At 31.1% G+C, this 115,215-nt stretch carries 64 protein-coding genes; 26 read left to right on the top strand and 38 right to left on the bottom strand.

What is annotated here, in order from left to right; all coding sequences use genetic code 11:
- The 16 genes from EYW44_RS16195 to EYW44_RS16120 all read right to left on the bottom strand — a co-directional run.
- On the bottom strand, positions 1 to 3,011 hold a 3,011-nt coding region (locus EYW44_RS16195; RefSeq protein ID WP_132724963.1), incomplete at its 3' end, for a non-ribosomal peptide synthetase.
- 139 nt (positions 3,012 to 3,150) lie between these two features.
- Positions 3,151 to 12,957: a non-ribosomal peptide synthetase gene (locus EYW44_RS16190; RefSeq protein ID WP_132724961.1), complete on the bottom strand. Its 9,807-nt coding sequence runs from the start codon at positions 12,955 to 12,957 to the stop codon at positions 3,151 to 3,153.
- A gap of 136 nt (positions 12,958 to 13,093) precedes the next feature.
- Positions 13,094 to 15,631: a non-ribosomal peptide synthetase gene (locus EYW44_RS16185; RefSeq protein ID WP_132724959.1), complete on the bottom strand. Its 2,538-nt coding sequence runs from the start codon at positions 15,629 to 15,631 to the stop codon at positions 13,094 to 13,096.
- A gap of 198 nt (positions 15,632 to 15,829) precedes the next feature.
- Positions 15,830 to 18,940 carry a non-ribosomal peptide synthetase gene (locus EYW44_RS16180; RefSeq protein WP_132724957.1) on the bottom strand — a complete coding sequence of 1,037 codons (3,111 nt, stop codon included), beginning with the start codon at positions 18,938 to 18,940 and terminating at the stop codon, positions 15,830 to 15,832.
- A 330-nt stretch (positions 18,941 to 19,270) separates the two neighbouring features.
- Positions 19,271 to 21,136 carry an asparagine synthase (glutamine-hydrolyzing) gene (asnB, locus tag EYW44_RS16175; protein WP_132724955.1) on the bottom strand — a complete coding sequence of 622 codons (1,866 nt, stop codon included), beginning with the start codon at positions 21,134 to 21,136 and terminating at the stop codon, positions 19,271 to 19,273.
- A gap of 30 nt (positions 21,137 to 21,166) precedes the next feature.
- On the bottom strand, positions 21,167 to 22,171 hold the full coding sequence (locus EYW44_RS16170) for a TauD/TfdA family dioxygenase (RefSeq protein WP_132724953.1): 1,005 nt from the start codon (positions 22,169 to 22,171) through the stop codon (positions 21,167 to 21,169).
- A 105-nt stretch (positions 22,172 to 22,276) separates the two neighbouring features.
- Entirely contained in the window at positions 22,277 to 47,497 is a 25,221-nt protein-coding gene (locus EYW44_RS16165; protein ID WP_132724950.1) for a non-ribosomal peptide synthase/polyketide synthase, read from the bottom strand.
- Between the two features lie 132 nt (positions 47,498 to 47,629).
- Complete coding sequence (locus tag EYW44_RS16160; RefSeq protein ID WP_132724948.1) at positions 47,630 to 49,204, bottom strand: NAD(P)-binding domain-containing protein; 1,575 nt, start codon at positions 49,202 to 49,204, stop codon at positions 47,630 to 47,632.
- A gap of 121 nt (positions 49,205 to 49,325) precedes the next feature.
- Entirely contained in the window at positions 49,326 to 50,318 is a 993-nt protein-coding gene (locus tag EYW44_RS16155; RefSeq protein ID WP_132724946.1) for an LLM class flavin-dependent oxidoreductase, read from the bottom strand.
- Positions 50,319 to 50,340: 22 nt separating this feature from the next.
- On the bottom strand, positions 50,341 to 51,105 hold the full coding sequence (locus EYW44_RS16150; RefSeq protein WP_132724944.1) for an aspartate/glutamate racemase family protein: 765 nt from the start codon (positions 51,103 to 51,105) through the stop codon (positions 50,341 to 50,343).
- Positions 51,105 to 52,445 (bottom strand): serine hydrolase domain-containing protein, encoded by a 1,341-nt coding sequence (locus EYW44_RS16145; RefSeq protein WP_132724942.1) that lies wholly within the window; start codon positions 52,443 to 52,445, stop codon positions 51,105 to 51,107. Before EYW44_RS16145 ends, EYW44_RS16150 begins: the two co-directional genes overlap by 1 nt.
- Before the next feature lie 28 nt (positions 52,446 to 52,473).
- Positions 52,474 to 53,442, bottom strand: coding sequence for a 2,3-diaminopropionate biosynthesis protein SbnB (locus EYW44_RS16140; protein WP_132724940.1), 969 nt, complete (start codon positions 53,440 to 53,442; stop codon positions 52,474 to 52,476).
- An 84-nt stretch (positions 53,443 to 53,526) separates the two neighbouring features.
- Positions 53,527 to 54,486, bottom strand: a complete 960-nt coding sequence (sbnA, locus tag EYW44_RS16135) for a 2,3-diaminopropionate biosynthesis protein SbnA (RefSeq protein WP_132724938.1) — start codon at positions 54,484 to 54,486, stop codon at positions 53,527 to 53,529.
- A gap of 380 nt (positions 54,487 to 54,866) precedes the next feature.
- Positions 54,867 to 56,045 (bottom strand): dipeptidase, encoded by a 1,179-nt coding sequence (locus EYW44_RS16130; protein ID WP_132724936.1) that lies wholly within the window; start codon positions 56,043 to 56,045, stop codon positions 54,867 to 54,869.
- A 39-nt stretch (positions 56,046 to 56,084) separates the two neighbouring features.
- Positions 56,085 to 62,540, bottom strand: coding sequence for a non-ribosomal peptide synthetase (locus tag EYW44_RS16125; RefSeq protein ID WP_132724934.1), 6,456 nt, complete (start codon positions 62,538 to 62,540; stop codon positions 56,085 to 56,087).
- Positions 62,541 to 62,593: 53 nt separating this feature from the next.
- A complete protein-coding gene (locus tag EYW44_RS16120; protein WP_132724932.1) occupies positions 62,594 to 63,340 on the bottom strand; it encodes a hypothetical protein in 747 nt (248 codons plus the stop codon).
- A gap of 1,932 nt (positions 63,341 to 65,272) precedes the next feature.
- Here EYW44_RS16120 and EYW44_RS16110 point away from each other — a divergent pair.
- From EYW44_RS16110 to EYW44_RS16075, 8 genes are all read left to right on the top strand, one after another.
- Positions 65,273 to 65,476: a hypothetical protein gene (locus EYW44_RS16110; RefSeq protein WP_132724930.1), complete on the top strand. Its 204-nt coding sequence runs from the start codon at positions 65,273 to 65,275 to the stop codon at positions 65,474 to 65,476.
- Positions 65,469 to 65,735, top strand: a complete 267-nt coding sequence (locus EYW44_RS16105; RefSeq protein WP_132724928.1) for a hypothetical protein — start codon at positions 65,469 to 65,471, stop codon at positions 65,733 to 65,735. Before EYW44_RS16110 ends, EYW44_RS16105 begins: the two co-directional genes overlap by 8 nt.
- A 188-nt stretch (positions 65,736 to 65,923) precedes the next feature.
- Complete coding sequence (locus EYW44_RS16100) at positions 65,924 to 66,526, top strand: hypothetical protein (protein WP_132724926.1); 603 nt, start codon at positions 65,924 to 65,926, stop codon at positions 66,524 to 66,526.
- A 199-nt stretch (positions 66,527 to 66,725) separates the two neighbouring features.
- The gene (locus tag EYW44_RS16095; protein ID WP_132724924.1) at positions 66,726 to 67,262 is read left to right on the top strand and encodes a hypothetical protein; all 537 of its coding nucleotides are present in this window, start codon (positions 66,726 to 66,728) and stop codon (positions 67,260 to 67,262) included.
- A 61-nt stretch (positions 67,263 to 67,323) separates the two neighbouring features.
- The gene (locus EYW44_RS16090) at positions 67,324 to 68,046 is read left to right on the top strand and encodes a hypothetical protein (protein ID WP_132724922.1); all 723 of its coding nucleotides are present in this window, start codon (positions 67,324 to 67,326) and stop codon (positions 68,044 to 68,046) included.
- Positions 68,047 to 68,118: 72 nt separating this feature from the next.
- A complete protein-coding gene (locus EYW44_RS16085) occupies positions 68,119 to 69,042 on the top strand; it encodes a hypothetical protein (RefSeq protein WP_132724920.1) in 924 nt (307 codons plus the stop codon).
- An 18-nt stretch (positions 69,043 to 69,060) separates the two neighbouring features.
- The gene (locus EYW44_RS16080) at positions 69,061 to 69,369 is read left to right on the top strand and encodes a hypothetical protein (RefSeq protein ID WP_132724918.1); all 309 of its coding nucleotides are present in this window, start codon (positions 69,061 to 69,063) and stop codon (positions 69,367 to 69,369) included.
- Positions 69,370 to 69,401: 32 nt separating this feature from the next.
- Positions 69,402 to 69,671: a hypothetical protein gene (locus EYW44_RS16075; protein WP_132724916.1), complete on the top strand. Its 270-nt coding sequence runs from the start codon at positions 69,402 to 69,404 to the stop codon at positions 69,669 to 69,671.
- A gap of 179 nt (positions 69,672 to 69,850) precedes the next feature.
- Here the strand turns inward: EYW44_RS16075 and EYW44_RS16070 are convergent, their stop codons facing one another.
- The 18 genes from EYW44_RS16070 to EYW44_RS15985 form a co-directional block, all read right to left on the bottom strand.
- Entirely contained in the window at positions 69,851 to 70,708 is an 858-nt protein-coding gene (locus EYW44_RS16070) for a DMT family transporter (RefSeq protein ID WP_243643681.1), read from the bottom strand.
- A 6-nt stretch (positions 70,709 to 70,714) separates the two neighbouring features.
- A complete protein-coding gene (locus EYW44_RS16065; RefSeq protein WP_132724914.1) occupies positions 70,715 to 71,257 on the bottom strand; it encodes a LacI family DNA-binding transcriptional regulator in 543 nt (180 codons plus the stop codon).
- Between the two features lie 4 nt (positions 71,258 to 71,261).
- Positions 71,262 to 71,930 carry a bifunctional 4-hydroxy-2-oxoglutarate aldolase/2-dehydro-3-deoxy-phosphogluconate aldolase gene (locus EYW44_RS16060; protein ID WP_132724912.1) on the bottom strand — a complete coding sequence of 223 codons (669 nt, stop codon included), beginning with the start codon at positions 71,928 to 71,930 and terminating at the stop codon, positions 71,262 to 71,264.
- A gap of 9 nt (positions 71,931 to 71,939) precedes the next feature.
- Positions 71,940 to 72,962, bottom strand: a complete 1,023-nt coding sequence (locus tag EYW44_RS16055) for a sugar kinase (RefSeq protein WP_132724910.1) — start codon at positions 72,960 to 72,962, stop codon at positions 71,940 to 71,942.
- A 23-nt stretch (positions 72,963 to 72,985) separates the two neighbouring features.
- Positions 72,986 to 73,750 (bottom strand): SDR family NAD(P)-dependent oxidoreductase, encoded by a 765-nt coding sequence (locus EYW44_RS16050; protein WP_132724908.1) that lies wholly within the window; start codon positions 73,748 to 73,750, stop codon positions 72,986 to 72,988.
- A 27-nt stretch (positions 73,751 to 73,777) separates the two neighbouring features.
- The gene (locus tag EYW44_RS16045; protein ID WP_132724906.1) at positions 73,778 to 75,052 is read right to left on the bottom strand and encodes an MFS transporter; all 1,275 of its coding nucleotides are present in this window, start codon (positions 75,050 to 75,052) and stop codon (positions 73,778 to 73,780) included.
- 192 nt (positions 75,053 to 75,244) lie between these two features.
- A complete protein-coding gene (locus EYW44_RS16040; RefSeq protein WP_132724904.1) occupies positions 75,245 to 75,943 on the bottom strand; it encodes a FadR/GntR family transcriptional regulator in 699 nt (232 codons plus the stop codon).
- A gap of 271 nt (positions 75,944 to 76,214) precedes the next feature.
- Positions 76,215 to 77,144: a PKD domain-containing protein gene (locus EYW44_RS16035; RefSeq protein ID WP_132724902.1), complete on the bottom strand. Its 930-nt coding sequence runs from the start codon at positions 77,142 to 77,144 to the stop codon at positions 76,215 to 76,217.
- 16 nt (positions 77,145 to 77,160) lie between these two features.
- Positions 77,161 to 78,606, bottom strand: coding sequence for a RagB/SusD family nutrient uptake outer membrane protein (locus EYW44_RS16030; protein ID WP_132724900.1), 1,446 nt, complete (start codon positions 78,604 to 78,606; stop codon positions 77,161 to 77,163).
- Between the two features lie 12 nt (positions 78,607 to 78,618).
- Complete coding sequence (locus tag EYW44_RS16025; protein WP_132724898.1) at positions 78,619 to 81,678, bottom strand: SusC/RagA family TonB-linked outer membrane protein; 3,060 nt, start codon at positions 81,676 to 81,678, stop codon at positions 78,619 to 78,621.
- Between the two features lie 364 nt (positions 81,679 to 82,042).
- Positions 82,043 to 82,390 (bottom strand): cupin domain-containing protein, encoded by a 348-nt coding sequence (locus EYW44_RS16020; protein ID WP_132724896.1) that lies wholly within the window; start codon positions 82,388 to 82,390, stop codon positions 82,043 to 82,045.
- 6 nt (positions 82,391 to 82,396) lie between these two features.
- Positions 82,397 to 84,676 (bottom strand): heparinase II/III domain-containing protein, encoded by a 2,280-nt coding sequence (locus tag EYW44_RS16015; RefSeq protein ID WP_132724894.1) that lies wholly within the window; start codon positions 84,674 to 84,676, stop codon positions 82,397 to 82,399.
- A gap of 43 nt (positions 84,677 to 84,719) precedes the next feature.
- Positions 84,720 to 85,757, bottom strand: coding sequence for a polysaccharide lyase family 7 protein (locus tag EYW44_RS16010; RefSeq protein ID WP_132724892.1), 1,038 nt, complete (start codon positions 85,755 to 85,757; stop codon positions 84,720 to 84,722).
- A gap of 15 nt (positions 85,758 to 85,772) precedes the next feature.
- Positions 85,773 to 88,070, bottom strand: coding sequence for a chondroitinase-B domain-containing protein (locus tag EYW44_RS16005; RefSeq protein WP_132724890.1), 2,298 nt, complete (start codon positions 88,068 to 88,070; stop codon positions 85,773 to 85,775).
- A gap of 181 nt (positions 88,071 to 88,251) precedes the next feature.
- Positions 88,252 to 89,082 (bottom strand): prohibitin family protein, encoded by an 831-nt coding sequence (locus EYW44_RS16000; RefSeq protein ID WP_132724888.1) that lies wholly within the window; start codon positions 89,080 to 89,082, stop codon positions 88,252 to 88,254.
- Between the two features lie 41 nt (positions 89,083 to 89,123).
- Positions 89,124 to 89,519 (bottom strand): acyl-CoA thioesterase, encoded by a 396-nt coding sequence (locus EYW44_RS15995; protein WP_132724969.1) that lies wholly within the window; start codon positions 89,517 to 89,519, stop codon positions 89,124 to 89,126.
- Complete coding sequence (locus EYW44_RS15990; RefSeq protein ID WP_132724886.1) at positions 89,519 to 89,698, bottom strand: CPXCG motif-containing cysteine-rich protein; 180 nt, start codon at positions 89,696 to 89,698, stop codon at positions 89,519 to 89,521. Before EYW44_RS15990 ends, EYW44_RS15995 begins: the two co-directional genes overlap by 1 nt.
- A complete protein-coding gene (locus EYW44_RS15985; protein WP_243643680.1) occupies positions 89,698 to 91,713 on the bottom strand; it encodes a VWA domain-containing protein in 2,016 nt (671 codons plus the stop codon). The genes EYW44_RS15990 and EYW44_RS15985 overlap by 1 nt, the downstream gene beginning before the upstream one ends.
- Before the next feature lie 130 nt (positions 91,714 to 91,843).
- On the opposite strand from EYW44_RS15985, the gene EYW44_RS15980 reads away from it, so the two are divergent.
- Positions 91,844 to 92,188, top strand: coding sequence for a hypothetical protein (locus EYW44_RS15980; RefSeq protein ID WP_132724884.1), 345 nt, complete (start codon positions 91,844 to 91,846; stop codon positions 92,186 to 92,188).
- Here the strand turns inward: EYW44_RS15980 and EYW44_RS15975 are convergent.
- Complete coding sequence (locus tag EYW44_RS15975) at positions 92,172 to 92,576, bottom strand: group III truncated hemoglobin (protein ID WP_132724882.1); 405 nt, start codon at positions 92,574 to 92,576, stop codon at positions 92,172 to 92,174. The two genes, EYW44_RS15980 and EYW44_RS15975, sit on opposite strands and share 17 nt — an antisense overlap.
- Positions 92,577 to 92,783: 207 nt before the next feature.
- Here EYW44_RS15975 and EYW44_RS15970 point away from each other — a divergent pair, with 207 nt between their 5' ends.
- The 7 genes from EYW44_RS15970 to EYW44_RS15940 all read left to right on the top strand — a co-directional run bounded on the left by EYW44_RS15970 (position 92,784) and on the right by EYW44_RS15940 (position 99,956).
- Positions 92,784 to 94,373 carry a peptide chain release factor 3 gene (locus EYW44_RS15970; protein ID WP_132724880.1) on the top strand — a complete coding sequence of 530 codons (1,590 nt, stop codon included), beginning with the start codon at positions 92,784 to 92,786 and terminating at the stop codon, positions 94,371 to 94,373.
- 37 nt (positions 94,374 to 94,410) lie between these two features.
- Positions 94,411 to 95,967: a hypothetical protein gene (locus EYW44_RS15965; RefSeq protein ID WP_132724878.1), complete on the top strand. Its 1,557-nt coding sequence runs from the start codon at positions 94,411 to 94,413 to the stop codon at positions 95,965 to 95,967.
- A gap of 24 nt (positions 95,968 to 95,991) precedes the next feature.
- Positions 95,992 to 96,921, top strand: a complete 930-nt coding sequence (locus EYW44_RS15960) for a peptidylprolyl isomerase (protein WP_132724876.1) — start codon at positions 95,992 to 95,994, stop codon at positions 96,919 to 96,921.
- A 249-nt stretch (positions 96,922 to 97,170) separates the two neighbouring features.
- Positions 97,171 to 97,848, top strand: a complete 678-nt coding sequence (locus EYW44_RS15955) for an energy transducer TonB (protein ID WP_132724874.1) — start codon at positions 97,171 to 97,173, stop codon at positions 97,846 to 97,848.
- 144 nt (positions 97,849 to 97,992) lie between these two features.
- The gene (locus tag EYW44_RS15950; RefSeq protein ID WP_132724872.1) at positions 97,993 to 99,072 is read left to right on the top strand and encodes an energy transducer TonB; all 1,080 of its coding nucleotides are present in this window, start codon (positions 97,993 to 97,995) and stop codon (positions 99,070 to 99,072) included.
- Between the two features lie 76 nt (positions 99,073 to 99,148).
- On the top strand, positions 99,149 to 99,625 hold the full coding sequence (locus EYW44_RS15945) for an Mpo1 family 2-hydroxy fatty acid dioxygenase (RefSeq protein ID WP_132724870.1): 477 nt from the start codon (positions 99,149 to 99,151) through the stop codon (positions 99,623 to 99,625).
- Positions 99,618 to 99,956 (top strand): tRNA-binding protein, encoded by a 339-nt coding sequence (locus tag EYW44_RS15940; protein WP_132724868.1) that lies wholly within the window; start codon positions 99,618 to 99,620, stop codon positions 99,954 to 99,956. Before EYW44_RS15945 ends, EYW44_RS15940 begins: the two co-directional genes overlap by 8 nt.
- Positions 99,957 to 99,987: 31 nt before the next feature.
- Here the strand turns inward: EYW44_RS15940 and EYW44_RS15935 are convergent, their stop codons facing one another.
- Together EYW44_RS15935 and EYW44_RS15930 are read right to left on the bottom strand one after the other, a co-directional pair.
- The gene (locus EYW44_RS15935; protein ID WP_132724866.1) at positions 99,988 to 100,143 is read right to left on the bottom strand and encodes a YqaE/Pmp3 family membrane protein; all 156 of its coding nucleotides are present in this window, start codon (positions 100,141 to 100,143) and stop codon (positions 99,988 to 99,990) included.
- Positions 100,144 to 100,269: 126 nt separating this feature from the next.
- Positions 100,270 to 101,079 carry a DUF1338 domain-containing protein gene (locus EYW44_RS15930; RefSeq protein ID WP_132724864.1) on the bottom strand — a complete coding sequence of 270 codons (810 nt, stop codon included), beginning with the start codon at positions 101,077 to 101,079 and terminating at the stop codon, positions 100,270 to 100,272.
- 152 nt (positions 101,080 to 101,231) lie between these two features.
- Between EYW44_RS15930 and EYW44_RS15925 the strand changes: the two genes are divergently transcribed.
- The 6 genes from EYW44_RS15925 to EYW44_RS15900 all read left to right on the top strand — a co-directional run bounded on the left by EYW44_RS15925 (position 101,232) and on the right by EYW44_RS15900 (position 110,996).
- Complete coding sequence (locus EYW44_RS15925) at positions 101,232 to 101,690, top strand: Lrp/AsnC family transcriptional regulator (RefSeq protein ID WP_132724862.1); 459 nt, start codon at positions 101,232 to 101,234, stop codon at positions 101,688 to 101,690.
- A gap of 36 nt (positions 101,691 to 101,726) precedes the next feature.
- On the top strand, positions 101,727 to 104,618 hold the full coding sequence (locus tag EYW44_RS15920) for an FAD-binding and (Fe-S)-binding domain-containing protein (protein ID WP_132724860.1): 2,892 nt from the start codon (positions 101,727 to 101,729) through the stop codon (positions 104,616 to 104,618).
- A gap of 205 nt (positions 104,619 to 104,823) precedes the next feature.
- Positions 104,824 to 105,171, top strand: coding sequence for a 50S ribosomal protein L19 (gene rplS, locus EYW44_RS15915; protein WP_132724858.1), 348 nt, complete (start codon positions 104,824 to 104,826; stop codon positions 105,169 to 105,171).
- A 174-nt stretch (positions 105,172 to 105,345) separates the two neighbouring features.
- Positions 105,346 to 107,571, top strand: a complete 2,226-nt coding sequence (locus EYW44_RS15910; RefSeq protein WP_132724856.1) for an NADP-dependent isocitrate dehydrogenase — start codon at positions 105,346 to 105,348, stop codon at positions 107,569 to 107,571.
- 223 nt (positions 107,572 to 107,794) lie between these two features.
- The gene (locus EYW44_RS15905) at positions 107,795 to 110,170 is read left to right on the top strand and encodes a TonB-dependent receptor (RefSeq protein WP_243643679.1); all 2,376 of its coding nucleotides are present in this window, start codon (positions 107,795 to 107,797) and stop codon (positions 110,168 to 110,170) included.
- 4 nt (positions 110,171 to 110,174) lie between these two features.
- Positions 110,175 to 110,996 (top strand): DUF4249 domain-containing protein, encoded by an 822-nt coding sequence (locus EYW44_RS15900; RefSeq protein WP_132724854.1) that lies wholly within the window; start codon positions 110,175 to 110,177, stop codon positions 110,994 to 110,996.
- Between the two features lie 241 nt (positions 110,997 to 111,237).
- On the opposite strand, the gene EYW44_RS15895 is transcribed toward EYW44_RS15900, so the two are convergent.
- The gene (locus tag EYW44_RS15895; protein ID WP_132724852.1) at positions 111,238 to 112,068 is read right to left on the bottom strand and encodes a mechanosensitive ion channel family protein; all 831 of its coding nucleotides are present in this window, start codon (positions 112,066 to 112,068) and stop codon (positions 111,238 to 111,240) included.
- Between the two features lie 86 nt (positions 112,069 to 112,154).
- Here EYW44_RS15895 and murQ point away from each other — a divergent pair, with 86 nt between their 5' ends.
- The 4 genes from murQ to EYW44_RS15875 form a co-directional block, all read left to right on the top strand.
- Positions 112,155 to 112,970 carry an N-acetylmuramic acid 6-phosphate etherase gene (gene murQ / locus EYW44_RS15890; RefSeq protein WP_132724850.1) on the top strand — a complete coding sequence of 272 codons (816 nt, stop codon included), beginning with the start codon at positions 112,155 to 112,157 and terminating at the stop codon, positions 112,968 to 112,970.
- A complete protein-coding gene (locus tag EYW44_RS15885) occupies positions 112,963 to 113,199 on the top strand; it encodes a DUF6095 family protein (RefSeq protein WP_132724848.1) in 237 nt (78 codons plus the stop codon). Before murQ ends, EYW44_RS15885 begins: the two co-directional genes overlap by 8 nt.
- A 3-nt stretch (positions 113,200 to 113,202) precedes the next feature.
- Positions 113,203 to 114,252: a D-alanine--D-alanine ligase gene (locus EYW44_RS15880; protein ID WP_132724846.1), complete on the top strand. Its 1,050-nt coding sequence runs from the start codon at positions 113,203 to 113,205 to the stop codon at positions 114,250 to 114,252.
- Positions 114,253 to 114,392: 140 nt separating this feature from the next.
- Positions 114,393 to 115,215 (top strand): hypothetical protein (locus tag EYW44_RS15875; RefSeq protein ID WP_132724844.1); only part of this gene is annotated, 823 nt, incomplete at its 3' end.

The following is a 115,215-nucleotide window of genomic DNA, read 5'->3' as shown; positions in this document are numbered from 1 at the left end:
TCCGGTAAAACACCTTGTAAATATTCCTCTAGTTCAGATGCTACTAAAGAAGAAGCACTAGTATAATAACAAACTAAATACTGATCATTACCACTTCCTTTTACAATTACTACACTCTGATCTACCCCTGCATGACTCTCCACCTGATTAATGATCTCTCCTAATTCTATACGATATCCTCGAAGTTTTATCTGGTTGTCTTTTCTTCCAAAGAATTCTATATTACCATCTGGTAACCACCTTGCCGAATCTCCGGTACGATACATTTTCTCTCCCTTTCTGAAAGGGTTATTTACAAAACGCTCTTCCGTTAAAGTTGCTCTGTTTAAGTAACCCTCTGAAACACCTGAACCGCCTATATACAATTCCCCTATAACTCCTCTGGGCACAATATTCCCACAACTATCAAGTACGTAAAGTGTCGTGTTGGACAAAGGACGCCCAATAGGAACATTACTTATATTATTAAAATCATATTCATTAAGTAGTAAACAAGCTGAATCAATGGTTGCTTCTGTAACTCCATAACTATTGTACAGTTGTATGGTCTTTCCGTATTTCTCTTTTAATTCTTTGGCATCATGTAGACTTAAAATATCCGATCCAATAATTACTGTTTTTAAACTATCAAGTGCTATTGAATTAGTATAAGTATAATCTAAAAACGGAACTAATATTCCAGGGGTAAACTCTATAATATTAATTTGATGCTTATTTACTTGTTCACTAAGTTTTTCTGGAGTAAAATTCTCAACCTTACATAATACCATCTCCCCTCCAAAAAGTAACGATCTACAGAAGTCTCCTATAAATACATCAAATGAAAAGTTAGCCATTTGTAACAATCGAGTCGTTTCATCTAAACCATATAACTCCTGCCACATATAGGCTTTTTCACAAAGTGATTCATGGTTTACTTTTACTCCCTTCGACTTTCCTGTTGTTCCAGAAGTGTAAACAACATAAGCTAGATCTTTACCATGAACTGTTGGAAGCTTTTCTGTTTCAACGTTCTCCAGATTATAAAACTCCTTTTCGAAAGACGCATCAATGATGTTTTTATGATACTCTTTTGGTAATTCATTGATACAAGCCTGAGATGTAAATATCCATGGTGCATTTAACTCCTCTAAAATTCCTGCTAATCTTTCTTTAGGTAGTAACCTATTTATTGGTGCAAAAACTCCTCCCCCTTTTAATATTCCAAGCATATACACCAATGCTAACGGACTCTTCTCTACATAAACTGGAAGAATAGTCCCTTTTTTAAGACCTTTTTTATAAAGGTAATAAGCAATACTATCTGAACGCTCTCCAAGCTCTTTATATGTTAACACATCATTTTCACCCCTCACAGCAATAGCTTCCGGATGTTGCTTTACTTGTGTTTCAAATAAAGTTAAAACTGAAGAATCTTTATAATCTTTCTTTATTTCTCCTTCACCTAATTCATTAACAATTGAATTGTGTTCTTCCTTCCCAAGAATTGTTAACTCATCTATTAACCTTTTTGGATCCGCTAAAATGGAAGCTGTTAATTCTTGAAAATGCTCTGCAAACTTTATAATAGTAGACTTTTCAAATAAATCTGTTGAATAGGTAATACTGATTAACAACCCAGTATCCCACTTTAAAGCAGTAAGGTCTAGGTCGTATAACAGTGATGCAAATTGATTGTTATATCCTAAAACGTTATCGCTTTCCATTCCTCCCTCTCTATCAAAATCATTACTTTCTTCCTCCTGAAGTGTTAGCATTACCTGAAACAATGAAGAACGACTTTGATCTCTTTCTTTTTCAATACGTTGTACTACTTTTTCAAAAGGAACGTCTTGATATTTAAACGCCTTAAGCGTCTGGTCTGTTAAGGTTTTTAGATAGTTTTCATAAGTACTTTTACCTTCAACATCGCTTTTTAATGCAATACTGTTAACAAAAAAGCCTATTAGTTCTGATATTTCTTCCTGAGAACGATTAGCTACCGGAGTACCTACGCAAATACCTTTTTGTCCTGTATAACGGTATAATAATATCTTGTATATTGAAAGTAGCACAATAAATAATGTACCACCATGTTGTTTTGATAGTGAAACTAATTGATCAGTTGTTTGTTGATCCAGTTGAAATTTATAATAATCTCCACGCGTACTTTGTAGCATAGGTCTAGGAAAATCAGTGGGTAACGATAAGGGTTCCAAACCAGCTAAGCTATTTTCCAAAAACAGTAATTTTTTTTCTAAGTCTTCATCATTCAAATAGTCTCTTTGCCAAATAGCATAGTCGGCATATTGTATAGATAAATCTCCGAATTGAACTGAAACCCCTTCCGTATATTCTTTGTAAAAAGCAAGCATTTCATTTGCCAGAATTACCATAGACCAGCCATCAGATGCTATATGATGCATTATCATAACTAACATATGATCATCTTCATCGATATGAAGCATATTTGCTCTGAGCATATAATCTGAATCTAGTTTAAATGGAATTTTCATCAATCCCTTAATTAAACTTTCCAGCTTATCTTCCTGAGTTTCTATATAAGAAACTTCAAAATTGTCAGAAGTTTGTATTTCTTGATATCCTACTCCTTCCTCTTCTTTAAGAACCGTTCTTAATATTTCATGCCTTTCTATTAATTTTTTAAAAGCATAGTTAATTCCATCAATATTAATTCCTTCCTTAAAACGAAGAATAACTGGCATGTGGTAGTTTAATGTACCTTGAAGTTTATCAATAAACCATAATCGTTCTTGAGAAAATGATAATGGAATTTTCTTAGGACGCGTTGCTACTTTTATAACATGATTACGGTCTTGTTTTATTTCAGAAATATCATTCCTAAAAAACTGAATAATCTGTTTTTTATTCAATCGTATTTCATTAATCAATTCGCTTGATATTTTTACTTCTTTCTTTTTACGAAATTTTAACTCTCCCTGATCTACAAAGAGTTTTATTCCATTCTCTTTAGCCTTATGAATAATATTAAGAACTATACTGCTTTCCATAGTGGTGTTTAAAATTAATGTTTATACACTCTTATATTCCCCTATAAGAATGTATTTCTGTTTGGTAGTTAAGACAAATTATACCTTGAAATAAAATGATAAATTTTGCGTTAGTTACGGCTTAAAATCAAGTATAGTATTATATAACTCCTTCTTCAAAACTCTCTGTTATAGAGTAATCCTCTGTATCTTCTTCGTTGTCTTTTTCTTCCATTGCAAGACTCAATACTTTTGCTAGTTCACTTATTGTAACATACTTAAATGCAATATTAAAAGGAACATCAAGATCCAGTACTCTACGAATTTTTGCTATAAATTTCATAATGCCAAGTGAGTTAACTCCAAGCTTAAAAACATCATCGTTAATTCCTATTCTTTCAATACCTAATACATCTATCCAAACTTGCGCGAGTTGTTTTTCTAATTCAGTTTCAGGTGCAACATATACTGTTGTTGTTACAACATCAGGTTCTGGTAAGGCTTTTTTATCAATCTTACCACTTCTCGTAGTTGGAAATTCATCAAGAACAACAAATGATTCTGGAATCATATAATCAGGAAGCTTCATTGCAAGACTACTTTTTACGGTATCAATTTTTTCTATACTTCCCTTTATATAAGCAACTAATTGCTGAGTTCCGTGATGATTCTTCACTAGAACAAACGATTGTTTTACTCCTGCAATGTTGTTAAATGTTGTTTCTATTTCTCCAAGTTCTACCCTATTTCCTCTTATTTTTATCTGGTCATCTATTCTTCCTAAGAATCGTAAGTTTCCATCAACATCCCATGCAACCAAATCACCAGTTTTATACATATTCTCTCCATTTACAAAAGGATTTTTAATAAAACGTTCCTGAGTTAATTTCGGTTTATTCAAATAGCCTAATGCTAGTCCTGCCCCTGAAAGACAAAGTTCTCCAGGAGTTCCAATAGGCTGAATATTATTTTGTTTATCCAACACATAAGCATTTACATTATATAACGGCTTACCAATAGATACAGAAGTACTTCCCTTATCCATGTTGACAGTTGAATACCATGTACTAAATATTGTTCCTTCCGTTGGTCCATAGATGTTTTCCAAAGTTGCCTTAGTATTTAAACTGTTAAACCTTTCAACCATGCTTACTGGAAGTGCTTCACCTGCTAAGAAAATATGTTTAAGACTTTCAATATTTGTTACCTCAATATCCTCCAATTCATCCTGAACAACTGAGAATAATGAAGGTCCAAAATTCACATGTGTTATCTTGTTTTCCACAATAACCTTAACAATTTTTGCAGGTTCTTTATTTTCTAATTTCGGTAATATTACTAGAGAACCTCCTCCTTGGTACCATCCAAATATTTCTGCTACGGATACGTCAAAGGCATAATTAGTTTGTAATAAATAAGAATCTCCTTGTTCAATTGGATATTTGCGATGCATTGCCAACAATAAATTCACTACAGATTTATGCGCAATCATTACTCCTTTGGGCTTCCCTGTAGATCCTGAAGTATAAATGACATAAGACATTCCTTCGGGAGTCGACTTATCCTTAAACTCATTACTTTGTTCATATATAACGCTTAACTCCCTATCCAGATCTACTAAAGTAATATGAGTTTCCTCCGTATCACTTAAATATTCATTCCTTGTGATAATCATACCCAACTCTGAATCTTCAATGATAGAAACTATTCTTTCCTGCGGGTGTTTAACATCTAAAGGAAGGTAAGCTGCTCCAATTTTTAATATTCCAAAAAGTATAGGGATTAAATCTAATTCTCTATCAAGATATACTCCAACAATGTCTCCTGCTTTTATTCCTTTTTCTTTAGTTAGATAAACAGCTACCTGATTCGATTTTTGATCGAGTTCTCTGTAGGTTAGTATTTGATTTTCATAACGAATCGCTTCCTTGTTAGGTAATTTAACTACCTGATTTTGGAATAATGACATTAGGGTTTCTCCTTCTTCAATACAAAGTTCTAAATCATTAAATTCATTGAATATTTGCTTCGTTTCTTTTTCTGAAATAATTGCATTGTTCGTCATTGGAGCATCAATGTTGTTTATGAACATATGCAATACATTGGTAAAATGTGTTCGTAATTGCTCTAATAAACGTTCATCTACAACACTGGTTGAATAGGTTAAAACTAACTTAAAACCTTGATTATGGGCAAACATTGAAAAATTCAACAATGTATTCTCATTCATATAATTATCGAACTCCAAGGCTACATCATCATTTCCTTTGTGCTCCTCTTCTTCTACCATATCATTGAACACTCTAAAATCAATATAGTTAAATGAAGTATCGTATATAGAGTTATTTTCCTGACTCTGTTCGCCAATTATATCCAATATTTTGTAAAATGGCATACGTTCATGGTGCTTTAAAACTCTTAGCTTTTGTTCAATAATGTTTACATAGTCTTTCCATGTCATTTCTTCATTAAACTGTGCTCTGAAAGGAACTGTATTTAAGAAACACCCTAATACCTCCTCCCCATCTGGAACCAAAGGTCTGTTATTTGTTATAATCCCAACCGTAACGTCATTGCTATAACTAAGCATTTTCATAGTATATACATAGGCCGCAAAACATAAATGCTTAAAACTTGTACTATGCTGAATAGCTACTTCTTCAAGTTGTTGTCTTAAAGAGGCTCCCATTTCAAACTTACTATACTTGTATTCATGAGTTAGTCCTGTAGGAGCAAATTGCAAGCGAACATAATCTTCTAATTCTTCTTTCCAATATTGTTGGCTAGCCGAATTTTCTATTGCAATCATCTCTCCCAATATCTGATCCTTATATGAACTTTTTAGGTTTTCAGGAATAAATGCTGGTTCTTTTAATAAACGGTAATAAATATTATTTAACTCTGTTATGAATGACGATAAACTCCATCCATCAAATAAAGAATGATGTAAGTCAAAAAGAAGGTATTGAAAATCATCCTTTACTTTTATGATATTCATTCTCCATAGCACAGAAAAAGAAAGCCCCGTAGCCTTAACTCTTTCTTCCTGCATTTTTTCATGAATATAGCTTTCCTGATCTTCAGTTGAAAGATTTCTTATATCAATAAAATTAACCTCCGGAGTAATTTCCTTTTTTACAATATGAGCAAAATGTTCTAAATCGAAAATTTTTCGCAGTGTATCGTGTTTTTTTATCATCAGACGAAGTGCCTGATTGAAAACGTCGAAATCAAAATTCTTTATAGATAACGGATATATATTTTGCTCATGATATAGAATTTTATGAATATTATCAGAATCTCGTTTCAAAGAATGAAACACCATACCTTTTTCTATTCCGTTCATAGGATATACCTCTTCATAAGAATCTAAAAAAGTATTATGAGCTTTATAATCTTCCTGAAAAGAATACAATTCTTCTGTAGCCAATGTTAATGCCTTTTCTTGTACCTGAAGGTCTCCTTCAAATACTGCCTTTGATAATTCAGCAACCGTTTGATAGGTATACAAATCCGCTATGGTTAATGAAGATTGTAATAGTTTATTGATTTCAAAGATTAAACCAATAGCCTTTAAAGAATCACCTCCTAAATTGAAATAATTATCATTAATTCCTATTTTCTCAACGCCTAACGTCTGTTCCCAAACTTCACCAATTGTTTTTTCTATATTATTTGTTGGAGCCTCATAACGTGTTTGTATATTAGCCTTTGGTTCAGGTAATTTTCTAACGTCTATCTTATTATTATGTGTCTGTGGAATTTCATCAATCTGCATAAAATAGGATGGCATCATGTATGTCGGAATTCTAACACTTAAATGCTCTCTAAGAAGCTCTGTTCCCAGTTCTTCCTTGGCAATGAAATATGCACATAGAAAAGTATCTCCTTGTGCATTTTCTTTCATAAGAACAAACGCATCAGTAATGGTTTCATGTGTTAATAATTGATACTCTATCTCACTCAACTCAATTCTGTGTCCTTTTAACTGTATCTGATGATCTGTTCTACCAACATAAGATAACTCGCCATTTTCCTCAAGTCGTGCAAGATCTCCTGATCGATATAAAATATCATTAGTTTTAAAAGGGTTTTGTATAAAACGTTCGTTAGTTAATGCCTCCTTATTCAAATAACCACGTGCCACACCTAGACCTCCTACGTATATTTCTCCTGTAACTCCTTGTGGTACTAAATTCTGCTCACCATCAAACAAATACATTAATGTGGTAGGTATTGACTGCCCAATGTTACTCGCATTTTTATTCATTTCCTGACTTGTAATCTCTTTAAATGAAGTATGTACAGTAACCTCAGTTATACCATACATATTAATGAGTTTCACTGATGGATTTGACTCATGCCAAACACTTAATTTTGAAGGGGTCAATGCCTCTCCTCCAAAAATAACATAACGGAGATTTGGAGTCCTTGATTGAGAAGATTCACATGCTTTCATAAATCCATCAAAAGCAGTTGGTGTCTGACTTAAAACAGTAACTTTATGTCTTAGAACTTTTTCTAAATAGATTGATGGATCTTTAGCTTCTTGCGAAGAAAGTACTACTAATGTCCCTCCATATAATAATGCTCCGTACATTTCCCATACACTAAAATCAAAACAATGATTATGGAACATAGCCCATACATCGTTTTCACTAAATTCAAACTGTAATTCACTGTTAATTAAAAGCCTTACCACATTTTTGTGTTCTAACATTACTCCTTTAGGCTTTCCTGTAGTTCCTGAAGTATATAATACATAACAAAGATCTTCAGGAGAATTTACCTGCTCAGGATTATCCGTTAAATCATTTGCATTAATAATGGTATCCCATAAAACGACATCACACTTATCGTTAATCGTTGAAGCGTGTTCAGATTTTGCGATTACTAAATTAACTCCACTATCTTCAATAATATAATTGATACGATTAGAAGGATATTCTGTATCTATTGGAATATAACACCCTCCTGCCTTTAATATTCCTAACATTATTGGAATTACATGGTGTGTTTTTTCTATAAGAAGACCTACTTTATCTCCTCGTACAACTCCTTTATTTAATAAAGTATGTGCTATTTTATTCGCTAAGTTGTTTACCTCTTTATAAGACAATGTTTCATCTTCAAAAACAACTGCAGTCTTTTCAGGATATTCTTGCGCCTTTTTTTCAAAAATTGATACAATTGTTTCCTCTGTAGGGTAGTTAATAGTATTATCTAAATAATCATTTACTGATAACAGATATTTCCTTTCTTCTTCTGGTAAAATTGAATTTTTATCTATCTTTTCTCTAGCGTGACTAATGAATTTATTTAGTATGTTTTTAAAATAGTAAAATAAACGTTCTGAAAGTAAGTCGTTTAATACTGTTGTAGAATAACAGATAGTTAATATAAACCCTTTTGATTCTGCATTTATATTGAAATCAAAAAGCGTATTGTTATTCATAAAACTTTCAAAAACATAGCCTTGTTGTTCAGAAAAATCAACTTCATCTTCACTCATTAATCCTTCTAAGACTCTGAAATCAGTATAATTAAATGAGGTATCGAAAATAGGGTTGGTTTCCTGACTTCCTTCTCCAATAGCTTCCAAAACTTTGTAAAAAGGCATTCTTTCATGATATTTCTGCTCTCTGAGTTTATTCTCAACCAGCATAATATAATCTCCCCAAGTAATATCAGAAGGAACTATTGTTCGGAAAGGGATAGTATTTACAAAACATCCTAGCAACTGCTCTCCATCAATAGTTAACGGACGGTTATTAGTAACAACACCTACGGTTATATCATTGTCATACGTAAGCATACGCATAGCATAGATATAAGCAGCAAAGGTAAGATGCTTAAAGCTGGTTCCGTAGTTAGTTGCTATTTTTTCTAACGACTTCCTCATGTCAGCTCCCAAGTCAAAACGATTCATTTTGTATTCATGTTGCAACCCTGTGGTCGGAAACTCCAGACGTTGATATCCTTCCAGTTCTTTCTTCCAATAAGCTACAGAAGCCGCTTTATTAGTTGCCGAAAGTTCTTCTATAATATGATCTTTATAGCTACTTTGTAACTTCGTTGGAATGAAGTTTTTGTTTTCAACTAAACCGAAGTATACATTATATAATTCTGAAATAAATGATGACAAACTCCATCCGTCAAATAAAGAGTGATGTGAATTAAACATCAGCAAATGAAAATCATCTTTTATTTTTATAATGTTTATTCTCCATAGTAATGACATTGAAAGAACAATTTCCTTATAACGTTCTTCATACATTTTTTCTTCAACAATTTTATATTTCTCTTGATAAGTTAAACTATCATCAGAAATATCCATATAGTTTATCTCTGGAGTTCCTTCTTTTAAAACTATATGAGCAAAATTTTTCAGATCGTATATTTTTCGTAAGGCATCGTGCTTTTCTGAAACCAAACTTACTGTTTTTTTGAAAATATCTAGATCAAAATTTCTATAAGGAATCGGATATATTTTCTGTATGTGATAGACATGTCTGTCTGCATCTTTCATAGAATAAAAAACCATTCCTTTTTCAACTCCATTCATTGGATACACTTCCTCATAGTTTGCTAGGAAATTGTTTTTTTGCTTATATTCTTGTTGAAAAGTCTGTAAATCTACTTCTGTTTGTTCCAGAAGTTTTTTGTTCTTCTCATCTTCTTTCTTATCTAAAAGCTCGCTTAATTCCTTTATGGTTTGATTAGAATGTAAATCTGCTACAGTTAATGAACATTTGAATTTTTTATTAATTTTTGAGATGATTCCAATAGCACGTATAGAATCTCCTCCCAAACCGAAAAAGTTATCATTAGTTCCAACTCTTGGAAGAACCAATACCTCTGCCCAAATATTAGTCATTACTTCCTCCTGATAATTCACTGGAGCTACATAAAGCTCTTTATTAGTTTCCTTTGGATCGGGTAACTGGCTAAAGTCTACTTTATCGTTTGAAGTAAGCGGAATCGTATCTACCTGAATCAAATGAGCTGGAACCATATATTCAGGGATTCTCTCTTTTAAATATTCTACTAAATTCTCTGCAAAAACCTCTGTTTTAGCTACATAATATGCACACAAATATTGATCAGATTCATTAGCATTTCTCCTTAATATCAATGCCACCTGATCTATAAAATCATGACGCATTAAATGATGTTCTATTTCACCTAATTCTATTCTATATCCACGAATCTTTACCTGATCATCAATACGACCTTTAAAAATCATCTCTCCTTCTTTAGACCACATAGCTAAATCTCCCGACTTATACATTAACGTTTCAGGAGTAACAATATTGGAAACGAATCGTTGTTTGGTAAGAGTTTCATTATTTAAATAACCACGCCCCACACCTGTTCCTGCTATGTATAGCTCTCCTACTACTCCTTTAGGTACAGGATTCAGATTGGCATCTAGAACATAAGTATTCATGTTTGATATAGGGTTTCCAATTGGAACCGAAACAGTAGTTTTCTCTATATCAAATTCATATACCATACACCCTACGGTAGTTTCCGTAGGACCGTATTCATTATAAATCTTTATTCTACCGTTAAACTTTGAATGTATTTCCTTTGCTAGCTGATGAGTAAGTTCTTCTCCTCCAATAATAAGACGTTTAATAGTACTTTTTGCAAAGCTTTCAGATAACTTCTCACTTATACTTATAATTTTTAAATGTGAAGGCGTTAGTTTAATCGTGTCTACTTTATTATCTAATATTATAGATTCAATAGATGTTGCTTCTTCAACGTCCTTATAAATTAAAACCTTACCTCCTGTAACTAACGGAATAAAAATTGAGGTAACTGTAAGATCAAACGAAAAAGAAGTGTACAACGGGAATGTTGCTGGTATTCCTTCAAGATAATAATCAGATGCCCAACCAATATAGTTTACTAATGCTCCATGGGTAATCATTACTCCTTTAGGATTTCCGGTAGATCCAGAAGTGTAAATTACATAACAAAGATTTGATAAAGACTCTTTACGTTCAGGGGCTTCTTTAGACCATTCTTCCTCGTTAAAATCATCAATAAGTAACGTTATCTCTGATTCATTATTAAAAGTGTTATAGTTGTTTGTTGTTATTAAAACCTTTACCCCACTGTTCTCAAGAATATATTGGATTCTATCTTCGGGATAATTTACATCAATAGGAAGATAGGCTCCTCCGGCCTTTAATACTGCTAGTAAACTAATAACCGCTTCAATACTTTTATCTAGTAATAAGCCAACCAGAACATCTGTACTTACTCCTAATGCCTGAAGTTTATGAGCCAGTTGATTAGAACGTTCATTGAGTTCTTTATAGGTTAGTGTTTGATTGCCCAAAACTAAAGCCACCTCATTTGAAAATTTAAGAGCTTGCTTTTCAAATAAAGAGATAATCGTTGTTTCGTTAAAAAATTGCTGAGATTTTCCAATACTTGCATTCATTAGTTCTGAACGATCTGATTCTGAAAGTAAAGTGATTTCTGATATTTTCAGTTCATTCTTCGAAACTATTTGATCAATAATTCTGGTAAAGTAAGCAGAGAACTCTTGTATGGTAGTCTCTGTAAACAGATCCAAAGCATATTCAAACTTAAACAACACCCCTTCTTCTCCTTCAAATGCAAATAAACTAAGATCAACTTTTGATGTACTGTGTTGTTCATGTTCATAAGACTGTATCTCTAAAGAATCAATTGCCGAAGTATCCTTTTCTATATTTTGAAGAATAAACAACGTATCAAATAAAGGATTATGAGCTGGGTTACGTTCAACTCCTAAATCATCAACCAGACGCTCATAAGGATATGATTGATGATCAAAACATTGAATCGTTTTTTTAGATACTTCATTAAGAAACCCCAGAAAGCTTTTTTCCTGTTGAGGAAATACACGAAGAGCTAAAGTATTAACGAAGACTCCGATCATTCTTTGTAAATCTGCATGTACACGTCCCGCCACAGGAGTTCCAATAATAATATCTTCCTGACTACTTAATTTTGACAGTAGTACACTATATACAGACAATAGTACAGAAAATAGTGAGGAATTGTTTTGTTGTGCAATCTCTTTTAACGCCGAAGCGGTTTCTTTTGAAATTTGGAATTGATGAGTAGCTCCCTTATAAGATTTCTCTACTGGACGTACATAATCTGTTGGAAGGTTTAATAGAGGTAAGGTTCCAGAAAATTCATTTTTCCAGAACGCTCCCTGAGTAGCTATTGAAGACTGATTTTCTTCACTTAAATACCAATTAAGATAATCACGATACCTTACATTTACTTTTGAAAGTTCTATTCCTTTATACAGCTGCATAAAATCATGAATTAAAACTTCTTGGGAAGTACCATCTGAAATAATATGATGTAAATCAACCAACAAGATGTGTAATTCCGAATTAACGTTAACCAACGCAGCTCTTATTAAAGGCCCTTTTGAAAGATCAAAAGGTCTGACAAATTTTTTAATAATCGACCCCACCTCAGATTTAGATGCTTCATAATGCTCTACTTCAAAATTAACACTATCTAAAATTTCCTGTTGAGGATTATGTTCAGAATCTAACTGAAAAACAGTACGTAAACTTTCATGAAGATTAATCAAACTATTAAAAGCTTCTGACAATTTGGTTTTGTCTAAAACCCCTTGAATTTCATAAGCTTGTGGTAAATTATAAACCAATGAATCTCCTGTTAGATCATCAGAAATAAACATACGCATTTGAGCAGAAGTAAGTTTAAAAATATGATCTTTTGTAGTTGTAGGGATACTTGATATTACTGAATCTTTACTTTGAGTTTTGTTCACATAGGCTATCAACGCTGCTTTATTAGCTCTAATTTCTTCTACAAGAAGACTGTCAGTAAATGTTTTTGGCACACTTATTTTTAATTTATCATCGATCACACGTATATCAATGTTTTCTTGCTTTAATTTTAAAATTAGTTCTTCCATAATAATTCAGTAAAGTGTTTTTTAGGTACTGTAATAATTTATTCAGTTAGGTTGTACCAGTCAGTTCTGATGCAAAGTTGCACCGATAAACAGTTGTATTTTTTAACGAGTGCTTTTATGCCTGAAATGGTGTTAATTATATTTCTATATCAAGTTTTGAAGTTTCTTCCATAGTTGATGAGCTTTCTTTAAGCCAACTGTTTGCCTCAATAAACCTAGCTTGTTGTTGTATTGTTGCCTGCTGAAATAATTCAACTAAAGTTATCTGTATTTCGAAACTTTTTTTAATCTGATTCGCAATTTGTATTGCCATTAATGAGTGTCCTCCTAATGCCATAAAAGAAGCATTAGTGCTAATCTTTTCTTTTTCAAGGTTCAAAACATCTGACCAAATACTTAGCAATTTTTCTTCTGTATCATTTTCAGGTAATTTATGTTCTCCCGTTATATTGATCTCCGGATCAGGAAGTAACTTTTTGTTGAGTTTACCACTGGTGGTTAACGGTAGTTCATCTAACTCCAAAAAATAGGATGGAATCATATACTCTGGTAATTTGTTTATCAGAAAATCTCTTGGATTTGTGATGATATTTTTCTCTTTTGGAACATAATAAGCAACTAAACATGGTTCGTTTTTATATTCTCTAAGATCAACAACCACTTCTTTGACAGCATCAAAACTCATAATAGTATTCTCAATATCTCCAAATTCTATTCGATAACCTCTTAATTTTATCTGACTATCTTTTCTTCCAATAAATTTTAGTTTCCCATCGGGCATCCAAGCACCAAGATCTCCAGTTTTGTAAACTCTAACTTCGTTTTTCAACCAATGTTGTTTAAACTTTTCTTCTGTAAGCACCTCATCTTTAAGATATCCCTTGGCTAATCCATCTCCTGCAATAACAATTTCTCCTACAATTCCAACTGGCATTTGGTTTCCGTACCCGTCTGTAATATAAATTTGTTCGTTGGGAAGTGGTTTTCCAATTGGAATAAATGAATAGGCATTTATAGTAGTATTAGTCAACGGGTAATAGGTAGAATCTACACAAGTTTCTGTAGGTCCATACATATTATAAATTTTTACGTTGTCTTGTACTATTTCGAAAAAACGAGCTGTTATTTTTTTAGGAAGCTCTTCACCTGCCAATATCCAAACTTTAAAATGATCCAGTTTATGATCGGCATTCAATTCTCTAACCACTAATCTAAAATGTGTTGGAGTTCCATCTGAAACCTGAATCTTGTTTTCCTGATAAAAACGTAATAAATTATTACCATCTGAACATTCTTCCTGACTAGCTATATAAATACTATGCCCTTGCAATAAGCCACCGAATATTTGTTGAACAGAGGCATCAAAAACATGCGATGCCAATAACGCTACTCTTAAAGGGTTTGGTAAGCTATCATAGATGGTTTCTTTTAATCCGTCAACTAAATTAATGACACTTTTGTCAGACACAAGTACTCCTTTTGGAGTGCCTGTAGAACCAGAAGTAAAAATACAATAAGCACTTTCTTCTGCTGATTTTTTTACAGCTATATTTTCAGATGATTCTTCTAAAACTTTTATCGAATTTATACTTACTTGTATTCCTTTAAAATCAAACGAAACTATCAAGTCTTCCTGTGTCAATAAAATGGCAACTTCTCCCTTTTCAAGCATGTAAGAAACTCTTTCATCAGGAAATTTTGACGACATAGGAAGGTAAACGCCTCCTGCCTTTAACACCCCTAAAAGCCCTATTATAGTTTCTACAGATCGATCGAGATACAGCCCAACCATTTCTCCTTTTTTCAGTCCTTTTTTAATCAAGTAGTTTGCCAGCTGATTTGCTCTTGCATTTAACTCTTCATAACTTAGTTGGTTCTGTTTATAAGCAACTGCCAGGTTTTTTGGCGATTTAAGCACTTGCTTTTCAAATAACTCACAAAGATTTTTTGAATACACTTTTTCTTTTTGTTCCCTGTTAAATGACTTCAAATCTTTTTCTTCATCTTCAGTAATCAACAAACAATCTTTTAATTGTTTATCTTTCTCTGTTAATATAGTTTTTAACAGTATAAAATAGCGTTGCCCTATTGTTTTTATATAATCGAAATTATAGTAATTAGTGTTACACTTAATGTCTAAAGAGAGTCTGTCGTCAGCACTAAAAATAAATTGTAAGTCAGGATAATTTAACTGATTAAAATTATCAACTTGTATTTGCTTCATATACATTCCCACTTTTGAGGTATTTAAGCGGGTTTTCCAAATAGTATCTGTTAAAGAATCACCTTGTTTAAAATCTCCTTTTAAACTATTTGTTAATTGCATCAACAATTCCTTAAAAGTCAAATCATTTGTATTTAAAATTCTGACCGGAATCGTTTTCTTAAAAACTAAACTTTCTTCTTTAAGTGAAAACAACGGAGTACAAATAAGAGCTTCTTTTTTATCTGTTGTTTTTTGGATAAGTGTTCCTAAAACAGCTAATAAAACCATATATTTTGCCTGATTGGAAGGAGCAATTGTGTGAAGCTGATTTAGTAGTTCATCACTTGCATACATCTTATCACTTTTGTGCACTGCCTTTTCAGAAAACTCTTCAATAGGTACTTCTTCAAAATAGGTTTCTAATTCAAAATGTTCTAGTCGTTTTTCCCAGTAATTTGTTGTATTCATATTGGTTTTATCTCTTTAAAAACTTAGAGGTAAAGGCTTAATTACTTCAGAAATGTTTACCCCTGAAGTAATACCTAGTATAATTTGATTTTTATTTTTTCGCGTAATGATATATTTATGAATGTTTTAAATCATTCTTTTATACCTCCTAGGTTAAAAGTCCCATAAGGTTTATCAAAATCGACAATGATTTTATATCTAAAAATTGAATGAAATTTCGTCTATCATCTGACTTTCCTGTAGCTTCTTTTCTACATGTAAATGCATCGCTACATCTGGATTTTTAACCAATTGCAATACTATTTGCCGGAATTCATCTGCAAATGCTTGAGCATCCTTTTTATTGAAATAGCTGGTTATATATTTTAATTTAAAACTTACAACCTCTAGCATTTCAAATACTTTCAACTCTAAGGGGTAGTTGAAACTTTTGGTGTTCATTTCATAATAGTTTATAGGGAATTCGTCTGAAAACGTATCCGTTTTCGTCATGTCCTGATAATTAAATAATACATCAAACATGTTATTATTTTGTTCACTATTACGTTTATTTAGTGCTGCTTTAATATCAATTAAACTATATAATTGTTTGCTCATCGCTTCAATTAAATGCTCTTTTAATTTTGAAACATGAGAAACAAAACTCATTTCCTTATCAATAGCTTGACGAATTGGTAACATATTTACAAAAGTTCCCACTAAATCATTAATTTCTTCCTGTACTCTTCCTGAAGATGTTATTCCAATAACCATATCATTTTGCCCCGTAATTTTAAATAGTAACAACTGCAGTACTCCAAAGAATCCCGTGAAGGTTGTAATACCCTTTTTACTTAAGGTCTCTGTAAATTGAAGAATAGCTTTTTTATCAATATTGAATTCTATTTGTTCTCCTTCTTTTCCGGTTTCGTTTTCTTTTTTTCCAGATGAAAATAGATTTAATTTAGGTACTCCATCTTCAAATTTATGTAGCCAAAAATCTTTTAATTTAGCAAAATCTTCCTGTTTTCTAAATTCATACTCCCACTCGGCATAATCTTTATAAGTATATGTTAATGGTGGTAATTCTCTGTTAGTGTACAGCGTCATAAACTCCTTGTAAAGTAACTGCTGAGAAACTCCATCGGCGGCAATATGATGTAAATCAACAATCAAATAATGAGAATCTTCAGTTTTGAACAATCCTACTCTTATTAAAGGTGGGTTATTCAGGTTAAAAGGACGAATAAACGTTTCTATTTCCTGATCTAAAACGTCTTTTTTAATTTCTTTTTGTTCTAGCTTAACCGTTACAACGTCCTGAACTTTTTGCACAAAATTATTATCTTGTATAAAAAATGATGTCCGCAAACTTTCATGTCGCTGAACTACTTTCTCGATAACCTCAGTTATTTTATCAGCATTAATATCCCATAATATTTCCCAAACCATTGGCATATTATATGCTATCCCTTCTTTGTTAAGTTCATAATTGTAATAGATAGCTTTTTGAGAAGAGGATACATTATAATATTCTTTGTCAGCAACTTTTCTTATTGCATATACATCTTCATTATTATTTTTCGTCAAACTGGAAATTAGTTGTGCTTGCTTTTGAATTGTTAAGTTTTTAAACAAATCTTTTAATGTAATACGTACACCAAACTCAGAATACAATTTCCCTATTAATCGCATTAATGCTAATGATCTTCCCCCTGCCATTTGAAAGCTCTCATCTACAGAAATAGCCTTATCACCTAAAATAGATTTCCAAACTTCTAATACTCTCGTTTCATATTCACCTTCTGGAGCTTTAATAACTTTCTTTTCTCCTTCTAAGGCCAAGGTTTTAAAATCTATTTTTCCGTTGGGTAATAATGGAAACTCATCTACTTCAATCAATGAAGAGGGCACCATATATTTCGGTAAATTCTCTTCCAAATATTGAAGAATTTTATCCCTGATACTCTTATTTTTAAAGATTTCTTTTACATGATAATACACTGTCAATTGTTCTTCACTCACTGTATCTTTAATAACAACTGCATTTTCTATCTGTGGTGCTTCTAACAAAAGATTCTCTATTTCATCAATCTCTATTCTAATTCCGTTTATTTTAACCTGCCTGTCATTTCTTCCTAATAATTCTACCGTATTATTAATCAGCCTTCTTGCTATATCCCCAGTTTTAAAAGCTATTCTTTCTTCCGAAGTACCTTCATTCAATACAATAAATTTTTCTTTTGTAAGTCTCTCGTCTTTTAAGTACCCTTTTGTTAAATAAGGTGAGCTTATATAGACATCTCCAGACATAAGAGATTTACATGGTTTGTGGTTTTTGTCAAGAATTAATAGTTCAGTATCATCTATTGGGTTACCGATTGGAATTTTAGATTTTGATACATCAGATGGTTTTATAATATAACAACAGCGAATCATGGTAGTTTCTGTTGTTCCATAAAGGTTCACTAGTTTAATGATATCTTCAAATATTCCATACCATTTTTTTAACTCAACAGGAGCGATTTTCTCCCCTGACAGCAGTACATATCTCAAACTCGAATAATCTTCACTGGTAAGATTATCTGCATTAAAAATTCTAAATACACTTGGTACACAATGTATAATGGTTATTTCCTCGGCATTAATCCATGTTACCATTTTTTCTGTTGTAAAAAAATCTTCTTCTTTTGGCGGAACACAAATGGTAGCTCCACAATATAAAGGAGTAAATACATCTCTTAAAAAAGCATCAAAATATGGGCTTATTAATTGACTAAAACGGTCTGATTCTGTGATATTGAATTTCTTTGACTCCCATTGTAGAAACTGTAATAAACTTTTATTTTTTCCTATAATTCCTTTTGGTTCACCTGTAGAACCAGATGTGAAATATACATACAAAGCATCTTCAGCATCATATTCAGGTAATAGTATATTATAGCTTCCACTATATATGGAGTTGAAATTTATCTTTGGAATATTTTCATATACTTCTGATATCCTTGCGTCAATATCTGTTAATACATATGAAAGGTCTAATTTTGCAACCATAGAAGCCAGACGTTTTTCTGGTAATTCTTCATTCATTGGGACAAATACACAGCGCGCATTCATTATTCCCAACATTGCACTTACCATATCCGTAATCGATTGGGTTTGAATTCCAATATAGGATCCTTCTAGTACCTTTTTTTCTTGTAAATATCCTGTTACTTTGTTAGCCTTATCCAATAACTCAGTATAGCTTATTGTTATCTCGTTTTCTTCAATAGCTACTTTATCGCCGTGGGTTAACAAGCTATTATATAATGCTTTTTGAATAATCATAAAGAATATAGTTATATTATCGGTTTAATACCATTTACTAATTGAAATTACTGGTATAGTTAGTTGGTATCTTTATTTTGTTTTGAATATTATGCCTTGTATTACGGCATAATTGTGTAAAGCTTTTGGTTTTACGCCTCACAGGTTATAGAAATCTGTGAGATATCGTGAACTCTATCATACTGTTTTGAGTTGGTCTAATTATATATTGAATTACTTATACCATTTGAATTTACCCGCTATATCGGAATGTCGATTCGAGTTATTTTTACGAAGCAACAACAGCGTGAAAATTGTGTTGAGAATTCTACCACTGCATTTTTTTACCATTTAGTTTTCAATAAAGTTGTCCAGAAACATTCCAAAAGTGGTCGCAATTAATAACAAATCCATTTCAAAAGGTACGTTCACTGTAAATCCTGGTTGACTGTATTGTTTCTTTAATCGCTCTATTTCATCTGGATTAAAAAACCCTTGTCTTTTAATTCTATCATACGAAAGAATATCTGATACATATTCTTTATTATGTTGCAATAAATAAGGGCTTCCAGGAGCTACAAACCCAAATTTTTCGCGTTCGCAGATGGCCTTTGGCACAAACTTAGTTGCCATTTTTTTAAGAATATATTTTTCTATAAAATCTTCACTTAACTTTAAACTATCCGGTACTTTGGTTGAAAATTCTACAATATTTTTATCCAAAAATGGAAAACGTACTTCTACCGAATTTGCCATTGCCATTCGATCACCATGATCTGAAATTAAATGATCTGTTAATCTGAGTTTATAATCTATATATGCTCTCTTGTTCAAGGTGCTTCTGTTAGCAATACGCTCAGTATTAATAATAGGATAGTTTAAGCAGTTTACTTCTTCATATGATGAATTTAATGCTGGTGAATATAGCTGTCTTTTAGTTTGATTATGTTTAAGGAAGTCTAGCTCATAATAGAAAGATTCATCTCCCCATAATTTCTTTCTCAATTCTTTTTCTTCTGCGCTAACCTCGTTAACCAACATGCCCATTTCTCTCATTTTATCGAATCTAAAACCAACATAACCAGCAAAGAATTCATCGGCTCCCTCTCCTGAAAGAATTACTTTTATGTTTTCTTCACGCACTTTACCTGATAAATACAAAGAAGCTGTATTATAGGTTTCTTTCACTGGACATTCACTGTGATATACCGACTTTTGTAATCGACTGGCAATATCATTAAAATGAAAAACTTTTTTATTCAGGTTTGAATTCGCTTCTTTTGCCACAATATCCTGATAGAATGACTCTGATAGTTTAGCATCAGGAAAATCAATGGAAAACGCTTCCTTTCTAGTTTCTGGAAGTAATTGACTAATCTTCATTCCGATCGTAGAAGAATCTAGTCCTCCACTTAAATAGTAACCCGTAGGAACATCGGCGCGCAAACGTAATTTTACAGCGTTTTCAAAGAGTCCTTCTAATTCTTCTATATAAGAACTTTCCGAGCGTCCATTAATAACTACTTCTCCCTCTGGGTAGATTAAATCCCAATATTCTACATTCTTAATTTTTCCATCTCTGGTAACTTCTAAATAATGACCATTTTCTAAACTTTTAACTCCCTTAAACATGGTTCTAGGGCTTATAAGTCCTGCAAAAGTTAACACCTGATCTAAGCCTACTGGATCTACCGAAGCTTTTACTTTTGGGTGTTCTAAAATGGCCTTTACTTCCGATGCAAATATGAAAGTATTATCTACCGAAGTATAAAAAAGTGGTAAGATTCCTAAATGGTCTCTTACACAAAACATCGTTTCCTTTTTAGTATCGTATAAAGCAAATGCAAATTGTCCATTTAGTTTATCTAAAAATTGCATTCCATGTTCTTCATAAAGATGTACAATTACCTCGATATCGGTACTTGTTTCAAAATAATGCCCTTTACTTCTAAGTTCTTCACGGAGTTCTATATAATTGAAAATTTCTCCGTTACAAACAAGAATTACAGACTTGTCCTCATTAAACACAGGTTGCATCCCATTATCTAAACCAATAATACTCAAACGATTAAACCCAAAAACTACATTTTTATATAATAATGAGTTTTGAGCGTCAGGGCCTCGATGAAAGATTTTATCATTCATTCTTTCAACGATACGCTTATCATCTTCGTTTAACGCTCTGTTAAAATTTATAAATCCATTTATTCCACACATAAAGGAGGTCTCTTTAAGTTTGTTTCGTTTTTATTTAGGGTCTAAGTCAAATTGGTGCGGTTGCGACATTATTGTAAGAATAGTGCGTTTTCCATCAAAAGGACGTCTACCATGAGCAAACATCATATTATCTAATAGTAAAAAATCATCCTTTTGCCAAGAAAAATCAATCGTATGTTCCTTATAAAAATCCTTGAATTCTTGGATTACCTCATCGGTAATCTCACTTCCATCTCCGAAGTAAGTAACAAAGGGTAAATCTTTTTCTTCAAAAAACTCTAATACCATTGGATCGTATAACGACTTATGCCCAAAATACATATGGTTAAACCAAACTTCTTCATTCGTTATAGGATGTCTTTGAATAGCAGGAAGTACCCATTGAATTCGTAAGTGGTCATCCCCTATCCATTCGTAAGCTATATCATTTTCTTCCAGATATTTATTCACTTTTGTTTTATCTTCTGTTTGATAAATTGTTTTCCAATCCAATCCTACCCCAGGAATTGTATTTCTCACATACTTTACTCCTCTTTCGCGAAAAGCATCAAGTGTTTCTTTTGTCAAGTACTTAAACAATTTACGTTCATCAACAATAGGCGTTTCTCCTCGTACATCGGGTGGTACTAAACAGAAAAAGGCTATAAGTCTGTTAAATGTTTTGGAATAAGAGTTTTCGGTATGCATATGAATCTCCTGATCTTTTGGATGGCTGGTAGAGGTATATACATTTTCATAAACCTTATCTCTAGGAGAAGTTCTGTTTTTATATTCCAATGGATCTCCGGCAAAAACTTTAAACATGGTATTAAAATCTGACGCTCCTTTTATATCAAAACCTCGGAGTAATACCGCTCCATGTTCCAATAACAATTCATTAATTTCGTCTTTTGCTTTCTTTGCCCATTCAATACCGTTTTCTTTAGTATCGGTGGTAATGATAACTGGACAAACTCCTGTTTTAGTGCTAATGCTTATATCTACACCTAAAGTGCTTGATAATTCTTCAGCAGAGATAGTGGTTTCTTTCTCCATAATGATTAGTTGTTGTATACTATTTATAGATAATAATTTCGTATAAAATCAATTGAATAATTTTTCCTTATTCAATAGGAAAGTTTTATTCGTAAATAGTATTAGTTAATATAATTCTTTGATGAAATTTTCGGATTGTTCAAGATTGATATCTTCAATAGCTTGTTGAGGATTACTCATAATATTGATAAGAATATTGTTGTAAAAACTCATAAAGACTTCGATGGTATCGTCACTATATAAATTTGGATCATAAATAAAGGCAATATCTATTGTTCCATTCTTTTCTCTCACTTCAATCTTAAATTCATAATCTTTTCGTTCACTTCTTTTATTTTCTAATGGAAGGTATTCGAACGTATTAGTTTTGTCTGGTGAGATTAATAAGGTATTCATAAAAGCAAAGTGTACTTTTATCATTGCAGACTCTCCAATACCTCCATCTTTATTTAAATCTGAAATCAGTTGATCGTATTGATAATCTTGATTATCATAAGCTTCTACCACTGTTTTCTTAATCTCTAACAATAATTCCTGACACGAAGCTTCTTCAAGACTTCTTAATCGTAATGGTAATACGTTCACAAATGTTCCTACAATTGTATTTAAGTTATCATGAGATCTTCCTACTACATCTGTTCCTATAATAACATCTGTATTCCCTGAAATCTTCGATAGTAAAACATAGTAAACTGATAGCAATAACATAAATTCAGAAACTTCCATTTCCTGAGCAAACTTTTGAAGTCCTTCGTATTCTTCTTTAGTTATAGCTATTTCCTTCTCTTTTGCCACTGACAATTCTTCCTGTATAGAAGTATCTATATCAGTAGGGAGATCCAAATAAGGTAATTCTCCAGAAAGCTGATCGAACCAATAGTCTTTTTGTTGTGCTAGTATCCCTTCTGTATTTTGCATCCAATAGGCATAATCTACATATCTAATAGGTAATTTTTCTAAGGTTTTACCTTGATACAATTCTATAAAATCATGAATTAAAATATTTACCGAAGTTCCATCTGCTACTATGTGATGAATGTCAATAAAAAGTAAATCTCCTAAATCACTATTTTTTAATAAAGTAGCTCTGAATAAACTAGAACTGGTAAGATCGAAAGGGCGAATAAAATTGAGAAACGCTTGTTGTGCTTCTACTTTTTCATTACTATTCAGTACCTCTAACTCAAATACTTCTCCATTATAAATTTTCTGGAAAATCCCTTCGTCTGACAATACAAAACCAGTTCTTAGGCTCTCATGACGTTGTACAAGTTTATAAAGTGTTTCTTCTAGTTTTCCCTGAGTAACTGATTCATTAATTTTAATAGGTATAGAAATATTGAAGGCTACACTTTCTTCGTTCAACATTTGCTGATAAAACATTCTGTTTTGAGCAGGTGAAAGTGAATATAATTCCCGATCATCTATACGCTCAATTTGTACGGTATTTTCTTCTTTTGAATTACTTATCAACTCCGCAAGTTCTGCAACTGTAGTATGAACAAAAATATCTTTAAGTTTTAACTGAACTCCAAACTCTTTTTGAATTCCCGACATTAAGTGGAATGCTTTTATAGAGTGTCCGCCTAATGCAAAGAATGAATTCGCAATTCCGATTTCTTCAGTAGGTATTTTTAATATCTCTGACCAAATTTCTAGTATTTTTTCCTGAGTTTCATTCGTTGCTTCTTCTGTCAGTTTAGCTTCTAATTCAGGTACCGGTAACTTGTTTATATTCAATTTCCCATTTACATTTAGAGGAACATCTGGAATTTCAATAAAGAAAGATGGTACCATATAGTTAGGCAACACATTCATAACAAACGCTCTTAAATCTTTAGGATTTAACGATTCCTCTTGAACATAATATGCACAAATGTAAGGCTCATTTTCAGAGTTTTTTCTAACGATTACAACAGCTTCTTTTACTCCTTTATAATCAAGAATATTTTGTTTAATATCATCCAATTCAACACGAATCCCTCTTACTTTTACTTGTCTATCTATTCTTCCCAGAATTTCAATTTCTCCAGTTGATTCTTTTCTCCCAAGATCTCCTGTTTTATATAAAACATCATTTGCTCCCTCTCCATAAGGATTCGTAATAAACACCTTACTATTTTCTTCAGAAAGATTTAAATAACCTAAACTTCTGTATGGCGTACGGATATAAATTTCTCCAACAACTCCAGGAGGACATATATTGAGATATTGATCTAGTATCACAAACTGAGCTCCTGTTATAGGATTAATTGGAATGTATTTTTTATGTCTGTCTTCTGGTCGAATTAGATAATATCCTTTAGCTAATGTAGTTTCTGTAGGACCATAAATATTAACTAATTGTACCCTATTGCTAAATTTCTGATACCAGTTCTCCAATTCGAACGGAACGATTTTTTCTCCGGCCAACAAAATATATTTAAGCCTACTGAATAAAGTTTCATCAATTGTACTGGTATTAAATATTTTAAAGAAACTCGGTACACAGTGTATTAATGAAATTTCATTATCATCTATCCAGGTACTAAGTGCTTTTTCTGTGTATAATAGTTCCTTTTCAGGCACACAAATGGTAGCACCAGCACATAAAGGCACAAAAACATCTCTCAAAAACACATCAAATCCAGGATTGGTAAACTGACTAAATCGGAAAGTGGTATCTATTGAGAAAGCGTTTATTTCCCATGAAATAAAATGTGCCAATCCTTTATTTCTTCCAATAACTCCTTTTGGCTTTCCTGTAGATCCAGAAGTAAAGTATACATAAATAGGATCGTTTAATTCATAGATTTTTTTCTCTATAAGTTTAGATTCTTTTGATTCCAGTAAGGATCTTAAATCAACATAGGATGCTTCAGTTGTTAATTGTAATTTTTCTATAGATTCTACGCCTTGATCTGTTAGTATATACTGACTTTGAGTTTGTTCCATGATCGATGACAAACGCTCTTTAGGCAACTCCAATTCTAAAGGAACAAAAGCTAATTTTGCTTTTAAGATTCCAACCATTGATGCTATTAAAAGATGACGATCTTCACACAATATTCCAATATAACTATGTTCAGGAATCTTAGCTTCAATTAATGCATTGGCTATTTTATTTGATTCTTCTTCTAACTGAGCATAGCTGATTTCTTTACCTTCATAACTAATAGCACAATGATCAGGGTTTACTGCGAAACCGATTGATAACGCTTCCTGAATTGTTCTTTCCTCAGTCTTTAAATGAATATCTTCTCCTAATGAACCTTTAATACGCTGTACTTCTTTCCCTTTGAATATATCAAGTTGCGTGATTGGTTGCTTTTCTTCATTAATGATTGCCTGAATACTATTTTCAAACGCCTCAGCTAATTCTTTAATTAGAGAATCGTCATAAATACTAGCATTGTAATCGAATAAGACTTCTATTGTTTCAAAAGGAAGTATTTTAACATTCAAGTCATAGTTAATCTGAACCTGACTTTCTATGTTATGTACTTCGAAATACTTTTGTTGCTCTGTCTCATTATCAATTTGTTTTCCTAACGGGAAATTTTCAAAAATTAAAATATGATCGAGAAGATTTCTTCCTAAAGCGCTTAACGATTGAATTTCCGACAAAGGATGATATTGATATTCTCCACTTGCTAAAGCATTCGTCTGTACTTTTTTCAATACAGATTCTATAGATTCGTCTTGGTCATATTGAATTCTTACTGGAATGGTATTAATGAATAAACCTAGCATGTTTTCTATTCCTGTTAATTCAGCAGGACGTCCAGAAACCACTGATCCGAATACCACGTCGGTTGTGGTATTATATCTACCAAGAACCATAGCCCAAGCAGTTTGCAATAACGTATTTAAACTAACACCATTATTTCTTGAAACATTGTTCAATGCTTTTGTACTGGTTTCATCTAAGATAAAATGACTACTTTCTTGTTTGTATACTTTCTCTTCTACTATCTTTTTAGGGAATGTTGTTATGGTATCAAATCCTTCCAGATAATGTTTCCAATAAGCAGCAGAAACTTCTGTATCTCTTTCTTGTAACCATGAAATATAATTTACATAAGGTGCAACTTCTGGAAGCTGTATAGTTTCTCCATTTGAGTATTGTGTATAAATGGTTTTAAATTCATTTACAATAATTCCCATACACCATCCGTCCATTAATATATGGTGATAACTCCAGATAAAGGTGTACGATGTTTCACCGGTTTTAATAGCCGTTACACGCATTAAAGCTCCTTTAGTTAAATCAAACTTTCGTGCTTTATCTTTCTTTTTATAGGTATCTATTATTCCTTTTGAAGTCTTATCTGTTATGGTATCTGTAACATCTACATACGTAAAATCGAGTTGTTGATGATTTTTAACCAACTGTAATGGCTTGCTTTGTCCTTCATGATAGAAATTTGTTCGTAAAATATCATGGCGTGCCAACAAATATTCCAACGTATCCGAAATAAGATTGATTTCTAAATCTCCTTCAATATCGAATGTTATTTGTTCAAAATAGCTTTCTGATGTATCATCATACAAAGCATGGAAAAACATTCCTTCCTGCATTGGCGATAAAGAATAAACATCCTTAAATTCATAGTTTTGATGTAAACTGGTAACTTCAGAAATACTTAACGCTGAATAGGTAAGATCAGAAGGCGTTAATTCTTTTGAACCATAGGCTATGCAATAGGTAATTATGTCTTCTAAACACTTTTCATAAGTTTCCATTAAGGCTTCCATAGCTGTGCTTTCAAACTGATCCTCTCCGAAAGTCAATCGAATTTCTAATTGTTTTGCAGTTATTATTCCCGTGAGTTCTAAATCGTAAGAACGCTCACGATCCAGTACCACATCTTCTCCTGAAAGACCATTGATAAGTTCAAAACTTTTACCTTCAATATCGGTATCAAACTGCCCCAAATAGTTAAAACTAATTTCTGCATTGTTATTTGTAAACTCTTTTCCTTCTTCAAGATATTTCAATAGTAAATAATCGATACCTCCGTTTGGAACTTTGCGCAACGATTCTTTGGTTTCTTTAATATGTAACGCTATATCATCTCGAACATCAAAGTTTACGGGATATATAGTAGTAAACCATCCAACAGTTCTATCTATTTTAGTATTAGCAATACTCTCTTGTCTACCATGTCCCTCTAAATCAATTTTTAATGTAGATATATCAAATTGTTGCGAACAAGCTTTGGTAAAACTCGCTAAAAGCAAGTCATTAATTTGTGTGTTGAATGTTTCATGTACCTCCGTTAACAACTGTTTCGTTAACGTGGCATCTAATGAAAAACGGATACTCTTTGCTTTTCTATAGGTATTCGAAGTAACTTCTTTCTTCGGAATTCTAGCAAAAGGTTGTTGCATAGCTTCTTCCCAATAAGCTTTCTGTTGTTCAAAAGCCTTAGATGTTTTGTATTCCTGTAGGTTTTCTGCCCAAAGTTTAAAGGAATCACTTTTCAATGGTAAGGTTAGGCTTTCCTTATTCTTTATTTGTGCATATAATGTTTCTAAATCCTCGAATAGAATACGCCATGAAATCCCATCAATGATTAAATGATGTACAATAATAACTACATACGTACCTTCATCAGTTACAAAATATCCCAGTTTAAAGACAGGAGCTTCTTCAAGTTTAATTGCTTCCTGAAGTTGATTGCTTTCTGCCGTTATTAACTCATCAATATTTGATTGTCCTCTAAAATCTTTTTCTACAATCTCTAGCGCAATTTCAGCAGCTATTTGTTGTTGTACGCGTTCTTTTTCAAGCGTATAAGTCGCTCTTAAAATATCATGGTGATCTGCCAATTTTTCGAACAACTGTTTAACTTCATCTGATGTTATTCCTTCGTTAAACTTTAGCATTACCGATTGGTTGTAATGGTTAAGGAATGCTTCAGATTGTTTAAAGAACCATTGCTGAATACCAGTTAAAGGAACGTAACCTGTTATTTTGGACTGATCAGCGACTATTTCAATAGTTTTTAATGCCTTAGCCTGTTCTGCAATAGTTGTGGTACTCATAATTGTTCTTACAGATAATTCTTTCCCCATAGCTCTTAAACGAGAACTTATCTGTACAGATTTAATTGAATCTCCACCTAACAGGAAGAAATTATCTCTAATCCCGATATTTTCTATTCCTAATACTGACTCCCATACATCAGCTACTAGTTTTTCATCTTGAGATCGAGCCAAAATATAGTCCGATGTAATGGTTCCTTCAATTTCTAATAAAGCTTTTTTATCAAGCTTTCCACTTGATTTTAAAGGCATTTCATCAAGAGCAATATATTGGGTTGGCACCATGTAGTCTGGAAGTTTACTTGATAAAAATTCCTGAAGATGAGATTTCTCTGTGGTAGCTGTTGAAACATAATACGCTATTAAACTTTTTTGTTTATGCTGTTCTTTTACTACTACCGCCGCTTCTTTAATCGATGGATGTTTTGCTAAATTATCTTCAATTTCACCTAACTCAATTCGATAACCTCTTAATTTTATTTGATCGTCAATTCTTCCTAAAAATTCTATATTACCACTTTCAGACCAACGTACTAAATCTCCTGTACGATACATTCTTTTTTCAGCTTCAAACGGATTAGCCATAAACTTTTGTTCAGTTAAGTCAGTTCTATTTAGGTACCCCAAAGCAAGTCCTTCTCCTGCAATACATAATTCCCCAGGTATACCAATAGGTTGTGGGTTGTTAAACCTATCAAGAACATATAATGACACATTACTCAAAGGTTTCCCAATAGGTACACTTACAGCGTCTTCTTCTCCTGTAGTTGTATACCAGCTACTGTATATAGTTCCTTCCGTTGGTCCATAAATATTCTCTAAAGAAATACCTGTTTCTAACGCATGAAAACGTTTTATTAAACTAAGTGGAAGTGCTTCTCCTGCTAAGAAAACATGTCGTAAACTTTTTATAGTTTCCGAAGTATTGTTTTCTATTTCTTCTAAGAAAACAGCAAATAACGACGGTACAAAATTAACATGTGTTACCTTATGGTTTTGAATAACTTCAATAATTTTTGTAGGCTCTTTTTCTTCACCGCTTGGTAAAATAGTTAGTGCCCCTCCCTCTATATACCATCCGAATAATTCAGCTACTGATACATCAAAAGCATAGTTGGTTTTTAACAGATAGCTATCCTTTGCTTTTAATGGATACTTCCCCTGCATTGCCTGAATCAAATTAACGGCTGAATGATGTGCTACCATAACTCCTTTTGGTACTCCTGTTGATCCAGAAGTATAAATGATATAAGCTAAATCTTTCGGTGTAACCGTCACTTCTAGTTCTGAATATTGTTTATTAATATCTACAATAGCAGCTTCATGATATATTCTTTCAACAGGAATTGTACTTAAATCATTTTGGAATTTTTCTGAAGAAATCAATAGAGCAATTCCAGCATCTTTGGTTATTGTTTGAATTCTTTCAATAGGATTATTGATTGCCAGCGGTACATAAGCAGCTCCTAATTTTAAGATTCCATATAATATTGGAACCAACATCAAATCCCTTTCCAGATAGACTCCTATTAAATCTCCTGACTTTATGGCTTTTTCTTTGCGTAAATAATTTGCCACTTGATTTGAAAGTGTTTCTAATTCACCATAAGTCATCTCAAGATTCTTATAGTATAATCCAACTCTATCTGGTGTTTTAACAGCCTGTTTTGCAAACAATGACACTAAAGTTTCATTAGGCGTAAAATCGATGTTGGTAGCGTTAAAATCTTCTACAATTTGTAATTTTTCCTTGTTTGAAAGAATTTCTAGTTGAGCTACTTTCTGATTTTCTATATTTCTTGAAATTTCATTTAAAACATTCCTAAAATGTTCCCCTATTCTTGAAATAAAATCTTCAGAAAAAGCATTACTATTGTATAAAAACTTAAAACGTAACTCATTACCAGGTACAATTACAATAGTTAAGTCGTAATTGGTTTCTTCAAACACCTGAGATTCATGTATGGTAAAAGTCTCTTCTTCATGATTCTGATCTGATGTATGAGTGCTTATTGGAAGGTTTTCAAAAACAAGAATATGGTCTAACAGATTTCTTCCTAATCCACTTATTGTCTGTATTTCTGCCAATGGGTAGTGTTGATATTCATCACTTTCTAAGGCCTTATTTTGAATATTTATTAGTAACTCTCTTACAGCGGTTTCTTCATGATAGCTAATTCTTACTGGAATGGTATTGATAAACAAACCAATCATGTTCTCTATTCCCGTAATTTCTGAAGGTCGCCCTGAAACTACTGCTCCAAATACAACATCATTCGTATTATTGTACCTCGATAATACAACTCCCCAAGCGGTTTGAATAATATTGCTTAAGGTAACTCCGTTTGTTCTTGAAATTGTTTGTAGCGACTTTACAACTTCTCTTGTTAGTGAATATTCATAAACTGCCTGTTGTTTCTGTTTATACGAATCTCTAACGGTTCCTGGGATAGTGGCTAGAGTATCATACCCTGATAGATAGTTTTTCCAATAATCAGCTATTTTAGTTTTATCACTATTCTCCAACCATGTTATATAATTCGCATAGGGTTGTACAACTGGTAACTGAGTATTTTCTTCTTTGCTTAGGTTACGGTATACTTGTTCAAACTCTTGTAATAAAATGCTAATACACCATCCATCCATTAAAATATGATGATAACTCCAGATAAATTCGAATACCGAATCTTCTATTTTTAATACAGTCAGTCGAATTAAAGGTCCTTCTAAAAGATTAAACTTTTTGTTTCTGTCATTAACTCTATGCCTATCAATTATTGTAGCTATTTTTTCTTCACCAATGCTATCGCGTATGTCTATTACCGAAAAGTCAAACTCTTCAAGGTCTTGCACAATTTGTAGCGACCTATCAAATTCATCTGTAAATACAGTTCTTAGAATATCATGTCGCTTTAATAAATAATTAAGTGTATTACGAACAATAATTAAATCTAATGTTCCTTTCAATCGACAACTTACTTGCTCGAAATATTGTGAAGATTCCGGATTTAACAAAGAATGATATAGCATTCCCTCTTGCATAGATGATAATGGATATACATCAACTACCTTAAATTTGCTTTGTAACTGATTAATATCTGCAATACTCAAGTTAGTGTAAGATACATCTGATGGTGTCAACTCTTTTGTTCCATAATCGCAACAATACATTATCAATTCTTCTAAAGAAGATTGGAACTTATCCATTATTTTGACAATGGTTTCTTCAGTAAAATGATTGGTGTTATATAATAATTGAAGTTCTAACTTTCCTGAAACAATCATTCCTAATACATCCCAGTCGTAATCACGCTCGTTTATAAGGTTAATATCTTCACCTTTCATATCTGGAATTACTTCAAAATTCCTGTTTTGAATATCCGTGTCAAACTGTCCTAAATAGTTAAAACTGATTTGGGATGATTTCTTTTCTTGTTCAGTATGTTGTTGAGAGTATTTATACAGCAAATAATCAGATCCTTTCTTAGGAATATTTCTTAAATGCTCTTTGGTTTCTTTGATAAGTGATGAAATAGATTCATACGAAGTAGGGAAAGTAACTGGATAAATACTAGTAAACCATCCTACTGTTCTACTTATATTATTATTAAGAAGTGACGCCTCACGCCCATGTCCTTCCATATCAAGACGGATATGACTAGCATCAAATTCAGAACCGATTGCTTTGATAAATGCTGCTAATAAAATATCATTTACCTGTGTATTAAAAGTCTCATGAACCTTTGTTACTAATAATTTAGTATGCTCTTCATTTAACGTAAAAGCGATTTTTTTCGCTGTTTTGAATGTATTACTTCCCTTATTACTATCTCGTTCAACGAATTGAATTTCTTTTGTTTCTTCTTTTCTCCAATACTCAATACTTTTATTAAAGTCTTTACTTTGTACATAGTCCTGGATATGTTCAGCCCAAAGCTTAAAAGAATCTGTTTTTAGCGGTAATTCAAGATCTTTATCCGTTTTTATTTGCTCATAAAGTGTATCAAAATCTTCTAATAAAATTCTCCATGAAATACCATCAACTACTAAATGGTGAATTGCTACAAAAACATAGCTCTCAGAACCGACATGATAAAGTCCTATTTTTACCAAATCACCTTTTGCTAGGTCAACACTTTTCTGAAGTGCATTGACACGAGCAATTATTTCTTCTTTATAATTTAATACTTCTGTTACAACATGCTCATCAATTGAAATCTCTATTTCCGAAGACATTACTTCCTGACTTACAAGCTCTGAAGTCACTATAAATCTGGTTCGTAATCCATCGTGATGGGTTATGATTTTTGAGAAGATTAAACGAAGTGCTTCCGCACTTAGTTGTTCATTAAATTTTAGCATTACAGATTGATTGTAATGCTCTTTTACCGCTTGATTTCCTTCAAAGAACCATTGTTGAATTCCTGTTAAGGGTGCGCTTCCTAATACTTCTGATTGGTCTGAAAACACTTCAATAGCTTGTAATGACTTTGCCTGTTCTTTAATAGAGAAAATCGACATTAATGTACGAACAGGAATATCATAACCTAAGTTTCTAAGTCTTGAACTTATTTGAATCGATTTTATAGAATCTCCTCCAACAGCGTAAAAGTTATCATGGATTCCTACTACTGATGTTCCCAGCACTTCACACCAAACTTTCGCTAGTATCTCCTCCTCAAAAGTTTCTGGTAACGCTAAACCTGTATGTAAAGTAGCATCAGGAGTTGGCAAGGCTTTTTGGTCAAGTTTTCCGTTGGCTGTTAACGGGATTTCCTCAAGTTTGTGGTAATATTGAGGAATCATATAACTCAACAACCTAGTTGATAAAAACTCTCTGAAATGCGAAGTTTCAACAGCCTCATTAGCTAGATAATATCCAACCAAATGTTCGGTTGTTCCAATAGTTTTAATGGTAACTACTGCATCTTTAATTTCAGGAAGTTCCATCAAATTGTTTTCAATATCTCCCAATTCAATACGATATCCTCTTAGCTTAACCTGGTCGTCAATACGACCAACAAACTTCAACGTTCCTTTTTTTGTCCAACAAGCTAAATCACCCGAACGGTACATCTTCTTACCTTTTTCAAATGGATTTGGAATAAATTTTTCGTTGGTTAATTCTTCTTGGTTATAATACTCTTTTGCTAATCCAACACCAGATATATATAATTCTCCAACAGCTCCAAATGGCATTGGTTGAAGAGCTTCGTTTAAGATGTAAATTTTGGTATTTACTAAAGGTTTTCCTATAGATACTGATACCGTTCTTTCTTCCGGTGAAAATTGATGACTAGTACATCCTACTGTAGCTTCTGTAGGACCGTATTCATTATAGATCTCTACAGTTCCAGCAAACTTATCATATACTTCTTTCGCTAGTGCATATTCAAGAGTTTCTCCACCAACAATCATGGTTGTTAGTTTACTTTTTTCAAAGTAAGGTGTTAACTTATTATTTGCTACGAGTACACGTAAATGTGATGGTGTTAGCTTAATACTATCTACTTTATTATCAATGATAATTTCTTCAATTAAATTACTCGCTTCAAACTCAGGATAGATAACCATGGTATTTCCCTGTACTAAAGGAACAAATATTGATGTTATGGTTAAATCAAACGAAATAGTAGTATATAATGGGAAATTTCCCATATTGTCTTCAAATGAACTAACATAATTAGAAAGAGCTTTATGTTGAATGGTCACTCCCTTTGGTACCCCTGTCGATCCAGAAGTGTAAATAATATAAACGATATCATCTAACAGAACATTCTGACTAAATGCTGTTGAGTACGTACTAATTTGATCCCAGTTTTGTTCAACATCAATTGCGGTAAGTTCTTGCCCTATTTCTTCAACAGATTCAGCAGAGAATATATAATTGATTCCACTATTATTTATAATATTTTGCTTTCTCTTTGATGGATACTTTGTATCTATAGGAACATAAGCACATCCCATTTTTAAGACAGCCAACAAGCTAATAACCAACTTATCACTTCTCTCCATTTGAATTCCTATCAATGTTCCTGTAGGAATATCATAGTTCTCTTTACAATAATTTGCTAAAGAATTGGATAACTCATCTAATTCCTTATAGGTTATTGATTGGTTATTAAAAATTAATGCCTCAGCATCAGGTGAAAGTACAACTTGTTTACGAATAAGATCAAGTACAGTCTCATTTATATCAGTTGTAAGATTTGTAGTATTGAAATTATTTAAAAGATTTGTTTGTTCTTCAACTGATAAATAATCGATTTCATTTAATTGTTTTTGAGGATCTTGTATTGCATTTATCAAAAATGTTTCTAGGTGGATCAACATACGTTTTATAAATGCTTCTTCATAGATATCAGTGTTATACTCTAACAATACTTGTAACTGATTGTTTTCTTCCTTAAATGAAAACGTAATATCAAACTGACTTACATTCCTAAGGTGCTTTTCGTAAGGTTTTACCGAAAGTTTTTCTAGCTCAATATCAATCTTCTGTTGATTTTGTAAGACTACCATTACATCAAATAAAGCTGATCTTGACGTATCTCTGTTTAATTTTAGTTTCTCAACTAAATCATCAAATGGGTAATCCTGATTTTCATAAGCTTCCAGTAAGGTTGTTTTTTGTATGGTTAACAAATCTTCAAAATTACTTTCGTTTTTAAAAGTTGTTCTGATGGCTAATGTATTTAAAAACAACCCTATTTGATCTTCTAAATCAGCATGGGTTCTTCCTGCAATTGAAGTTCCCAGAATGATATCTGAATGATTTGTATACCTGTAAAATACCCCATTAATTCCTGCTAACAATGTCATAAATAAAGTTGCTTTATGACGTTCATTAAACAAGTTTATATTTTTATGTAGTTTCTCACTAAATGTATAACTTAACGTGCTTCCTCGATAGGTTTTAATTAAAGGTCTTGTGCTTTCAACTGGTAATTCAAGAACGGGCAGCTCTCCTGAAAATTTAGTAGTCCAATACTGCTCTACTTCGTTGAACTCGACCTTCTTTTTGTTTTCAATATCCCATAATACATAGTCGTGATATTGAATTGAAAGATCGGGAAGCTGAATGGTTTTATCTGTAACCAGTTGATTATAGAGATACATGATTTCTCTTGATAAAATTTCCATAGACCAACCGTCACCAATTGTATGGTGAAGACTTAATACCAGAAAATAATGATCCTTAGTTGGCTTAAGTACTTTTATATTTAATAATGGTGCATGAGACAAATTAATCTCTTCTTCTAAATAGCGTCTAATTTCCTGATCTACAACATTAAAAGTCACCTTTAGTTCTTCAATAACAATATGAACACTTTCTGCATTATTTATTTTTTGGACAATTTCTCCCTGGATATCCTCAAAGCTTGTTCTTAGGCTTGCATGACGCTTAATAAGTAAAGCAAATGCTTGCTCTAGCTTATCCTTGTCTAATGTTCCTTTTAATTCAAGAGCCGCTGGAATATTATAAGCTTTGCTACCATCTTCAAACTGACTAAGTACCCAAAGTCTTTTTTGAGTAGAGCTCAAAGGATAATATGCTTTAGTTTTTGCCACAGGAATCGGACTGTAACTATCCTTATTGATTATCAGGGCGAGTTTTTCTATAGTGGGGTTTTCAAAAACTTCTTTTATAGAAACAGTACTTGATAATTGCTTGTTAATTTTGTTAATAAGTTTTGTAACCTTCAAACTATGACCTCCTAATTCAAAAAAGTTATCGGTAATTCCAATATTTTCAATAGCTAATACACTTTCCCAAACACTTACTAAAACAGTCTCAATCTCATTTCTGGCAGGAACATATGCTCCTCTGACAATGTCTTTTTCCGAAAAGTTTGAAAGTGTCTCTCTGTCAATCTTTCCATTAGGAGTTAACGGCATTAATGGTAACTGTTTGAAATAACTTGGAATCATATATTCTGGTAATTTGTGTCTAAGACGCTCTCTGATATCTCCAACATTTAAGGTCTCCTCCGAAGTAAAGTACCCTACTAAATAGGCATCTCGCTCCGTTATAATAATAACCACAGCTACTTGTTCTATTTCAGGAATAGAGATAAAAGCATTTTCGATTTCTCCAAGTTCTATTCGATGACCTCTCAGTTTAATTTGTGAATCTTTTCTTCCGATAAATTCAATATTACCATCTGGTAACCATCTGGCAAGATCTCCAGTTTTGTACATCCTTTCTTTGCGCACGAATGGATTCTCAATAAATCGCTCTTCTGTTAAGTTTGGTCGATTAAGATATCCTCTTGCTATTCCAGCACCTCCCAAATACAACTCTCCAATAGCTCCAATAGGCTGAAGATTACACGATTCATCCAAAACATACATTGACGTATTTGGTATTGGTTTTCCTATAGGAATGACCTGATTCTTAATATCCTTTTCACTCTTTACTCTATAAATAGAAGAAGTTACACTGGCTTCAGTAGGTCCATAAGCGTTATAATAGGTAACATACTTAGTGAGTTCAGCTACTATTTTATGACTAGGTGCCTCACCTCCAGACATCAATATCTCTGCTCTGGTTAATTTTGTTAAGTCCATTTTGGTGAGGTAAGAAGCCGGTAAGCTTACGATCTGTATCTCGTTATCTTCAATATAGTTTCCTAAGAGTTCTGGATTTTTTCTACAATCATCACTTAAAATATGTAAAGTACCGCCAAATAATAATGTGGCAAAGGTTTCCCATACAAACGCATCAAAAGAGAATGAGAAAAATTGATATGTTCGTTTTCCTGCATAGATATCTTTCTGGAAATAAATAGTGTTAAGAATTGATTTATGTTCGACCATAACCCCCTTAGGGTTTCCAGTACTTCCTGAAGTATATATTACATATGCTAAATTGTCTGGACTTGGTGTAACCTGAACCGGTTCTGAAGTATGTCTGGTATTTTTGAACGCATCCAGCAATGCTTCAGTAATACTAACTCTACATTGTGAATCTTGTTCTAAATATTGAATGCGATCTTCAGGATATCCAGGATCAATTGGAACATAAGCTGCTCCAGTTTTTAACACGGCTAAAATAGCGATCACTATCCATTCACTTCGGTCGAGTTTTATCGCTAATAAATCTTCCTTTTCTATAGAATAATTTGCCAGTAAATAATTAGCTAATTGATTGGATTTTTCATCAAGTTCTTTATAGCTCAACTCTTTACCTTCATAAACAAGAGCTATCTTATCTGCACTTTTTTCAACCTGCTCAGTAAATACACCTGTAATGTTTTTCCCTTCTGGATAGGAAACAGTGTTTTCATTAAAACTATCTAATGCATGCTTCTCTTCTTCTGGAAGGAAATTAAATTCTCCAATACTTTTATCTAAATTTTTATCTAAAGAAATTAATATTTGTTTAATATAAAAGCATAGATTATCTATTAAGGAACTTTCAAAATAATTACTATTGTAATCAAATTTTATGGTAATATTTTCTCCTGGAAATACTCCAACCACTAAATTGTAATTTGTTTGTTCAAAAGCCTTTACATCATGAATATCAAATGCTTTTTTTCCATCTAAAGATGATGCTCCTAAAAGCCCTTCATCTATTGCATAGTTTTCAAAAGCTATAAAATGATCGAATAAATTACTTCCTAAACTATTCTGTGCCTGAATTTCACCTATAGATTCGTAATGATACGGCTCGCTTTCTAACGCTTTTTCCTGAAGAGTAGTAAATAAGGAAGCAATAGAATCACTGGCATTATAATTTACTCTAACGGGAATAATATTCATAAAGAGACCTACCATATCCTCAATCCCGTCCAATTCTAATGAACGACCAGATACGATGGACCCAAATACCATGTCGTTGGTATTGTTAAATTTTGCTAGGATTAGTCCCCAAATTCCCTGAATAATGGTATTAACCGAAACGCCAAGTGAGCTAGAAACTTTTCGTATGGTTTCCATTTCACCCTTAGTAGTTGTAAAATACTTGGCGTTTAGTTCAAAACCAGCTTGCTCTTTTTCTTTACCCGGCAGCGTAACTATTTCATTATACCCTGCTAAGTATTGTTTCCAGAATGCCACTCCTTTTGTACGGTCTTTTGATTCTAACCATTGAATGTAATCTTTAAATGGTTTTATTTTAGGCACATCCTGCTGGATATCTCGAAGTTTATTTTCGTAGATATTAATAAAATCTTTTAGCACCAATCCTAAACTCCATCCATCTAATAAAATATGATGGTAACTCCAGATAATATGATATAAAGACTCTTCTAACCTCAGCGCGGTGACTCTTAGTAAAGTATCATTGCTTACATCAAATTTGTTATTTCTATCTTTTTTCTCATAGTTTTCAACAACTCCCTCGTAGCTTGTATTTGCACATTCCTCTCTTACATCATAAAAATTAAAATCACCTTTTCTTTCATTCATCACTAACTGTAAAGTATCCTCATATTTATCATGAATAAATGCTGTTCTCAAAATATCATATCGTTGAACAAGCTCCTGAATACTTTGTTCCATTATCTGAGCATTGAAACCATCTGTGATTTTATGAGAGATCTGATTAAAATAATTATCCGAATCGATATCTCTTAATGTATGAAACAGAATTCCTTCCTGCATTGGTGATAGCTTATACACATCTTTTATGGTAGGATATTCCTTTTTTAATCCTTTTAATTCAGATAACGAGAGACCTTTAAATGTAAAATCAGATGGTGTTAATTCAACCGTATTGGCTGTACTACAGAAAGTAATAATTTTTGATAATGAATTTTTATATGCTTGTAAAAACCCTTCAATAGTTTCTTCTTTGTATTGCTTCGGGCTATAGGTTAGTTTCATTTCCAAACAACCATCAGCTACTAATCCTACAATCTCCCAATCATGATATAGTATTTCTTCAGGAGAAATAACATTTCCAATTCCCTCAATAACAACGTCAAATGACTTGTCCTTTACATCTTCATCAAATTGTCCTAAATAATTAAAAAAGATTTGCGCTGAATGATCGTTAAATCCTTTATTATTTTCTAATTTAAAATACCTGGCTGGTAAATAATCGAAACCTTTATTAGGAATATTTCGGAAACTTTCTTTTGTAGCAATAATGTTTTCCGAAAGATTTGGATTTTCATATTTTAAATACAACGGATAAATACTGGTAAACCAACCTACAGTTCTATTGATATTCACATTAGGAAGAATTTCCTCTCTACCATGACCTTCCAAATCTATTTTAAGATTCGTAATATCATAAGTATGCTTCACTCCCATCGTTAATGCCGTTAGAAGGATGTCATTAATTTTGGTGTTAAAAGGTTTATGTACAGAAGTTAATAACTTCTCTGTTTGTGTCTTTGTTAATTTGAATTTTGCCGTTTTTTGATCGCCAACCTGATGCTTACCTTCAGGGAAATCTTTAGGAATTATATCATATTCTTGGTTTACTTTTTCTTCCCAATAAGTTGCTGCTTTTACAAAGTTAGCGTCCTGCATGTATTCCTTAATAACATTTGGCCATGTTATAAATGCATCTGTTTTTAGAGGTAAGGTTAATGTCTGCTCTTCTCTTACTTGTTGTAACAGACTTTCTATATCTTCAAATAAAATTCTCCATGAAATGCCATCAACCACTAAATGGTGAATAATAATAAGTAACTTGCTTCCCTCAGTACTATTGAAAAAAGCTAGCTTCATCAAAGATCCATTTTCAAGATCTATTTCCGTTTGTTTTTTTTCTGCGATCGTAGCTAAAGCGACTTCCTGATTTTCCTCTTTAGTGAGATCAAACTCTTGAATATTTAGTGGTACATTCAGTCCTTGATTAATCATTTTTACACGTTCTCCTTTCTGAGTGAAAATTATTCGTAAAGCATCGTGATGCTCTTGTAACTTTGTGAAAATTTTATTGATTTCTCCTGCTGAAATTGGTGCATGAAAATTCAATAATGCTGCCTGATTATAATGATGACTGTCGATAGTAGAATTATCAAAGAGCCATCGTTGAATTGGAGAAAGTACTTGCTCTCCAATAATAGCTGCTTGTTCAGACTGTATTTCAGTTTTCTTTAATTTAAGGCTTAATTCTTTAATAGTTTGACTGGTAAAAATATCCTTTACAGAAACCTCGTATCCTAAATTACGTAAGCGAGAACTTATTTGAATTGACTTTATTGAGTCACCTCCAACCGAAAAGAAATTATCTAATACTCCAATTGAGCTTATCCCAAGAACTTCTGACCAAACACTAATTAGTATTTTTTCTTCCTCAGTTGTGGGAGCGATATAGCTTTTACTAACCTCTGCTTTTGGTTCAGGTAGTTTCTTTTTATCAATTTTACCATTAGGTGTTAATGGCATTCTTTCTAAAATCACAAAGAATGTCGGAATCATAAAACTTGGGAGTCTCTCAGAAAGGTAACTTCTTAGTATCGCTGTCTCCACATTTTGTTCAAGTACGCAATAGGCTACCAAATGTTTTTCTCCATTTTTTTCTTTTGCTACAACTACGGTTTCCTTTATATTTTCATTTTCGTTTAGCAGGCTTTCTATTTCTCCCAGCTCAATTCTAAATCCTCTGATTTTTACCTGATCATCTACTCTTCCTAATAATTCCAATTCTCCATTAGATAACCACTTAGCTAAATCTCCTGTAAAATAAATTTTCTGCTGTGGAATAAAAGGATTTTCAATAAATCGCTCTTTGGTTAATTCTTTACGGTTCCAGTATCCTTTTGCCACTCCTTTTCCACCTATATAAAGATTACCTATAACTCCTTTAGGTACTAGTTTTAAGTTATCATTAAGTATATATAATTGCGTGTTAGCAATAGGAGTTCCTACCGTAACTTTCTTTGTGTTTTTTTCAAAATGCTTTACACTTGACCAAATAGTTGTTTCGGTTGGCCCGTACATATTGAAAAGTTCTGCCTCAGTTTTTTCTCTTAAACTCTGAATTAGTGCTGCAGGAACCGCTTCTCCACCAACTAAAATGGTTTTTAGCGATTGTAAGAATTTTTCTGACTCCTGATCACTTGTCAATAATTTTAAGTATGAAGGTGTTGCCTGAAAGGCTGATATAGGGTTTTGAACATAATTGTTATTACCAGAAAATACGTCTTTAAGCTCTTTTAAATAACTAAGCCCTTCAACTATTTTCTCTTGCTCAACTCCAAAATCTATTAAACACCCTATTTCATTTACACCAGCTGCCAATAACTTCTGAATCATATTAATGGCAGTAGTTTTTGTTCCTATTAAAGAACTTGTTTTATAATAGCGTTTAACCGCATTCTGTAAAACTTTATCCTGAAATTCTTTGGTTAATTCTCCTTCTATATATCCTACTTCTTCATAGAGTATTTTACTAACTCCTATGGCAGTCCTAAGATATTCCTTAAATGGTTCTTCTACTACAACTTCCACCTCTTCCATAGTTCTACCTATATAGGTATGAAGCATCAGAGCCACTTTACCTTCTCCATCATGTCCAGCTTCTTTTCTGGCCTCTCTATATATTTTTATTTTTCGGGTTAAGTCTTTTATTTCCTGCCCTAAAAGATGTGTTAACAAATTAGCACCGATACGCCCAGCAGATCGAAATGATTCCTCATTCCCTGCTGTTGTTATCCAAACTGAAAGTTCTTTATTCTCTTTATTTTGCGCTGTTTTACGTTCTCTCCATAATTCTTTAATAGTGGCAATATTTTCATAAAATACGGTATGTCTATCTTTATAATCGTAATTTGAAAGAGAAAAGTCATCATGATTCCATCCCGGAGCGAATGAAAGTCCAATTCTTCCTCCTGAAATCTGATCTACCACATCCCATTCCTCCACGATATTTTCGGGAGCATGCAATGGAACGACCACACTACCACTTCGTAATTCAACATTTTTGGTAATTGTTGATAGTGTAGCACTAATTACCGATGGATTTGGAAACAAGCCTCCAAACTCATGAAAATGTCTTTCTGGTGTCCAAATAGCATTAAATCCATTAGTATCGGCATAGTTAACTGTTTCTAAAAACAAATCGTATTTCCCAGTTTCTACACCATGGTTATAACTAGCAAAGAAAAAGAGTCCAAAATCCATGGTTTGGTTTTGCTCCGCCACATATCGATTTAATTCACTATGTGTCGCATCTGATGAATGAATGGTAATTTCTACTCCTTTACATAAAGTCCATAATAGTTCAAGAATTGAAATATCAAAAGACATACTTGTCATAGCCAGCATTTTATCTGCTTCAGAAATCGGAAGTTTTTCGTCCATCCCAACAAAGAAATTTACAAGGTTTTGATGTGAAATCATCACTCCCTTAGGATTTCCCGTTGACCCTGAAGTGTAGATCATGTAACACAGATCATCAACCGTATTGGTATTCGGTTTTACCAATGCTTCACTCGACTTCCAGTGTTCACCTTTAAAAAGCGGTATTGAGATTCCGCCATAATCAAAATCATTTCCTAAATTTTGATCAGTAATCAGCAATTTTGCTTTGCTATCTTTTAGCACATACTCTTGTCTTTCTTTAGGATACGACGGATCAATAGGTAAATAGGCTCCACCTGCTTTTAAAATTCCCAGAATACTAACAATCGTTAATTCTGATCTGTTCACCATTAAACCAACAATATCCTCTTTATTAACCTGATAGTTTTGCTGAAGGTAATTTGCAAAGCCATTAGATAATGCATCTATTTCCTTATAGGTAAATGTATTTCTTTCAAAAACAACAGCCGTTTTATCAGGAGTTCTTTTTACTTGAGCATCAAATAATTCAACTATAGTAGCTGTAGGAACTTCTTTTTCAGTACGGTTAAATTGATGTATTAATTGCTCTTTTTCGTCATCTGTTAAAATATCAATATTGCATACCTCAATAGATGGGTTTGTTGTAATATCTCTAATTATATTTTTGAAATAGTCTGCAAATCGTTGTATTGTTTTTTGTGTAAACAATGCTGTATCATAGTCAAACTGTAATTCAATTTTATCATTTACCTCTGCCGCTGTAAGAACAATATCAAATTTCGATGTGTTGTGATCAAACATATAAGGTTCTATAGTTAACCCCGGCATTTGAAGTTCTTTTGAATCGAAATTTTCAAAGAAAAACGCCACATCATATAAAGGATTATGACTCGGGTCTCTTTCTATATTCAATTCTTCAATTAATTGTTCGTATTGAAACTTTTGATGTTCAAAACAAGCTAATAAAGTTGTTTTTAAGGAGCTTAGAAACTCTTTAAACGAGCTTTCTTCTTTAATTTTAGAACGTACAGATAGCATGTTCAGGAAGATTCCAATAATATTTTCTAGTTCGGCATGAGGTCTTCCAGCCGAAGGCGTTCCAATAACAATATCTTTCTGATTGCTCAGTTTATTAAGTAGAATGTTAAATGCTGCCATTAAAACCATAAACATGGTGGCTTCCTCTCCTTCTGCAATCGACTTTAAAACCTCAGTCTCTTTCTTTTCTATGGTAAATTTATAATATCCTCCCTGATATGTTTTTATTGAAGGTCTAGAGAAGTCAGTGGGTAGATTTAAGAAGTCTACTTTCTCTTCAAATTGTTCTAACCAGAAGATTTTATCTTCGGCTACCATGACTTTATAATCATCATGCTGCTGCCAAACAGCATAATCTTTATATTGTAATTGTAAATCAGGAAGCTCTTCTTCTTGATATAATGCAATAAATTCTTTGATAAATATAGCATGGGATAATCCATCATTAACAATATGATGCATATCCACCATAAATACGAACTCATCTTCTGTTATCTCAAACAATCCAGCGCGCAATAATGATCCTTCATTCAAGTTGAAGGGCTTTATAAAAGCATTACATTCCTCCTCCAGATTATCGGTTACAGATAATGATTCCAGTTCAAAATTTGTTTCATCAACAATGATCTGAACCACATTGCCATTAATAAGATCAAATCGGGTTCTTAGCGTCTCATGTCGTTTGATTAACGCTTTAAAAGTATTTGAAAATCGTTCTTTATCTACCTTCCCTTTTAACTTAACGGCATAAGGCATGTTATAAGCCGTTGAGTTTTTATCCATGGTATATAGGAAATAGAGACGTGTTTGTGCAGATGAAGTTGGGTAATATGGTTGCTCTGTTATTTTAGGAATGGAAGTAAATACAGTAGTCTCTGTATTAGGAATTAAGGATGCTAATTCTTTAACAATAGGATTGTCAAAAATTTCCTTAATGGTAATTTTAATATCGAACTCTTTAAAGATAATATTGGCAAATTTTATTGCATTCAATGAATGACCTCCCAATTCGAAGAAATTTGATTTTAATCCGATTTTATCTTCTTCTATTTTAAGTACAGATGACCAAATGGTAATGATCTTTTTCTCAGCCGTAGTTAATTTCTCATTGGTTTTTTCCATATGAGTTTCTAACTCAGGTACTGGCAAACCTCTTTTATCTAGTTTACCATTATGTGTTAACGGAATTGCTTCAATCCTCATGTAGAAGGTTGGAATCATATATGAAGGAAGTTTCTCATTAAGAAACTGACGAAGTAATTTTTGCTGAAGTTTTTCTTTACCTACATAATATGCTGCGATGTGTTTTTCTTCTTCATGTAAAACATCTACTACTACAACATCCTGTATACCTTCAAATTTTACAAGCTGATTTTCAATTTCTCCTAGTTCTACTCTATATCCTCTTAGTTTAATTTGATCGTCAATACGACCTAAAAAATCTATGGTTTGGTTGGAATTCCAGCATGCCAAATCTCCTGTGCGGTACATTAGTTCCCCTACTCTAAAAGGATTAGAAGTAAAGCGTTCATTCGTAAGGTCTTCTCTATTCAAGTATTTTAAAGCTAGACCTTCTCCTGAAATATATAGTTCTCCATTCACCCCTTCAGGTACCGGTTGTAAACGCTCATCGAGAATATATATTTGAGTATTTGCTATCGGTCTTCCAATAGCAACTGATAGTGAATTCTCTTCTTCTACAGAGAACTTATGAATCATACATCCAACAGTTGCCTCAGTGGGACCGTATTCGTTGTATATTTCGACGGTACCTCCATATTTTTCATAAATGGATTTTGCCAAAGTATAATCTAAGGTTTCGCCTCCTACAATAAACTTTTTTAATTTACTGTGTATAAATTTTTTCGTTAGACGCTCGCTAATATTTATAATTCGTAGATGCGATGGCGTTAGTTTTACAATGTCAACCTTATCGTCTAGTAATACTTGTTCAATTAATAAACTATCCTCCGTTTCTTTATACATCACTACTTCTCCTCCAGTTATAAGTGGTACAAAAATGGAAGTAATGGTTAAGTCAAAAGATATTGACGTATATAAAGGGAAGTTCCCTTTAATATCATTTAAGTAATATTTTGAAGCCCAAATAATATAATTAAGAAATGAACGATGACCAACGGCTACTCCTTTAGGTATTCCAGTAGATCCTGAAGTATAAATTACATAGGCTATTTCTGATTGGTTGGCACTAATTACATTATCTTTTTCTTCTAAAAGAATGGCTTCATATTCTTTGTCAAAATCGAAAATAGTTTCGGTTAGTTCTATTTCATTATGAATGTAGGAACCTCTGGTAACAACTGTACTTACCTTAGCACTTTCAATGATGGTATTAATACGTTCAGCCGGGTATTTTGGGTCGATAGGTAAATAACTTGCACCTAATTTCATGATCCCTAACATTGTAGCCACCAAAAGCTCTTCTCTTTCTAACAGTACTCCTACAATGGCACCCTTTTTTACTTTTTTCTTATGAGAAAGATAATTAGCTATCTGATCAGATGTTATTCCTAATTCCTCGTAAGTTATGACACTATCACCTTCCCTAATGGCAACAGCATTGGGAGTTTCCTTTCGCTGCTTTTCAAAAAGAGAAATAACGGTTGCTGTATCTGATAAATCAGTTGCTGTAGCATTAAAATTGGTAATTAGTTGTTGATAATTTTCTTTAGATACTAAAGAAAATTCTCCTATTAATTTTGAAGCATCTGTAGTAATTACATTTAGAATCTTAGCATAATGTTCTGCTACTGTTTTAATGTAGACTTCACTGGCATAATGCTCATCATAGTCGAATTCAATTTCCAGTTTTTCATCGAAAAAAACGGTCATTGTCAAAGGAATACTGTTATTCTCATAGGTTCCCTCTAACTGCAATGAGAAATCATTTCCTTTTAAAACGTCATAGTCTATAGGATAATTTTCAATGGCAATTACTGAATCAAATAGTTTTTCATAAGACTTAATTTCCATTATTTCCTTTACTTCGGAATAGGCAGTTCCCTCAAATAATGAGTCATTTTCAAGAAGACTTATATGTGTTTCTTTAATTAGCTCCAATAATGAGGTTGTTGTATTACTTTTAATACGTGTTGGAGCTATATTAATTAAGTTTCCCATTACATACTCAACACCTCTTAACGAAGGTGATCGGTTTGACTTTGACCTTCCAAAGATTACGTCCTGATTACCTGTATATTTTTGAAGTAATAATCCATACGCCGCATAAATTACCGCCGCCTTAGTTACCTGATTTTTGTTTGCAAAATTATCAATAGCCGAAAGGTCAGCACTTATTATATATTTGTTTCTGTTGGTTGTTTTTCGTTCTTCTTCGGTTTTGAATAATTCGCATGTACTATACTCATGTAAATATGATTTCCAAAAGGCTTTTTTCTCTTCTTCTGAATGCGTTTTTTCATTATTCTTATAAACTCTTTTTAAATCTGGTTTTGTAGCAAACTGGGGTGTTTTCCCCTCTTTAAGATATCTGTAGGTTTCAAACAATTCTTTTAACAAGACTCCTGTGCTCCATCCATCATAAAGAACGTGATGATGAGTAATAGTAAGTACATACTTATCTATTTCTTTTTTTATTAATGTGATCCTTACAGGAAGTTCTAAAAGAGTAAATCCTATAGTACGATCTTCATTAAGAAGTGCGTTATATTTTGAAGCTCTCTCAGAACTATTCAATAAAGAAAAGTCAACAAAATTATAAGGAGTACTAGTTTCTTTTAATATAATCTGTAACGGACTACTTATTCCTTCCCACCTAAATACGGATCTTAACGCATCGTTATTAAACTGTACCAATTCTACAGCTTTTTCAAATAATGATTCATTAAAAATTCCGGTTATTGAAAATGAAACTTGAACTGTATATAAATCTTTGGCTCCTTTTATCCATTCAATTAATATTCCTTTTTGGGTATTATTGAGTGCTATTATGTCCTGGATATTGGCTTTGTTTAGTTTGTTTTTCATTATCGATTTTTTATACTGAGATTTCGTTAAGTAATTTGGCGATCAGTTTATATTCAGAAGTCTATTGATGGTATATCATTTCTGGTGCAAAACAGTTGATTACTTGAAATTTTACACCAGAACTGATATTATTTATATTGAAGTTCCTTGTACAGAAACTGTTAAAGATGCTTGTTTTACTTCTTTGATGAATTTTTTAAGAGGTTCAATATGGATTGGTTCTTTCCACACAGCTTCTAAATCCTCAATGATATGAAACTCTTCCATTTCCTTACCATCCTTATAATGGCGAATGATTGGGTGAATAAAAGCACTGTTTTTAGCATTTTCATAATCGTTTCTATGCACACGATTTACTGAAGTATGTTCTCCTGCTTCCATTTTTTTACCAAACTCCATAGTTAAAACGAAATACTCATCGTTCTCTTCTACGAATTGTTCTTTAATAAAATCTATAGGTAAACTGTTATAGTAAAATACTTTATCTTCTTTAATAACTGCCACGTCACCTAAGTAACCGTATTGATTCCATAATGAAGAATTAGAATTAATACGATCAATAAATTTATCTCCTAAGGCATCTATATCCCAAGCTACTTCTGTTGAAGGCATTGGTATGTTATGATTTTGGTAAGCTAAAATTCTTGCCAAACAAGAGGCATTATATCTAAATCCATGTACAAAACCTGAGGCTTGCTTTTTATAGTCTCTCATATGCGTGATGGTTCCTGCATAATATAACTGACTTATATTGGTAGATTGATAATCACTTTCCTGATTTGGAAAACGATCTTTAATAATTAATTCTGGTTTACAACTTTCGTCAAAAATTGCATCGTCAAACCTAAATCCTGTACAAAGAATAATAGCATCATATACTAATTCTTCTTCCTCAGAAGCATTATTATTATAGGTTACATTTACTCTGTATTGCTCTCCTTCTTTTTTAATATGATTGATAGCTGCATCTAATACCGCATTCTGTGCTTTTAACTGATAAGTATCTAAGAAGTTATTATTTACTGCTCTTAAGTTACCTACATAGTGTGAGTTCCAAGCCATTACTAAACTATTTTCACTACAAACATGGGTTGTAGCTGTTGAAGCTATTAAATCATCAGCTGTCTCAAACGCAGAGTTTCCTTTTCCAATAATTAATACTCTTTTGTTTTCATAATCCTTTTTATTTAAGGACATTGTCATGTAGTGATCTCCATATTCTATTCCCGGAATTTCTGGAATGTATGGTTTAGCCCAACCTGTTGCTACAACTAAATAATTACAGGTATACTGTTGCCCTGAAGATGTAGAAAGTAGAAACTTATCTTCTTTTTTAATGTTTACTATATCAACTCCATAGTCAATAGGCAACTCATAAGCGTTTGCAAAGTCGTTAAGATAATCAACAAATAAATCTGCATTTGGGAAGTATTCCGTACTGTACTCTTTAAATAATAATTCATCTTTATCACATAGTAACGAATTCCAATCAAACCTCAAATCTAAGTTTTTGTCTTCAAAGCCTGTATGTACTTTATTAATAGAAATAAGTGTTCTATGTCTAGGGTATTCTTTAAAATAAGACCCTGCAACATCATTCTTTTCTACAATTAAAAAATCTAGGTCATATTTTTTTAAAAAATAGCCCAATTGCAATCCTGCTGGTCCTGCTCCAATGATAATATAATCCTTGTGTTTAATCTGCATGTTATTTTAATTTTATAAGTTAATTAAAGTTTTTAGTATGGTATCTGTATCTGACGCAACTATTTTATACCTTACAGGATTTAGAAATGCCAGAGGTATAACATCATCCATTAGTTATAATTTATTGATTCTTTAAAAAGGAAAGCACTTCAAGTGTTTTATTAGTATTTGTATTTGGAGCTACAACCCCAACTATTTCATTTACCCCAATTGTGCTTATTTTTTGAAAAAGCTCCTCACAAAATTTCTTTGTTCCTATTAAAGAGTTTTCATAGAAAGAATACTTAAATTTTTCTTCTAAATCCCTATTGAAGATTATCTTATAAAAAGACTCAATATAGTCCATATATTGATTTAGCTCTTTGTTATTATTAGCTTTTAACTCTTCTTCCTTAGATAATATATAAGCAGGAACAACCAATGATATCGTTCCTTCTGCTATATTTTCATTTTTATACGCTCTCTTATATATTTTTATGTTTTCTTCAAGTTCTTCTATTGTTTCACCTGAATAATAAATAAGTATGTTAGCTCCTACGGTTCCAGGCATTATATACATATTAGGGTTGTTATCCTTTATAGAAATCCATAATGGCAATTCTTTTTTAATGGGCTTAGGAAATGTTTTTAACGATACTTCTTTTCCTGCGCCATTCTTTCTTGCAAGACTCCCTCCTTGCCAAAGATCACGAATTGTTTTAATTTTTCTTTCTATCTTTTTTTGTTCTGCTTCTGTGGTATCAGTACCAATAATTGACAATCCAATTCTTCCTTTGGAAGTATTATCAATTACAGACCATTCTTCTGTAATTCTTAGTGGATCCTGATTAGAAGTTATTGCACTTTCACCTCTTACTTCTATCTCAGAAGTTGCGATGGCTAATGCCGCATTTACAATAGAAGGGTTATTGTAAGTAGAGTCCAGATTATTGCCTTTTATTTCCGACGTCCAAAAAAAGTCTAGTTTATCCTTATCAGCTTTTGCTATTATTTTCAATACCTCATCATATCCTCCCAAATTAGTAGCGGTAGTTGCCAAGGGATAAAAGATTCCAAATCTGGTTTGTTCTAATTTATTTTTGCTTTGCTTACTTGTATACAATGTGTCAATCATAACGTATATGATATTGTGTTATTTAAATAGTACTAAATTGTTTTACTGAAGCTTCTTCTACTAAAGCCTTTGCCAAAGACATAGTAGAATCAATAATTTTTATTCCCGGAATGTCATCAAAAAATATCAGTGATAATTCTGTACAGCCCAGAATAATTGCTTCTACATTGTTCTTACTAAAAAACTCTAGAGTTTTATTTTTTAACTGCCTTACTTCCTGAGTTCTAATATTAGGGTTAGCTTTGATACCAAAATCTGCATCGTAAATCATTTTGTGAACAACCTCATTCTGAAACACTACATCTGGCAGTACTACTTCATATCCTTTTTCTTTTAGTAATTGTTCGTAAATTTTCGATTTATATGTTCCATTGGTAGAAATCACCCCAACTTTTCTTACTTCAGGAAATTGATATGCCAATTGATTACAGGTTATTTCAGGCATGTGTAGCAACTTTACAGTGCTCATTCCAGTACTAAGTTCTTTTTTGATTTGATCAAATATCACATCAGAATGAGCTGTATTACAAGCAATACCAATAATACTTGCTCCAGCAGTTTCCAATTTTGCAATAATTTTAGCTATTTGAAACGCTGGATTAATAGCTGTTTCTCCGTCTAAAAAAGCTGTTCGATCAACAATTAGCTTGGGAAATGACATTAAAATTACAGAAAAATGCTCCTGATCTTTTGTTACTGGAGTTAAACAATTAATATAATTGCATAACATAATTCCAGATTCTGGTCCCATTCCTCCAACAATCCCTATTACTTTTTCCTCATTCATTATTTACTTAGCCAACGTACGTACAAGAAATCAAGATTTGGATCTGGATAACTCTTCGTATATTCATCAGCAATATATTTAGCTATTTCGTACTCTTTATTTTTCAAATGATACACCAAGTCTACAATATCATTAGAGGTAAAGATTTTTTTCTCCTTTTTAAATATCTCCTGAAGTCTTTTCTTAGTTTCTTCCGCTCCTTTATTTCTATAAAGGCTAAAAATTTCATCCGCCTTGGTTGGAGATTGGTTGGTATATATAATTCCCTTATAATACTCTGGTATTTCACTATTAATGGTTAGTTTATTAATGGCTATTCCTAACAATTCAGCTCTGTCAGAATTAGCAAAGAACACAAAACCACAATCTTTATTTACCGAATAACAAGCTAATCCTTTAAACCCATTATTGTTTCCTCCCTGAATTAATAAAGTATCGTTCTTTGTGTAAAGAATTTCAAATCCAGGACCATAAAATAATTCTCTATCGTTTCGCATTTTAGTTGCCGGATTTAACAATCTTTCTTTTGTTAAATTCTTTTTTACTAACAAATGTGTCATCAATTTTGCATAATCATGGGCATTTGAATGAATTCTTCCAGCTAAATCAGGCTTTTTATTTCTTCCTTTATTAATCACCTCTCCAAATACATTATGAGGTTTTGCATAATTTATATTCCCTTCTCCTACAGTTGTTGTGAACGTTCTTTTAAGTTGAAGCGGTTCATAAACAGAACTTTTCATCATTTCTTCTATTGGCATACCAACCAATTTTGAAATCACATTGGCTAAATAGGTGTATCCTTCTCCAGAATACACAAATCTCTCTTCTGGGTTTGCTATAATCTCCAATACATCAGGATCGTTTTTTCCTTTATGATTTTCAATTCCCGAATTATGACTTAACACCATTCTTGCTGTTATTTTTTTGTAACGTTCATCGTGTTTTAATGGTTCATATTCAAGATATTTATATAAGGGTTTATCTAAATCTAACAATCCCGCATCGATCATTTTATAAGCGGCATACACTGTATAGCTTTTGGATAATGAACAAGCTTCAAAAATGGTTTCTTTATTAATTTTTTCTTCCTTTCCTTCAAGCGTCTTTTTTCCAAATGCATTGTAATAAACCTCTTCTCCTTTATCTATAACTGCCAAAGAAATCCCCACAATTCCTACTTCTTTCATCAGCTTTTTTACTTCATTTTCTAAGTTGCCAATATTCACTTGTTCTCCATCAACATCAAATGATGTTTTAGACTCTTGAGCCCAAATGAAAACAGTGGTTAAAAACGAAAGAAATAGTGCTGCTACTATTTTTCTATTTAGTTGTTTCATATAGTTATTTTTTGAGGGTTAGTTTTTTTTAATTTAGAAATACTCCTACCTTATTTTCAATAGCTCTTTTAACGTAGTTTTCGGATATAGCAATATCAAAAGCAGCCATTCCCATTGGGTTAAACATAACCGCTTGGCTTTCTTCTATCGTTGAAAAAATATTTGAGTTTACCAGATCGAGTATTGATTTAGTATCTTCTTTTTGCAATCCTTTTTCTAAATGGAAATTCTCTACATCTGTATTTTCTCTGCAAATTTCTTCCCAATTATCAACAATCATGGCTTTTGAAAACCACTCATAGGTTTCTGCTTTATAATCTCTTAATGAAACGTTTAAATGTAGTGACCCTGGTTTAGGTTCCATATCAATATAAGTAGCTTTAGATACTGTACATGTCATAAAAACATCGGCATTTTTATAAGCTTCTTCCCATGAGTCTACTAAAGTTATTTTAGCCCTTACCTCAACACTTGTATGCTCTAAGTTAACTCCCTTTAAATCAAAAATTTTAATCTCTTCGCAATTGTCTTTTAACAGTGTATAACACATATCTAAATGACATTGCCCGATGGGTCCAAATCCAATAATTCCAACTTTTACATTTCTTGGCTTTTTTGCTTCTAGATAGTGTTTCATAACCATTCCACTTACTGAAGCAGTTCTAATTGCAGAAACCGATCCGCTGTTAAGAATACCAGAAGGTACACCTGTATCAGCATCGTTTAAAATAACTACACTGTGTGCTCTTGGAAGTCCATTTTTTATATTATTTGGAAAACTTGCAATCCACTTTATCCCCGCTTTATTAATTTCTCCACCAACAAAAGCTGGCATTGCTATAATTCGATTGGTTTTTTCTTTATAGCGCAAATAGGGTTTAATAGGTTGAGCATAATCTTCTTCTACCATACATTCAACTGATTGTTGAATTGTGGCTATATTTTCTTCCCAATTAAATCCTAATTCTTTTATATGACTTTCATTTAAGTAAACCATTACATCTTTTTTATGTTTGATACCATTTATACTACTTATGAATAATATTTGAACTTGAAACTACAAATGGTATGGGTTAATAAATTACATTGTTCCTTTTCTCAGTTTTTCAAACCATTCATCATTATAAATGGTAGTATTATACCGATCTCCTCGATCTGCCATAATACACATTACATTTACAGGCGATGTTATGTTCTTGTTACTGAAGTATTTCTTTATTCCTGCATATACGGATCCTGATGATCCTCCAGCATATATATTGTGATTCTCTAAAAGCTCCCTACAACCGATTACGGAGTTAACTTCATCTACCCAAACCACTTCATCTATTTTTGCCTTCTTTAGTATTTTTGGTTTCATACTTGAACCTATTCCTGGTATGTACCTTTTTTTAGCTGACTTATCAAAAACAATAGATCCATAAATATCGACAGCAATGATCTTAGCATTAGGAAATTTTTTCTTTATTCGATTTGATACTCCAGTAATAGTTCCTCCTGAGCTTACTCCCATAAAAACATAATTAATGTCTCCCGGTGCTTCTTCACACATTTCTTCTCCTAAAGAATAATAATATGCCTCTGCATTCAATGGGTTTTCGTATTGATTTACCCAATACATATTTTCTCTTTCGGCTAGGATTTGCTTTATTTTTTTAATACGGTTTAGTAAATATCCTCCATGAATATCTGGAGTATTTATTTTTATAATCTCAGCTCCATTTAATTCAATAAGCATTTCATTAATTGGTAGGGTGTTTTTATCAATCACACAAATAAATTTTAAATCATGAAACTTGGCATAGGCTGAAAGTGCTACTCCAAAATTTCCCGAAGAAGACTCTATGAGTGTAGTATTCCTATTAATCATTCCTGTATTTAAAATCTTATCTATTACATATGATGCTGCTCTATCTTTTACGCTCCCAGTAGGATTGTAAAATTCAAGTTTCATATAAATATTGATAAGATCATTTGATTCCAACTCAATGGACATCAAAGGTGTTTTACCAACTTTTTCCAAAATATTTGTTAGCACCATAAAGTATTATTTTAAGGTTATTGTAGTTTCTAAATTTGTATATAAATCTTAAAAAAAGGAGATCACTAAAGCCTAATAATTAGGAATATTGTAGCGGTTCAATACTCCAATTTAGAAGAATTACATATTTTTCTATCTAAATTTCAGCCAACGATTTTCTGAATTTCTTGGTGCTCCTTGAATTACTTTTGACTTTTTAATACTTTAATGCTCTTGTTTTTTGATTAAAGAGCACCATGATACCTTCAATGTACTTTTATTTAAACATTGAAATATTAAGTATTGAATAAAACTAGAGTAAACCAATACACTTGTAATTTGAAATTCAAACGACAAATTGTATTGAAGAAAAGTTGGTTTTCCTTAACTGTTTTTTTAAATTAATTAGGTAAGTTTTTTAACAAGAAGTTTTTTAAGTTTTCCCCCATTATCATTTCTATTTCTCTTTTTGAAAAATTTTGCTGCAACATTTCTTCAACAATATATTGATAACCTGTTACATCTATAGGTGTAGTTACAGATCCATCAAAATCAGATCCTAAAGCAACATGTTCTACTCCTATAAGTTCCTTTACATGTTTCATTGTTTTAACAATACCCCTGATTCCATCATTTCCAATTGCTCCTGGAAAGAATGCAACTCCTATTAATGCGTCCTTTTTTGCCAAAAGTTTTAGTTGTTCATCGGATAAATTTCTATATGATTCTATAACTCCATCTACTCCTGTATGAGAACTCACAATAGGACCGTTATACGTTTTTATAATATCACTTATCATTTTATCAGAGGTATGCGCTATATCCAAAATCATGTTTCTTTTTTGCATTTCTCCTAAAACTTTCTTTCCAAATTCTGTTATTCCTCCTTTTTCAATCCCATGAGCAGATCCGCCAAGTTTATTGTCAAAAAAATGCGAGAGCCCTAGCATCCTAACTCCGTTATCATACAACTTTAGAAAGTTTTCTATTTCACCCTCAAGACAATGCCCTCCTTCTAAACCAATAATACCTCCTATTATTTTTTTATTGGTAGCTCTTTTCTTTAATAAAGTGAGTAAATCATCTTTCTTTTCAATAAGAATAAAATTGTCGTTATAAGCTCTTGCATAACCTTTTAGCTTGTTACATTGATACATTGCCCTGTTGAATAAGCTAAACCAATTAGTCACCGATTGCCCTTGTAATATGGATAGTAAGGTAATATTATCGAAAGCTTCACCATCTGTCTTCTCAAAATTATGTCCTTTAGGAGATTTGGTAACAATGGTAAAAGCCTGAAATGCTACATTGCTATTACTCATTCGTTGAAAATCTACATGACCATAGTCGTTTTCTTTAGATAGATCCCTATCCCATAATAATGCATCGCAGTGTAAATCACCAACAAAGTCTAAGTTATTATATAATATTTTAGCTTCATTAGATACTTTTGTTGTCTCTTCTATTGTTTTGTTTTGTCCTTTATCTAATAAAGGGGGGGCAATTAGCGTTACTAAAAAATATAATACTACTAATACCATTGAGAAAATAGCGAATCTTTTTTTTGTTTTATACTTCATTTTCATTTATTATCATTTATTGATTTATTATTCATAGACTTACTCAAACAAAATTTTCAAATCATCATTATCCAAATGCGCTGCTTCAAAATCTGAAGGTGTAAAATGTATATCATCCTGATCTCTTAGATAATTAAGTACTTTCAATATATTTTCTTTAAAGCTTACAACTACTTTTTGAGTTAGATAATAATTTTCCACACTGTGTAAATAATGTGTCTGTATTTTTAGGGTATCATTTAGTACCATTAAATTAAACTCTAACATGACACCAGTAGGATTTTCAGGATCGGATTCAATACCTAAAGGTTCATTGACCAAAGAGAACAGGTTGTTCGAGGTTTCTTTTGAAAACTGCCCTAAATAATTGAATCGAATATTGTTTTCAGGAAGATAGCTATTCAGCTTTTTATTCAAATACTTCAGAATACCATACTGTATTCCTCCTGCCGGTAAGCTCTTAATTAGATCTTTTGTCTCTCTTATAGATTCTTCCATAGATGACGCATTTTTAAAACCTAACGGGTATAATGATGTAAACCAACCTATTGTTCTTGATGAATTTATATTTTCCAAATCTCTACCATGGCCTTCTAATTCTAAAGTAACCTGATTTGTTTTATATTCTTCAGCAATAGTTTTTGTTAGTGCCACAATTAAAAGTATTTCTGCATTCGTGTTAAAAACAGTATTGGCTTCTTTAAGTAAAAACGACGTATCATCAACGGATAACTCCGTAGTTATTACTTTTTGGTTTTTTACTTTACTTTCAATTGTTTTATTTGGGTAAATTGTAAACTCGTTATGTTTTATTGTTTCCCAGAATGAAGCATCTACCGAAGTTAGTTGTTTTGAAATATCTTTTAGTTCATTTTTATACGCTATTAATGACGCTGTTTTTTTAGGAAACCTTACCTCTTCTCCTTTTTTAATTGTTGTATAGGCAGTATAAAGATCTTTCAATAAAATTCTCCAGGAAACTCCATCTATGATTAAATGATGCCCTGTAATAAATAAGTAATCTACTGCTTCAACAGTTATAATTGTTGCTTTTAGCAGAGATGTAGTAACAATATTAATCGAGTTTTTAATGGAAATTAATACTTCCTGTAAATCTCCTTTGAGCAAATCTTTAAATGTTCCTTCTAGCTTGATTCTCTTAAATTCAACAGGTAGATTTTCATGTTGCTTTCTGTAGTAAAAAGCTTTTGTATTTTCGTTATAGTTTAAGCGTAAAGCATCATGATATTCAAACAGTTTTCCAAACGTTTCCGACAGAATTTCTATTTCAATTTTATCTTCCCATTTTAACAAAACTGATTGATTATAAAAATCGCGGTTTTGCAATTCTCTATCAAAAAACCAATGTTGAATTGGTGTAATTTCTAATACCTTTTCTGCTAACTCTTCTACATTTTCATTTGTTTCTATTATCTGAACATAGTTCGTCAGTTCTTTTATCGTAGGATAAGTAAGTATATCTTTAGCTTTAACTTCAATATTGTTTTCAAATAATATAGATGCTATTTGAATTGCTTTTATAGAATCACCTCCTTCTTCGTAAAAATTATTGGTAACTCCTATTTCAAAATTCCCTAAAACTTCTTTCCATGCTTCTACCAACATTTCTTCTATTTCAGAAACTGGAGTTACAAATTCTTGATTGGAAGTTTGGATTGGTGTTGGTAATTGATCATAGGCCACCTTTCCGTTTTTAGTAAGAGGAATCTTATCTAGTACAACGATGTGTGCTGGAATCATATAATCGGGAAGCTGTTTTCTTAACGCTCTTTTTATTTCTTCCTGAATATTTTTTGAATCTCCCTCATTATCTAAAGTAACATAAACACTTAAAGGTGTTTCCTTCCCATAAACAGCCAAGGCATCCTTAACTCCCATATGTGTACTTACCACATTTTCCAGCTCTCCAAGCTCTATTCTATATCCGTTAATTTTTACCTGATCATCTAATCTTCCTAAGTATTCAAGGTTTCCATTTAATTTTCTTTTAACCAAATCTCCAGAACGATACATTAACTGTCCAGATATAAACGGATTTGTAATAAATTTTTCTTTTGTTAGTTCTCCCCTATTCAAATAGCCTTCAGATAAGCCTTCCCCAGAAATATACAACTCTCCTGAGACTCCTAAAGGAACTGGTTTTAAATATGAATCTAAAACATAAACCTGAGTATTAGCAATAGCCCTTCCTATTGGAACATTGTTTCCTTTATCTATTAACGAATTGAATTCATGTACCACACAACCAATGGTTGTTTCTGTTGGACCATATTCATTAAATATTTGAATATTTCCTTCAAAAAGATCAGTTATATCTTTCGCTAATTGTCTTTGTAATGCCTCTCCTCCTACAATTAATGTCTCTAATCTACTTTCTTTTATTTTATTTTTTAGTAAAGGAGAATCTTTTATAATTTTTAAATGTGAAGGTGTTCCCTTTAATACTTTTACCTGATTATCTAAAAGCACACTTTCTATTACTAATTCCTCGTCAATATCTTGGTAAATTCTCAAAATACTTCCTGAAATAAGAGGTAAAAAGATTGAAGTTAATGTAAGATCAAATGAAATAGAAGTATATAAAGGAAAAGTTGACTCCCCATTAACCTTATATGCTTTTCTTGCCCATTCTAAGTAATTCATTAATGAATTATGTCCTACTTTTACTCCTTTAGGCCTTCCGGTAGATCCTGAAGTATATATTATATACGCTAAGCTATTATCACAAGCAATAATCGATCTCTCATCATTAGCTTTTGATGCTAATAAAACCATTTCTATAGTATCTAAACGTGTCGACGTCCATCTTTCTGAAAATAATTTGCTTTCGCTTAAATTTTCATCTGCCAGAATAATTTGAGTACCACAATCTTCAACTATAAATCGAATTCTATCTTCTGGATAACTCGCCTCCACAGGAATAAAACATCCTTCTGCTTTTAAAACCGCCAGAATAGAAACAACAAAATCAATATGCCTGTTAGCTATAATAGCTACGGGGGTATTTTTCTTTACACCTCTTTCTTTAAGTATTTCTGAAAGAACATTCGATTTTTTTTCTAAATCGGTATAGGTTAACGGAACTTCCTCTCTCATAACTACTGCTATCGAATCTGGCTTTTCTCTTCCTTTTAGAGCTATTAATTCATGAACTTCTAACGAAGTGTATTTTGTAGGTTGTTTCGTGCTTAAATAATAGTCTTGTAAAACATCATCAGAGACTAAGGTCATATCAGAAATTAACTGATTTGGATTCTGTACTATTTGTTCAATTAACTTCTTGAAATGACTAGTGAAACTTACAATACTTTCTTTATTGAATAATGCCTTTGCATACTCAATATAATACTCTAATTGATCTGGTTTTTCAATAATTTCTAAAGTAATATCGAATTTTGCTATTCCCGGATCAAAAAAGTATGGTGCTGCCTTTAATGCTGCTGTCTCCAGTCTTGGAATTTCCATATTCTGATATACAAACATGGTACTAAATAGCGGGCTTCCACTAGGGTCATTTTTAACGTTTAAGTCTTTAATTAATTGACTGAAAGGGTAATTTTGATTTGTTAAATCATTAAGTGTGTTATTTTTTACTTCCTGAAGATAGTCTCTAAAAGTTATATTTCCTTTAGGGAAATTACGAAGTGTAAGATTATTAACGAACATTCCCAATAACTCTTGTAATTGGTAATGACCACGACCTGAAACAGGTATTCCTACAAGTACCTCCTCTGCTACTACATGCTTAGATAAGACAATCGTGTATGCTGCTAACATTATGGTATGAAGAGGAACATTCAACTCTTCCGCTACTGTTTTGAGTTTATTGGTTACCTCTTTTTCAATGTTAAAAGGAAACTTTTCTCCTTCATAAGAAAAAATACTAGGTCTGCTGAAGTCTATTAAAAGTTCGGACTTAGGCAATTCACCTAATAATCTATTCGCCCAGTATTTTTGCTGTTCTTTACCTTTTTCTGTTTCTATAAAATTATTCCTCCATACAGCATAATCTTTATATTGTATTTCTAATGTTTCAGTAGCTTGCCCCTTATATCCGTTAAAAATTTCTTTTAATAATATTCCAACTGATATACCATCTATGATAACATGAGGTATATCCATAAACAATACATATTCATCTTTTGACTCCTTTAAAAGCTCAAATCGAAACAAAGGTGCTTGATGTAAATCAAATGCCTGAACTCTTTTCTTTAATTCAGTATTTAGATTTTCTTTATCTATTTCAACAACGGTTAAAACTGTCTTTAGAGATTTAACATAACCTTGTTGAGGTTTTTGATTTTGAATCCTGAAGTATGTTCTCAATACTTCATGCCTATCAATTATATTATTTATTACATTTTCAAGTTGCTTAATGTCCAAATCTCCCTGAAAACGTATTGCCAATGGAACATTATAGGCAACAGCCTTAGGACTTAATTGCCAGAAATAATATAGGCGTTCCTGCATAGATGTTAGTGGATACCACTGTTGTTCCTTTTGTAATATAATTTCCTGATAAGGTGTTACATTTTTTCCGTTTTCAATTTCATGGGCAATTTCTTTTATGGTTTGTTTTTCATAGAGTTTGTGGTAGTCAAAGTCGATATTAAATTCCTTTTGGAAACTATTTAAAATCTGAGCTCCTTTTAATGAGTTCCCTCCTACTTCAAAAAACTTATCAGTAATTCCAAAACGATCATGTCCTAAAACAGTATTCCAAATTTCTTTAACTCTATGTTCAATAGCTGTATCTGGTTGTATATACTTTCTTTTCTCTGCTGAAGAATCAACTTCTTCTTTTATCTTTTCTAAAATAGTATTGAACTCAGCGTTATTATAACGCTGAATCAATTTGTAGCGTTGTACCTTTCCACTCGTTGTTTTAGGAATGTCTTTTACCGGAATAATAAAATCGGGTTCAAAACCAAACACAAAATTTATTTTCTTCTTTACTCCCTTGATAACATCACGGAATTTTTCAGGAGTTCCCTTAAAGTAAATAAACACAAAAGTTTCGTTCTGCCCGTTATAATTGGTATGACCGGCAGTAACTACTTTTCCCAGCTCTATTTCTGGTATTTCACCCAAAACTCTTTCTAAATCATGCGCATAATAATTTTGCCCATTAATAAAAATTACATCTTTTAATCTCCCACTAACAAATAAACAATCTTCATAAAAGAATCCCATGTCACCAGTACTCAGCCACCCTTCATCATCTATTGTTGCTTTCGTTACAATGTCATTTCCATAATAAGCTTCCGTAACATTGTCTCCTTCTATTTGAATTTCTCCAATTATTCCTTCTTTTACAGGTTCTTTATTTGAGTCTACAATTCTTACATAACAATCTTTTATAGGAGTTCCAACATTAACTAATGATAATGAGTCTTTCTTATCAGTGATGTGTACCTTGTCTCCCATTCCAAGATATTTCCTGTCAATGGTAATAGGCTTTACATATTCTGTTGGATCAGAAAACGTAACTGCTAAGCTCGCTTCGGCTAATCCATATACGGGAAAAATAACATTTTTTTTAAGTCCATAATCAGAAAACACCTGATAGAATTTATCACATAAATTAGCAGAAATAGGTTCGGCGCCATTAACAATTATACGCAAACTAGATAAATCGAGGTTCTTTACATTCTCTTTTTTAAATCTTCTAATGAGGTAACTGTAACCAAAATTAGGCGATGCAGAAAATGATATTTTATGTTCGGAAATTTTATCCAGCCATAGCAGAGGCCTTCTAATAAAAAGACTAGTTGTCATAATATAATGACTCCAACCTGCAAAGAATGGAGTTAAATGAAAACCAATTAGTCCCATATCGTGGGTTAAAGGCATCCATGAGAAAAATGAATCTCCTTCTGCGGGTGATTTAATTCCATGTAAAATACCTTTAATATTGGTTAATAAATTTTTATGTGTTAATGTAACTCCTTTAGGGATTCCCGTAGAGCCCGATGAAAATTGTATGTAGGCTATATCATCTTCTTTTACTTCGGCTATAATTGCCTCACCGTCATTTGAAAATATATCTTTAATAAATAATGCTTTCTTTTTAATGTCAGTAAATAATGACGCTATATTAAATGAAACTGCTTGTTTTTCTATTCTAGACAAATAGTCTGATGAAACTATTAGATGTGGAGATTTTAATATTTTCCATATGTTAAATAGTTTATGATGATGATCTTCTGTTCTGCTCAACGTAAGTGGTACCGGAATGATCCCTCCTAAAACACATCCCCAAAAAACAACAACAAACGTTTGATTATCTTCTATTTGAAAGACTAATTCCTGCCCAGATTTAATGCCTTTACTTTGTAAAAAAGCTAAAACCTTATATGCGTTTTCACGCAGCTCTTCTCCTCTAAGAGTAGCTTCACTATTACTCCCTTCAATAAAAGTAATGACAATATTTTCTTTCGCTGAGTTATTTAAAACATCTATAAGAGTGTACATTTCAAGGATATTATTAGTAGGTTAAAAAATAAGTATATTCAAAGAAGTGTATTTTACATACTAAGATATAAAAGAGAATTTATGGCTTCATTTTCAAGATTTCCATGCTTGCTTAGTTGACCTTGTGGAAAAATGAATTCTAAAAACCTTTGATAATTGTTGAAGTTCTTTTCTTCTGGCGAAACTGTTTCAAAAAGTTTGTAAAATTGATTGGTAGTTTTTTTATTGATTTCAGCGTTTTTTAATCTGAATTTTAAGCTTAGTTGGATACGAATCCCCCCGTCATGAAAGCCTCTATGTAATTCAGATTGTTTAAACACCACAATATCGCCAGGAGATGGATTCTCATATCTGTCTATTTTGAGTCTCTTTTTTGATATTGGTAGTACTAGACCTGAAGCTACTTTAACAACAATTAAGTCTGTATCTTCAGGGATTGAGTTTTTGAAAAAACCGAAAACTTCTTCGGAATTTTCTTTAGAATAAATAATTGGAACTTCGGTAGGATCTCCGAATTGAGCGTATAACTCAGGGTTTTCCGATTCAGAAACCACTTCTAAACCTGTTGATTTTGAATCGTTGTAAATTGGTATCCAGACATTATAACAATCTCCATCAACAAAAGAACACGATCCATCTGTGTGCCACCCCATGTTATTAGAATTCATTCTCGACTTCATGGTTGTGCTACTCGCAAAAAATATAAACGAATTTAAGAACTCTACTTCCTTTCCTAGTTCTTCTTTAAAAAGTCGCTGTAATTTTTCGTGTATTGGCTCAATATTTTTGAGTTCAATCATATTTTTAGATTGAGAATTTTGTTTATTCTCAATGATACTTTTTCTTATAAGATTTAGCTCTTCCTGAGTAAAAAATTGCTCACGATGACATGTCGGGCTATTATAGGTCATGATAGTATGGTTTGTTATTTTTTTAAAACGATAAATAGTATAAGTATACTTTTAAGAGACTAATAATGCTTTTTCGGTTATTACATTATCCAGTACATAAGAAGGTATTACGTACGTTATATTTTGTCTTAGTGAATCAAGTCTAACAATAATTTTATTATGATTATAGCTTTAATTATTTCGCAATTTAAACCACTCAGAGATCCGTAATTAATCCTTCTGGCTCCTCTAATTTTGGATAGTTCTACATTAGCTTTAACGCTGGTAATGTTTTTATTTCCAATCAATAATTTTATTTGATTGATTTCTTTTTCAGTTACCTTTACATATTCTTTTCCAAATAGAATATATGCGCAAGCCCCATAAACAGATAATACTTTATAGAATTCTAAAGAAGAATTAATATTTACAAAAACATAAGATGAAAATAGTGGTTTAAGAATTGTTTTTTTCTATCACTCTATTTCCTGATTATTTAAATTTCAGGAATAAATGATTTTATAGAAATATCACTTAAGCGCTCATAAACCTTTTTCTTAGAATCAGGATTTATGCACATAACATACAATCCGTTCTTAAAACTCATAACAATAAAAATTACTAATTAAACATAGCTTCGCTTCCGTCAGTTACATGACGTTTATAATAAAAAAGAAAAAAATTAAATAGGAAAATTCAGTAATCTAGAAATTCCTAATGCGAATATAATAAAAAAATATTACACCCCAAATTTATTTTTTAAAAAAAACAGCACCTATATCTGGACAACAATTTTCCTCTGAAAGGTGTTAAGGGGAAACTCCCCTTAAAAGTCAGCGTGTTGGTAACGGAAGCTTCAGTTTTACTATTTCCGTCAACACGCTGACTTATTTTAAATCTAAACCTTAAAAATGATAAAACTCTTAGATTTAAAGACTATAACTTCCTTTGATTTTTCTCTCAAATATGCTATACTCTTCTGATCGTTTTGATTACTTAACAATGAAGTCGAATTGCTATATTTTACAAGACAGTAAGAAAGGAGTTTATATATTTATAAACTTAAAATAAAATTAATGTCAAAATCGAGAAATTTCTACACAAAAGAATTTAAGTAAACAGCTGTAGAGTTAAGTTATGCAAAAGGTAGCATAAAAAGACTTGTAAAGATTTAGGAATCTCCTTGTCTTCTTTATCCCGTTGGCGATCTGAATTAAAGTAATATGGTAAAAATAGTTTTCCTGGTAAAGAGCATCTAAAGTTAACAGACCAAGATCGTGAAATTTTAGAATTAAAGCGACAATTAGAAGATACTGAATTAGAACGAGATATATTAAAAAAAGTGGTGAGCATCTTCTCCAAGAGTAATCAGAAAAGTATCAATTTATAAAAACTCATAAATTGAAGTTTCCAGTTGAGAAGATGTATCAAGTTTAAAAAATAAGTAGAAGTAGTTATTATAGTTGGCTTAATTATGGTCCTTCAAAACGTTGGTTAGCTAATAAGTGTATAACGTTTTTTATAAAAAAGATATTTGATCGTAGTTATCAGAGTTATGGAGCAGCTAGAATAAAACAAGAACTAGCCCAGCAAATTTTCTCTTTAAAACAACGAGATTTAGTAACCAAAATTTATGAACCTTACGGAAAGTTAGCTGGTATTAGTAATAAAACCGAAAGAAAAAAGATTTGGGTAGAGCAAGCATTAAAAGTAAATAAACTTAAAAATGAAGTCGAATTAAAAATAAAAAAAGCTAACAATATATAAAATCATTAAAACGAATTTTACTTTAATCGTTCGCAATAATTTCAAGCAAAAAAATCGAACTAGACTAATAACAAAATGAAACAAGTAGTAATATTATTATTTATAATTTTATGCTTTTGGTCTGTAATCACAACCTTTAGAGCAATATTCTTTCTTTTGACTAATAAGTTCAATGGTTCAAAATTAACTTGGATTTTAATATCTATGATTGGTTTTATTGGACCAATTTTATGGATTACAAAAGGAAAAAAATTAATTTCAAAAATTGTGAATGAATAATCTGACTTTTGACAAATTATTTGACTTAATCGAAGAAAATCGATTCGAAAATGAAACTGTCAAAAAAATTGCGCAGAAAATAATTGAAGTCGAAAGAAATTGGAAGACGCCTGTAAATGATTTAAATGAATTCATAAATGTATTGGAAAAGGAAGTTGAAGAAACTGTTACCAGCGTAAGTTTGAACAAACTCTTAAAAAAATACAATCGGAATCTTGCCAAAATGCTTGGGAATCTGAAAGTATTTGCTATCTTTTAAAAGTTTTTGAATTTACCCAAGAAGATGATTTAAGAAAAATATTTAATGAGATACTTGAGAAAGTAAAAATTGAATAAAAAACTATTAAGTGAATTAGACTACGTCTCGATTCATTCAACATTAATAAGGCTAGTGCTGATTACCAAATAATTTACTAAATTTCTATGAAAAAAAGGTTGTACTACATTATGAAAAACTTTGTATCTATAGTTTTCTTCATTTCATTAACAATTGCTTTTACAGGATGTAATTCTTTAGAAAAAACAATTGAAAAATCTTATGCTGAATTAAAATCAAATAACATTGATTTTATAAAAAAAGAGTATCACAAAAGGTGTGAAATATCAGATATAAGAGAATCAACCAATGAAATTGAAATTAGACGATATGAATACATCTTAGTGAGTCAAACAATGAACTTGATTAGTTTTATAAAAAATGATAAAAACTGTTATTCACAGATTTTTGCAGAAAGTAATGTTCCAAAAAGAAAAATACATTTTATAAATACATCTAATTTAAATTCTTGTTCACTTATTGAAAAGCTATTAGAAAACAATATTCATAAATTAACTGATTACAAAACTGTTTATGAAGAAATAACCAAAGATAAACCGTTCCCTTTTATTAGAGAAGACGATACATCTTATATAGTTCAAGTCAAAATTAGAGATAAGATCTATGAAGTGTACTATGGTGATTTTTATTTAGAGTTAAAATTGTTTCCAAAAAATAAAGAGTTGAATGAATACAATAAAATCAGTAGGATTCTTGATAATTTAGACTTATAATAACGTAGTACAAGATTGACTATAATTAATACATGATTAGATTACAATTAAAAGTTTTCTGTATTCTTATAGAGTTATCAAGTATTTTTAATTTCGCTTAAAAAGAAAAAAAGCCTACTCTGTGTTAATTCGAAAAGTTAGTATTTTTTTGCTCACTAAATTTCATACACAAGTCCGTTATATTTAATTTAAACAAACAATGATTCAAAATAAAAAACAATTAATGTTATTTAGTATTGGTCTTCTATTCTTTGGAAGTTTTTTTAGTTTTACGAATAGTGAAAATAGTTTAATTGAATGTTCAAATAACGAATGCCAAGGACAATATATAGGCGCTGAGTTTATAAATAGTTCAGATATAGCACATCAATTTTCTAATAAAATGTCTGCAAAAGTAGGTGATAAACTTAAAGATTTATTTAGCAAAGGAAAATATTCTCAAGTTGATTTTGATAATATTGAAATGACTACTAAAGGAATGGGCAGTGGAAATGTTATTTATTATTTAAAAATCCCTTTTAAACGTGTTAATTCAGAATGTGAAGCTTATACATCATTTGATCATGTTGGAGGATGGAATCATAAACCTGCTTTAAAAGTAAGAAAGAAACAACTTGAAAAAGCTTTGATGAAAAATCACGAGTTGTATATAAGTAAATTAAAAACAACACTTGAAGGGTTACAAGAATATTGGATTCAATGGAAAAATAAAACAACTCAATCAATGTGCGAGTAAACTAAATAAAATCTAAACTCTATTAAAACATAGCTTATCCAAAAACATTGATATTAATTAAATGAACAAAATTTTATTAGAATATCTAAACATAATTAAAATTCCCAAATCGGAAAGAAAAAAGTTTAATCGCTTACTTCATGAATGGAAAGACAAAAAACTCACTGAATTACCAACATATGAGGAATTTGTAGAGTTCGAAAAGTTATGCGAGGCAAAAGGTTATTATTATAGCAATCAGTTTTTTGGCAAAAAAATTTCCGATCCTATTTTTTACAATGAAATATTCTTAAAAAGGAATCTTGATGTATTAAAACGTATCTATACTAGTAATTCTTCTAATTTACTTTTAGTACCAGGAACCGATAATTTTATTGATTTGTTGCAAATAGGCTTAGAAATTGATCCAAAAAACAAGGTTTTTCTTCAAGATAAATACAACCGTTATCTGAGAAGTTTTGAACTTTACATCCATGAAGTTCCATGGATTGTTATTTATTCACAGAACAGCGCTAGTGTTGAAGAAACAGAATTACTTTTAAATAAAATAGAGGATTTTAAATTGTTTTGTTTAAACAATGACTTTGATATTCCTGAATTAAAAATCAAGAAGTATGAATTTTATTTCAATACTTGGAAAACTTACTTAAAGAATTTTGTTAAGAAAATGGATTATGAAACTTATTTATCTAGTCATAGACTTTCTGAATGGATTAAGATTATGAAAAGTGAACCTGAGAATTTAAAAACATATGAATTTTTATTGAATAAATATGATAATTAGTATAGTGAAAATACTAACAGCATCAATAACAGCTTCTTTCTCCATATAATTTCGCAAAAAATTAAATAAACCATGAAAAGAAAACTAATAATATTACTCATAGCTTTTACCCCTTTGATATCTTTTGCAACAGGACAAATTCCTGATATTATAATATTCAAAGGAGATACTTTGAGCTTGTTCTCTAATCCATTAGAAGAATATCTTGAAAAGAAAAAAACAAGAGCTATAAACCACTATAAACTAGAACCAGAAAGTACGGCTTGTTATAGAGGTTATGTTGCTACTTGGGAAATTAAAGACAATCAATTATTTCTTGTAAAAATTGATTACTGTCATGATAACGAAGAGAAGATTAAAAGAAAATTTGACTTTGTTAAGGAATTTGGAGAAGAAACAGTATTGGCTAAATGGTTCAGTGGAAAAATATTAATTGTTAGTGGCAAAGAATTAATTTATTTTCATAGTGGTTATAGTGCTATTTATGAAAAGGAAATTGAACTCTCTATAAGTGATGGAAAAATTACAAATAAAAAAGTAATTGATAACTCGAATTCGAATGCTGCATTTTTTACTTCTAATGAAAATAGATTTGAAAATTTTATTTACAGTAATTTAAACTGGGATAGAATACCATATATGGGCAATGAAACCAAAACAATTGTTATTGAGTATAATAGTGGTAATTTAAAAGATAGACCTGAGGAAATCGTTATTGAGAGTGAATCTTTTTTCTATAATACATTTGAAAAGGAAATTGATAGAGTACTAAGCAATAGACCTAAGTGGAATCGTTACAAAAGGAAAGGTAAAATATTTGAAGTTATTTTTATAAAACACATAGAATTAAACGAAAAAATAAGAGCTAAATATGGATTCACTCCTCCTAAAGAATCAAATTTTTATTTCAAATATGTAATATGTCTATTAGTTATTACTTCTGGGCTTTGGGTGTATTTTAAATATTTGAACCTCTATAAAAAAAACGTTCACTAAAATCATATATGAATTGAAATGAATAAAGGCATTTACATAGAAATAATCGAAAATAATAAAGTTCAATCAAAATGGAATGAAAACAGAATATTTTGGAGTGAATCTTCTGATATTTATACTTTTTTAAGAAATCATACACTAAAAATTGAATATAAATTTAATATTAAAATCAATTCTTTATCCAATAATGAAATTCCAATGGATGGAATTAAAATACTTTTAAAAGGAATTAAAAAAGATTTAGTTTTTCTAATTAAAGAGTTTGAAAATAATCCAGTAACAAATGAATTGAATTGGGTAGAAGAAAAATATATGGGAAAAGAATAAAACTATACTACAAGAGTTCTAAACTACACAATATGATTTCAAATTTAATAAGGTTTCTGAATAAACTGGAGTACGTTATAAACAACAATAAAAGAATCTTTGTTTGTGGAAATGCTAATTTCAATGATAATAATATAAAATCATTGATAAAACTAAGAGCTGATTTTAATGAAACTGGAATTATAAACACTAAAAATATATCAGAAACTCAATTGAATGAACTTATTAAAAATGAAAGTTTAATTAAAATTGGAGAAACCTATAAATTAACACGAAAAGGTTTTATCATTGATATTGCCTAATAAAATTACAATAACTGATAAAACATAATTATTCTATAAAAACGAAAAAAAGCCCGAAGTTTTGCTTCGGGCTTTTAATCAACTATCAAAAACTAACTAATCACTAACTTTGAAGTAAGTAACTACTTATTAGACTTGATATTTACTTTATTGTTACGCTTTATTTGGGTAATTAACTTTTATTTAAGAGTATTCTTCTCTTTTACTTCCTTTTTTAAGTAAATATTATAAATTAACCCTACTAAAATTAAGGAAACTCCCAGTAATGTATACAAATTAAACACTTCTTTAAACCAAAAAACTCCAATTAATATCGTAAACACAACCTCTAAATATTTTAATGGAGCAATTATACTTGTTTCTTGACTTTGAAATGCTTTGGTCATATACAATTGACCTACATATCCGAAGATTCCTAAACTTAATAAAACTAACAACTCAGTTACACTAGGATTTTTCCAGTGATTGATAGACATAATACCTCCAAAAACAAAAGTCATTATCATAAAGTAATTGATAATAACTAATGGATTTTCTGTAGTTCCTATTTTTCTAATAATTACAAATATTAGTCCCAGTGAAATAGCGGATATACAAACAAAAAAAAGTCCTAAATAACTAACGTTACCACTAAAACCTTTTAATATTAATACTCCTATTAACGCTAAGAAAAACAACAACCATTGTATCGATTTTATTTTTTCTTTTAAAAAAACTAAAGCAAAAATAGCCGCAAAAATTGGCGAAGTATAGCGTATTGAAACTGCTGTACCAACATCTAAATAGTTTAATGATTGAAAGAAACTTGTTAATGAAATTACCCCTATTCCACCTCTCAGTAATAATAACTTTTTATGGTTTCCTAAGATTGAAACTTTTTGTTTTAAAATTAATGGAATGGTAAAAATTAATGTTCCTAAAGATCTAAAAAACACTATTTGGTACACACTAAAATGCTGAAGGCTCTTTACAAACACATTTAAGAGTGTGAAAGAAAAAGCACTAATGATCATAAATAAGATTGCTTTTTTAATCATAAATAATTAATAAACTTCTTTTTCCTCTTGCTTTAAAAGTTTTATCAACTTTTTAAAACTTGAAATACAATCTTCTTTAAGTTCTTTCTGTGTTTTATCTTTAGATATTTTTATTCTTTCTATTGGAAAATTATCTATAGTACTTGTGGTATTATAAATCATTCTTTTTTGAGATAACAAAACAATACCATCTACACTACCATTATTTATTTTAAAAATACAATCTTTTACTTTATCGTACTTTTCAAAAGATTGAAACAATGTTATTCTATATCCTAATTTGTAAGCTACTTTTTCAATATGAAACAAAAAACAACTATAAAACTCATCATTAATTCGAGGTAATATTATTGCTATATTATTCGTTCTCTTTTTTCTTAAAGAAACCGCATGATTATTCGGTATATAGTTGTTTTCTTCAGCTAATACCTTAATTAATTTTCTTGTTTTCGGACTTATATCATACTTATTATTTAAAGCTTTTGATACAGTAGAAACAGAAAAACCCGATAAATTTGATAGTTGTTTTAATGTTATTGAAGTTTTCAAAATGCTACGATTTAAACTCTTTTATAAAATTTAAAGTATTTTTTGTTGCCTCTTCTATTTTCTTATAATCGAAATTACCATTGGCATCTTTAATCATTAATTTAGATCCTAAACCAACACAAGTAACTCCTGCTTTAAACCATGCCTCTATACTTTCTTTTGTTGGAGCAACACCTCCTGTAGGCATAATACTTGTCCATGGTTGAGGACCTTTGATCGCTTTTACAAACTCTGGTCCGTAAATACCACCAGGAAACAATTTGACAATTTCACATCCTAACTCTTCGGCTTTAGCTATTTCTGTTAAAGAGCCGCAACCTGGCGACCATAAAATTTTCCTTCTATTACAAACAATGGCTATATCTTCTCTTAATACTGGAGTTACTATAAAATTAGCTCCTAAATTTAAAAACTGAGAAGCCGCTGCTGCATCTGTAATAGAACCTACTCCCATAATCATTCCTGGTAATTCTCTAATAGCATACTTTACTAATTCACCAAAAACTTCATGAGAAAAATCACCTCTTGCTGTAAATTCAAGTAATCTTGCACCTCCATTATAACAAGCTGTAACTACTTTTTTACTTACCTCAATATCTTTATGATAAAATAATGGAACTATTCCAGTATTTTGCATTGTTTGTACTACTTCTAATCTTGAAAACTGACTCATAATACTTTATTATCTTTCTACTTTTCCTATTGCTTCTCCTTGCATCATTTTTTCAACCTCATCTATGGTTAACAAATTATAATCTCCAGAAATGGTATGCTTTAAACAACAAGCTGCTACTGCAAAATCTAAGGCTTTTTGTAAATCTTTTGTATACGTTAATAGTCCATAAATTAAACCTCCCATAAAAGCATCGCCACTCCCTACTCTATCAACTACAGGTGTTACTTCTTTTATTGCTGCATTATAAATTGTTTTACCATCAAACAGTACACCTCCAATTCTTTGATGCGAAGCACTTACAGAATACCTCAATGTAGTAGCTACCACTTCTAAATTTGGACAATATTGAAAAAGGGCTTCATATAAAGCTGGAAGAGATTTTTGATCTTGATAATTTGGTTGGGTTTTATTTTTTCCAAGCATAAAATACGCTGTATCTATATCACCTAAAATCACATGGCTGTACGATAAAAGCTCAGGCATAATCTCATTAGGCTCTTTGCCATACTTCCATAATTTAGATCTGTAATTTAAATCACATGATATTTTTAATCCCAGTTTAAAGGCGGCTTTTACTGCTTTTAAACATTCTTTAGCTGCATTTTCAGAAATTGCTGGTGTTATTCCACTCCAATGAAACCAAGTTGCTTCTTTTAATATTTCTTCCCAGTTAAATTCACCTTCCTCTAAATTTGCTAAAGAACTATTAGCTCTATCATATACTACTTTACTGCCTCTAGTACCAGCTCCTGTTTCTAAAAAATAAATTCCTAACCTATCACCTCCATACACCACATTATCTAAACCAACTTTTAGCTTTCGCATTTCTTTTACAGCACAAGCACCAATATCATTATTCGGTACTTTGGTAATAAAATCGGTTTCAAAACCATAGTTTGCTAAAGAAACAGCTACATTAAATTCGCCGCCTCCATAGGAAGCAGCGAAAGTTTTTGCCTGTATAAAACGTAAATGACGCTCTGTTGATAGGCGTAACATTATTTCTCCAAATGTTACTATTTTATTCATCTGTTTTTGTTTGAATCAGCATATTAAATACCTAAAGCTTGCCCTCCACCAATTTGAATGGTTTCTGCTGTAATAAAAGCAGCATCATTGCTAGCTAAGAAAGAAACAACAGAAGCTACCTCTTCTGGCTGCCCTAATCTTCCTAACATAATATTGTTTTTCCAAGATGCAAATACTTCTGGTTTTGTTGATTTAATTTGAGTATGGAATGGAGTATCAATAGTACCTGGAGATACTGCATTTACTCTAATATTATACTCAGCTAAATCTTTAGCTAAAGCTCTTGTGATCGCGTGAACTCCAGCTTTAGAAGTTCCATAGATTCCTGCTCCTGGTCCGCCAGCATTCCATCCGGCATTTGAAGTATAATTAATAATTGTTGAATTCTCTCCTTTTTTTAAGAAAGGAATTGCTGCTCTTGAAGCAAAAAATACAGAATCTAAATTAAGAGCCATCACAAACCTGTAAAACTCAGTCGTCATTTCCTCAAATCTAGATCTTCCTCCTAAACCTCCTGCATTGTTTACCAGTACATCAATTTTACCATACTTTTCGCCAATAGCGTTAATATTTTTAGTTACTTCATCTTCTTTCGTAACATCAAATCCATAATATTCTGCTGAAATTCCTTCAGCTGTTAATTCTTTTACTCTTTCAGCTCCTATTTCATGTTCAATACCATTTAAAACTACAGTATATCCATCTCTCCCTAATCTTTTCGCTACTTCATAACCAATACCACCTGTGGCTCCGGTAATTACTGCTATCTTATCTACTATTTTACTCATTTTTGATATTTTTAATTATTTGTTTTTCTAGTTTTTACTTATTACTGGTTCAATTTTTTTGATAAAGAAGAAAATTGAGAATACTCCTAAGGCTACAGAAACGCATATTGCAACAAATGCTGGTGTGTAAGAAGCTGTGGTAATTTGTCCTACAAACCAATTCATTATTATTGGAGAAACCGCTGCTACGGTTCCTGCTAAACCAGCTAACGTTCCTACAGATGGACCTCTAAATAAATCACTTGAAAGCGTTTGAATATTTCCTATGGCAAACTGAAAACCGAACAAAGCCAATCCTGCAAAGTAGATAAACTTCATAAAGTCTCCTTCTTGTACTAAAGTTATGATGCAAACAAATGCTACTAAAATCATAATACCTCCAAGAGTAATGGTAGCTTTTCTTGAAAAATCAACAGAACGTTTTTTCATCAATTGTCCTGTAAACATTCCTCCTAAAATACTACCAGCAGCAGCCATTAAGTAAGAAATCCACATAGTTTCTGCTATTTGTTCAATACTTAATCCGAATTTACCATTCAAGTAAATTGGCATCCATCCTGCAAAAAACCACCAAATAGGTTCTATAAAAAATCGACATAACAAGATTCCCCAAGGTTGTTTATAACTCAATATTTTTGATACGGGTAAACTTTCTCCTTTGGATGAAGGTTCTTCTTTATCAATTCTATCAGACATAATTAAATCACGTTCTTCTTGTGTTACCCAAGGATGTTTTTCTGGGGTAGATTTATTTAAGAATAACCACGGAATTACCCATAAGACTCCAATACTACCTAAAATGATGTAGGTTGTTTTCCATCCGAATCTTGAATACAAAAACACTATTACAAATGGTGCTATTACATTACCAATAGAGGCTCCTGCATTAAAAATTCCTTGAGCAATTGCTCTTTCTTTAACAGGAAACCACTCTCCATTACTTTTTACAGCACCTGGCCAGTTACCTGCTTCACCAAGACCTAAAAGACCTCTAAAAATTGATAGCGACAAAACACCTCTTGCAAATGCATGGAATGCAGAAGCAAAAGACCATACTATAATAGATACTGTAAATCCTAAACGTGTACCTATTTTATCGTATAATTTTCCAGATGCAAATTTTCCTATTGCATAAGTCACCATAAAAACATTTAACATATTGGCATAGTCTGCTTTATCCATACCTAAGTCTTTCCCCATTTTTGGCCATAAAAGTGCAAAAGCAGTCCTATCAATATAATTTATAACAGTGGCAATAAATATTAGTAGAATAATCCACCATCTGAGTCCTTTAATTTTCATTTTAAAATTTAGTTTATTTTAGGCATTAGAATCCCTGTGCAAATGTTTTCATTCACACGCATTTTACTTTAAATAAAGTCAATACGATTCCTGTTAAGTAAAAATTTACTTAGTTAATTTATTTTTTTTAGATTAAAAAATTTGTTTTTTATGTATTAAGAAAAGTATCTAGTTCCTCTTATCTTCTAATTTTTAAACGCTGTAACAATATTGGTATAATGCTTTAAAATGAGCTTTCATTTTTTCTTTGGCTAACTTTGGATCTTGCTTTAATATGGCTTCGTAAACCTCTTTATGTTCAACAATTCCTTCTTGTGCTAAATTTTTATCACAAACATGATATTTTTCAAAGTTTGTAATAATTTCAGGTGTAATAATTAGCATAAATGTATTCATAGAACTATTACCACTGGCTTTAGCTATTGCCAAATGAAAAAGTAAATCTTCTTGAACTGCATCTTCTCCATTTATTACTTTGGCTTCATATGCATTTAAAGCTTCCTTAATTTGCACTAAGTCTTCTTCTGTTCTTCTTAAAGCTGCTAATCTAACCGTTTTAAGTTCTAATAAAATTCTTGTTTCTACTAAAGATTTAAAGTCTGGTTCTTCTAATCTTAGTATATCTTCAATCATTCCATTAAGAGCAATTACTCCAATATTAACAAAAGTTCCACTTTGTGGTCTAGATTTTAGTATTCCATAAAATTCCAATTTCTGAATTGCTTCTCTTACATTACTTCTACTTACTCCAAACTTTTCTGAAAGCATTCTTTCAGATGGTAGTTTATCACCAGGTTCTAAATTTTTATAATTAATTAAATCTCTAATTCCTTTAATTATCGCATTCTGAACATCTTGATTTTCATTTTTAGTAAGTACTTCTATCTTCATTGTCTTTATTTAATTTAAAAATTGGTTAACCAGATTTTCTTCGATAAATATATAAAATCTAATTGTGTTGACAAATATAAAATGTTACTAATATTTAATATATTTTATAAATGTTTCCCTTTCAATAAAACAATTCACAAAACAATGTAAAACACTAATAATCAAAAACTAAAAATTAAACTCATCTAAAAAAGAAAACTATTCTTGTACTTTAATTTCGTTTTTATAAATAGAAAGTATGAAAAAGTTAAATTCCATACTTTCCTTTCAATTAAAATGGTGTCACTTTTACATTATCTAGATAAGCATCTACATCAGTTACCCCATAAATCCATATAGAAATTTCACCTGAAGCATTTGAAGTAAATCTAGCTTCTACCGTTGTAAAACTCGTTTTACCTAGAGCTGTATCTCCAACGTGCCTAACCAAAGGACCAGCATTAGAACTAGCAACAGCATCTACTCCATCAGTAAAATGACCATCTAAAATTTCTCCTACTATTCTATTTCCTCCGTCAGCAATCGTTCCATCGTCTTTAATTGCATACTCAAACTCTAAAACATATTCTGTATTAGGCGATACTGTAATTGCCTGATATGCATATCTTGTACTGGAACTAAGATACACGCCAGCCGATGTAGATTTAGTCCATTTTGCACCTCTTGTTTTGGCACCGTTATCAGATCCGTCATATTTTATCCAAGATCCATCACTACTTGAGTTAAAAGGATTTGTTGTTCCGCCTGTAAAAGCAGCTATTTTCCACCCATCAGTATTGTCTTCAAAATCACCGTTTACAATTTCTGGAGTAATTGGTACAAAAACATCTACTACTTCTACTTCGTAAGTAACTACATCTGAAGCACCATTTGCATCACTTGCTGTTAATGATACAGTGTAAGTTCCTTCACCTCCTGTAAAAGTATAAACAGGATCTTTTTCTGTAGAAGTATCTCCTGTACCAAAATCCCATACATAGGTAGTAGATTCAAATGAAAGATTTTTAAACTCTATTTGTGTAAAATCACTTGCATTTGGAATGTATGAAAAATTAGCCTCTGGTAATTCGGTATCTTCTATAGAGTTAGCTTCTGGTAATTCGAATTTAAAATCGTCTTCACAATTAGTAAAAAGCATTGATATTGCTATGCATATAGATAGAACAACTACTTTACGTAAATTTTTAATTGTATTTTTCATGTCTATAAAGTTTTATTTAATATCCTGGGTTTTGATTTAAAATACCTCCACTTAAATTAATTTCTCTAGCAGGAATAGGTAATAATAAATCTCTTGAATCATATCCTGTATATCCCATATCTGCCGCATGAGCACCTAATACTGCATCAGCTACACCAAATCTTAATAAATCAAAAAATCTATGATTTTCAAAAGCCAATTCAACCCTTCTCTCTCTTAATAAATCTTCTTTAGATATTGATGTTGGGCGATCGGCAATTGGATCGAAACCCGCCCTTACTCTTACTTCCATATAAGAATCAATTGCACTACCTGTTGAAGTACCTGAGGCACCTGCCATAATTGCTTCAACATGCATTAAAAGTACATCTGCATAGCGTAAAATAATCCAATCATTTCCTGCATCTCTTGGAGTTGCTCCATAGGAAGGAACTGTTATGTCTGAACCTTCAGGCAAAAACTTAATTACTTCATTTGATGTTCCTAAAGTAACATAAGATTCAGCTGTTCTATTACCTCCTGCTGAAGCAAAATCGGTAATTAAATTATCATTAATAATGTTTAGTCCGTCTTCTCTACCTTGACGAATAAATGAAGTAAACTCAGCAGAAAAACCTTGACTTTCTAATGCGTCTCCTGCATTGTATTGAATTGCAAAAATAATTTCGCTATTTAACTCATTGTAAAAAACATCTCTAAAATTTGGCTGCAACATGAATCCACTGCTCATTACTGCTTCACATAAACTTCTTGCATCAGCATAATTAGGTGTATCTTGTGTTAAATATACTTTGGCTAAAAGTGCTTGTGCAGCTGCTTTAGATGCTCTTGCTTTATATGTGTTATCTAAAGTACCAATAGCTTCTAATAAATCTTCTGCTATTTGAACATAAATAGTCGCCTTGTCTATTCTTGTAAAAAGTTTTTCTTTTTCTTCCGGACCAACTACTGAAGTTACCAATGGTACATCTCCAAATAATCGTATTAAATTAAAGTAAGCATAAGCTCTTAAAAATTTAGCTTCTCCTGAATATTTAGCTCTGTTTGATTGATTTGCAACATTTACATATTGTAAAACATTGTTGGCTCTAAAAATAATTTCATACATAGATTGATAATAATCTTCTGACTGAACATTATTTGCATCTACGATATATCTGTGAAAATCTGCTTTAGATCCTTCGTTGGTAGCTGATCTTGTATTGTCTGAACGCATTTCTGTAAGCATATACTCAAACTGCACACCTCTGTTCGATCTTACAAGACTTGTTTCTGTATTTTCATTGACACCTTGTATAGCGTCGTAAATTCCTATAATACCAGCTAACACATCTTCATCTGTTTGAAAAAAAGCTTCTACAACAATTGCTGAGTCTGGTAATGGGTTTAAAAACTCTTCTGTATCACATGAAAAGAAAAGACAACCTGCTATAACTAAAATTAAATATTTTAAATTTTTCATGATTGATGTTTTTTAAAATTTGATGTTTAAACCTAAAGACATAGTTCTAAATAAAGGAGTTCCTGCTCTTTGTGATCCATAGGCTCTTGGATTAGAACCATCAATAAATTCAGGGTTAAAACCTTTGTAATCATCTGAAGTTATATACAATAAATTTTGACCTGTGGCATAAACTCTAACTCCATCTATATTAAGTTGAGATACAAGATCTTTTGGTAAACTGTACCCTATATTTACATTTCGTAACGAAAAATAACCAGCACTTTGAATAACATCATTAGTTAATACTCTTTGTTGAAGAAAAGAAACATCTGGTATAATACCATCGTCAACAACTTGTTGAGCATCTAAAGTTGCTCCTTGCCAATGAGTTCCAAAATACTGATCTCCAATATTTTTTATTTCAGCTCCCTGACTTCCTTGTACCATGAAAGAAAAATCAAGATTACCAAACTTAAATTCGTTAGTAACACTCCATATAATATCTGGATACGGGTCTCCTAAAATAGTTTTATCTGCATCGGTGATTAATCCATCTCCATTTAAATCTTTTACAATTACATCTTCTGATTGACCATTAATTGGGAAATATGGAGAATCCCAATATTGATTTTCAATTTCTTTATCTACAACAAAACCATAAAAAGATGATATTGGATTACCTACAGAATTAATCCATTGAGAATTCCTTCCATAGGTATCTTCCAATAGCGCGCCATCTGATTCTCCAAAACTGATTAATTCATTCTTATTTGTTGACGCAATTAAAGTTGTTTTCCAAGAAAAATCTTCATTAACAATATTCTTCGTTCTTAACTCTAGTTCCCATCCTCTATTTTCTACTTCACCTAAGTTTACAATACCAGTATTAAATCCTGTTACATATGAAACTGGGTTTTCTAATAAAAGTTTATCACTCGTTCTTTTATAATAATCTACAGATCCTGATATTCTATTTTTTAAGAAACCAAAATCTAACCCTGGATTAAATTCTTCAGAAGCCTCCCATTGTAATAAAGTGTTGGCAATATTTAGTGCAGAAACACCTGCTACAGTACTTCCATTAACAATTCCATTAGAATTATTTAATAAGGCTAAGTATGGCCACGCATTAATTAAATCGTTACCTACACTAAAGTTCTCACTTCCTGTAAATCCGTAACTCACCCTTAATTTCAAATTATTTACAATGCTATTGTCTTTTAAAAAGTTTTCTTTAGATACATTCCAACCAAAAGATACCGCAGGGAAATTTCCCCATTTTGAATCTATTCCAAAAACAGAACTACCATCTCTTCTAAATGAAGCACTGAATAAATACTTGTCTGCATAAGCATAATTCACCCTTGCAAAATATCCTATTTTCTTTCTTAAAACATTTATCTCTTCAAACTCCGAAATCGTTGTAGCTCCTTGTAAATTTTTTAATAAATCGTTACTGTAACCTGTACCTTCTACAATACTGTTTTCTGATTTTCTTGCTTGAATAGTGGCTCCTAACAATACATTAAATTCATGTTCTCCTATTTCTCTGTTATAAGATAATGTATTATCTGAGATTACTCTCGTTCTATATCTATTTTGTAGTTCGTAAGAAGCTCTACTTGCGGTTGCATGATGTTCAGTACCATTCCATCTAGTTCTTTTGCGTTGCTCTAAAGTAATACCAAGTGATGTTGTAGCTACCAAACCTTTTAAAATCTTATATTTTAAATACATCGATCCTAATAAGTTTGTTTTATACTCATAGTGTTCTCTTTCTACATATTGAGCATAAGCATTCTGATCACCCGATGTTCTTGGTCTTGATAATCCATTGAAATTATCTAATAAATGATCTTCTCTAAAATAATCTCCTACACCTACATATGGGTAACGAGCTCTATCAATAAATTGTAAAGATTCTTCTGAATGAAAAATTGGTAACCATGGAGACTGCCTGATAGGATTGTGTATAGAAGTTGGTAAAGCTCTTCTCTTTGAATATGAAGGTGTAGCACTGATTCCGAATTTTAAATTTTTAGTTAATTCGGTATCAACTTTTACTTTTGCCGAATACGATCTAAAATCATCAGTAATAACAACTCCTTCATCATGTAAATATCGTAATGAAGTACTAAATTTTGTTTTCTTTGTTCCTCCTCTTGCTGATAAAGAATGACTTGTAATTACTCCTCCGTCAAAAAATACATCTTGCCAATCTCTATCTACACCAAGAGTATTTACCAATAGTTGCATATACTGAGTACGCTCTGAAAGCGCACCTGTTTCTGCTAATTCTTTAGCAGCCCAATTAGCAACACTTTTTCTGTAAGCATCGCTACCGAAAGCTTCTTTTAAACCAGTATAGGTATCGTAGCTAAATTTTGTTTCTCCTGCTTTACCACTTTTTGTTGTAATTAAAATAACACCATTAGACCCTTCACTACCATAAATAGCTGCTGAAGCCGCATCTTTTAAAATCTCGAAAGACTCTACATCATTCATATCAAGGTTTCCTAAAAAATCAGCATTTACAACCAAACCATCTACTACAACTGCTGGACCAGAATCGGCAGTTACAGAGCCAAAACCTCTAATAGTAACTGTAGGTGCAGCACCTGCTTCTGCTGATGTTGCTTGAATATTTACACCTGAAACTTGACCAATCAAAGCATCATCTACCCTAGAAACAGCTACTTGATCTAATTTTTCATTTTTTACCTTAGATATAGCCCCTGTTTTATGAGATTTCTTTTGAGAACCATAACCGATGACTATAACCTCATCTAAAACAGTAGCATTTTCTACCATGCTTATGTTTAAGGTTTTTTGATTGTTTACTGTTATTTTTTGGGTAACATACCCTATAAAAGAAAACTCTAAAACGTCTCCTTTTTTTACAGATAACGAGAAATTCCCATCAAAATCTGTTTCTACTCCTTTAAATGTATTGGCTATTCTTAATGTTACCCCTGGTAACGGTTGGTTGTCTGCCTTTGATGTAACTTTTCCTGTCAACTTATAGCTGTTCTGTGAAAAAAGGCAAATACTCACAAACATTAGTATAAGTGATGTTATTTTTAATTTCATAATGGTCTTTTGTGTTAAAAAGTTGGCTTTTCAATTAACATAACCCAAAATAAGTTTTCAAAATATGTATCCACTAAAATTAGTTTTACTACTTTTGAACTGCTTACGCTTACTTTAAAGTTATGTGTTAGTGATACTTCCTTGAGACGAAGTATTTTAAAAGGATAGCCGCGAACCTATCCTTTTTTTGATGTTAATTAATTCAAATTTGGCATTGTTTGTTTTTTTAGTTTATCTGGCTAACCAAACTGGTTTACCAATTTGGTTTACCAAATATATGATTTTTTTTCTCTTAAAAAAATAATTACCTAAAAAAAAGCCTAATATTTTATCAAAATCCTAATTATAACACAATCAAAATACATTATTCCATAAAATCTTCCCTCATTGGACTAAAAACATCTATTAATGTACCTGCTTTTGTACATACTGCTCCATGTAAAACATGAGGTGGAATGTATACAGAATCTCCTCCTTTAACGGTTTTAGTTACATCTCCTATAGAAAAATCAAATTCTCCACTCTCTACATAAGTAACTTGTGAATGATGATGCTCGTGCTTGTATCCAATTCCTCCTTCATCAAACTCAACAACTACTAACATAATTTTATCATCATACCCCATAATTTTTCTTTTTACTCCTTCTCCAACTACTTCCCATTCTAAATCATCAGCCATTAAAAATTCTTTACTTGCTCCAAAAGTTTTCATTTATATCTATTTTAAAAGTTTATAATAATATGCACCTTTCCAAGAATATTTTTTATCATTTATTCTTATTGAATGCTTTTTGTTTTCTCTATTATTTTTGTTTGATAGTATTAGTATTTTCTCTTTTCCATTTTTAAAATGAATCTTAAAAGATGAATAATCACTATTATCAACTAATACTTCAATCTTCAAAAGTTTACTGTAAGCATTTTTAGCTTTTTCTGTTACTGGATTGTATGTTCCGTGCGATTCTATAATACTCATGAAAAGAGCATTGTTTTCATTCTCTTTTCTAAAAATTATGGTAGGATCCTTTCTCAAATTAAATTGAGGATCATTAGCTCCTATTCTTGCCAGAATAATTTCATCATCTTTATTGGTAACTGAAGTTATCGTGTAAAATTTTTTATTATTTAACCATGTAAACTGAGTACTTGAATCATGAGAATTACCAGTAGCCTCTTTCCAAAGATGTTGGTAACCATAACGTTTACCTAAAGTAGATTGGCTCTTATAAACATTTGTTCTAAAACTTGAATGAATAATTTGACCTAGATAGTAATATGGTAAATCGTAGGTATGGTTTTGCGTTGAAGTAACTTTTACAACATCAATTATAAAAGGCTTTATCAATTCTTTTTCTTTCACCATCATCATAGTTCTATGCAACTCTGTATTTGAATATGCATTTTGTTCTTTGGCGCTAACAATCTGAAAATTTGGATTAGAATCATCAAATAAATATTTGTCTGAATGATGTTTACTCCCTATTTCATAATTATTCTTAAAATGAGAAGCCTCATCTTGAACAACAGTATTATGTGCTATTGTTTGCTTTGCAAAGGTGCTGTTCTCTTTTAAATAACCTCCTCCATTTTTTTGCTCAACATTTACAAATCGAGAAAAACCATAATCTTGTATTACTTCATTTCCGTTTTCGTACAATGAAAATGATAACTTATCATAATGACCATGACTCAGACCTTGGGCTGTATATTTAAAAACTAGTGCTAAAGTCTTTTCATTCTTTTCATATCTCAAAATACCAATACCTCCTTCATTTCCTTTTGCTCCGTCTGACAGCTCTAAAGATTTTTTCACAAATGTTTTTTCTTTTTGTGCTTCTAAAGCTTTAGCAATACTTAATCCTGTAATATCTAACTGAACTTTATTTTGCTTTTTAGCTATTGATAATAATTCAGGATTTTTACCTCCAAAATAATAAGCTATATCGATAGCTGAGACCAATGAAGATGTGTAATAAGACATTCCTTTTTGAGCATCATTTAAAGGAAAAAAAACTCCATTCTTGTCCGTTAAATTTAATAATGCATTAACTGCTTTTATTAAAACGCCGTTCTTGTATTCAAAAATCTTTAATTCAGGCTTTTTATTTTGAAGAGCTTCTGCAAATATTAAGAAAGGATACATAGCGTAACGTTGATAATACGGACCTTCGGTATAATAACCATCAGGAGAAAAAGGAGCTTCTAAATTTGCTAAAAAACCAGCTTTTCCGTCCTTATCATATATAAAACCACCATCATTATCCTTTGCTTTTAAGTTTTCTGAACGTTGATCTAAACCATATAATGCTCTTTTCACCAATTCTTCATCATTCATTACCAACCCAATCATACCTACGGCAACATTGCCCCAAGTAGAATGATTGTGTATTCTATTAAAAAATTGTGGTGTTTCTATGGACAGAAAATCTGCGTAAGGTTTAAATAATGCTTTATTTAAGTATACTGTTTCTTCTTTTGACAACCAATCATATATACAATCATATGCTTGACTTGTGTACACTAACCAATTAGCATCATTTAAACACTGCCAAAAAAACATACCTTTTGCATAACTTTTAGATAGCAGATGTCTTTTTAAAGTTGGATACAATTTAGCATATTGTAACAACATATCTCGTATGTAAATAGCATACTTTTCGTCAGCCAACAACTGGAATAAAACACCAGCTTTTTGCATGGTTGCATAATTTATTTTATGCTGTGTATGCGTATATCCTCCAGCCAAATCTTTAGGTACAGGAACTTTAATTCCTTTTTCTATTTCTATAGACACTTCTTTCTTTATTTTTTCTAAGGTCTTATCAAAAACTGGAACGTTTCCTAATTGACTTTTTATTTCTAAAACACTTTTTTTTGTTAAAATTAAATTTGGATGGCTTTGTAAAAGTTCTCTTTTTTGCTGAAAACTAGCGTTTATAGTAGCATTAGTTAATAAAAATAACAACAAAGCAAACTTTAATAGTAGATTAAGTTTCATCTTAATTTGTATTTAGGAATTGGTAACCTAGTTCGTCTATGATTTAAGGTAAACTTCCCTCTCCAAGAGTTCCCGATTTAAACCATACTTCGGCATAACTACCATTAGCATATTGTTTTTCTAAATCTCCATTATAAATATTTGCTCCAGTACTCCAAACTAAATTAGTTTCAGGATTTTTACCATTTGTTTGATTATACGCCCCTTGTTTAAAGTATTGCAATTCGTTTTTGTAGGCATTTGGTTGCTCTACTCCATCTCTATCAATAACAGCGTATTGCTTCTTAACTTTCTCTGGTATGTCTGATTTTTCTTTAAAATCAGAATCAATTAAACTTTTTGTAAATGTTTTTGTTTCATGATTTTTACTTTTAAAAGTCAAATACATAATACCTTTATGCACATTTACTTCATAATAAAACTCTTCATCTAATGCTATTCCTTCTGATGGTTCTTGAGGGTAAACATCTGACTTTTCACCAACAACTGACATGTCATATCCCCAAACTGCTGTAGAATGGTCCCATCTTTCAGAATTACTTCCTTTAGTATTGATTTCATAATTCCAATACACCGAACCTTTTTTGTGTCCTGGAAACTTTTTGTAGAAAATTTTTAAAGGTTCATTTTTATGACCTTCTCCACTATGAATTTGTCCTACAACTACAGAAAAAGAAGCTCCTACTCTTGCATCTCCAGATGTAGAAACGTGTTTTACTTTTAATGTTCCTGTTAATTTACCTCCGGTTTCTGGAGTCCACTCTTTATTTTGATGCAATTCAGTACGGGTATTCTTAGAATTTTTAGATGTAATACCGGAATTTGGAGTTTTAAATACGACCCAATTTTCTCCATCTTCTTTTGTAATAAAAAAGTATTTATTATTTTCAAAATTCTCTAAATCTTTAACAGTCTTTCCATTTCCTAATAATATTTTCATCTCACTTAAATGAGATAAAATAGCGCTTGGATATTGTTTTGGAATGACTGTTTTAGTTTTATTGTTTTGTGTTTCTTGTTCTTTTTTACAACCATTAACAATGATTGCTAATAATAGTAAAATATAAATTGGTTTGTTCATTTAGTTGTTGCTTGATTAATACATTAATTCTAATTTTAAATTCTGTACTACTTTAATTTCTCCAGAATTTTCAATGACATTGTTCAATGGTTTTTGCCCTTTTTCTCCCCAAAGAATTGCGATTATTTTTACCGTATTGTTTTTAAATGTATTATCCTTTAATTCTAAATTGACAATTCCTCTATTTTTTATTAAAATTTTATTTTCAGATGTTTTTCCTGAGTTTGTAACAGTGTTATTTTCGAAAACTAAATTTCCTCCAATTGTAGATTCATCATATCCTCCTCTGTGATAGTCTAAAATTGTTTCAGAAATATTTTCAAAAGTAGAATTTCGAATGGTTACAAACTCTGAATTATAATCTCCTTTATTATTGGTTTCTTTGTTTAAATTAAATCCACTAATATTATTTTTAAAAGTAGCATTGGCTACAAAAATTGTATCTGCAAAAGATCCTTTAGATACCTCTAACACACTTTTAAAATTTGAAATCTCAGAATTCTTAATAAATAAATCATATGCTTTAGACATATTTTTATCTAATGTCATGAATGCATTTTGAGTTTTAGTTCCTTCAATAATTACATTTTCTAACCTTAGCTTTACCTTTGGTAACAATCTAAAAGCCGTTTTTTCTGATGTAAAATGAATTGTAGACTTTTGATTATTATCAGTAGATTTTAAGGATATCTCTTTGTCAATAATTAAAGAAGCGCTTATCTCATATTTCAATGATTTTAAACTAATTGTATCACCTGAATTCGCATTTTTAATAGCTAAAACTAATTCATCTGAAGAAGCTACAATATGATTTTTATGTACAACTGTATCTTTATTTTTTGAAAACCATGAAGTTCCGTAAGTATCTCTTTTAATTAAAACAGTATTTTCTGCTATAGGATTAACAATAGCTCCTACACTATTGTTTACACTTCTACTCGTACCTAATAAATCCGTTTTTATATTATTAAAATCGAAACCTTCGTAAACCTTTACATCATTTTCTCTAGGCACAAAAAAGTTTTCTGATACCTTCTTTAATGAAAAATCGTATTTTGAGATTCCAGGGGACGTTACTTTACTTTTGTTTTCGTAATTGGTAATATTGTTTTGAAATGATATTCCATCGACTTTATCGTAATTATGAATAAGATATTCAGATTTTCTTGAATTGTAAATAGAATTATTAGCAAAAATTGTTCTAATTGGTCTAGCTGATCTAATTTCTGATTTAGGCAACACATCACTTTGACTTACATTAGAGCCAACACTAAAAAACCAAGGTTTTGGACAATCAACCCAAGAATTATAAGCAACTACAACATCTGTCACCTGATTATACCTGTTTAATGGAGACTTTGGAATTCCATTCATCACAGCAATCGGAGCTCTAAATTCGCTGCCTTTCAACTTATAAAAATAATTATTGGTAATCCAATGACCTGTATTAATTACACGAATACCACCTATAAACCTTGAATTATCATTACCTATAAAAACATTTCCATCAATGTTAGCGTAATTTCCATGTCTTAACACCAAAGATCCTTCGCTTTCAAAAAACACATTATTTTTAAATCTATTGAAATTAGATTTACTCGAGATAATCTCTACTTCTCCATTACAACGCTCAAAAAAATTGTTTTCAACATTTGTATAAGACGGTACCATAGAGGTACCACTATCACCTATTTGCATAGTTTCGCCATGTGGTCCTCCTTTTCTTGGTCGTGGTCCAAAATGATTATTAATTATTTGATGGTGATTATTAATGTGCTGATTTCCTTTTAAAACAACCATTACGGTTGGACCAAAATTTGACTTCCCAGCAATATAGCTATTACTCAACTCATTATTTTGCCCCCAAAACTCAACCCAATGATCAGTTTTATCTCTGTCTAATTGTGTAAATTCATCAATAACACAATTAGTTACCTTACAATTAAAAGCAACTTTATCATTATTAACTTTAAACCTAATAACATATTTAGTTGGTGTATACCCATTTCTAAAATACAAATCTCTTACTACTAAATAATTTCCTCCAATCGTCAAATTAGATTTTCCTTCTATAAAAACCTTACCTGGGGTTTCTGCTTTTAATACTATTGGTTTAAACTTTTTTCCATTAGCATAAAACTTTATTTCTGCATTAGCATAAGTTCCATTTTTTAAAACAATATAATCTCCTGGTTTTGAATTTTCAATTGCTTTATTTAACTCTGATACATTGGAAACTAAAATAGAATTCGTATATTTTTCACATGAAAAAAGAAAACATACAATAATTAGTAATAGAAGTTTTGATTTCATAAATACATTTTAACTGGTAAACCAATCTGGTTCACCAAAAATAATGCTTTTTTATTAAAATTTACTTCATTCTCTAATTAATTCACAACCATAAACATAAACCACTAATAATCAACATATATAAATAAAAAAACCACCCATAATAGGTAGTTTTATATAAATAGTATTAAAATTATCAAGCTTACTGATTTCCTAAAATAATAGGCATTCCGTCTTTTCCTGCACCTATTAAAACAACTTTACTATTAGGTGATTGCGCTAATTTTAACGTTGCCTCAATACCTTTATCTTGTAAAATTTTATCTGTTAAAGAAGCACTCAAAATTTTATTTGCATCTGCCTTACCTTGCGCTTCAATAATTTGTTTTTCAGCTTCTTTTTGAGCTGTTACCAATCTAAACTCGTATTCTAAAGACTCTTGCTCTTGCTTTAACTTTCGCTCAATAGCTTCTTTAATAGTTGATGGTAAAGTAACATCTCTTACTAAAACTTCATTTAACTGTACGTGTTGTTTTTCTAAGATTTTCTTTGTTTCTGTGAAAATTTCATCTTGTATTGCATCTCTTTTACTAGAATATAATTGTTCTGGTGTATATCTTCCCACAACACTTCTGGCTGCAGATCTAATTGCTGGCTGAATCACACGTTGTAAATAATTTTCACCTAATGTTTTATGCAATTTTCCTAAATCTTGATAAACTGGCTGATACCAAGCTGATGCATCAATTTGAATTTCTAATCCATTAGACGATAGTACTTTCATTTTTTCAAAAAGTTCTTGTTGTCTTACTTCATATACGTGCATTTCATTCCAAGGTGCCACTAAATGAAAACCTTCTCCATAAGTTTCACCAATAACTACTCCTCCTCCAAAGGTTTTGTATAAAACTCCTGCTTGACCTGATTTTATAGTCACGGTTGATTTTGCAAAAAGAATAAATATGAATATTAGCAACGGAATTACTAATACTCCTCTTTTTGGAAAGCTAAATTCTGGTTGTTGTCTTGACATTTTATTTAAATTGAATTGATTATAATTTATACAAATAGATATTATTCTTCTTTCTTTAATCTATCTTTTACGTATTCTATTTCTGTTTTACCATGTGGTATCGGATTTCCTTCATCATCTAAACTTACCATTACAATTTTATCAATCGTAATTATATCTTTTCTAGTCAATTTATTACGCACTTTACAACTTAAAGTTATAGAAGTTCTTCCAAACTTTTTTACTTCAATTCCTATTTCAATAATATCTCCTTTTCTTGCTGAGCTTACAAAATCTATTTCAGACATAAATTTTGTAACAGTTTTAGGTATTTCTAACTGAATAATAGCATATAAAGCTACTTCTTCATCTATCCATTGCAATAATCGCCCTCCAAAAAGAGATCCATTCGGATTTAAATCTTCTGGTTTTACCCACTTTCGGGTATGAAATCTCATCATTGTTCTATACTTTTTGATTCAAAATTTATTAATTCTTCATTTTCAAAATATGTAGTAATTTCTATAGGATTACAACATATTTCGCAATCTTCTATATAAGTCTCAGAGATACTTCTGTCTAATAACATCGATATCTGCTCCCAACAATATGGGCATTGAAAAAAATGTTCAAACATTATATTTTTCCGTAGTATTTTCTAACAAACCATTCAATAGTTAACAAAGTAACTATAATAAACAAAATCCATTTCCAATGAATTAAACTTTCTTCTTTTACTATTGATCTTTGAATCGAATAATAATTTTTGTCAGCAATCAACTCTTTTAATAAATCGTTTTGTTGATCTTTATAAAACAGTTTCCCTTTTGTTTTATCAGCTAAAGCAAGTAGCTTCTTTTTATTAGCGTTTGTAAACTGTTCTTCTATTTGAAAATCTGCTACTTTAAATACACCCGATTTAGATATCTTTTGATTCGCTACTTTAACACTGTAAGAATAATCTCCAGAATTTAAACCGCTTATTTTTAATTGATATGAATTATTCACCAACGAAAAAGGATACACTTTCGTTTCTTTAGTATCATTATTCACCAACGTTAGTTGTAAAGAAGCTCTATCATTAAACTTATAATTTTTATCAAGATACAAAGCAGAAACTACAATTGTTTCATTAGCTAAATATAAATTAGATAGTTTTACATCTAATCTTTTTCTTTTTTTATTTGAAGCTAAAAACTGAACTATATTATTAATAAACTCATCAAATACCTCAAAAGAACTTTCTTTTAAATAACTAGAAGACCTCCATTTCCAAATACCTTCTCCAAGTAAAATTCCGTATTTATCCTCTCCTTTTTCAAAAGTAGTTAATAACGGTGCCTGAGTTGTAATTCCTTTTAACCTTTGAAATAATAATGATTGATTCTCTTTTACATTTACAGCTCCAAATTTATCCGTTAAAGGAGGAAAACCACCAAAACCAATATCCTCCTGAATATAAGTTAAATAATTTGAATTATAAGAAGCGTTATAGTCTTCAGATTGATGTATAAATGATTTGTGAATACCTAAATCTAAAGAATTGATAAAATTCCAATCTGTTTTGGAACCAGTCACAATTAAATAATTAGAATTAAATGACTCTAAATATTTTTTGAAATAAATGTTTGGTTGATAAAAAACCACAAATTGATAGTCTTTTATATTTCCTTTAAAAGAATTTACCTGAGCAATCTCAACTTTACGTTGTTTGTTCGTTTCTATTGATTTTTTAAAAACTCCAACATCTGGATGCATAATAGAAGTCAACACCAATACTTTGGTTTGTTCATCAATAACTTCTACAGAAAAACTCTTAGAATTATTTTTTGTATTTTTTTCTTGAGATAGTTTTTCTATACCAACACTGTAATAATGTGTCCCCTCTTTATCCGAAGTAAACTCAGCTGTTACAACTTGAGAAGAGTTAGTTGGCGAAAGAGTCAACTTTTTCGTAAAAATTCTTTTCCCTGATTTATATATTGAAAAAGTAGGATTTATCACTTTTTTACCTTCATAGTTTACAAATACTTCTACAGGAAACTTATTGTTTAAATAACTGTACTTATTTACATTTAGTTGCGATATTTTTAAATCTTCATAAACAGTGGTATCACCAATAACCAAGGGATATATGCTTTTTTTTGAATTTACATATTCGTAATCATTTCCAATGGTCTGATTTCCATCAGAAATCAAAACAATTCCACCTAAATCATCTTTTTGTAAACTATTTACATTCGTAATTGCTTTGGCAATATTGGTTTTACTATTAGTGAAACTTAAACTATCTAAAGGAGATATTTTGTCATTAAAAGTAAATAAGTTCAGATCAAACTTCTCTTTTAACTCTTTTGATTCTTGAAATTTTTCAAGAATACTTTTAACTGTTTCTTCTTCTTTAAAAAAACTAGTTGATAAAGAATTATCTACTAATACTGAAAGTTTTGGCTTTTCATTTTGGATTTCTGTTATTTTTAATTTGGGATTAATTAGTAATAACAACAATAAAAAAATAGCAAAAGTTCTTAAAACAAATAAAAATATGTGATGTTTTGGGGCTTTTTTAACTTTAAAGAAATACTGAAAAAAACTAATTGCAACGCTAATTAAAACGGCTATAATGATATATAATAGTGTAATTGTAGACAATGTTTTGCTTTTGAAATGTGAAGATATTAAAATTCCTTCTAATTACTTTACTTCTTTTTTTAGAGAATATGATTTTAATCATATTTTAAGAAGAATTCCACCGCTAATTTTGTAGTAAAATATAACAATTATGATTACTATAAATAACACCGAAATTAGATCAAATACTTACAATAAAAAAGCTACAATAATTGATTTAATTAACAGAAAAATAGAAAAAGAGAAAGATAACAGCATCGGTATTACTATTGTATTAATAATGATAAATACTATGATAGCATCCGTAAGTGTTGCTTTATCTATCTATAACGATATTTCTTTTTTCCCATTAATATTTGGTTGTGTTGCTGCTATGGGAACCAACGCAGCAGCTTTTAGTCAAAGTCCATTTAAATACATTGCGTGGGCTTGTATTATAAGCGTTTTAGGCAATAGTTTTTTAGCTATTTACCAAGGTATTATGCTTTTTTACTAGGCCTGTTTTCAAAAATTTTAAAAAAGAGCATGGATGCTATATTTCGTGCTCTTTCTTTTGCTTGATGTGCTTTTTCTCCATAAAAAAGTTCATCAATCGTATGAAACCATAATTGCAACCAACGTCCAAAATGTTCTTGCGAAATAAGAGCATTGAAATTTTCATCTACTTTTTGATGCTTTTCAATTGGATTCCCTTTATACTTTCTGACAAAAAATAAATTAGTTTCCCAAAAATCAGTCAATTTTTCTAAATGATCATTCCATTCTTCTACTGGAATTGTTTTTGTAAAAATCTCTCCTAATAAATCATCTTTCTTTATTTTTTCATAAAAAGTATGAACTAATAAAAAAACTTCTTCCCTCCCAACTATCTCTTTTTTATCCATCATCAATAATTAAACAATGTAAAAATCTTAATTTTTAATGATGCAGCGAAAATTATTTACCTAAACATGCCTTTTTATCCTTAATACACTCATTTTTTTAAACAAAGAATTACTGAATACCAACCACTTTCAAAATCAATCGATAAACACAGAAAACCTTTGCTCTTTTTCTTTTAAAACTTATCTTTACGCCCTCAAATTTTATAGATGAGTTTTTTAGAAGAAATACAGAAAAGAAGAACGTTTGGTATTATTTCTCACCCAGATGCAGGAAAAACAACATTAACAGAAAAATTATTACTTTTTGGAGGGGCTATTCAAGAAGCTGGAGCTGTAAAAAGTAATAAAATAAAAAAAGGAGCAACATCCGATTTTATGGAGATAGAACGTCAGCGTGGTATTTCTGTTGCTACCTCTGTACTTGCTTTCAATTATAAAGACAAAAAAATAAATATTCTAGATACTCCTGGTCACAAAGATTTTGCTGAAGATACTTTTAGAACTTTAACGGCTGTTGACAGTGTTATTGTAGTTATTGATGTTGCCAAAGGGGTTGAGCCACAAACTGAAAAGTTAGTAGAAGTTTGTAGAATGCGTAAAATTCCTATTATTGTTTTTATCAACAAATTAGATCGTGAAGGTAAAGATGCTTTCGATTTATTAGATGAAGTTGAACAAAAATTAGGGCTTACTACTACTCCTCTATCTTTTCCTATTGGAATGGGATACGATTTTCAAGGAATCTATAATATTTGGGAAAAGAAAATCAATGTTTTTTCTGCTGATAATAAACAAACAGTTAGTGAAGGAGTTGAATTCACAGATATCAACGTACCAGAACTAGATGAAATGATTGGTAAAGATGCTGCTGAAACTCTTAGAGAAGAACTAGAAATGGTGGAAGGTGTATATCCTGAATTTGATCAGAAAGCTTACGAAAGTGGTGATTTACAACCTGTCTTTTTTGGTTCTGCCTTAAATAATTTTGGAGTAAAAGAATTATTAGATTGTTTTATTGACATAGCTCCAGATCCTCAACCTAAAATGTCTGATACTCGCTTAGTTGATTCTAAAGAAAATAAATTAACTGGATTTGTATTTAAAATCCATGCCAACATGGATCCTAAACACAGAGACCGTTTAGCGTTTGTTAAAATTGTATCAGGTACTTTTAAAAGAAACACACCTTATTTACATGTAAGAAATAATAAAAAAGTAAAGTTTTCTAGTCCAAATGCATTTTTTGCCGAGAAAAAAGAAATCGTTGAAGAATCTTTTGCTGGTGATATTGTTGGTTTACACGATACAGGAAATTTTAAAATTGGAGATACTTTAACTGAGGGGGAAAAAATGAATTTTAAAGGAATTCCTAGTTTTTCTCCTGAACATTTCCGATATGTAAATAATGCGGATCCATTAAAAGCAAAACAACTATATAAAGGGTTAGATCAATTAATGGACGAAGGTGTTGCTCAGTTATTCACCTTAGATATGAATGGTAGAAGAATTATTGGTACTGTTGGTGCATTACAGTACGAAGTTATTCAATATCGTTTAGAACATGAATACGGAGCAAAATGTACTTATGAAAACATTTCTGTTCACAAAGCTTGTTGGGTACAACCAGAAGATGAAAAAAATGAAGAATTTAAAGAATTCAAACGTGTAAAACAGCGTTATTTAGCAAAAGACAAACAAGGTCAATTGGTTTTCTTAGCCGATTCTCCTTTCACTATACAAATGACACAAAGCAAATATCCATCTGTTAAGTTACATTTCACTAGTGAATTTGAGTAATAACTAAGTAAATTATATTTTTTTGACTATAATTTTTATGACACCAAATAAACGTTTATTAATAAGTTTAATAGCAATATTTACTAGTTCTTTATTATTGGGACAAAATACAGCCGACTTGGATGGTAAAGAATTAAACAATAAAATTCGAATGAATTTTATGTCAATTTCAATGCCTACTGATGATTTCCCTAATTTAAAACCTAATATGGGATTAATTGGACTTCATTATCAGATTCCTTTTAATGATTGGTTGTATGGTGGTGCTGGGTTTCATTATGCCATTACTGGTGATCAAGGCGGACTATTTACTCTTGGTGCTGAACTTGGAGTAAATACTAAAATTTATAAAAACCTTTTTTTTGATGCTAACTTTCACTTTGGAGGTGGCGGCGGATATAGAATTCTGATTAATGATGGTGCTTTTTACAATACTAACATTGGACTTCAATATAAAAAAAACGGATATTCTTTTGGTTTACAGTATAGCCATTTAGACTTTTTTACCGGAAGTATTAAAGATAATGCTGTTTCGTTATTTGTTGAAATTCCAACATCGTTAAGATATACAAACTATAAAAACTCTCTTCAGAAATTTGTGAATAACAATAATACTGAAGATTCATTCTGGAACAAACCATCGGTAAAAAACACACAACAAGTTAGGTTCGATTTCTTTTATCCAATAGGTGATTCAAAAAAAGACAATAGGTCAACTCTTGATGAAACGTTATATGTGTTAGGATTTGAATACCAAAAATATGTACAAGACAATCTTTTTCTTTTTGCTCACACAGATGCTATATACAAAGGTTTAAGAGCTGGGTTTATGGATTTATTTGTAGGTGCTGGTTATCACCCTTATCAATCAGAACATATTAACTTATTTACCAAATTAGCTATTGGAGCAGCGGGCGGACGCATAGCTCCTGAAGGCGGTTTAACCATTTACCCTTCTGCTGGCTTAGATTTTAAATTATCTGACAATTTAGCTATTAGTGGTCATGGAGGTTACTATCGTGCTTTAGATGGTGATTTTGAAGCGTATACTTTAGGTTTTGGTCTAAAATATATGAATTTGAGTGGAGGAACTAAAAACACTAATAAATCAACCAACTTTAAAGCACAAGGAATTAGTGTAGCTTTAGAAAATCAAACCTACTTTAAAGTTAATAAAACAGATGATCCTAATAATATTTTAGCTGCCGATTTACAATTATTAGCCATTCAGTTTAACTATGATGTTTTTAAAAACATTTATTTAATTGGTGAAGCTGGTTTTGCTTATGGCGGTAGATCTGGAGGTTATGCACACGGATTAGTAGGAGTTGGTTTTAAAACTAATAATTTTATAAACGACAAAATGAACGCTTTTATCAATCTTACAGGTGGTGCCGCTGGTGGTGCTGGTGTTGATACAGGTGAAGGTATTGTTATAAGACCAACTGTAGGTTTTAATTTTAACATTAATAATAATTTTACAATCACAACTTCTGGTGGGAAATTTTACGCTCCCTTCGGAAATGTAAACAGTACAAATATAAATGTAGGAATACGTTTTAATTTTGCTACGCTTACAAATATTTCAAAATAAAACAAAAGAATAAAACTCGTAAACATGAATAACGGAATTTACGCAAAATTTACTACTCCAAAAGGAGAAATTTTAGTAAACTTAGAATATGAAAAAACTCCTGGTACAGTAGGAAACTTTGTTGCCTTAGCTGAAGGAAACTTAGAAAACTCTGCTCGCCCTCAAGGAGAACCTTACTATAATGGATTAAAGTTTCACAGAGTTATTCCTGATTTTATGATTCAAGGAGGTTGTCCTCAAGGAACAGGAACAGGAAACCCTGGATATAAATTTGATGACGAAATTCATCCAGATTTAAAGCACGATGCTCCAGGTAAATTATCTATGGCAAATGCAGGTCCTGGTACTAATGGATCTCAATTTTTTATTACGCATGTTGCAACACCTTGGTTAGACGGAAAACACACTGTTTTTGGAAGTGTTATTGAAGGTCAAACTGTTGTTGATGCAGTTGGACAAGGAGATGATATGCAAGTAGAAATATTAAGAGTTGGTGATGTTGCTGAAAACTGGAATGCTGTAGAGGCTTTTAGAACTTTTGAAGGAGAACGTGAAAAAAGAGAAGCTGCTGAAAAGGCAAAGCAAAAAGCTTTATTAGATGAAGTAGCTGCTGGTTATGATGAAACTCCTAGTGGATTACGTTATAAAATTTTACAAAAAGGAGAAGGTAAAAAAGCTAATCAAGGAGATACAGTATCTGTACACTATAAAGGACAGTTATTAGACGGTACTGTATTCGACTCTTCATACAAACGTAAGCAACCTATCGATTTTGCTATCGGAGTTGGACAAGTTATTGCTGGTTGGGATGAAGGTATACAATTATTACAAGTAGGTGATAAAGCAAGATTAGTAATACCATCTAATTTAGGATATGGTGAAAGAGGTGCTGGTGGAGTTATTCCTGCAAACGCTACTCTTATTTTTGACGTTGAGTTAATGGATGTGAAGTAAAATTCGCAACAAATAAATTAATAAAAAATCATAATACAAATAAACTCTTGTTTACTTGTATTATGATTTTTCACTTACAACCCTAACATTAACTTATTGTTAATTAAGCTAAAAGTTAAATATATTTTTTTGATCTATTCTTTTTTCGATTTAACTTTACAATAAATCACTGTTAACATACATCTCTGATATATCATCGAAATTTGTATCGGAAATTAATGTAAGTTATCAATTTAATTCCCCCAAAAAATGAAAAAAAATATCATCTTCTTGATTATTTTGTTGATCTCAACAAACAGTTTTTTATCAGCTCAAAATAAAAAACACTGTGAAACTCCCAATGAAAACCAACTAAGCCTAAACTCAATTTCTAAATGTTCTATTGAACAAGAAGATTCAAATGAAGGTAAAGTAGTTCTCAATGTATTTTCTTCTCGTAAAGTTCGTAAAAGGATTGTACGAAAAAGAACTGAAGCTAATTCTATAGACAATACTAATAACCTACAAAAAGAGATAGAAAGCAATAGTGAAATTGATATACAAGAAAATATTGTTGCAAGAAAGGTAGTTGCAAAAGAAATATTATTCTCTGTAGTAGATAATGTACCTCTATTTCCTACTTGTAAAAATTCTTCAAAAGACAAATCTAAATGTTTCAACAATCAATTCTCCAAACATTTTGCTAAAAACTTTTCTCCAGAACAAGCATCAGAAGAAGGTGTTTCTGGAAGAGTATTTATTCAATTCACTATAGATATTCAAGGAAATGTAAATAACATTTCTATAAAATCTAGAAAAAAAGATGCTCAACTCGAAGCAGAAATTAATCGAGTAATTAAAAAATTACCAAAATTTACTCCAGGAAAACACCAAGGCTTAGCTGTTAACGTAAAGTATAGCTTACCAATTAATTTTAGCGTAGATTAATAATCTTTTCTTGACATAAGAAATAATTAACTGTTTTACAGAACCTTAAAAAAAGTTAACTTTTAAATAAAAAGATTAACTTTTTTTGTTTTATAACCTTTTTTTACATACATTTGTACCTAAATACTATAAATCCCTAAAAGTATGATTAAAAAAGTTTTCACAGTAGCCGCTGTGATGTTGTTTACTCAGGTGGCTATATCTCAATCAAAAGCATCAGAAACTTGTGATACTCCAGGAGGAGATCCAGCGTTAGACTTGAACAGTATTACTAAGTGTTCAGTTGAAAAAGATGCAGATTCAAAAACTAAAAAAGTTACTGTAGAAGTTACTTCTCGTAGAAGAGTTGTAAGAAAACGTAATGCAGTAACAGGAGTTGGTACTTCTAATACTTCTCACAAATTAGCAGCATTAAAGAAAAAAGCTTCTTTAGTTGGTAACTTAGATTTAAGTAGTGAAGAAGTTGTAGAAAAAGTTCCTTTCAATCTTGTGGAAGAAATTCCTTTATTTGAAGATTGTCAAAGCGTTTCTTTATACCAACAAGAAAGATGTTTTAAGCAAGAGATTGCTAAACACATTAAAAAGAACTTTAAATACCCATCACAAGCATATAAAGATGGTGTACAAGGTAGAGTATTAGTGCAGTTCGTAATCGATAAAGACGGTGCTGTTGCAGATTTAAATATTCGTGGACCTTATAAAGGAGATTTATTAGAGAAAGAAGCTGAAAGAATTGTAAGAAAATTACCTAAATTAAAGCCAGGTAAACACAATGGTAAAGCTGTAAAAGTAAAGTATGGTATTCCTATTTCTTTTAAGATTCCAGGTAGAGCTGCAACTAATGTAAAGAAAGCTATTACTATTGACGCAACAAATACTTTCAGATTTGATCAAGTTACAGCTATCCCAGCTTTCAAGGAATGTGGATCTAGTAACTCTGTAGATTGTTTCAACAAAGAATTAGGTAAGCACATCCAAAAGTATTTTGCTTATCCTGAAGAAGCTGTAGCTCAAGGTATAGAAGGTAAAGTAAATGCTTATTTTATCATCGATCAAAATGGTAACATTGCAAATATAAGAACAAGAAATCCTGCAGGTGCTGACGTATTAGGTGCTGCTACTGCTAGATTAATTGAAAAGTTACCTACTTTAAAGCCAGCAATGAAAGATGGAAAACCTGTTAACGTTAAGTACAGTTTCCCTATAAACTTTTCATTACACTAAGACATAACTAATTACTCACAATCATATTTTTAAGACCAGAAATTTAATTTCTGGTCTTTTTTATTTAAATTTACTTATGAGATCTGCAAAACAATGGTTTGATGAATATGCTATTAGTCATCAAAATGAAAAAAATCAATTAATACACTATATATGTGTACCAGCTATATTCTTCAGCGTCGTTGGTTTATTAATGTGTGTTCCAAATTCACTTATCAAAAGCACATTTCGTATTCATAATCCTTTAATTGAAAATTGGGCTTTTATCCTAGGTTTACTTATTTGCTTTTTATTTTACCTTAGACTAGGCTTTTGGTATTTTATAAATATGTCTTTTATTATACTAGTAGCCATATCTGGTAATAATTGGATTCAAAACAATTTTAACCTGCTCATCGTTTCAATTGTAATATTTGTGATTGCTTGGATAGGCCAGTTTTACGGTCATAAAATTGAAGGTAAAAAACCTTCATTCATAAAGGACTTACAATTTTTATTAATAGGACCGTTATGGGTAATTGAAAAACTAAGCTCAAAAAAGAGAAATGGATAACACTATAAATTTTGAAAGTTTTCTGAAAGTAGATATTAGAGTTGGTACTATTATAGAAGTAAACGATTTCCCTAAAGCAAGGAAACCTGCTTATCAATTAAAAATAGATCTTGACGAATTAGGTATAAAAAAATCTAGTGCACAAATTACTGATTTATACACAAAAAAAGATCTCATCGGAAAGCAAGTTTGTTGTTTAATTAATTTAAAACCAAGGCAGATAGCTAATTTTATGAGTGAATGTCTTGTATTAGGGGTTTACAATAATGAAGAGAAAGTTGTATTACTACAACCTTCAAAAAATATTAAAAACGGAACTCCTGTTACATAAAATAACTACTGCCCTACTCTTTTTTTAAATACTAATCACCTCCATTTAGAATAATAAGGGCAGCTAACACACCAGGTATCCAACCACAGAGAGTCAATATTAAAACTATTATAAACGATCCGCACCCCTTATCAATAATTGACAATGGAGGAAACAAAATCGCTAACAAAACTCTAAAAATATTCATATAATTCTTTTATTTAAAAGACTAATTAAATCGTAATTTGTTACAGTAACATCGAAAATTATTAAATAAAAAAAACTCTCAAGAATAAATTGAGAGCTTTAATTAGGATTATAAATTATATGAATACTACTTTTTTAGTTTCATATCTGTACTTTCAAAAATTTTATCTGCCGATTTAGCTATAAAACCAGAATATAACTCTCCATTATCCATAGGGTATCTAAAAGCAAACTCATAATAACAAGAAGTAATCTCTTTAACTCCTTCTTTAAAATCTACTGGTATTCTATCTGCTAAAACACTAGACTGTTCTAAAAAAACTTCAGGTGTTCCTTTTATTTCGCCTCCAGAAGTATTCATTTTAAAATCATTTTGCTTTAAAAACTCATTAACTTCTTGTAATGTATTAAAAGTACTTAGTTTGTTTACATCAACTGTAAAGTGATTAGAACAAAAACCATTTACATATAACCAAGCTGCATATTCACTTTCTTCTTGTAACTTTTCGTATACTTCAAAACTAGGTTGCTCCCATAACCTACCTTTAAAAACTAACTCGCTAGGATTTAAATCTTCTTTTGATAATTGATCTATTAATCCTGTTACTGTATCTTGTAAAACACCTGAAAACTCTTTTGTTTTTAACTGACTAATAAATACTCTTGGTGCATTGCTATCAGTTTTATGCTCAAAATGTTTTGCATATAATTTTTTAGCTTCAAATACATAATCTCCTTTTTCTTCATAACCTGCTGCAATAAAAGGAGCTGCTAATACTTCAATATTTACACGCTCATCGTCAAATGTTCTAAAAGCTACATGATCATTAAAAACTTTATTACCTTTATTTAAGAATAAATCTTTAATTTTTTGCGCAGACGGAGTTCGTTCAGTATACTCTGTCCATAATTTATCGAAAATCTGTGTCGTATTCATGATAGTATATTTTGAAACAAAAATAAATTGATTTTCTTTTAAAGATAGTTTATTATAATTAATTTTACACATATAAACATCATTTTGTGTTTAATTAACATTTACAGATTAAAATAACACATATTTGATTATTATTTACTTAAAACCAAATAATGAATAGTCAATTTGATTATATAGATAAGCAAATACTTACCAAATTAAGATTAGATGCAAGAAAAGCATATTCGCAAATAGCTGAAGAGTTAAAAATTTCTAATTCTTTAGTGCATCAGCGCATCAAAAAGCTTTCACAAGAAGGAGTCATAAAAAATACCGCATTTATTCTTGATGAAAAAAAATTAGGTTACAAAACAAAATCATACACTGGAATACGTTTACGAGAAGCCAGATTTGCTAAAGATGTAATGAAAGAGCTTTCTAAAATAGAAGAAATCGCAGAATGTAATTTTGTTTCTGGTAATTATGCTATTTTTATACTCATTTTTGCAAAAGATAATGAACACTTGCAAAAAATCTTATATGACAAAGTACATTTAATCAATGGAGTTGCAGGTACAGATACTTTTATTTGTTTTGATACTTGTTTCAAACGAAATATTCCTATAGATTGAAGTAAAACCAAATAATAAAACCAGTAGAATTAATTAATGGAAACGAAACTACTCTCTCTAAATAATACATTAAAAGGTGAATTATTATTTGATAATTTACACAAAAACATATATGCCACTGACGCATCTGTGTACAGAAAAATTCCGTTAGCTGTTGCGTACCCTAAAAATGTAGATGACATACAAAAACTTATTGAGTTTGCTAAAAAAAATAATATCACATTAATTCCCAGAACTGCTGGAACTTCTCTAGCAGGACAATGTGTGGGTGATGGTATTGTGGTAGATGTTTCTAAATATTTTACAAATATTATAGCTTTTGATGAAGAAAATAAGACGATTACTGTTGAACCAGGAATCATTAGAGATGATTTAAATAGATTTTTAAAACCTTATGGTTTGTTTTTTGGTCCTAATACTTCTACTTCTAATAGATGTATGATTGGTGGTATGGTAGGTAATAATTCTTCAGGAAGTACTTCTATACAATATGGTGTTACAAGAGATAAAGTTATAAGTATAGAAGGATTGTTGAGTGATGGAAGTACTGTTTGTTTTTCTGAAATCACTTCAGATCAATTCAAACAAAAGCGTTTTGAAAACACTCTTGAAAGTAATATTTATAAAACAATTTATAATGAACTTTCTTCTGAAGAAAATCAATCAGAAATAAAAAATGAATTTCCAAAAGCAGCAATTCACAGAAGAAATACTGGTTATGCTGTTGATGAATTTTTAAGCTCTGATATGTTTGGTGGCGATGAAAACACTATAAATATTGCCAAATTTTTATCGGGAAGTGAGGGAACATTAGTTTTTTCAACAAAAATAAAAATCCAATTAGACGACTTACCTCCTACTCAAAGTATAATGGTTTGTCCGCATTTTACCAGTGTAGATGAAAGTTTACGCGCTACAGTTACCACCATGAATCACAACTTATACACCTGTGAATTAATGGACAAGGTAATTTTAGATTGTACTAAAAACAACAGAGAGCAAGCTAAAAATAGATTCTTTCTAAAAGGAGATCCTGAAGCTGTTTTAATGTTAGAAGTTAGTGCTGATACAATGGAAGAAGCTGAAGTGTTAGCTGACAATTTAATTGAAGACCTAAAAAAACATAATTTTGGATATTATTACCCAAAAATTTACGGACAAGATATTGGTAAAGTTCATTACTTACGTAAAGCCGGATTAGGTCTATTAGGAAATATGGTTGGTGATAAAAAGGCTGTTGCTTGTATAGAAGATACTGCAGTGGCTTTAGAGGATTTACCAAATTATATTGAAGAGTTTACGCAAATAATGGATAAATATCAGCAAAAAGCTGTGTATTATGCACATGCTGGTGCTGGTGAATTACATTTACGTCCAATTTTAAATCTTAAAAAACAAGAAGATGTTGTTTTATTCAGAAAAATAACAACTGAAACAGCAGAACTTGTAAAAAAATACAAGGGATCTTTCAGTGGAGAACATGGTGATGGTATTGTTCGTGCTGAATTTATTCCGTTAATGATTGGTTATAAAAATTATGAACTATTAAGACGTATTAAAAAAGCTTTTGATCCTGATAATATCTTCAACAAAGGAAAAATCACTGATGCTTTTCCGATGGATAAGAGTTTACGTTATGAAATTGATAGAAATGAGCCTAATATAGATACCATTCAAGATTTTTCTGAGAATGAAGGAATTTTAAAATTAGCTGAAAAATGTAATGGTTCGGGTGATTGTAGAAAATCTCCAGAAGCTGGTGGTACGTTGTGTCCTAGCTATCGTGCAACTAAAAATGAAAAAGAAACTACCAGAGCTAGAGCTAATACGTTAAGAGAAGTATTAACCAATAATGATGCTAAAAATAAATTTGACTCTAAGGAACTAAAAAATATATTAGATCTATGTTTAAGCTGCAAAGCATGTGCAACTGAATGTCCTAGTAATGTTGATATAGCTTCAATGAAAGCTGAATTTCTATATCAATACCAAGAAATAAACGGTTATTCTTTTAGAAGTAAATTATTTGCTAATAATGCTAAATACAATAAACTTGGAAGTAAGTTTCCTGCTTTAACAAACTTTTTCACCAATACTTCTTTAGCTAAAAAAGTAATGGGTGTAGCACAAGAAAGATCTGTTCCTAAATTAGCAAAGCAACCTCTAAATGCATGGCTTGAAAAACACAATAGTAAAGCATCTAATAAAGCCGTTTATCTCTTTAACGATGAGTTTACAAATTATTACGATGCAGAAATAGGTAAAGATTTAGTAATTGTACTTGAAAAATTAGGTTTCGAAATCAAAACGACTCCTCATGAAGAAAGTGCTCGTAGCTACATTTCTAAAGGTTTTTTAAACGAAGCAAAGCAAATAGCTAACAAAAATGTAAATACTTTCAAAAACATAATCACCGATGAAACTCCATTAGTTGGTATTGAACCTTCGGCTATTTTAACTTTTAGAGATGAATATATTAGATTAGCTGATGACAAAGAAGCCGCTAAAGAAATAGCTAAAAATGTATTTACTATTGAAGAGTTTATCAGTAGAGAGCTTAAGAATGATAAAATTGACAAAAAGCTTTTTACTAACGAACACAAAGCAATTAAAATACATGGACATTGCCATCAAAAATCGTTATCAACTACACATTCAATTTTTTCTATGTTAAATATTCCAGAAAATTATGATGTAAAAATTATGAATACCGGATGTTGTGGTATGGCTGGTTCATTTGGTTATGAAAGCGAACATTATAAAGTAAGCATGCAAGTTGGTGAAGACACATTGTTTCCAAAAATTAGAAATTGCTCTAATGACACTCTAATTGCTGCATCAGGTACCAGTTGTCGTCATCAAATTTATGATGGTACTAAAAGAACCGCAAAGCATCCTATTACAATTTTAAAGGAAGCTTTAGTTTAACTGATAATTTTCATTAAGTTACACTGAATTTTAGCATCTGAAAAACAAAAAATTAGGTTCAAAACACGTTAATTACAAACTGCCTTTGATTGATTGTTTTAAAAGTTTTGTTTATCAAAAAGAAAACACTAAATTTGCAGTCGCAAAATTAACCTCTGACGAGAACCGTGTATGTTACTTTGTTAAATTACAATATATTAAAGCAATGGATTTAATTAAATTTGTTCAAGACGAATTCGTTACTAGAAATGAATTACCAGAATTCGCAGCAGGAGATACAATTACTGTATACTACGAAATTAAAGAAGGAAACAAAACTCGTACTCAGTTCTTTAGAGGAGTTGTAATCCAAAAAAGAGGAAACGGTTCTTCTGAAACATTTACTATTAGAAAAATGTCTGGTACTGTAGGTGTAGAGCGTATTTTCCCAATCAACTTACCTTCTATTCAAAAGATTGAAGTTAACAAAAGAGGTAAAGTACGTAGAGCTAGAATTTACTACTTCAGAGGTCTTACTGGTAAGAAAGCAAGAATTAAAGAAAAAAGAAACTAATATTAGTTTCATTTATACTAAAAGCGATGTTTATACATCGCTTTTTTTATGAACAAATTTGAAAAATTAGTTAATTATTAAAAAAAGTATCACTTTATTAGCAATTTAACATTAAAAATACCAATTGTAATACTTAAATTTGCATCACTTCAAATTAAAACAACTAGATAATATATGAGTACAACTGCGAAAATTATGTACACAAAAACAGACGAAGCACCAGCTTTGGCTACTCGTTCGTTTTTGCCAATTGTAAAAGCATATACTAAATCATCTAACATAGAAATCATTACTAAAGATATTTCTTTAGCGGGAAGAATTTTAGCAAACTTCTCAGAATATTTAACAGAAGATCAAAAAGTAGAAGATGCTTTAGCTTTTTTAGGAGAATTAGCAACTAAACCAGAAGCTAACATCATTAAATTACCTAACATTAGTGCTTCTGTTCCTCAATTAAAAGCTGCTGTAAAAGAACTTCAAAATTTAGGATATGCATTACCTGATTACCCAGAGGATGTAGAAACTGAAGAAGACAAAAAAGTTTTAGCTCTTTATAATAAAGTAAAAGGTTCTGCTGTGAACCCAGTATTACGTGAAGGAAATTCAGATCGTAGAGCTCCTAAAGCAGTAAAAAACTACGCTAAGAAAAATCCTCATTCAATGGGAGCTTGGAGTAGTAATTCTAAAACTCATATAGCAACTATGAGCAGTGGTGATTTTGCTCATAATGAAAAATCTATTACTGTACCTAATGCCACTGATGTTAAAATAGTACATACTGATAGTAACGGAACAGAAACTGTTTTAAAAGCAAGTACTAAATTATTAGCAGGAGAAATTATTGATGCTTCTGTTATGAATAAAAAATCATTATTAACTTTCTTAGAAGAGCAAGTAAAAGAAGCTAAAGAACAAGGTGTGTTATTCTCATTACACATGAAAGCTACTATGATGAAAGTTTCTGATCCTATTATATTTGGACATGCTGTTAGAGTTTTCTTTAAAGATTTATTTGAAAAACACGGTGAAACTTTCGAAGAAATTGGTGTTGATGTAAATAATGGTTTTGGTAATTTATTAAGTAATTTAGATGAAGTTTCTGCTGAAAAGAAAGCTGAAATTTTAGCTGACATCGAAAACGTTTACGCGAACAACCCTGATATTGCCATGGTTGATTCTGATAAAGGAATTACAAATTTACACGTTCCTTCTGATATTATTATTGATGCTTCTGTACCTGCAATGATCCGTACTTCTGGACAAATGTGGAATAAAGAAGGTAAAACACAAGATACGAAAGCTGTAATTCCTGATAGTTCATATGCAGCATTATATCAAACAACTGTTGAATTCTGTAAAAAACACGGAGCATTTGATCCAACAACTATGGGTACTGTACCTAATGTTGGTTTAATGGCTAAAAAAGCAGAAGAATATGGTTCTCATGATAAAACTTTCCAAATAGCTAGTAAAGGTAAGGTTTCTGTTGTTGATGCAGAAGGAAATACTTTATTAGAGCATACTGTAGAAGAAGGTGACATCTGGAGAATGTGTCAAACTAAAGATGCTCCTGTAAAAGACTGGGTAAAATTAGCTGTAACTCGTGCTAAAGCAATGCAAGCACCAGCTGTTTTCTGGTTAGATGAAAAAAGAGCTCATGATGCTGAATTAATTAAAAAAGTAAATACTTACTTAGCTGATCATGATACTAATGGATTAGACATTTTAATCAAATCTGTTTCTGAAGCTACTGAATATACTCTTGAGAGAGTTAAAGACGGAAAAGATACCATTTCTGTTACTGGAAATGTATTACGTGATTATTTAACAGACTTATTCCCTATTTTAGAATTAGGTACTTCTGCTAAAATGTTATCTATTGTGCCATTAATGAATGGTGGTGGTTTATTTGAAACTGGTGCTGGTGGATCTGCTCCAAAACACGTTCAACAATTTATTGGTGAAAACCACCTACGTTGGGATTCTTTAGGTGAGTTTTTAGCTTTAGCGGTTTCTTTAGAACACTTAGGAGAAACAACTAAAAATGATAAAGCTTTAGTATTAGCTGAAACATTAGATAATGCTATTGAAAAGTTATTAGACAACAAAAAATCTCCTTCAAGAAAAGCTGGAGAATTAGACAACAGAGGTAGTCATTTTTATTTAGCAATGTACTGGGCTGAAGAATTAGCTAATCAAGCTAAAAACGAGGCTTTAAAAGCTGAATTTAGTACTGTTGCTGAAAGCATGAAATCTAATGAAGATAAAATCGTAAACGAGTTAAATGAAATTCAAGGCAAAGCTATTGAAATTGGTGGATACTATGTACCTACAGATGATTTAGCAGATGGATTTATGAGACCAAACGACACTTTAAATTCTATATTATCAGCAATTTAATTTATTAAAATTACAGCATTTATAAATTTAAATGCTTCATCATAAAAAGAGAGATAGTGAAAAAATCACTATCTCTCTTATTTTTTTACATCTAATTTACAAACACTTAACATATGTAAAACAATCTGCTTTTTTCACTTTTTTTTAAGAAAATTAAATTTCTTTTATAACCTTCAAAAAAACTACAAGCAGTATTTTTATCATACATAATAAAAGATCACAAATGAATATTTATTTAAAACGTTTTCCTTTGCTGATTATCATGCTTTCATTGCAGATATTTAGTCAAGAAAAAATTACTTTAAGTGGTACTGTTTATGACCAAAACAGTAATGAAACCCTTATTGGAGTTACTATTTATGTACCTGAACTTAAATCTGGTGCAATGACAAATGAATATGGTTTTTACTCATTAACCATACCAAAAGGTAATTACAAAATTCAAGTTAGCTATTTAGGATTTTCAACTCAAGTAACTGAAGTATCACTATCAGAAAACACAACAAAAGATTTTAAACTGATAGAAGAAAGTGAAAACTTAGAAGAAGTAGTAATTGAAACCAATGTAGAAAAACTGAATATTAAAACACCTCAAATGAGTGTGAATAAGTTGTCTGCTGCTTCTATAAAAAAGATACCTGTTGTACTAGGTGAAGTTGATGTTATTAAATCAATTCAGTTACTTCCTGGAGTTACAAATGCTGGTGAAGGAGCTTCTGGTTTTAATGTTCGTGGTGGAGCCGAAGATCAAAACTTAATTTTATTAGATGAAGCAATTATTTATAATGCCTCTCACCTATTCGGTTTCTTTTCTGTTTTTAATAACGACGCTATTAAAGATGTAAAATTATACAAAGGTGGAATTCCTGCGAAATTTGGTGGTCGTGCTTCATCTGTATTAGATATTCGCCAGAAAGATGGAAATAACAAAAAATTAAAGCTTACTGGAGGAATTGGATTAATATCAAGTAGATTAACAGCTGAGGCTCCTTTATTTGGTGATAAAGGATCATTTTTAATTGCAGGTCGTGCTTCTTATGCCAATATTTTTCTTGCTTTAGCAAACAACGAAAACAGAGTTGGTTTTTACGATTTAAATTTCAAAACTAGCTATAAGCTTAATGATAAAAACCGTTTATTTTTCTCAACTTACTTTGGAAACGACGATGTGTCTTTTCAAAATTCATTCTTTAATTCTTATGGAAACTTTTCAGCAAACCTGAGATGGAATAATATTATAAGTGAAAAGTTATTTTCAAATTTATCTGCTATTTACAGTAGATACAATTATGATTTACAACTAGAATTTGTAGGATTAGATTGGTTATCTCGAATTGATAATTATAATTTAAAATATGATCTTGATTACTATTTAAATGACAAATTAAAATTTGATTTTGGAGTAAGTGGAATCTATTATAAATTTAATCCTGGTGAAATTCGTAAGCTAACACCTGAGTCTTCTATTAATGAAGATGTTTTAGATCAAAAGTTTGCTGTAGAAACTGGAATTTATACTAGTTTAGAACATAAAATTTCGAAGAGTTTAACAGCAATGTATGGTTTACGTTACAGTTATTTTAATAGATTTGGAAGCCAAACTTTAAATACTTATGCTAATGATTTACCTGTAGTTTATAATTCTTCTTTTGGAATATATGAACGTGCAGAACCTACTGGACAGGTTAGTTATGGTGATAAAGAAAGCATTGCTAGTTTTGATAATTTTGAACCTCGTTTTGCATTGTCATATCAGTTAAATGAAAAGTCTTCTATTAAAACTAGTTACAATAGAATGGCTCAGTACTTACATTTAATATCTAACACAACTTCTGCTACGCCTTTAGATATTTGGGCACCAAGTGGTGAGTTTTTAAAACCTCAAATTGCCGATCAATATGCTGTTGGTTATTTCAGAAACTTTAAAAACAACATGTACAACATTGAAATAGAAAGTTATTATAAAACTGTAAAAAACCGTGTAGATTATATTAATGGTGCAGAATTAATCGCTCAAAATACTATTGAAAGAGAAATCTTAAATGGTAATTCGAGAGCATACGGATTAGAATTTTTATTACGCAAAAATAAAGGAGATTTTACGGGTTGGATTGCCTATACATTATCTAAATCTGAACAAAAAACTTTAGGTGGTCGTGCTGGTGGTCCTGGTTTAAATAACGGAGAATGGTATAATACTCCTTTCGATAGGACTCATGATTTATCGGTTACAGGAAACTATAAGTACAATGATAAATGGACTTTTAATGCTAATTTTGTTTTCCAAACTGGTCGCCCTGTAACGTATCCAAACGGACAGTTTCAGTATAATGGCTTATCTATTCCTACTTATTCTACAAGAAATGCTGATCGATTACCTTCTTACAATCGTTTAGATGTTTCAGCAACTTTAACACCTAGAAATAATAAAAACAGAAAATGGCAATCGGAATGGGTATTTGGTATTTACAATTTGTACTCAAGAAGAAATGCTGCATCAATTAGTTTTGGTGTAAATAACCAAACAGGAGCCAATGAAGCAGAACGTACTTCAATTTTTGGAATTACTCCTTCAGTAACTTATAATTTTAAATTCTAAAAACATGAAAAAATCAATTTATATTCTGTTTATCACAATCAGTACCATTTTTTCATCTTGTACTGATGTTGTTGATGTTGATGTTCCTAATGGAGGCGCACGATTAGTTGTTGAAGCTTCTATTGACTGGGAAAAAGGAACAATGGGTAATGAACAAACTATTAAATTAAGTACTTCAACTGCATTTTTTGACAGCAATCCAAATGTTCCTGTAACTGGAGCTATAGTTATTGTTACAAAAGAAAATGATGGTACTCAATTTATTTTTCTTGATCAGAATAATGGTGAATACACAACTACTACTTTTGTTCCTGAAATTGGAGCTGTTTATAACTTAAGCATTGTTTATAACGGAGAAACATATGCTGCTTCGGAAACATTAGTTGGTTTTACAGAAATTAACAGTGTTGCTCAAGAAGATGGTTTTAATGAAGATGAATATAGAGTTCGTGTGCTTTTTGATGATCCTGCAGATGAAGTAAACTATTATTTAGGAGAGTTTATTCAGGAAAATTTAGCGGTTCCATCTCTAGCTTCGGTAAGAGATGAATTTGTAAATGGTAATGAAGCTTTTGTTTTACACTTTGACGAGAAAAATGTTCCTGGAACTGAAGTTGATATTAAAGTATTTGGTATTTCAGAAGACTTCTATTTTTATATTGAACAATTAATACAGCTATCAGGAACTCAAGGTGGTGGTGGTCCATTCCAGACTACTCCGGCGCAATTAAAAGGAAATTGTGTTAATATTAATGATTCTAATGAAGAAGTTTTAGGTTATTTCCGTTTAAGTCAATTTGCCAGAACAAATTATACTATTGAGTAATAAAAAACAACTTTTGAAAAGTAGTTTTAGAAATTAAATTTCCATTACTACTTTTCTTTTTTCTTCTTTAACTTTAAACTTATTTTTAATATTTCTTACTCTAAATTAACTTTACAAATCTATATTAATTTAGAGCCATTTCTGTAAAATATTGACAACATTTCTTCACTAATTCATCCATAAAAAAAACAGATTAAAACACAATGTTTTAACCTGTTTATATACATACAAAGATTTAAAATTACTTTGTCATAGTTACTACTCTTTGAGGTAACGGAGCCTCATATCCAGCTTCACCTAAAGCCTCAACAATTTTTTGTCTTGTATCCCAATACACATCCCAATAATCCTCGCAATTCACATAAGGTAATGCTAATAATTCAACACTGTTTACACCTAAATTATTAACTGCAACTCTTGGTTGTTTTCCTTCTCCTTTTAATACATTTTTGTCATTATTTAAAACATCTAAAACTATCTGTTTTGCTTTTTTAATATCAGCTCCATAACGGATAGCAAAAGGCATGTCAACCCTTAAACTACCAATAGCGGTAAGATTTGTTATTTTATTAGAAGTAATTGCTGAATTTGGAATAATTTCAGTCTCATTTTGAAAAGTTTCAATAACTGTAACAAAAACAGAAATCTCTTTAACAAAACCAAAAGCTCCATTTGTTTTTATCAAATCCCCTACCTTAAACGGTCTAAAAATTAACAACATTACTCCAGAAGCTAAATGCCCTAATGATCCATTAAAAGCACTACCTATTGCAAAAGCTGCTGCTGCGATTAAAGCCGCAAAAGAAGCTGTTGGTATTCCTACTATACCTGCTATAGAAATCAGCAATAATGCTTTTAAAGCAAACCCTATTAATGTTATTAAAAATGGACGTAGAGTTTCATCAACATGTTTAGATTCGAAAAGTCTGGATACTCCCCTCATTATCATTCTGATAATCCATAAACCAATTATTAAAGCTGCTAAAGCTCCAATTAATTTAAGTCCCCAGTCTCCAAAACCTGCTGCAATTGTATTGTAAAAATTTGTTAGTGATTGTGAAATTGCTTCCATTGATATTTAATTTTTTGATTTATTACTACGACACAATAAATCAGATTAATGTCACTATTTTTTTTAAGAAGTTGTAAATTTGATCTATGAGTTTTACCAAAATAACAGAACAAGATTCTTTATATAATGATTTAGAAAAAATGGAAGTTTCTGAATTATTAACGAATATTAATAAAGAAGATAAAACAGTTGCTTTTGCTGTTGAAAAAGCTATTCCACAAGTTGAAACACTTGTTAAAATAATTGTAGATAAATTAAATAATGGAGGTAGATTATTTTACATTGGTGCCGGTACTAGTGGAAGATTAGGTATTGTTGATGCTTCTGAATGCCCTCCTACTTTTGGGGTTTCACATGATTTAGTTATCGGACTTATTGCTGGCGGTGATACTGCTATTCGAAAAGCTGTTGAATTTGCTGAAGATTCTACCGAACAAGGTTGGTCTGATTTAAAAGCTCATAAAATATCTGAAAAAGATGTAGTTGTAGGAATTGCTGCTTCAGGAACCACTCCTTATGTTATAAAAGCATTAGAAAATTGTAATAAAAATAATATTGCTACGGGATGTATCACTTGTAATGAAGGCAGTCCATTAGCTTTAACTGCGAAAGCTCCTATTTCTGTGGTTGTAGGTCCTGAATTTGTAACTGGAAGCTCTAGAATGAAAGCTGGTACAGCTCAAAAACTTGTATTAAATATGATCTCTACCGCTACCATGATTCAATTAGGGAAAGTCAAAGGAAATAAAATGGTTGATATGCAACTTTCTAACAACAAACTGGTAGAAAGAGCTGCGAAAATGTTAGTTTCTGAATTGAAAGTAGACAAAGAGAAAGCAGAAACTTTATTGAAAAAGTATGGAAATGTAAGAAATGTTTTAAAAAACTATAGCAATGACTGATAAATCATATGAAAAACCTATAAAAAAATTACTCTTTTTATTATTATTGCTAGTCACATCTCCAATTATTTTAACCATAGCATTTAAAGCTCAAAGAGTTTATAAAGAATTTCCACAAAGAATTATTTTTTATGTACTTCTTATTTCTGGAGTTTTTTTAATTTTATTTACAGTCTATTGGGGATTTAAAACATTACAAAGTTTCTTAAAAACATTATTTAATGATTGAGTATTGATTAAAAAAATTAACATAACCAAACTAACAAACTGGGAATATTGGCCGTCATCAATGTTTTATCTTCCAAACCTTCCTTATGCGTTTTATTTAGCGATAAGGGCTAAACATCCTGCTTTTTTTAGTGTTGCTAATCCTGCTATAAAAAGCTCAGGAAACGGTACTGAAAGTAAGTTTGATACAATTCAATTAGTTCCTGAAAAATTTCGCCCAAAATCAATATTAATAAAACCAAAAACTGATTTTTCAATCATTAAAAAAAAGATTGAAAAATCAAATATTGAATACCCTTTAATAGCCAAACCTGATATAGGTTTTAGAGGATTACTTGTTAAGAAAATAAATTCTGAAGTAGATTTAAAAAAGTATTTTGATAGTTATCCGATTGATATAATTATCCAAGAATTCTTAGACTATGAAAATGAATGTGGAGTTTTTTACCATAGAAATCCCAAAAGCAATAAAGGAGTAATTACTTCTATTACTTTAAAAAAATTTATCTCTGTAATTGGTGATGGTAAATCTTCTTTACAAGAGCTTATTCATCAAGATAATAGAGCTAAAATATATTTTGATTTATTCAAAGAAATCCACAAAGAAAATTTAGATAGCATACCTTCAGAAAATGAGGTTATAAAATTAACTGTCATTGGAAATCATTCAAAAGGAACTCAATTTATTAATGGTAATCATTTAATCAGTAAAAAATTAGAAAACACTTTTGACCAATTGAGTAAATCTATTGACGGCTGGTATTATGGTCGTGTCGATTTGAAATATAACTCTTTCAAAGAATTAGAAGAAGGCATCGACTTTAAAGTTTTAGAAATTAATGGAATAATTGCTGAGCCAACGCATATATATGATTCAGAAAATTTTACGTATTTTAAAGCTCTAAAAGCAATAAGAAATCATTGGAAATATCTATTTAATATATCAATAACTAATCATGAAATTAAAAAAATCCCCTACAAGAGCCCGTTGCAGTTTATCAACGAAGTTTTGCAACTTAAAAAATATATTATATCGATAAAAAAACTCATTTAGTAGATACAAACTAACCATTCATCGACACAAACACAACTTAAAACACTCAATGTGACTATATTATATTTTTGAGTGTCTCAATAATATGTAACGTTTTTAATTAGCTTACTCTAAAAAATTTTAAATTTAAGCAACTAGTTATGAGGAAAATAATTACTTTATTCATTTTACTAACTGGTTTTTTTGCCTTTTCCCAAGTAAAAGTAGGTGATAATCCCAATACAATAAACAATAATTCTTTATTAGAACTGGAAAGCAATGACAAAGTTCTTGTCATCACTAGAGTTAATTCAGCACAAATGAACACCATTACTCCTCTTGAAGGTGCACTGGTTTACAACACTGATGTTCAATGTGTATTTCAGTATAATGGTACAACTTGGCAAAATTTATGCCTTGCTGGATCAGACAGTCAGCAATTAAGTTTCAACGCAACTACTAATGAATTAACACTTCAGAACGGTGGAACTGTTGACCTTAGTTCTTTAATTGATGATAATGATTCTGATCCTACCAATGAGATACAAGATTTACAATTGGTTGGAAATACCTTGACAATTACAAATAATTCATCTGCTACTGCTATTGATTTATCTGTATTTCTTGATAATACCGATAATCAAAATTTAGAAACACTAGTATTTAATACAACAAATAGCACACTCACAATTGGTATTGAAAATGGTAATAATTTGACATTAGACCTTTCTTCTCTTGTGGCTGATGGGTCTGAAACGATTATAAATGTAGCGGGTATCAATACCATATCTGGAACTGGAACAACTGCGGATCCTTATATCATTACTGCTACAGAAGTGGATGGATCGGTAACCAATGAGGTGAACACTACTTTTGAAGTCAATGCTGGAAACCTTGAAATAACGGATTCTAATGGAACCTTATCAGTACCTCTTACCGCTTTAGGTTCAGATGATCAAACTGTAGATCAGTTTACATTTAATA

The sequence above is a fragment of the Tenacibaculum sp. M341 genome (genome assembly GCF_004337695.1).
Lineage (GTDB): Bacteria > Bacteroidota > Bacteroidia > Flavobacteriales > Flavobacteriaceae > Polaribacter.
Note: the sequence above shows the minus strand (reverse complement) of the source record. Positions and strands in the feature narration are given on the sequence as shown.

What these genes read in the sequence shown, in the direction of transcription:
- EYW44_RS16190 (WP_132724961.1), bottom strand. Translation starts at nt 12,957, where the DNA reads ATGGAAGAACTAATTTTAAAATTAAAGCAAGAAAACATTGATATACGT.
- EYW44_RS16185 (WP_132724959.1), bottom strand. Translation starts at nt 15,631, where the DNA reads ATGAATACAACAAATTACTGGGAAAAACGACTAGAACATTTTGAATTA.
- EYW44_RS16180 (WP_132724957.1), bottom strand. Translation starts at nt 18,940, where the DNA reads ATGATTATTCAAAAAGCATTATATAATAGCTTGTTAACCCACGGCGAT.
- asnB (WP_132724955.1), bottom strand. Translation starts at nt 21,136, where the DNA reads ATGTGTGGAATAAATGGATTTATAAATTTTAACAGAGCGTTAAACGAA.
- EYW44_RS16170 (WP_132724953.1), bottom strand. Translation starts at nt 22,171, where the DNA reads ATGGAGAAAGAAACCACTATCTCTGCTGAAGAATTATCAAGCACTTTA.
- EYW44_RS16165 (WP_132724950.1), bottom strand. Translation starts at nt 47,497, where the DNA reads ATGAAAAACAAACTAAACAAAGCCAATATCCAGGACATAATAGCACTC.
- EYW44_RS16160 (WP_132724948.1), bottom strand. Translation starts at nt 49,204, where the DNA reads ATGCAGATTAAACACAAGGATTATATTATCATTGGAGCAGGACCAGCA.
- EYW44_RS16155 (WP_132724946.1), bottom strand. Translation starts at nt 50,318, where the DNA reads ATGATTGACACATTGTATACAAGTAAGCAAAGCAAAAATAAATTAGAA.
- EYW44_RS16150 (WP_132724944.1), bottom strand. Translation starts at nt 51,105, where the DNA reads ATGAATGAGGAAAAAGTAATAGGGATTGTTGGAGGAATGGGACCAGAA.
- EYW44_RS16145 (WP_132724942.1), bottom strand. Translation starts at nt 52,445, where the DNA reads ATGAAACAACTAAATAGAAAAATAGTAGCAGCACTATTTCTTTCGTTT.
- EYW44_RS16140 (WP_132724940.1), bottom strand. Translation starts at nt 53,442, where the DNA reads ATGGTTTACTTAAATGAAAGTCATATAAAAGAATTAGGATTTAATTGG.
- sbnA (WP_132724938.1), bottom strand. Translation starts at nt 54,486, where the DNA reads ATGGTGCTAACAAATATTTTGGAAAAAGTTGGTAAAACACCTTTGATG.
- EYW44_RS16130 (WP_132724936.1), bottom strand. Translation starts at nt 56,045, where the DNA reads ATGAAGTATAAAACAAAAAAAAGATTCGCTATTTTCTCAATGGTATTA.
- EYW44_RS16125 (WP_132724934.1), bottom strand. Translation starts at nt 62,540, where the DNA reads ATGTACACTCTTATAGATGTTTTAAATAACTCAGCGAAAGAAAATATT.
- EYW44_RS16120 (WP_132724932.1), bottom strand. Translation starts at nt 63,340, where the DNA reads ATGATTGAACTCAAAAATATTGAGCCAATACACGAAAAATTACAGCGA.
- EYW44_RS16110 (WP_132724930.1), top strand. Translation starts at nt 65,273, where the DNA reads ATGAAACAAGTAGTAATATTATTATTTATAATTTTATGCTTTTGGTCT.
- EYW44_RS16105 (WP_132724928.1), top strand. Translation starts at nt 65,469, where the DNA reads ATGAATAATCTGACTTTTGACAAATTATTTGACTTAATCGAAGAAAAT.
- EYW44_RS16100 (WP_132724926.1), top strand. Translation starts at nt 65,924, where the DNA reads ATGAAAAACTTTGTATCTATAGTTTTCTTCATTTCATTAACAATTGCT.
- EYW44_RS16095 (WP_132724924.1), top strand. Translation starts at nt 66,726, where the DNA reads ATGATTCAAAATAAAAAACAATTAATGTTATTTAGTATTGGTCTTCTA.
- EYW44_RS16090 (WP_132724922.1), top strand. Translation starts at nt 67,324, where the DNA reads ATGAACAAAATTTTATTAGAATATCTAAACATAATTAAAATTCCCAAA.
- EYW44_RS16085 (WP_132724920.1), top strand. Translation starts at nt 68,119, where the DNA reads ATGAAAAGAAAACTAATAATATTACTCATAGCTTTTACCCCTTTGATA.
- EYW44_RS16080 (WP_132724918.1), top strand. Translation starts at nt 69,061, where the DNA reads ATGAATAAAGGCATTTACATAGAAATAATCGAAAATAATAAAGTTCAA.
- EYW44_RS16075 (WP_132724916.1), top strand. Translation starts at nt 69,402, where the DNA reads ATGATTTCAAATTTAATAAGGTTTCTGAATAAACTGGAGTACGTTATA.
- EYW44_RS16070 (WP_243643681.1), bottom strand. Translation starts at nt 70,708, where the DNA reads ATGATTAAAAAAGCAATCTTATTTATGATCATTAGTGCTTTTTCTTTC.
- EYW44_RS16060 (WP_132724912.1), bottom strand. Translation starts at nt 71,930, where the DNA reads ATGAGTCAGTTTTCAAGATTAGAAGTAGTACAAACAATGCAAAATACT.
- EYW44_RS16055 (WP_132724910.1), bottom strand. Translation starts at nt 72,962, where the DNA reads ATGAATAAAATAGTAACATTTGGAGAAATAATGTTACGCCTATCAACA.
- EYW44_RS16050 (WP_132724908.1), bottom strand. Translation starts at nt 73,750, where the DNA reads ATGAGTAAAATAGTAGATAAGATAGCAGTAATTACCGGAGCCACAGGT.
- EYW44_RS16045 (WP_132724906.1), bottom strand. Translation starts at nt 75,052, where the DNA reads ATGAAAATTAAAGGACTCAGATGGTGGATTATTCTACTAATATTTATT.
- EYW44_RS16040 (WP_132724904.1), bottom strand. Translation starts at nt 75,943, where the DNA reads ATGAAGATAGAAGTACTTACTAAAAATGAAAATCAAGATGTTCAGAAT.
- EYW44_RS16035 (WP_132724902.1), bottom strand. Translation starts at nt 77,144, where the DNA reads ATGAAAAATACAATTAAAAATTTACGTAAAGTAGTTGTTCTATCTATA.
- EYW44_RS16030 (WP_132724900.1), bottom strand. Translation starts at nt 78,606, where the DNA reads ATGAAAAATTTAAAATATTTAATTTTAGTTATAGCAGGTTGTCTTTTC.
- EYW44_RS16025 (WP_132724898.1), bottom strand. Translation starts at nt 81,678, where the DNA reads ATGAAATTAAAAATAACATCACTTATACTAATGTTTGTGAGTATTTGC.
- EYW44_RS16020 (WP_132724896.1), bottom strand. Translation starts at nt 82,390, where the DNA reads ATGAAAACTTTTGGAGCAAGTAAAGAATTTTTAATGGCTGATGATTTA.
- EYW44_RS16015 (WP_132724894.1), bottom strand. Translation starts at nt 84,676, where the DNA reads ATGAAACTTAATCTACTATTAAAGTTTGCTTTGTTGTTATTTTTATTA.
- EYW44_RS16010 (WP_132724892.1), bottom strand. Translation starts at nt 85,757, where the DNA reads ATGAACAAACCAATTTATATTTTACTATTATTAGCAATCATTGTTAAT.
- EYW44_RS16005 (WP_132724890.1), bottom strand. Translation starts at nt 88,070, where the DNA reads ATGAAATCAAAACTTCTATTACTAATTATTGTATGTTTTCTTTTTTCA.
- EYW44_RS16000 (WP_132724888.1), bottom strand. Translation starts at nt 89,082, where the DNA reads ATGTCAAGACAACAACCAGAATTTAGCTTTCCAAAAAGAGGAGTATTA.
- EYW44_RS15995 (WP_132724969.1), bottom strand. Translation starts at nt 89,519, where the DNA reads ATGAGATTTCATACCCGAAAGTGGGTAAAACCAGAAGATTTAAATCCG.
- EYW44_RS15990 (WP_132724886.1), bottom strand. Translation starts at nt 89,698, where the DNA reads ATGTTTGAACATTTTTTTCAATGCCCATATTGTTGGGAGCAGATATCG.
- EYW44_RS15980 (WP_132724884.1), top strand. Translation starts at nt 91,844, where the DNA reads ATGATTACTATAAATAACACCGAAATTAGATCAAATACTTACAATAAA.
- EYW44_RS15975 (WP_132724882.1), bottom strand. Translation starts at nt 92,576, where the DNA reads ATGGATAAAAAAGAGATAGTTGGGAGGGAAGAAGTTTTTTTATTAGTT.
- EYW44_RS15970 (WP_132724880.1), top strand. Translation starts at nt 92,784, where the DNA reads ATGAGTTTTTTAGAAGAAATACAGAAAAGAAGAACGTTTGGTATTATT.
- EYW44_RS15965 (WP_132724878.1), top strand. Translation starts at nt 94,411, where the DNA reads ATGACACCAAATAAACGTTTATTAATAAGTTTAATAGCAATATTTACT.
- EYW44_RS15960 (WP_132724876.1), top strand. Translation starts at nt 95,992, where the DNA reads ATGAATAACGGAATTTACGCAAAATTTACTACTCCAAAAGGAGAAATT.
- EYW44_RS15955 (WP_132724874.1), top strand. Translation starts at nt 97,171, where the DNA reads ATGAAAAAAAATATCATCTTCTTGATTATTTTGTTGATCTCAACAAAC.
- EYW44_RS15950 (WP_132724872.1), top strand. Translation starts at nt 97,993, where the DNA reads ATGATTAAAAAAGTTTTCACAGTAGCCGCTGTGATGTTGTTTACTCAG.
- EYW44_RS15945 (WP_132724870.1), top strand. Translation starts at nt 99,149, where the DNA reads ATGAGATCTGCAAAACAATGGTTTGATGAATATGCTATTAGTCATCAA.
- EYW44_RS15940 (WP_132724868.1), top strand. Translation starts at nt 99,618, where the DNA reads ATGGATAACACTATAAATTTTGAAAGTTTTCTGAAAGTAGATATTAGA.
- EYW44_RS15935 (WP_132724866.1), bottom strand. Translation starts at nt 100,143, where the DNA reads ATGAATATTTTTAGAGTTTTGTTAGCGATTTTGTTTCCTCCATTGTCA.
- EYW44_RS15930 (WP_132724864.1), bottom strand. Translation starts at nt 101,079, where the DNA reads ATGAATACGACACAGATTTTCGATAAATTATGGACAGAGTATACTGAA.
- EYW44_RS15925 (WP_132724862.1), top strand. Translation starts at nt 101,232, where the DNA reads ATGAATAGTCAATTTGATTATATAGATAAGCAAATACTTACCAAATTA.
- EYW44_RS15920 (WP_132724860.1), top strand. Translation starts at nt 101,727, where the DNA reads ATGGAAACGAAACTACTCTCTCTAAATAATACATTAAAAGGTGAATTA.
- rplS (WP_132724858.1), top strand. Translation starts at nt 104,824, where the DNA reads ATGGATTTAATTAAATTTGTTCAAGACGAATTCGTTACTAGAAATGAA.
- EYW44_RS15910 (WP_132724856.1), top strand. Translation starts at nt 105,346, where the DNA reads ATGAGTACAACTGCGAAAATTATGTACACAAAAACAGACGAAGCACCA.
- EYW44_RS15905 (WP_243643679.1), top strand. Translation starts at nt 107,795, where the DNA reads ATGAATATTTATTTAAAACGTTTTCCTTTGCTGATTATCATGCTTTCA.
- EYW44_RS15900 (WP_132724854.1), top strand. Translation starts at nt 110,175, where the DNA reads ATGAAAAAATCAATTTATATTCTGTTTATCACAATCAGTACCATTTTT.
- EYW44_RS15895 (WP_132724852.1), bottom strand. Translation starts at nt 112,068, where the DNA reads ATGGAAGCAATTTCACAATCACTAACAAATTTTTACAATACAATTGCA.
- murQ (WP_132724850.1), top strand. Translation starts at nt 112,155, where the DNA reads ATGAGTTTTACCAAAATAACAGAACAAGATTCTTTATATAATGATTTA.
- EYW44_RS15885 (WP_132724848.1), top strand. Translation starts at nt 112,963, where the DNA reads ATGACTGATAAATCATATGAAAAACCTATAAAAAAATTACTCTTTTTA.